We start from the raw sequence: 114,430 nt of genomic DNA, 5'->3' as shown, positions 1-114,430 counted from the left end.
CAGCCAATGCGCATAGAGTTCGGCGAAGCTCCAGCTATCGATGCCGACGCACCACTCCTGGCGACTCTGCTTGGTACCCAGCGTACGGCTCAGAGGCAGCTCTTCCCAGACGCGCGGCATTACGTCAGCCTTGGTCAGCGGGACATAGCGTACCCAGCCCGGCGCCGGGGCCGACTCGCCGCTGCGCGCCTTGAGCATTTGCAGAATCCACTCGCGCTCGACCTCAACCGCGTCTTTCATCGGCTGCTGAGCACTCAAGCGCTCCGGGTAAAGCCGCTCGGCACTGAGCACGGTGTTCGACATCGCCAGATTGCCGCGCCGCAGCAGGCATACGTACAAGGCGAAATCCAGGGTGGCGACAAAGCAGTGGCCGTCCTGAGTCAGCGCCGGCAACAATTCGGCGAGGTCCGAACGACGGAACAAGGCGCTGGAGAAACCGCCCAGTACATTGACCGGAAATTTCTCGAAGATGCCCAGCAGGTCGTCACCCTTGAACAGACCGCTGGCCGGTGACAACGAGGTGTTTTCCAGGCGCGCCGGCAGAATGATGTCGTCGGCGTCCCAGAACAGCCGCTGAGCCAGCACCAGGCTGACCTCCTCACGCAACATCTCGTGCGCCTGCTGCTCGATGCAGGCGGCATAGAGATGGTCGTCGTCACACATGAACTTGACGAATTCACCCTGCGCCTGATCAAGGCACGCCTTGAGATTGCCGACCATCCCCAATGTGCGCGGGTTGCGCACATAGCGCACGGCAACACCCGAGCGCTCGGCCACAGCGCTGACAATCCCTTCGATCTCATGACCACGACTGTCATCGCAGACAATGATCTCAAGGGGTGCGTATGTCTGGCTGACGGCGCTGTTCAATGCCCGCTCGAAAAAGCGCGGTTTGAACGCGGGAATGGCAATGCTGACGAGAGGAAGTGAATTCACGGCGGGCTCACAGGCGGTACGAGCCCGCTCGGAAAAACGAGCCCTTGATACCGCAAAAAATCATTAACAGAGGGATAACGTTAGGCGGGCGCGCACGCGCCCGCTAACCATCAGATCTTGTTGAACAGACCCAACTGACTGATCTTGCTGAACGCCAGTTGCGCGGCTTGCAGCATGGTCTGTTGCAGGGTCAGACGGGTCATGACTTCAGCCGGATCGGAATCACGGATCGAACCCTGGGTCGTGCTGTTCGCCGTGGTCAGGCTGTCGTTGGTGATGGTCTGCATGTCCAGCGCCTGGCCGCGCGCACCTATGGTGGTCACCGCCGTGCCGATCTGATTGGAAGCGGCATCGATGTTACCGAGACCTGCCTCCATCGCGCCCTGCAATTTCTGTTTGGCAACCGGGTCACCGTCGACTGGCGTATTCAACGCGGTGATCATCTGGCCCAGGGTGTCGAGCACGTTCTGGGTCTGATGATTGTTGGGCTGGATCGAGAACTGGTCACCAGCGGCCGGCGTGTTGCCCAGTGCAAAGGTCACCCCGGCAGCGGTGGCGTTACCGGCGGCCACCGTGCCCGAGGAAACCGGCTTGCTGTCGGCAGTCACTGGCGCGGCATACAGATCGAAATCGGTGGCGCTGGTGAACTTGAGCACTGCGCCGCCCTGCGGGAACGCTGCGGTGTAGGCTGCCTGATCGGTGATGGTCGAACCGGTGATCACGCTGGTCGACGGGTTACCCGGATTACGCGTGGTGGTGAACGAGTCCGGCGAGGCCGACAGCTGGAAGCTGTGACCTGCGATAACGGCGTCCGGATTGGTATCGCCAGCCTTCAGGTTGACGTTCAGTTTAAGGTCGACACCACGGAAGCTGACAGTCTGGTTGGCGCCGCTGCTGTTGCTGATCAAGCCATTCTGGCTGGCCTCGGCAGTCACATCGTTGCCCAGCGCATCGGTGATCTTCAACTGGGTGCTGCTGACGAAATCGACGGTATACGGCTGCCCGGCAGTGAACTTGGCATCGTAGGTGGCAACAGTGCCGACGGTGCCGTTGGACAGCACGACACGGCCGTCATCGACGGCTGGCGCGATCATCTTGGTGTTGGTGCGGCCGGTGTTGATGGTCTGCTGAAACGCGTCCCAACCGGTGGTGTTGGTACCCACGGTCATGCCGTCGCCGATGCCCAGATCGATAGTGGTCTGGTCGCCGTTGTAGCTGAACGTGCCGTCAGAATTCTTCGAATACGGCGCGGTGTCGGTTTTCGAACCGGAGAACAGGTAGTTGCCGTTGGCATCCTTGGCGTTCATCAGGCCCAGCACTTGTTGCTGGATCTCACCCAGTTCCGAGGCGTACGCCTGGCGATCCTTGTCGGTGATCGTGCCGTTGTTCGCGGCCAGCGCAAGTTCCTTGGCTCGCGCCAACGCCGTGGTGATCGAATCCAGCGTGGACTCCTGCACGGTCAAGGCACTTTTGGTGGTGTTGACGTTGGTCTTGTACTGATCAAGCATCGCCGCCTGCTGACCCAGCTGCAGCAAGCGCCCGGCACCGATCGGATCATCGGCGGCGGTGTTGATGCGCTGCAGGCTGCTCGCCTCGCTCGCGGTGGCGACAGCCTTGTTGAAGTTACGCTGATAATCCGAAGCTTGCGTTCCGTAATACTGGGCGGTGGAAATGCGCATGAATTACGACTCCTTAAAGGCTGTTGATCAGCGTGGCGAAAGTTTCCTGCGCAGCTTTGATGATCTGCGAAGACGCTGTGTAGTACTGCTGGTACTTGACCAGGTTGCCGGTTTCTTCGTCCAGGTTGACCCCGGAAAGCGAATCGCGGGCACCCTTGGCGTTCTCCAGAATCGCCGTGGTCGCGGCGCTGTCGGACTTGCCTTGGGCGGTCTTGGTACCGACGTTGGTCACCAGGGTGTTGTAGGCGTCAGTCAGGCTGATGCCCTTGCTCGCCGAACCGGTGTCCACGGTCTGTTTGGTTTGCAACGCGACCAGTGCCTGGGCATTGCGGTTGTCCGAAGACGCCGCGCCGGTCAGGTTCATGGTGAAGGTTTCGCCGGTTTTCGGCGTGCCGCCCACGGTGGTCTGCACGGTGAAGGTCTTCTGCACGTTCGGCGTGACGGTCGTGTCCATCACCGGGTTGCCGCTGGCATCGACAATGCCGACTTTCAGATTCAGCGTGTTCGACTGGCCGGGCACGATGGTGCCGGTGCCAATGGTCGCGCCCTTGGCGTCGACCAGGTTGTACGACTGGCTGCCACCGCTGGCTGCGCCGAACACCAGTTTGACTGGTGTCGAATTCTTCAGCGCCGCCTGCATGTCGGCCTGGGCGGTCGGGTTGTAGATATCGATCTTGTCGCTGAGCGTCGGCTGGGTGTAAGCGCCCAGACCGTTGGCGCTGGCGACACCGGTCAGCGGACCGGCCGCAGCGATTTTCTTCGGATCGGTCAGGACCGTCTGAATGCTCGCCGCCGCATTGCGGGTCGGCGTGATCTTGAACGAATCACCCGCGCTCAGCGCGCCGCCATTCAAGGCCAGGGTGAAGCCGTCGATCACTGGCGGCGGATTGGTCGTGGTGCTGAATGCGCCCAGATCGGTGCCGTCGGAACGCTTGACGGTGTAATCGGTGGCGCTGGTGAAGGTCACTTGATAATCGCTGGTGGTCAGCTTGCCGGTGTCCTTGATGGTCACATCGAGGTTGCCCGAACCGGCGCTGTTGCCATCCTTCGCAATGCTGCGCTGACTGATCAGGGCGGCACTGTTGATGTTGTTGAAAATCGCCGCGCCGAAGTCACCGTTCTTGTCGATGCCCTGTGCTTGCTGGCTGTTGATCTGATCGGCAATCACCAGGGCCACGCGACCGAGCTCGTTGAGCGATGGGTCGAGGACTTCCTTGCGATAGGTCAGCAGACCGCCGATTTCGCCACCGCTGATTACCGAGGTGATGTCGATGGTGCTCGAACCGCGATCCATCTGGATCGACATGCGCGACGGGTCGGTCTTGCTCGCGACCATGCTCAGGCTGTTGGTGGTGTTGCCGATGACCAGCGGCTGGCCGCTGCCGACATAGATGTCGAAACTGGTGCCGCGCTCGACGACCTGGGCACCGGTCAGCTCGGAGAGCTGACGCACGGCTTCGTTACGGCTGTCGAGCAGGTCGTTCGGCGCCCCGCCACTGGTGGAGATTTCGCCGATCTTCTGGTTGAGATTGGCGATCGCCGTGGCGAGCTTGTTCACCTGGGCGGTCATGTCGCCGAGGCTGCCGTTGATCGTGGTGTTCTGATCGTTGAGCTGCTTGGCCAGGGTGTTGAAACGGCTGGTCAGTGCCTGCGCACCGGTCAGCACCGACTGACGCGAGGTGTCATCGGTGGCCGACGTCGATACGCCCTGCATCGAGGTGAAGAATTTCTGCAACACGCCGGTCAGGCCGGTGTTGGTGTCCGACAGCATGGCGTCCAGCGGCGTCGCCTGCTTGAGGAACGCGGCCGATTCGCTGTCCAGCGAAGTCGCGGTGTGCAGCTGCGATTCCAGGTACGAGTTGTACACCCGGCGCACGTCAGCCAGGGTCGTGCCCGTGCCGATGAAAACGCTGCCGTACTGCTGCGAGGACTTGGTGCCCTGCACGGTTTGCTGACGTGAATAACCGGCGGTGTCGACGTTGGCAATGTTGTTGCCTGTCGTAGCCAGAGAGGACTGGCTGGCCGACAGTCCCGACATCCCGATATTGAGCAAACTCATGGTTCAGACCTTATTACCTGGTGCCTTATAAAGGCGTGGTGGAGACACCCGCCGCAGCGTAGTTTTCAAAACTGTTCATCTGCTTGGCAATTTGCGAAATCTTCGTCGCGTAGTTCGGGTCGGTGGCGTAACCGGCCTTCTGCAACTCGCGTACAAACTGTTCTGGGTTATCGGCCGACTTCAGCACTTCTTGATAGCGATTGTTGCTCTGCAGCAACGTCACCAGATCGTGGAAGCTGTCCTTGTACGAGGCATAGGAACGGAACTCGGCCGTCTCCTTGACCATCGCGCCATTGCGGAACTCGCTGGTGATCGCGCGGGCCGAATCGCCCTTCCAGTTGCTGCTCGCCTTGATGCCGAACAGGTTGTGGCTGCTGCTGCCGTCCTGGGCGCGCATGACCGATTTGCCCCAGCCGGTTTCCAGTGCCGCTTGCGCCACCAGATAACGCGGATCGACGCCGATGCGGTCGGCGGCTTCCTTGGCCATCGGCAACATGGTGTTGACGAATTCGTCGGCGGAACTGAAGGCCTTCTTCGCCGGTGCCAGCGGAATCTGCGCCATGGCGCGGCCGTAGACCTGCATCTGCCCGCCGGCAGCTTTCTGCTCTTCGGCACGGGCCAGCCAGTCGCCGTTGTACAACGCGCCGGAGCCTGTGACGGCGGTAGTCGCAGCCCGTTGCGGCAAGGCGTTGGTCGCTGCGGCCGCAGTGCTGGCAGTGGCCACGCTCGGCGCCGATGGCACCAGGCCTGCGAGCAAGCGATCGGCCAGTTTCGGCGGCAGCGCCAGACGCCGCTGATTGATCAGCGCCATGTCGTTGCGATGGGAAATATCGGTGCTCGGCGCGTGCACCGAGCGCGATGCCCACAGTGGGCGCTCGCCGTTTACGCGAGACAGCGGACCGTTGGTGGCGACGGTGCCGGCGGCAATCGGCGTCGGCACGGCGGCGGCCTTGGCCAGTGCTTCCTGCTGCTTGGCGGCGGACGCGGCTGCAGCCTCGCCCGGCGCCATCGGTTTGTTCTTCGACATCTGCCGGATCAGCACGTCGGCCAGGCCGATACCACCGCCCTCCCGCGACATGGACACCGCCAATTGCTGGTCGTACATTTCCTGATACTGCTTGGCCGCCGGTGTGTTCAGCGGATTGTCCTGGCCGAGCGCTTCGGTGGCCGAACGCATCGACTTGAGCATTTCGCCGAGGAACAGCGACTCGAATTCCTGCGCCACCTTGCGCATGTTTTCGTCGCTGTTCTTGTCGCCGACCTTGAGCTGATTCAGTCGATTGAGGTCCGAGTAGGACCCCGAATCGCTGCTGCTGACCAGACCGCTTTTGCGCATATCCATGGTGGCCGGCCTCAGATCACGATCAGGTCGGCTTGCAATGCGCCGGCCTGCTTCAGAGCTTCAAGAATTGCCATCAGGTCACCCGGTGCTGCGCCGACCTGGTTCACCGCACGCACGATCTCGTCGAGGGTGGTGCCCGGGCCGAACTTGAACATCGGTTTGGCTTCCTGTTCGGCATTCACCCGCGAGCGCGGCACGACGGCGGTCTGGCCGTTGGACAGCGGGCCCGGCTGACTGACGATCGGGTCTTCGGTGATGGTCACGGTCAGGCTGCCGTGGGTCACGGCGGCTGGCGACACTTTCACGTTCTGGCCGATGACGATGGTGCCGGTGCGCGAGTTGATGATGACTTTCGCCACCGCCTGACCCGGATCGATTTCAAGGTTTTCCAGGATCGACAGGTAGTCGACGCGCTGGCTCGGATCCAGCGGCGCAGTGACCCGCACCGAACCGCCGTCGATGGCTTGTGCGACGCCAGGGCCGAGCATGTCGTTGACCTTGTCGACGATGCGCTTGGCGGTGGTGAAGTCGGAGCGGTTGAGGTTCAGCGTCAGGCTGTTGCCCTGATTGAAACCGCTCGGTACTGCACGTTCCACCGACGCACCGCCAGGGATGCGACCGGCCGACGGAACGTTGACGGTAATCTTCGAGCCGTCACGGCCTTCAGCGTCGAAACCGCCAACCACAAGGTTGCCCTGAGCGATCGCATAGACGTTGCCGTCGATACCCTTGAGTGGCGTCAGCAACAAAGTGCCGCCGCGCAGGCTCTTGGAGTTACCGATCGAAGACACAGTGATGTCGACTTGCTGACCTGGCTTGGCGAACGCCGGCAGATCGGCACTCACCGACACCGCCGCGACGTTCTTCAACTGCACGTTGCCCGATCCCGGCGGCACCTTGATGCCGAACTGCGAGAGCATGTTGTTGAAGGTCTGCAGGGTGAACGGGGTCTGCGTCGTCTGGTCACCGGTGCCGTTAAGCCCGACCACCAGGCCGTAACCGATCAACTGGTTGGAGCGCACGCCGGAAATGCTGGCGATGTCTTTCAGCCGCTCGGCGTGTGCGGTGAACGCCGCAGACATCAACAACGCGGCCACCATAAGGCTTTTCAGATTCAACGTAGCCACCTAGAAAGGGAACAGCGGGCTGAGGAAGAAACGGTCGAACCAGCCTGGCTGACTCGTATCGGCAAACGCGCCGGTACCCGAGTAGGTGATGCGTGCATCGGCGACGCGGGTCGACGACACGGTGTTGTCGGTCGCGATGTCATCGGCGCGAACCATGCCGGCGATGCGCACCAGTTCGTCACCGGTATTGAGCGTCAGCCACTTCTCGCCACGCACGGCGATGATGCCGTTGGGCAGCACGTCGGCCACGGTCACGGTAATCGAACCGGTCAGGCTGTTGCTCTGCCCGGACTTGGCGTCGCCCTTGGTCGAACGGTCGGCGCTGTAGCCGGCGTTGAGGCTCAGGTCACCGCCACCGATCGGGTTATTGGTGGTCAGGCTGGAGCCGAACAACGAGGTCAGACCGATCGAGTTATCGCTGTTCTTGTCCATCTGCGAGTTGGCGTTCTTGCTCGCCTGGGTGCGCTCGTTCAGGGTGATGGTGATGATGTCACCGACCCGGAACGCCTTGCGGTCGCTGTACAGGTTCTGCTCGAAGCCGGCCTGATAGATCGAGCCGTTGTTGGCAGCCGCCGGCAACGGTGTGCGCGGCAACACCGGGGCGTAGTAAGGGTCATTGGGCTTGGGCGTCGGGGCGACGCAACCCGCGAGCGAGACGACCCCGCTCAATGCCAGAACAGATACAAAGCGCTTCATGACCCTACCTCACGGTGTTGCTGGCGACCTCAGGCCGCCCCAAAGACTGGATTACAGATTCTGCGTTACGAACGAGAGCATCTGGTCGGCGGTGGAGATCACCTTGGAGTTCATCTCGTAGGCGCGTTGAGTGGTGATCATGTTGACCATCTCTTCAACGGTGCTGACGTTGGACGTTTCCAGGGTGTTCTGCAGCGTGGTACCGAAACCGTTCAGGCCCGGGGTGCCGATTTGCGGCGCACCGGAAGCAGCGGTTTCCAGGAACAGGTTGTTGCCCACGGCTTGCAGGCCGGCCGGGTTGATGAAATCGGCGGTCTGCAGGTTACCGATCACTTGCGACGCCGGGTTGCCGGCGATGGTGATCGACACGGTGCCGTCACGGCCGACGGTGAAGGTCTGCGCATCGTTCGGGATGATGATCGCCGGTTCCAGAGCGAAACCGCTGGCATTGACGATCTGGCCATTGGAGTCGAGGTGGAAAGTACCGTCACGGGTGTAGGACGTGGTGCCGTCCGGCTGCAGGATCTGGAAGAAACCGCGACCGTCGATGGCCATGTCCAGCGGCTGCTCGGTGGTTTGCAGGCTGCCGGCGGTGAAGTTCTTCTGGGTGCCGACAATGCGCACACCGGTACCCACTTGCAGACCCGACGGCAGTTCGCTGTCCTGGGTCGACTGGGCGCCTGGCTGACGCTTGATCTGATACAGCAGGTCCTGGAACTCGGCACGGTCACGTTTGAAACCCGTGGTCGAAACGTTCGCCAGGTTGTTGGAAATGGTGGTCAGGTTGGTGTCCTGGGCGGACAGACCGGTTTTGGCAACCCATAGAGCCGGAAGCATTCGATTCTCCTCGTGCGCCTGTTTTACGGCGCGACGTTCTGATAATTAGCTGATCTGCAAGACCCGAGCCATGGCCTGGTCGTCGTCTTTGGCGGTGTTCATCATCTTGACGTGCAACTCGAACTGCTTGGCCAGGGCCAGCACCGAAGTCATTTCTTCCACGGCATTGACGTTGCTCGACTCGAGGAAACCCGAGACCAGTTTGACGTTGGCGTCGGCTTGCGCCGGCTGGCCGTCCTTGGTGTAAATCGAACCGTCGAGACCTTTGTTCATGTTCTTGATGTCCGGGTTGACCAGCTTGATGCGGTCGACTTCGGCCATGACGCGGGGGCCTTCGCCCATCGCGCGAATACTGATGGTGCCGTCTTCGCCTACTTCGACCTGCTGCTCGGGCGGCACGGCGATCGGGCCGCCGTTACCGATCACCGGCATGCCGTTGCCGGCGCGCAGTACGCCGAGGGCGTCGATGTTGAGGCTGCCGGTACGCACGTAGCTTTCACCACCGCTGGGGTTTTGCACGGCGATGAAACCGTTGCCGGATACCGCGACGTCGAGTTCACGACCGGTCTGCACCAGCGAGCCCGGCGTGAAGTCGGTGGCGGGACGTTCGCTCATGGCAAACGCGCGCGCCGGAAAGCTGTCACCGAACACCGGCATCGAACGCGCCTGCTCGAGGTCGCGCTGGAAGCCGTTGGTGGAAATGTTCGCCAGGTTGTTGGCATGCGCCCGCTGCGCCAGTGCGTTCTGGCTGGCGCCGGTCATTGCCACATAAAGGTACTTGTCCACAGTGTTTCCTCTGCATGCCGGACGTTTGCCGCCCACCGCTGTACTGCTCAGCCATAAGCAATTTGCAGACCAACTTTTTATTGGGGGGCGAAGGCCCGGTAAACAAGGGACTTGAGGAGATCAGAGGGGGAATCTGAAATAGGTAGAAGACGAAAAACCGGCGGTGTCATGCCGCTTCGCGGCAAGAGATCAAAAGATCGCAGCCTTCGGCAGTTCCTACAGGCAACCGCGTTCCAAATGTAGGAGCTGCCGAAGGCTGCGATCTTTTGATCTTAAGCTCCGCTGTCTTTACCCACCTCATACTCACGCAACTTATTGGCAATGGTGGTGTGCGAAACACCCAGCCGCTTGCCCAGTTGCCTACTGCTCGGATGCTCGGAATACAAGCGCTCCAGCACCGCTTTCTCGAAACGCCCGACGATCTCGTCCAGACTTCCGTCGAGAGAAAAATCGCCAAGTGGCTGACGCACGCCGTAATCCGGCAGGCGGATATGTTCAGCCTTGACCTTACCGCCGTCGCACAACGAAACCGCCTGGAACAACACGTTCTCCAGTTGCCGCACATTGCCCGGCCAGTGGTAATGGCTGAGGCGGTCCATCGCCGCCGGGGCCAACTTCGGTAGCGGGCAGCCGATCTGCCGACTGGCCTGATCGAGGAAATGTTCAACCAGCGGCGTCAGACCGTCGAGGCACTCGCGCAGCGGCGGGATGTGCAGCGACAGCACGTTCAAGCGGTGATAGAGATCCTGACGAAACTCGCCCCGCGCGCACAGTTCGGACAAGTCCACCTGGGTGGCGCAGATCACCCGCACGTCCAGATACACCTCTTCATCACTGCCAACGCGACGGAAGCAACCGTCCTGAAGAAAGCGCAGCAATTTGACCTGCAAACGCGGACTCATCTCGCCGACGCCATCGAGAAACAGCGTGCCGCCAGCGGTCAGCTCCAGCAGACCAAGCTTGCCTTCGGCCCGCGCACCTTCGAAGGCGCCGGGGCCGTAGCCGAACAGTTCGGTCTCGGCCATTGATTCCGGCAACCCGGCGCAGTTGAGCGCCATCAACGGTGACTGTCCGCGCGGACTGGCAAGGTGACAGGCGCGCGCGAGCAGTTCCTTGCCCGTGCCGGTTTCGCCTTCTATTAATAGCGGCGCATCCAGCGGCGCCATGCGTCGCGCTTCGCGGACCACAGCGGCCATGACTTTCGAACTCTGGAAAATACTGTCGAAGCCACGCAGTTCCTGTTTGCGCACATTGTAGATACGCTCGCCGACCCGATCGGCGCGGTGCAGCGTCAATACGGCGCCGGCCATAGCCTCGCTGTCATCGTGCTCCGATTGCAGCGGCGCGATGTCGGCAAGAAAGATGTCGCCCTTGACCTTGACCCGCATGCCGTTGATTCGCGACTTGTTGGCGCGCACCAGTTCCGGCAAATCGAAATCCTCGGCGTACCGCGACAGCGGAATCCCCGGCACCTCATCGACGCGCACCCCGAGCAACTGCGCTGCCGCGCGGTTGGCCGCGACGATCGAGCCGCCCATATCGATCGACAGCACCGGAAATTCCAGCGCGCCGAGCAACGCATTCAACTCCATATGCCGGCGCTCGCTGGGCATCAGCCCGACGCGCTTGACCCCGAACACCCCGCCGATTGCCTCGAATTTCGGCCGCAACGCCTGGAACTGGATGTTGATCAGGTTCGGGCAGTGCAGGTAGATCGCGTTGCCATGCTCACCGCCAACCTCACCGCGCGCGACGTTGATCCCGTACGCCACCAGCAGATTGAGAATGTCGCGCAGGATGCCGATGCGGTTCTGGCAGTGGACTTTGATGCGCATAGAAAAGGCCCGACAGGTTTGAGAGGTAAACACATGTCCTTGTGGGAGCGAGCCTGCTCGCGAAGGCGCCAGCACATTCAACATCGATGTGTCAGACAGACCGCTTTCGCGAGCAGGCTCGCTCCCACAGGGTTTTGTGGCGCGCCCGGGGCAGATTTTTCTGCCGAGGCACGCAGATAGTTGTCAAGATTATGTGACAGCCCCGACCCTTTTCAAACCCGCCAATCACCGTAAATGCGCATTACCCGACAAAGCGTAACGATAACTTTACGAAACGAGCCGAATTTTCCTACGCACACGCCAGTCAACATGCTGCACGCCCTGTCACTCTCGGGTATTCCTTTAGCCATCGCTGGACATAACAAAAACGAATTTCCTAGCAGGAGAGCAGCATGAAGCAGACGCAATACGTGGCTCGCGAGCCCGATGCGCAAGGTTTTATCGACTACCCCGCCGAAGAACATGCGGTGTGGAACACGCTGATCACTCGCCAATTGAAGGTGATTGAAGGTCGCGCGTGCCAGGAATACCTGGACGGTATCGAAAAACTCGGTCTGCCCCACGACCGCATCCCGCAACTGGCCGAGATCAACAAAGTCCTCGGCGAGACCACCGGCTGGCAGGTTGCCCGGGTGCCAGCGCTGATTCCCTTCCAGACCTTTTTCGAATTGCTCGCCAGCAAGCAATTCCCCGTCGCCACGTTCATTCGTACCCGTGAAGAACTCGACTATCTGCAAGAGCCGGACATCTTTCACGAGATCTTCGGCCACTGCCCGCTGCTGACCAACCCGTATTTCGCCGAATTCACCCACATCTACGGCAAGCTCGGCCTGCAAGCGACCAAGGAAGAGCGCGTGTATCTGGCGCGGCTGTACTGGATGACCATCGAATTCGGTCTGGTCGACACCCCGCACGGCAAGCGCATCTACGGCGGCGGGATTCTGTCTTCACCCAAAGAAACCGTTTACTGCCTGTCGGACGAGCCCGAGCATCAGCGCTTCGATCCGCTGGAAGCCATGCGCACGCCGTATCGCATCGACATCCTGCAACCGCTGTACTTCGTCCTGCCCAATCTCAAGCGCCTGTTCGACGTGGCCCATGAAGACATCATGGCCATGGTTCGTAAGGGCATGCAGTTGGGCTTGCACGCGCCGAAATTTCCGCCGAAACCCAAAGCCGCCTGAACCGCGCCTTTTGCTGACAATTGCGTCTGTCCGTCGCCGCCACTTTGCTTTAGCGTGACGGCATTGACGGCACACGCGCTTTAATAAAAAACACACTCGTTTTCAGGAATACACCATGTCGACTTTGAACCAAGCCCACTGCGAAGCCTGCCGCGCCGATGCGCCACAAGTCAGCGACGAAGAACTGCCGGTCCTGATCAAGCAGATCCCTGACTGGAACATCGAAGTACGCGACGGCATCATGCAGCTGGAGAAAGTTTTCCTGTTCAAGAACTTCAAACACGCGCTGGCCTTCACCAACGCCGTGGGCGAGATTTCCGAAGCCGAAGGTCACCACCCGGGTCTGCTGACCGAGTGGGGCAAAGTCACCGTGACCTGGTGGAGCCACTCGATCAAAGGCCTGCACCGCAACGACTTCATCATGGCCGCGCGCACTGACGAAGTGGCCAAGACCGCAGAAGGACGCAAGTAATGCACTTCGACGCCATCGGCCGGGTCCCCGGCGACCCGATTCTCGGTTTGATGGAGGCCTATGCGCAGGATGCCAATCCGCGCAAGTTCGACCTCGGCGTTGGCGTCTATAAAGATGCCCAGGGCCTGACGCCAATCCCCGAGGCGGTGAAAATCGCTGAAGCGCGACTGGTCGAAAGCCAGGACACCAAGACGTACATCGGTGGCCACGGCAACGCGCTGTTCGGCAAGGTCATCAATGAACTGGTGCTCGGTAGCGACTCGGCATTGATCGCCGAACAACGCGCCGGCGCCACCCAGACCCCGGGCGGCACCGGTGCCTTGCGGCTGGCGGCAGACTTCATTGCGCAATGCCTGCCCGGCAAGGGCGTGTGGTTGAGCAACCCGACCTGGCCGATTCACGAAACCATTTTCGCCGCCGCCAGGGTCAAGGTCAGCCACTACCCGTACGTCGGCAGTGACAACCGCCTCGACGTCGAAGCCATGCTCGCCGTGCTCAAGGAAGTGCCGAAGGGTGACGTCGTGCTGCTGCATGCCTGCTGCCACAACCCGACCGGTTTCGACCTGAGCCATGACGACTGGAAGCGCGTGCTGGAAGTGGTGCGCAGCCGCGATCTGCTGCCGCTGATCGACTTCGCTTATCAGGGTTTTGGTGATGGCCTGGAGCAGGACGCCTGGTCGACCCGGCTGTTCGCGGCACAAGTGCCGGAGCTGCTGATCACCAGTTCCTGCTCGAAGAACTTCGGCCTGTACCGCGACCGCACCGGTGCGCTGATCGTCTGCGCGACCAGCGCCGACAAGCTCATCGACATCCGCAGCCAACTGGCCAACATCGCCCGCAACCTGTGGTCGACGCCGCCGGATCACGGTGCGGCGGTGGTCGCAACCATCCTCGCCGACCCAGAGCTGAAAGCGCGCTGGGCTGATGAAGTGGAAGCCATGCGCTTGCGGATCGCGCAGTTGCGCAGCGGCTTGGTCGAGGCACTGGAACCCCACGGTTTGCGCGAGCGTTTTGCGCACATTGGCGTGCAACGCGGGATGTTCTCCTACACCGGCCTGTCGCCGGAACAGGTTAAACACCTGCGCGAGCGGCACAGCGTGTACATGGTCAGCTCAGGCCGGGCCAACGTCGCCGGCATCGACGCCACCCGCCTCGCCTTGCTGGCCGAAGCCATCGCTGACGCCTGCAAGTAGTCAGACACTGCAATAACCTGTAGGAGCTGCCGAAGGCTGCGATCTTTTGATTCTGCTTTTAAATACAAGATCAAAAGATCGCAGCCTTCGGCAGCTCCTACATTTGTTTCTGCGGTGACCTTCTGGCTTCCTCCCTGCGGCCATCTGTCGCATTAATTTGAATTAAAAGTCTGATTGTCATTTTTCCTGCTGTATCCTGCGCAGGCTTTGTAAAGCGCGGAGCACCTGATCTATCAACAGACTTAGCGAGGAGCGCACCCATGCACGAGATTCCCAATCTCCCCTTCCCAAGCCTGCACGTACCTGAGCAGACGACCCCGCAACACGCCGGCGCCGAAAAGCCCGAGCCGCAAGAAGCCGCTGACAGCCGCAAAGCCGACAGCGAAGAGTAAGACCCGCCGTACAGACCGTGTGGAAAGCGCTAACATGCGCTTTCCACACTGCCTGAAACCCGAGCCCGCCATGACCGACGAATTCTCCGAAAGCCAAGCTGCCGTGCTGATCGGCACCACCGAGAAAATGATCGAGATCTGGAATCGCCTCTCGCCCGAGAAACAGGCTGCGCTGCTCGAGCGTTTCGGCAGCGAAGAAAACGCCCTCGCCGCCCTCGTCACCACGCAATTGGTCGCTCCGGCGAAATCCTGAAAACGCCGCCCGGCAAATAGTTTTACTTTTCCACGCCCCTGAGCGGTTCACGCCGGTATCATGAGCAGCCTATCTAATCTGCTGCTCCCGTGGATCGTTACCCATGTCGTCTATATCCGAACCCCAGCGCCCGCTGGCGGTTACGCTGCAAGTGGTTTCCATCGTCCTCTTCACCTTTATCGGTTACCTGAACATCGGCATCCCGCTCGCCGTGTTGCCGGGTTACGTCCACAGCGATCTTGGTTTCGGCGCAGTCATCGCCGGGCTGGTGATCAGCGTGCAATACCTCGCCACCCTGCTCAGCCGCCCGTATGCCGGCAAGATCATCGACAACCAGGGCAGCAAACGCGCAGTGATGATCGGCCTCGCTGGTTGCGGCTTGAGCGGTGTGTTCATGCTGATTTCGGCGTGGACGCCGAACCTGCCGCTGCTGAGCCTGATCAGTCTGTTGATCGGCCGTCTGGTATTGGGCAGCGCGGAAAGCCTAGTCGGCTCCGGCTCGATTGGCTGGGGCATCGGCCGCGTCGGCGCGGCGAATACCGCCAAGGTGATTTCCTGGAACGGCATCGCCAGTTACGGCGCCCTGGCGATCGGTGCGCCGTTCGGTGTCTGGCTGGTGAGCCGGCTGGGTTTGTGGAGCATGGGCGTGAGCATCATCCTTCTCGCTTTGCTCGGTCTGGCGCTGGCATGGCCAAAAACCGCTGCGCCGATTGTTGTCGGTGAACGTCTGCCGTTCATGCATGTGCTCGGCAAAGTCTTCCCGCATGGCTGCGGGCTGGCGCTGGGTTCGATCGGCTTCGGCACCATTGCCACTTTCATCACCCTGTATTACGCGACCCAGCACTGGGACAACGCCGTGCTGTGCCTGAGCCTGTTCGGCGCCAGCTTCATCGGCGCGCGGCTGCTGTTCGGCAACCTGATCAACCGCCTCGGTGGGTTCCGCGTGGCGATCGCCTGCCTGTCGGTGGAAACATTGGGGTTGTTGTTGCTGTGGATCGCACCGGATGCACACTGGGCATTGGCCGGCGCGGCGCTGAGCGGCTTTGGCTTCTCGCTGGTGTTCCCGGCGCTGGGCGTGGAAGCAGTGAATCTGGTGCCGGCCTCGAGCCGTGGCGCGGCGGTCGGTGCCTATTCGCTGTTCATTGATTTGTCGCTGGGGATCACCGGGCCGTTGGCCGGGGCGATCGCAGCAGGATTCGGCTTTGCTTCGATCTTTCTGTTCGCAGCCTTCGCGGCGTTGAGCGGACTTGGCTTGAGCGTTTATCTGTACAAGCACACGGCGAAGTATCGCGAAGTCTAGAAGTCCACTTTGCCGCGCCCGGCCTTGATGCTGCCGCGCTTGGTTTTCGATTCCAGTCGACGCTTTTTCGAGCCGAGGGTCGGTTTGGTCGGACGGCGTTTCTTTTCGACTTTGGTGGCACTGAGAATGAGCTCGACCAGCCGCTCCAGCGCATCGGCGCGGTTGGCTTCCTGGGTGCGATATTGCTGCGCCTTGATGATCAGCACGCCATCGCTGGTGATACGGCTGTCACGCAGTGCCAGCAGGCGCTCCTTGTAGAACTCCGGCAATGACGAGTTGGGAATGTCGAAGCGCAAATGCATGGCGCTGGAAACCTTGTTGACGTTCTGCCCACCGGCGCCTTGCGCGCGGATGGCGGTCAATTCGATCTCGGCATCCGGCAGATGCACGTTGTTGGAAATCACCAGCATGGAAAAGCGTCCGTAATCAGAGGGTGCAGGATAACCTGATTCACTCAACCTCTGTGGGAGCGAGCCTGCTCGCGAAGGCGGTGTGTCAGTCGATGCAGATGTTTCTGATGGCCCGCTTTCGCGAGCAGGCTCGCTCTCACAGGGTTCGGTGTGGTGCCAGATTTTTCCATTTCAAAACAACAAACCCGGCACTTGGCCGGGTTTGCTGTTTCTGCTTGAGCGGTTACTTGGCGATCACTGGCAGCGCCTGCTGGGCACTGCGCTTGTTCTTGATCAGGTAGCAGACCCACATGAACACCACCCACACCGGAATCGCGTACACCGAGATCTGAATCCCCGGGATCAGCAGCATCACGCCGAGGATGAACACCACGAACGCCAGGCAGACGAAGTTGCCGTACGGATACCACAGCGCCTTGAACAGCGGCGTCTGCTTGGTCTGGTTCATGTGCTGGCGAAACTTGAAGTGCGAGTAGCTGATCATCGCCCAGTTGATCACCAGCGTCGCAACCACCAGCGACATCAGCAGTTCCAGCGCGTGTTGCGGGATCAGATAGTTGAGCAACACGGCAACCAGCGTCACTGCCGCCGAAGCCAGAATCGAGCGCACCGGCACGCCGCGCTTGTCGATCTTCGCCAGGCCTTTCGGCGCATCGCCCTGCTCGGCCATACCCAGCAGCATGCGGCTGTTGCAGTAGGTGCCGCTGTTGTATACCGACAGCGCGGCGGTCAGCACGACGAAGTTGAGGATGTGCGCGGCGGTGTTGCTGCCGAGCATCGAAAACACCTGGACGAACGGGCTGCCGCTGTAGGAATCGCCGGATGCGTTGAGGGTTTCCAGCAGGCTGTCCCACGGGGTCAGCGACAGCAGGATCACCAGCGCGCCGATGTAGAAAATCAGGATGCGGTAGATCACCTGGTTGATCGCTTTCGGGATCACGGTTTTCGGTTTGTCGGCTTCAGCAGCGGTGAAACCGAGCATTTCCAGACCGCCGAAGGAGAACATGATGATCGCCATGGCCATCACCAGACCGCTCACCCCATTGGGGAAGAAACCGCCGTGGGACCACAGGTTGCTCACCGAGGCTTGCGGGCCGCCGTGGCCGCTGACCAGCAAGTAGCTGCCCAGGGCGATCATGCCGACGATGGCCACGACCTTGATGATCGCAAACCAGAATTCGGCCTCACCGAAGACTTTGACGTTGGCCAGGTTGATCGCGTTGATTAGCACGAAGAATGCGGCAGCGGAGACCCAGGTCGGGATGTCCGGCGCCCAGTAATGGATGTACTTGCCAACCGCTGTCAGCTCCGACATGCCCACCAGAATGTACAGAATCCAGCAGTTCCAGCCCGAGAGGAAACCGGCGAAACCGCCCCAGTACTTGTGCGCGAAATGGCTGAAGGAGCCGGCCACCGGCTCTTCGACGATCATTTCGCCGAGCTGGCGCATGATCATGAAGGCGATGAAGCCGCAGATGGCGTAGCCGAGGATCATCGACGGCCCGGCGGATTTCAGTACCCCGGCAGAACCGAGGAACAATCCGGTACCGATCGCGCCACCGAGGGCGATCAGTTGAATATGGCGATTTTTCAGGCCGCGTTTCAGCTCGCCTGATTGCGAGGGTTGTCCACTCATGAAAAAGGTCTCACGCAAGGTTTGATGATGTTCAGTAGACGTTGCTGCAAGGTTGCGATTTCAGGCAGCCCCGATCAAACCCCAGCGCAGGCACCAGGAGTTCAGCTCATTTACAACGGTCATGCGTCACCTGTTTGTTTTTATCTGTGACGAAATCGAACCCGGCACGCTTGTGGCGCGGCGGAGTGAACAAGGCGGATAGCCTCGAGATTTTTGCGATTACGCAGAGGGTCACAGTTAAAACGCGGCGCATTGTACACCGCTAACCCCCTGCTGCCAGACCCGCCTGATCAGCGTGTCGGTTGCCGGGATTGCGTGTGTCCGCCTCGACAGTCTCGAGCGGCTGCAAAATCTGAGTCAGGCCTTTGCAGGCCATCGGCGGGGACGAGGAAAAAACCGTCCCACGGGGAGAAGTGGAAATCAGTCGCGGCGTTCATTGCGCCTCCTTCTTGTTATTCGCCTGCACGACAGGCATGGGGCGCATCACACCTTGCCTGAACGCTTGAAACAAGCGCGCCAGAGCCCTGCGTGGCGCACGCTCCGGCCGGTTACGGAAGCTTTTCCTTACAACGGAGAGCGAGACGGGAAATGACCACGTGGGCGGGCCAAGATCGTCAGGTTTTCTTTACAACGCGTAACGTAAATTTTCCGAATCAGAAATATCCGAAGGACGTCTGCTTCTTGACGGTCGCTAGCTTGCTATTGAATCCACCAATCCAGTTTTCTGTTTTAAAACAAGAAAACTCATTCCTAAAAACAGAACAAAAAGTCTATTTAAAAATTAAATGGATAAATTTTTGCAATCCAAAAAACCCTCAACTAGGTTTTTCACGTCTCACCGGCCACCTCGACCGGTCAGTCATAAACCGTGAAATTCTCTAGGAGATCGACCATGCAAGCACTGGAAAAAGACTTGGATACCGAACTGCAACTGGACGAATGGTTTGAAGCGCCAACCCATGAGGCCGCTGTGGAAATGATGCAAGCCGACGCGGTGGTTCCGTTCGGCACGGCGATGTGGCCTCTGTAAGATATCCCGGGCAGGCACGGTCCGGCCGGTCGTGCCTGCCGCTTCATTTCCCGGTCAGTCAGGGAGGATTCATGGACAAGCCCCGCGCCATCTCGCATTTCCTTTACTACCTCGAACATCACCCTGCCCTTGCCGGCCTCGACTCGGCGAAGGTCATGCTCGGCCACACCGCCGACTACGAAGCCCTGACCGGCGCCATTGCCGAACAGGCCGGCGAGCATCCGCGCTTTCAGTTCAGCGCCCGGCGTCTGGACCTGGAAAGCACCGCAGCGCTGTCCGAGGCGATTGCCGACAGCGATCTGTACATTTTCTTCTACGACTCTTCCACCCTGCCCAACCCACGCCCCGACGGCCCGGAGTTCGTTCGTGCGCTGCAAGCGGTGATGGCGGAAAACTGGAAGAAGTCGCTGCTGTTCAAGGATTACGGCGACTATTTCTACGACACTTTCAGCATCACCCCACAGCGCATCGCCGGGCTCAACAGTCACCTGATCCAACGCATGTCCCAAGCGACCACGCTGAGTTTCAAGGATGACCACGGCTCATGGTTCGAAACGCCGATGAGCAGCATCAAGAAGTGGACCGACATCAACGGCGTCGGCAACTTCGACCTCGCTCCCGGGGAAATCGCCACCCACAGCGAAGCCATCAATGGCCACGTGAAGTTCAAGGGCACCTTCCTCAGCACCATCCCGTTCGCGCGCAAGTACGGCGTGCTGGAATCGCCGCTGGAGTTGTGGATCGAGAACTCGACCATCAGCCGCATCGCCACCGACGTGCCGGGGCTGGAACACGACTTCAACAAATACCTGGACGCCAACCCGTCGAACCGGCGGATCGAGGAACTGGGGATTGGCACCAACGAAGGCGTGAAGGATCTGTATGCGCGCAATGCCGGGTTTGAGGAGCGACATTGCGGGTTGCATCTTGGATTAGGCGGTGGCGCCAAGGGCAGTCATCACCTGGACCTGATCTTTTCGGGTGGGGTGTTGGCGCTGGATGACAAGCCGGTGTTTGATGGGCGATTTGTGTTCTAGCCTGAAGTTGATGGTGCTACTACTGGCCTCTTCGCGGGCAAGCCCGCTCCCACAGGGTTTTGAGTTGTTCACAGATATTACGTTCACCAATGAAACCTGTGGGAGCGGGCTTGCCCGCGAAGGGGCCGGGTCAGGCAATACAAATCTTTCGCCAGACGAAAAAAAACGCCAACCCTAAGGTTGGCGCTTTTGCTTCAGCTCGAAGCTTGCAGCTAGTAACTCACAGCTGCCTTATTCCGGTTTCTTGCGTCCAAAACCCGGGCGCTGACCGGAACCGGCCGGGGCGCCGCGACGCTTGCCCGAGGGTTTGTCACCGTCGACCAGTTTGATCCCAGGACGCTTCGGCGCCGGTTTGGCCGGGCGCTTATTGGTGGTATCGGCTGGACGATCCGCTACTGGCGTACCGCGACCGGCAGGAGCGCCGCGTTCGCCACGCTCGGTACGACCATTGGCCGGACGCGGTGCGCGCTCGCCGTCACGGGCGACTGGCTTGCGACCTGGACGCTCGCCTTCAATCTGCGGCTCACGGCTCGGGCGCGGCGCGGTCGGTGCGCCAGCGGCTGGACGCAGGGTACGCACGCGCTCGGTCTTGGCCATTGGCCGCGACGATTTGCGCTGCATGCGTTCGAGCTTGTCCTTGCTCTTGGCATTCAGCTGCGGCATTGCCACCGGCGTCAGGCCGACTTCGGCGCTGAGCACGTCGACTTCGTACTGGCTCATTTCGCGCCAGCGACCCATCGGCAGGTCGGAGTTGAGGAACACCGGACCGAAACGCACACGCTTCAGACGGCTGACCACCAGACCCTGCGATTCCCACAGACGACGTACTTCACGGTTGCGCCCTTCCATGACCACGCAGTGGTACCAGTGGTTGAAGCCTTCACCGCCCGGCGCCTGTTGAATGTCGGTAAAACGCGCCGGACCGTCTTCCAGCACCACGCCTGCCTTGAGGCGTTCGATCATCTCGTCATCGACCTCACCGCGTACACGCACGGCGTACTCGCGGTCCATCTCGTAGGACGGGTGCATCAAACGGTTGGCCAACTCACCGTCAGTGGTGAACATCAGCAGACCGGTGGTGTTGATGTCGAGACGGCCGATGTTGATCCAGCGGCCTTCTTTTGGACGCGGCAGTTTGTCGAACACGGTCGGACGGCCTTCCGGGTCGTCACGGGTGCAGATCTCGCCGTCAGGCTTGTTGTACATGATCACGCGGCGCACCGATTCGGCCGCCTCTTCGCGTTTGATCACTTTGCCATCGATGGTAATGGCGTCGTGCATGTCGACGCGCAGGCCGAGGGTGGCGTCTTTGCCATTGACCTTGATCCGGCCCTGGCTGATCCAGGCTTCGACGTCACGGCGCGAGCCGACGCCGATACGGGCGAGGACTTTCTGCAGCTTTTCGCCTGCTGGGCCGATTTCCTGGTCGTCTTTCTGATTGATGTCACTCATCTGGGCACCTCCCGGTGTGGTCTGTTCAGGCGGCGCCTGAAGTATTGAAAACTGGGTCCAGGCCGAAGGGATCGGCGAAGGGTCGCGAATCATACGCGGATGTGCGCCGTCGCGCATCAGAGACTAGCTGATCGATCAACAGTTATTTCTTTTTCCGCCGACCGGCACCACCCAGTTTGATCAGGCGCAGCGCGGCTTCAGCCAGCACCGCGCGTTTATCGTCCTTGTCGAGTTTCTTCCAGGCCTTGATCTCGCGCTTGCTGCGACCGCAACCGAGGCAGATGTCGTCGGAGAATTTGCAGAGGCTGATGCAGGGGTCTTTGGTTGAGCTCATCGCAATCTCCAGAACGACATTTCACCCTGTGGGAGCGAGCCTGCTCGCGAAGGCGCAGTGTCATCCAGCATTGATGTATCTGACACACCGCCTTCGCGAGCAGGCTCGCTCCCACAGGGTCTTCACTGGTTTCTCAATAGGCGTCAGTCGTCAAATTCGCGCCGTTCGGCTTCAATCGCTTCAGCCAGTGCGCGGGCTTCGGCTTCTTCTTCGCTGAGTTCCGGTTCCGGCTGTTCGAGGGCAGCGACAGCGGCCAGGAGTTTCTCGCGAGCCTCGGCGACGCCGAGAATATCTTCTTCCGGTTCGGCGTCGGGCGCGGCTTCAAGTTCCACTTCAAACTCAACAACCGGTTGAATAATCTCGGGCACAGACACCGGCGCTTCGCCATCCACCGCATCACGCAGCAGATCGTCGAAGTCGGTCTTGATCCCCTCCTCCATGCTGTCCAGCTCCAGCAGCAGGGAATGGAAACTGGTTTCTTCCTTCTCCTCCTCCAGCTCGGCGCTGGCGTCGGCCAGCTCCTGCAGACTCTGCGGCACCGGCGCGTCGTCGAAGTCGAGCACCGGTTCGGCTTCCATCTCGCGCAGTTCGGCCAGCGGCGGCAGGTCTTCGAGGTTTTTCAGGTTGAAGTGGTCGAGAAACGCCTTGGTCGTGGCAAACATCGCCGGTTTGCCCGGCACGTCGCGGTAACCGACGACGCGGATCCACTCACGTTCGAGCAAGGTTTTGACGATGTTGCTGTTGACCGCGACGCCACGCACGTCTTCGATTTCGCCACGGGTGATCGGCTGCCGATAGGCGATCAACGCGATGGTTTCCAGCAGGGCCCGGGAATAGCGCTGCGGGCGCTCTTCCCAGAGACGGCCGACCCACGGCGAAAACTTCTCGCGGATCTGCAAGCGGTAGCCCGACGACACTTCCTTGAGCTCGAAGGCACGGCCCTCGCAGGATTTGCCGAGCAGGGTCAGGGCTTTCTTGAAGACCGCCGGCTCCGGCCGCTCGCCTTCTTCGAACAGTTCAAACAGGCGCTCAAGTGATTGCGGTTTTCCCGAGGCCAACAGAAAGGCTTCAAGCAGGGGCGCCAGCTCGCGGGGTTCAGTCAGGTTCATGTTTCGACTCGTTATTCGGCTCGGGCTCGCACGTGGATCGCGGCGAACGGCTCATTCTGCACCAGCTCGACCAAGGATTCCTTGACCAGTTCAAGGATCGCCATAAAAGTCACTACCACACCCAGGCGGCCTTCTTCGGCGGTGAGCAGCTCGACAAACGGTACGAAGCCGCCGCCCTTGAGCCGTTCCAACACATCGCTCATGCGCTCGCGGGTGGACAGCGCTTCGCGGCTGACCTGGTGGCTTTCGAACATGTCGCCACGACGCAGCACTTCGGCCATGCACATCAAAATCTCTTCCAGCGCCACGTCCGGCAGCAGTTTACGCGCCCGTGCTTCCGGGGCGTCGAGCTTGGGCACGATCACATCGCGACCGACCCGGCTCAGACCATCAATACCTTCGGCAGCAGCCTTGAAGCGCTCGTATTCCTGCAAGCGGCGGATCAGTTCGGCGCGCGGGTCGTCTTCTTCATCTTCGACAGTTTCGGCGCGAGGCAGGAGCATGCGCGATTTGATCTCGGCGAGCATCGCCGCCATCACCAGATATTCGGCGGCCAGTTCCAGCCGCACCGACTGCATCAACTCGACGTAGCCCATGTACTGGCGGGTGATTTCCGCCACGGGGATGTCGAGGATATTGATGTTCTGTTTGCGGATCAGGTACAGCAGCAGGTCGAGCGGACCTTCGAAGGCTTCAAGGAAGACTTCCAGCGCATCCGGCGGGATGTACAGGTCCAGCGGCATTTCCATGACCGCCTGGCCATAGACCATCGCGAACGGCAGTTCCTGCTGGGCGCCGGCCTGGGGATCGACCACGGTTTCCACTGCGGACATTCAGGCCTCGACCATGAACGGCGTCGGATCGCCGCAACCGACGCGGACCACTTCCGGGTCGTCGCCGGTCAGGTCAATCACCGTTGAGGCCTTGATGCCGCCAAAGCCGCCGTCGATGATCAGATCGACCTGATGCTCAAGCAACTGGCGCATTTCATACGGATCGCTCAGTGGGTCTTCGTCGCCGGGCATGATCAGCGTCACGCTCATCAGCGGCTCGCCGAGTTCGGCCAGCAGCGCCAGGGCGATCGGATGGCTCGGCACGCGCAGGCCGATGGTGCGCTTCTTCGGATGCAGCAACAGGCGCGGCACTTCGCGGGTGGCATTGAGAATAAAAGTGTAAGGCCCCGGCAGGTGCGCCTTGAGAATGCGGAAGGTGCCTGTGTCGATCTTGGCGTAATTGCCCAACTGCGACAGGTCGCTGCAGATCAGCGCGAAGTTGTGCTTTTCATCGAGCTGACGCAGCCGTCGCACACGCTCGATGGCGGTCTTGTCGCCGATCTGGCAACCGATCGCGTAGGACGAGTCCGTGGGATAAATCACCACCCCGCCCTTGCGGATGATCTCGACCGCCTGTTTGATCAGGCGCGCTTGCGGGTTTTCCGGATGTATCTGGAAAAATTGACTCACATTCTCTACCTGTTCAGACGGCGGCAATATCTGTGTCATGTTTGAACCGACACCACAGGGGTGGAAGGTCCTCGGGAACCGGCCGGTACTGGCCGATCTCGGACCAGCCGCCAGGGCCATGGAAGTCACTGCCGGCGCTGACCAGCAGACCGAACTCACGGGCAAGGATCGCCAGGCTGCCCACCTGTTCTGCGGGCTGATGGCCATTGACCACCTCGATAGCATGCCCGCCTGCTTGAATATAGTCGGCAATCAGCTTTCGGCGTTTGCTACGCGTGAAATCGTAGTGCCATGGATGCGCCAGGCTGACCCAGGCACCGGCGGCGCGCAGGGTGCCGACGGTGTCTTCCAGGGTCGGCCAGTGCAGCTTGACGTCGCCGAGCTTGCCGGCGCCGAGCCATTTGCGAAACGCCTCGGCGCGATCCTTTACATAACCTTCACGCACCATCCAGTCAGCGAAATGCGGCCGGGCCGGCGCGTTGCCGCTGTCGCCCAATTCCTGCTGGATCTGCCGGGCGCCGTCGAGGGCCCCGGGCATGCCCTTCAGAGCGAGCTTGCGGCTTATTTCTTCCGACCGCAGCCAGCGGCCATCGTGCAATTTCGCGATCGCTTCGACCAACGGCGCAGCGTTGACGTCGAAACCGTAGCCCAGCACATGAATGGTCGCCCCGCCCCAAGTGCAGGACAATTCGACGCCGTTGACCAGTTGCATGCCCAACTCGGTGGCCGCCGTACGCGCTTCGGCGAGGCCTTCGAGGGTGTCGTGGTCGGTCAACGCCAGGACTCGCACGCCATTTTCGAACGCACGCGCAACCAGAACCGCAGGCGCCAGGGCGCCATCGGAGGCCGTGCTGTGGCAGTGCAAATCAACATTCACGGGGAGTTGTAACCTCAAATCAGCTGGCGCTATCGCGCGCCCATATGTTTGTTATTATGCCGCCACATCCAGCTTCTGGCTCTCACTGTGAAACAATTCATCGATTTCATCCCGCTTCTGCTGTTCTTCATCGTTTACAAACTTGATCCACGGGTCGTCGACATTGCCGGCCAGCAAGTGACCGTAGGCGGTATCTACAGCGCCACGGCGATGCTGATCATCAGCTCCCTGGTGGTGTACGGCGCGCTGTTCATCAAGCAGCGCAAGCTGGAAAAGAGCCAGTGGCTGACGCTGATCGCCTGCCTGGTATTCGGCAGCCTGACGCTGGCCTTCCACAGCGAAACCTTCCTGAAATGGAAAGCGCCGGTGGTCAACTGGTTGTTTGCAGCAGCGTTCATCGGCAGCCACTTCATCGGTGACCGCCTGCTGATCAAACGCATCATGGGCCACGCGCTGACCTTGCCGGACCCGGTCTGGACGCGCCTGAACATCGCCTGGATCGCGTTCTTCCTGTTCTGCGGCGCCGCCAACCTGTTCGTCGCCTTCACCTTCCAGAGCATCTGGGTTGATTTCAAGGTGTTCGGCAGCCTGGGCATGACCGTGCTGTTCCTGGTCGCACAGGGCATCTACCTGTCGCGCCATCTGCATGACACCGATACCACAACGCCAAAAACCGAGGACTGACATGCTCTACGCCATCATTGCCACCGACGTTGCCAACTCGCTCGAAGCTCGCCTGTCGGCGCGCCCGGCGCATCTGGAACGCCTGCAAGCGCTCAAGGGCGAAGGCCGCATCGTGCTGGCCGGCCCGCATCCGGCCGTCGACAGCAATGATCCGGGCGCAGCGGGTTTCACCGGCAGCCTGATCGTCGCCGAGTTCGACTCCCTCAGCGCCGCACAGGCCTGGGCCGATGCCGATCCGTACATCGCCGCTGGCGTTTACGCCAATGTGATCGTCAAGCCGTTCAAGCAAGTCCTGCCTTAAGTCCTTCCACGCGATGAACCTTCTCGGTTCATCGCGCTCTCAATCGCTCATTATTCTCGTTTGCCTGCCGACAACCTGCCCAATATCCATTTGGAAACAGGTGTCGCGATGCGCAAGGGTCCGTTGTGTCTGATGTTGCTCACGTTGTCGATCATGGCCCCCGCCCATGGTGAGGAAACCACCGAAAGTGGCAGCTCCACGCCATTGTCATTGAGCGCCGGCAGCCAGATCACCGAGCTGCAGCAGCGGCTCAAGGCCAGTGAACAGCAGCGCGAAGAACTGAACAAACAACTGCAAAATGCCGACAACACCCGCGAAAGCGCCCAGCTCGCCCGGCTGCGCCAGGAGAACCAGCGTCTGAAGCTGCAACTCAAGGAAGCCCAGGCCAGCCCGCTGCCGCGTTTGCTGACCGATCAACAGCAGTGGTTCGTCACTGGCGCCGGGGTAGCGCTATTGGCGCTGCTCTGCGGTATCTTTGCCAGTGGTGCAAGCCGAAAACGTCGGCAATGGCTAAATTGAGTGAGTCATGAGCGAGCTGTTACTGATTGATGATGACCAGGAGTTGTGCGAACTCCTGAGTAGCTGGTTGAGCCAGGAAGGCTTCCAGGTGCGCGCCTGCCACGACGGCCAGAGCGCGCGCAAGGCGTTGACCGAAACCGCCCCGGCGGCGGTAGTGCTGGACGTGATGCTGCCCGACGGCAGCGGTCTGGAATTGCTCAAGCAACTGCGCAACGACCACGCCGACCTGCCGGTGCTGATGCTGTCAGCGCGTGGCGAACCGCTCGATCGCATCCTCGGCCTCGAACTGGGCGCCGACGATTACCTGGCCAAACCCTGCGACCCCCGCGAACTGACCGCGCGCCTGCGCGCCGTGTTGCGGCGCAGCCATCCCGCCGCTGTGTCAACGCAACTTGAGCTGGGCGACCTGAGTTTCAGCCCGGTGCGCGGCGTGGTCAGCATCGACGAAAAAGAACTGACCCTGACCGTCTCCGAAAGCCGCCTGCTCGAAGCCCTGCTCAAGCAGCCCGGCGAGCCGCTGGACAAACAGGAACTGGCGCAACTGGCCCTCGGCCGCAAGCTGACCCTGTACGACCGCAGCCTCGACATGCACGTCAGCAATCTGCGCAAAAAAATCGGCCCCCACCCCGACGGCCGTCCGCGCATCGTTGCGCTGCGTAGCCGTGGTTACTACTACAGCTTATAAGACCTGCGCCGTGTAGGAGTGAGCCTACTCGCGATGGCGGTGTGTCAGTCAACACACTCTTGTGCCATCGCGAGCAGCCTCACTCCAGAGGGGATCTGATCTTTTCCACGCTCTGTATGGGAATGCAGCCATCGGTGGCTTTGCAGTGGTTAATCGGGCATCGAACGAATAATGTCGGCCAAATCGTCCTTGGTTATCTCGTTGGCCTTAATGGCAGCGGCAATGTCTTTTTTGGAAAGTGGAAAACGCTTGAAAATTTCTTGCAAAGTATTCGCATCAACATTTGCCAGCCAGAGCGGATCAATAAAAGAACCGCCGTACTCAGGCTTCATCGGTACTTCTTCGTGGGCAATCGTACCCTTATGATTGAGATACACCACATAACGATCATGCCCTTCAGGAAAGCTTTTATCGTGATATAGCGTAGTACCCTGCGGCAGCACGTAGTAATTTTCGTCGCCGATTGGGCCCTCGATCAGCAACGGTTCTTTAGTTTTGATCATCTTCATATCGTGCCCCTGCGAACCATGATCAAAAATCAGGAATGCCAAAAAAATCGCATTGACCGATAAAGCTGCCATCAGCCATGGGCCGAGTTGCCTGGTAAACGTTTTATTAGTCATAGGGAAGCTCGGTATTCGCTTTGTTAAGGCACGCAGCCGTTGTTCTTTCGCTGAGCGACAATGTCGTCTAAATGAGTGATCACAGCCTCGGCCCGTGCATTATCCAAAAGATCGCAGCCTTCAGCACCTCCTGCACTGGATATGTGTAAGGCCGGGCACGAAGCGTCTTTACCGAAGCTTTACGCTGCGCTGACCGCCGCTGACCTTGATCTGCGTAATCTGCACTCATCCGGAACGTACCGGGAACGAGACAAGGAGATACACCATGCGCAAGACTCTTATCGCTCTGATGTTCGCTGCCGCTCTGCCAACCGTGGCCATGGCCATGCCGCAGGATGGCGGTCCGCTGGGTGGTCCGCTGGATGGCCCGCGCCACGGCGGCCAGATGCACGGCGGCATGCACGGCAAAGGCCCGTACAGCCAGCTCGACCTGACCCGCGAACAGCGCGAGCAGATTCGCAAGATCATGGGCGAGCAGATGCACGAGCGTAAGCAAGTGGTTGACAAGTACCTGGAAAAACTCTCGCCGGCCGACCAGAAAGCCATGAAGGACGAGATCGCGGCCAACCACAAGAAAGCCGAGTCCGATGTCCGTGCACTGCTTAAGCCCGAGCAACAGAAGCAGTTCGACGAGATCCAGAAGAAACGCGCCGAACGCCGCGCCGAATGGGCCGAGTTCAAGGCCTGGAAAGCGCAGCAGGCACAAAAGGCGCAATAATGGCTTGACCCTGGGCCCGACGACTCACCTCGTCGGGCCTGTTCCATTCAAATCGAATGTGGGAGCGAGCCTGCTCGCGAAAGCGCTGTATCAGCCAGAGATGGATTGACTGACACTACGCCTTCGCGAACAGGCTCGCTCCCACATTTGAACGGTGTATTGATTGAGGAGTTTCTGTGCGTTCACTGTTCTGGCGGATTCTTGCGAGCTTCTGGCTGGCCATCGCTCTGGTAGCCGGGCTGTCGATCCTGCTCGGGCACATGCTCAATCAGGACGCGTGGATCCTCAGCCGCCATCCCGGCCTCAACACACTGGCGGCAGAGTGGACGCAGACTTACGAAGCCCAGGGCGAAGAAGCCGCCCAGGACATCCTCGAACAGCGCAAACGCCAGTATCACATCGACGTTCAAGTGCTCAACGAAACCGGCGATCCGGTGGTGCGTGGCACCTTCCCGCGTCGCGCCGCAGCATTCGAAGCGCGGCAGAACAACGACGATCGCCGCCTGCCTTGGCGGCGCCTGACTGATGAAATCACCAGCGAAAAAACCGGTGACACCTACCTGTTCATCTACCGCATCCCACACCCGGAACTCGACGCCTGGCACCGCGAAAGCCTGCTCTGGCCGCTGAGTGCGCTGGGTATTGCGCTGGTGGTGCTGACTCTGTTCAGTTTACTCGTGACCTTCTCCATCACTCGCCCGCTCAGTCGCTTGCGCGGCGCGGTGCATGATCTGGGGCAGACGACTTATCAGCAGAACAGCCTGGCGAAACTGGCCAACCGCCGTGACGAATTCGGCGTACTGGCCACCGATTTCAACCGCATGGGCGCGCGCCTGCAAAGCCTGATCGGCAGTCAGCGGCAGCTGCTGCGGGATGTCTCCCATGAACTGCGCTCACCACTGGCGCGCCTGCGCATCGCGTTGGCCTTGGCCGAGCGGGCCAATCCTGAAGAACGCGAAAAACTGTGGCCACGGCTGACCCGCGAATGCGATCGGCTGGAGGCGTTGATCAGTGAAATTCTGGTGCTGGCACGAGTCGATGCCGACAACGCCAGCGCTGAAGAAGTGGACCTGAATGCGTTGCTCGCCACGCTGCAAAAGGATGCGCAGCTCAGCTCCCCCGAGCAGACCGTGCGCCTGCAAACCGAGCCGCAGCTGAATCTCAAAGGTTGGCCGACGATGATCGAACGCGCGGTAGATAATCTGCTGCGCAACGCCCAGCGCTTCAACCCGAGCGATCAGCCGATCGAATTGCAGGCTGCGCGGCAGGGTGAGCGGATTGTCATCAGCGTGCGCGACCACGGGCCGGGGGTGCAGACGGAACATCTGAGTCAGTTGGGCGAACCGTTTTACCGGGCGCCGGGGCAAACGGCTGCCGGCCATGGCTTGGGTCTGGCGATTGCCAAACGCGCGGCGGAACGGCATGGCGGCACGCTGACGCTGGCCAATCATCCGCAGGGTGGCTTTGTGGCGAGTCTGGAATTGCCGCTGGTGCCGGGAGTTATCGTTCAGCCGTAGGTTTACGGTAAGACAAAAAAGATCGCAGCCTTCTGCAGCTTCTACAACGTCATGTGAACACTTGTAGGAGCTGCCGAAGGCTGCGATCTTTGATCTTAAGCCTTACTTGGCCAGGCGCTGACGAACTCGGCCAGATCAACCTTCTCTGCCACGCGCGGCTCTTTCTGCGGCGTGCCGAGATAGAGAAACGCGATCACTTCCTCGCCTTCCACCAGTCCCAAGCCTTCGGCCACATGCTTTGAGTACGCCAGGTCCCCGGTGCGCCACACCGCGCCAATCCCCTGCGCATACGCCGCGAGCAAAATCCCGTGGGCCGCGCAGCCGGCCGTGAGCAGTTGCTCAGCCTTCGGATATTTCACGTGTTCCTGCAATTTTGCGATGACCACAACCACCAGCGGCGCGCGCAGTGGGCCGTTGCGGGCCTTGTCGATCATAGCGTCGGTGACTTCGCCGCCCTGCTGGCGGGCCGCCTCGGCCAGCAGCTCGCCCATTTGCTCACGCGCCGCGCCTTCGACGGTCAAAAAGCGGTACGGCTGCAAATGTCCGTGATCCGGGGCCCGCAAGGCCGCGCCGAACAGGGCTTCGCGCTGCTCGGCAGTGGGGGCCGGTTCGACCAGGCGGGGAACGGAAACACGGTTGAGCAACGCGTCGAGAGCCTGCATCGGCCACCTCCTTTGAAAAATGTGCGGCTATTCTAGCTTCATCTGCGCAGCGCCTGCCGGTTTACATGCCTTGCCCCGCAGGTAGAATGGCGCCCTTGTTCAATCAGCCCGAGCGGATTTCATGGCGTTGCCGACCTTACGGATCATTGGTTTTATCATCGGCATCTTCCTGATCACGCTGGCTGTGGCAATGGTCGTGCCGATGGCCACGCTGGTGATTTTCGAGCGCACCAGCGACCTGCCGTCGTTCCTCTGGGCGAGCATGATCACCTTTATCGCCGGCCTCGCTCTGGTGATTCCCGGGAGACCGGAACACATTCACCTGCGCCCGCGCGACATGTATCTGCTGACGGTCAGCAGCTGGCTGGTGGTGTGCATTTTCGCCGCGCTGCCGTTTCTGCTGACCCAGCACATCAGCTACACCGACTCGTTCTTCGAAAGCATGTCCGGCATCACCGCCACCGGCTCCACCGTGCTCAACGGCCTGGACAACATGTCGCCGGGAATTCTGATGTGGCGTTCTCTGCTGCACTGGATCGGCGGCATCGGCTTCATCGGCATGGCGGTGGCGATTCTGCCGCTGCTGCGTATCGGTGGCATGCGCCTGTTCCAGACTGAATCCTCGGACCGCTCGGAAAAGGTCATGCCGCGCTCGCACATGGTGGCGCGGCTGATCGTGGCGGCCTACGTCGGCATCACCATTCTCGGCAGCCTGGCATTCTGGTGGGCCGGGATGAGCCCGTTCGATGCGATCAACCACGCGATGTCGGCGATTTCCACCGGTGGTTTCTCGACCTCCGACCAGTCGCTGGCCAAGTGGACGCAACCGGCGGTGCACTGGGTGGCCATCGTCATCATGATCCTCGGCAGCCTGCCATTCACCCTGTACGTGGCGACGCTGCGCGGCAACCGCCGGGCGTTGATCAGGGATCAACAGGTGCAGGGTTTGCTGGCGATGTTGCTGGTGACCTGGCTGGTGCTCGGCACCTGGTACTGGTGGACCACCAAGCTGCATTGGCTGGAAGCGCTGCGGCATGTGGCGCTGAACGTGACCTCGGTGGTCACCACCACCGGTTTCGCCCTCGGCGACTACAGCCTGTGGGGCAACTTCTCGCTGATGCTGTTTTTCTACCTGGGCTTTGTCGGCGGTTGCTCAGGTTCGACGGCGGGCGGGATCAAGATTTTCCGTTTCCAGGTCGCGTATATCCTGCTCAAGGCCAACCTCAATCAGCTGATCCACCCGCGCGCGGTGATCAAGCAGAAGTACAACGGCCACCGCCTCGACGAAGAGATCGTCCGTTCGATCCTGACCTTCTCGTTCTTCTTCGCTATCACCATCTGCGTGATCGCCCTGCTGCTGTCGCTGCTCGGGGTCGACTGGATGACCGCGCTGACCGGCGCCGCCAGCACCGTGTCCGGCGTCGGCCCGGGTCTGGGCGAAACCATCGGCCCGGCCGGCAACTTCGCGACGCTGCCGGATGCGGCGAAGTGGATTCTGTCGTTCGGCATGCTGCTCGGCCGACTGGAGATCATTACGGTGTTTGTGCTGTGTATTCCGGCGTTCTGGCGTCATTGACCGCGTCCGGCACTTGCGTCAGGCGTAGGCGGTATTCGCCTGGCGTGGTGTCGAACCAGCGGCGAAACGCGCGGAAGAAGTTGCTCGGGTCGGCAAAGCCCAGCAAGTAAGCGATCTCCAGCAAGGTCATGCTCGGTTGCGCCAGATATTGTTCGGCGAGTTCGCGGCGGGTGTCGTCGAGCAACTGCTGAAAACTGGTGCCCTCCTCCTGCAAACGCCGCTGCAACGTGCGCTGGGAGAGGTGCAACGTCTGCGCCACGGTGTCGCGCTTGGGCTCGCCCTGGGGCAGCAAACGACACAGCACCTGCCGTGCCCGGTGCGTCACGCGGCTCTCGGAAAACCGCGCCAGATATTCCCCGGCAAAACGGTCATGCAACAGCGCCATGGCTTCGTTGGCTGTCGGCAGCGGCGCCTCCATATCGGCACGTTCGAAGATCAACGCATCGTATGGCGCGTTGAACACCAACGGTGCGTGAAAGGCTTCTTTATAAGGTTGCAGGTTTGTCGGCTGATCGCCCTGAACCAACACTTTGACCGGGTGCAGCGGGCGCCCGGTCAGCCAGCCGCACAGCGCCAGTGCGCAGGCCAGTGAGGCTTCGGCGCTCTGCCGGGTCGGCGGCAGATGATCGCCGTGCACGGTGAGAATCAGCGCGTAACCTTCATCGAGCAGGCGAAAGCTCAGGTCGGCGCTTTCGGCAATGATGCGTTGATAGCGCACCAGACGCTGGAAGCCTTCAGCCAGCGTATTGCTCGACATCAGCGCATAGCCGGCGACATGAAACGAGGCCGGGCGCACCACTTTGCCCATGTTCAGGCCGATCGCCGGGTTGCCGGAAACCTCGACCGCGCGTTGCCAGAGCCGGGTCATGGAGTCCTGCGGGAAACGCGCATCGGGATCTTCGAGGGCACTGAAGTCCAGCCCCAGCTGCTTGAACAAAACCCGGCAATCCAGGCCGTCCATCTCCAGTGCTTTGACAATCCCCATCGCCCAGCTTGCAGAAGTCGTTCGTTCGCTCATGGTTGTTATTCTTTTACATGACGGGCTGCAGATAACCGCCCTATTTGCGAAGGATACTAAAGTGGCGCCGATTGTCACTGGCCCACGCCAATGATCACTCTAGACTCAAATAAGCTACCCGACGCACAACTTGTCGCCAGAACAATCACCACAGAGAGCGCGGTCGTGGAAAACATCAAGCAGTTCAACAGCTTCGCCGAGTTCTACCCGTATTACCTCGCCGAGCACAGCAACAGCACCTGCCGTCGTCTGCATTTCATCGGCACTTCTCTGGTCATCTTCATTCTCGCCCTGAGCATCGCCAAGAGTGCCTGGCTGCTGTTGCTGGCACTGCCTGTGGCCGGTTACAGCTTTGCCTGGATCGGCCATTTCTTTTTCGAGAAAAACCGCCCAGCAACGTTTCAGCATCCGCTGTACAGCCTGCTCGGCGATTTCGTCATGTACCGCGACATGATTCTCGGTCGCGTGGCGTTCTGAATGAGGGTCTGCCCATGAATGCCCATGCTCGTTTCATTCATATGAAGGACGGCACCGAAGACGACTGGGCGATCATCGCCGCCGACTTCAGTGCCTATGCCAGACAACTGCCGTCGCGGATCCTCGCGCATCTGAAGCTGCTTGAGGGCGACTTCGGCGGTTTCCCGGTGGATCGCCTGACCCACTCGTTGCAAACTGCGACCCGCGCCTTTCGCGACGGGCGTGACGAGGAATACGTGGTCTGCGCGCTGTTGCATGACATTGGTGACACCCTCGGCTCCTACAACCATCCGGACATCGCCGCAGCGATTCTCAAGCCGTTCGTGAGTGCGGAAAATCTGTGGATGGTGGAGAAGCACGGCATCTTTCAGGGCTATTACTTCTTTCATCACCTGGGCATGGATCGGCACTTGCGCGAGCAGTTCAAAGATCATCCGCAGTTCCAGGCCACTGCCGAGTTCTGCGCCAAATACGACGCGGCGGCGTTTGATCCGGCGTACGACACGCTGCCGCTGAGCTTCTTCGAGCCAATGATGGAGCGGCTGTTTGCGCAGCCGAAGAACTCGATTTACAAAGCAGTAATGCAAGAACACAGCCCGGCCTAAGAACACATGTGGGAGCGAGCCTGCTCGCGAAGGCGTAGTGTCAGACGAAACTTATGTGCCTGATACAGCGCTTTCGCGAGCAGGCTCGCTCCCACAGGGTTCTCTTTCGCTCAGGCGATTTCGGCAACTTTGGCAGCTTTCAACTCCGCCTCCCGCGCCTGCGCATCCGCCAGCCGATACAGCTCGATCGTGCCGTCCCAATGCTCGATCAGCGCCGTGCACGATTCGACCCAGTCGCCACAATTGAGGTAGTCCACCTCCCCCACCTTGCGAATCTCGGCATGGTGAATATGCCCGCAAACCACGCCATGCAGTTCGCGCTTCACACATTCGTGGGCGATGGCTTCTTCGAAATCGCTGATGAAACTGACGGCGGTCTTGACCTTGTGTTTCAGGTACGCCGACAGCGACCAGTAACCGTAGCCATAACGGGCGCGCCAGTGATTGAGCCAGCGGTTGAGGGTCAGGGTGAATTCGTAGGCCGAGTCGCCGAGAAACGCCAGCCAGCGGTGATAGCGGGTGATCACATCGAACTGATCGCCGTGAATCACCAGCAAGTGCCGGCCGTCCGCCGTAACGTGCACCGCCTCGTCGACCAACTGGATATTGCCCAGAATCAGTTTCGAATAGCGCCGCAGGAATTCGTCATGGTTGCCGGTGACGTAGATCACTTCGGTGCCGCGCTTGCTCATGGTCAGCAGGCGACGGATGACGTTGGTGTGTGCCTGCGGCCAGTACATGCCGCTGCGCAGTTTCCAGCCGTCGATGATGTCACCGACCAGATAGACCTTGTCGGCGTGGTAGCCCTTGAGAAATTGCGACAAGTGCTCGGCCTGGCAATCCCGGGTGCCCAGGTGCACATCGGAGATCCACAGGGTTCGCACCCGTTGTTTGCGGCTGGGTCGGGCGAGCTCGGCGCTGGTCATGGGCAACCCTCTGCGATGTTTTCGCCAGCTTGCGCGCGCCCGGTTAATCGACCGTGACAAGCGCGAGTCAGTCGTGTGACAACGCATCCAGCGTACGGCGGTGTAGACTGACGGCCACTTCGGAGACAACCTGCCATGCGACCGATCCTCACCCTGCGCCAGTACACCCACGATTTGATTGTGCACAGCCACGAGCACGCGCAATTGGTGTTCGGGCTGTCCGGTGCGCTGGATTTCGAGGTCGAGGGCTGTGGCAGCCAAGTGCGTCAGCAGAGTGTTGTGGTGGTTCCGTCCGGCGCTCATCATGCCTGCGACAGTCCCCAAGGCAGCAGCTGCCTGGTGCTCGACATCCCTGAAGGGCAATGGGTGCAGGACTCGCTGGGCGCGCATGCCGAGGCCAGTCGCCGCTTGCTCGATCATCCGGGGCGGCTGTCGCTGGACTCGGGGCAGAGCCAATTGGTCAACTGGCTGGCGAACAGTCCGGTCAGCGATCCGTTGATCGCGCAGCAAGGCGCGGTGTTGCTGCTGGCCAGTCTCAATCACGCGCAACCTGCCGAACTCGGCGCGCGTCGCCTGCCCTACGCCGCGCTGGATGCGCACATCGAGCAATACGCCGCCTATCCGCTGCAAGTCGCCGACCTGGCGCGCGTGGCCGGGTTGTCCAGTGCGCGCCTGCATGCACGGTTCATGGCCGAATGCGGACAGACGCCGATGGATTACATCCGCAGTCGACGCCTGCATCTCGCGGTGCAACTGCTGCGCGACACTGCATTGCCGATTGGTGAAGTAGCCAGTCGCGTCGGTTACAGCTCGCAAAGTGCGTTCTCGGCCGCAGTCCTACGTGAGTTCGGCTCATCGCCCGGACATCTTCGGCGCGATTCCTGCGACAAAAGACGATAGCCTGCCGACAGACTTGTAGGCCGAGACGCGGTTCAATGTACCCATGAAGTTGAACCTGAAAAAAGGAATGCAATGACTCCGCGTACCGCCCTGGGCGCTCTGCATATTGGCGCTTTGATGTTTGGCCTGACCGGTGTGTTCGGCAAACTCGCTGCCGCATCCCCTGCTGTGATCGTCTTTGGACGTGCGGTTTTTGCCGTGCTCGCCCTGGCATTTTTCACCCGTTTCGCCAGCCAGCATGGTTGGCAGAAACTTCAGTCCGTGGACTGGCGGCGCCTTGCCCTCAGCGGCCTGTTGCTGGCCGGGCACTGGGTGAGTTTCTTCATATCCGTGAAGATCGCCGGCGTAGCCATCGCAACATTGGGCTTTGCCAGTTTCCCGGCCTTCACGGTGATTCTCGAAGGGCTGATCTTCCGCGAGCGCATCCGCGCCAATGAAATCGTCCTGGTGGTATTGGTCAGCATCGGCCTGATTCTGGTAACCCCGGCCTTCGACCTGGGCAGCGGGGCGACCATCGGTTTGCTCTGGTCGGTGCTTTCGGGGCTGCTGTTTTCCCTGCTGTCGCTGACCAACCGTGCGAGCTCCGGGCGCATCCCGGCGGTGCAGGCGGCGCTGTGTCAAAACGTGGTGGTGGCATTGTGTCTGTTGCCGCTTGCTGCACCGCAACTGAGCGAGGTGCGCGCACTGGACTGGTTGTGGATTGCCCTGCTCGGGGTGTTCTGTACCGGCGTCGCCCACAGCCTGTTCGTCGCCAGTCTGGCGGTGATCAAGGCGCGCACGGCGGCCGTGGTGTTCGCCATGGAGCCGGTTTACGGCATCACCATCGCCTGGCTGCTGTTCAATGAAATCCCGACGCCGAAGATGTTGATTGGCGGCGCGCTGATCATTGTTGCCATCGTTGTATCGGCGCGGATGTCAGGCCATGCCGACAAGAAAGCCGTCGCCGCCGAAGCCGCGTCTCACTGAGTGCGGTCGTTGTGACCGAGGTCGCGGTCAGGATCGATCTGATCGCGCACCCGTTGCTTCAACACCTTGGCCTCGGGGAAACCACCATCGGCCTTGCGCTCCCAGATCTGCACACCCGCACAGCTGATGTGAAACACCCCGCCGGTGCCCGGCACCAATGACACTTTGCCCAGGTCGTCAGCAAAGGTGCTGAGCAGCTCCTGTGCCAGCCACGCGGCGCGCAACAGCCACTGGCATTGGGTGCAATAAGTGATGACAACTTCGGCTTTGGCGACGGTCATGATCGCTGAAACTCCTGGGACAGAGGGCGCCGCTATAATAGCCGGCTTTATCGCTTGCCCCGAGACTCACAATGCGCCGTTTGCTGTTCTGCCTGCTGCTTGGTTTCCTTCCCCTGCTGGTCCACGCCAGTGAAGCGCCACGACCGAAAGTCGGCCTGGTGCTGTCCGGCGGTGCTGCGCGCGGGCTGGCGCACATCGGCGTGCTCAAGGCGCTGGAAGAACAAGGCATCAGGATCGACGCGATTGCCGGCACCAGCATGGGCGCGGTGGTCGGCGGCCTGTACGCCTCGGGCTACAAGATCGACGAACTGGAAAAGCTCGCCCTGAGCATCGACTGGCAGGCTGCACTGTCCGACGCCCCGCCGCGTGAGGACGTGCCATTTCGACGCAAGCAGGACGACCGCGACTTTCTGGTGAAACAGAAACTCAGCTTCCGCGACGACGGCAGCCTCGGCCTGCCATTGGGGGTGATTCAGGGCCAGAATCTCGCGCTGTTACTGGAAAGCCTGTTGGCCCATACCAGCGACACCCGTGACTTCGACAAGTTGCCGATCCCGTTTCGCGCCGTGACCACCGATATCGCCAATGGCGAAAAAGTGGTGTTTCGCAAAGGCCACCTGCCGCAGGTGATCCGCGCGAGCATGTCGATCCCGGCGGTGTTCGCCCCGGTCGAGCTTGATGGCCGACTGCTGGTGGACGGTGGCATGACCGACAACATCCCGCTGGATGTCGCGCGGGAAATGGGCGTCGACATCGCCATCGTCGTCGATATCGGCACGCCGCTGCGCAATCGCAAGCAACTGACCACCGTAGTGGATGTGCTCAATCAGTCGATTACCCTGATGACCCGGCGCAATTCCGAAGAGCAACTGGCGAGTCTGCATGCCGATGACGTGTTGATTCAGCCTGCACTGGCAGCGTTCGGCGTGACCGATTTCGGCAAGGCGCAGGAGATGATCGATGCCGGTTATCGCGCCACGCGAATCCTCGATGCGCGTCTGGCGCAGCTGAAGCCGACTCAAACCCAGGACGCGGAATTGAACGCTGCCCGCCAGCCTGGTCAGCGCACGCCGATCATTACCGCAATCCGGGTCGAAAATGACTCGAAGGTCGACGATGACGTGATTCGCTATTACATCCGCCAGCCGATCGGCGCGCCGCTCGACCTGGGCCGCCTGCATTCGGACATGGGCACGTTGTACGGCCTCGATTACTTCGATCAAGTGCGTTATCGCGTGGTGCACAAGGGCCAGGATCACACATTGGTCATCAGCGCCAGCGGCAAGCGCAGCGGTACCGATTACTTGCGGGTCGGTTTGAATCTGTCGGACGACATGCGCGGCGACAGTGCTTTCAATCTTGGCGCCAGTTATCGCGTCAATGGCATCAACCGCCTCGGCGCGGAATGGCTGACCCGCGCGCAGATCGGCGACAAGCAGGAGCTGTACAGCGAGTTCTATCAGCCGCTGGACGTCGGCTCGCGTTACTTCGTCGCGCCCTATGCGTCGTTCGAGGCGCAGAACGTTGATTCGGTGCTGGATAACGATCCGATCGCCCAGTACCGGGTCGAGCGCTACGGCTTCGGCCTCAACCTTGGCCGGCAGATCGGCAACAATGGTGAAGTGCGACTCGGCGTCGGCCAGGCCTGGGGCAAAGCTGATGTGCGCATTGGCGATCAGGATTTGCCGAGTGAAAGCTTCAACGAAGGCTTCTATACCGTGAAGTATTCCTACGACTCGCTGGACAACGTGTACTTTCCGCACGAAGGCAAGGACGTCAGCCTGACGTTCGCTCAGTTCGAACCGGGTCTGGGTTCGGACAATCGCTATCGCCAATGGGAAGCAAAGTTCGACAAGGCCATGAGCCACGGGCCGGATACGCTGATACTCGGCGGGCGCTACGGCCGCACGCTGGACGATGCCAATGTGGTCACCTCAAGCTTCCTGCTCGGCGGCGCGCGGCAGTTGTCGGGGTTCCGTGAGGATGCGCTGTCCGGACAGAACGTCAGCCTGATGCGCGCCGTGTACTACCGCCGTCTGACGCCGCGCTCGTACCTGCCGCTGGACTTCCCGCTGTACGCCGGCGCCTCGCTGGAGCGCGGTCGGGCGTGGAACAACGACAACGAGTTCGACAGCGGCTACATCAATGCCGCGAGCGTGTTTATCGGCTTCGACACGCCGCTGGGGCCGTTGAACTTCACTTATGGCTTGAATGATGCGGATGAGCAGGCGGTTTATCTGAATCTGGGGCAGACGTTCTGACGTGAGAGGGTGTTGGCCGATCTGACGCCTTCGCGAGCAGGCTCGCTCCCACAGGGACAGCACATTCCATTGTGGGAGCGAGCCTGCTCGCGAAAGCGGCCCTCAAGGAACCGTAATCCGTGGGCGCTCAGCGAATCCCCGCCAACAACGTCCGCGCCGTCTGCTTCAACGGCTCATCCCCTTCCCTGAGCAATTCATTGAGCAGCGCGATCGCACTGTCGATGTCGCCGTCGTCGATGCAGGTTTGTGCCTGTTCGAGCTTGCCGGCGGCCTCGGTGTCAGTGTCGATGGACTCGGGCAATTGCAGATCCAGAGGTTCCAGCACCAGCGATGGCTCGGGATCGCCGAACTCGTTGAGAAAGTCATCGTCGAGCGGTTGGGCGTCGGGTTCGGGAATCCATTCGAGCTCGGCTTCTTCGGCAGATGCCGCCTGCGGCAGTTCGAAATCGGCGTCCACTGACAAGCTGGTTCCCAGTGCCGGATCATCGATCGGCGGTGCCGCGCGATCGCTACGGCTGTCGTTGAGATCCCAATTCGAATCCATCGACAGCTCGCCCAGGTTCAATTCGAAATCATCCTCGGGAGCGCTGAGCGTCGATGCGAGCGGCGCGGCCGCAGTCGCAGGCAGTTGGGGTGCAATTGGCGTTGCTGCAAATGCCGCCGGTGCGGCGCCTGCCAGTTTTGGATGGCGAGCACGGGTTTCAATCAGTTCGCGTTCATCGACGCCAAGCGCACGCAGGCGGTTCTCCTGCTGTTCAAAAGCGCCACTGTCACCCTGGCGCCCCAGGACTTCCAAAAGCTGCAAACCGAGATCGGTGCGTTCGGGTTCCTTGTGCAAGGCATCGCGCAGCAGCCCGGCGGCTTCGCTGAGTCGACCGTAGGCCAGATAGATGCCCACGGCCTCCAGCACGTCGCCGGCACCCGGTTCGTCTCGATGATCAGCCGCCGCGTGCGAACCGACAGTTTGGTGAATCTCGGGCTCATCGACGTCGCTTTCGACGCTCACGGGCAATAGCGTCAGCGGGGTGCCATCTGCTGTCGAACGTTGCTGACGGCGGCGTATGAGCAACGCTGCCAGCACGCCCAGCAGCAATATCAGTCCGCCAAGCACAGGCCAGTTCACGCCATCGTCTGTTGATTCAACCGGGGCTGAAACAGCGGCCGGAGCCGGCGCGACCACGGCTGGCGGCGCGTTCTGTACTTCGGCCAGACGGGTTTGCAAATCTTCGATCTGCTTCCTGCCGTCGGCTATCTGCACTTGCTGTTCTTGCAATCTGAGGTTCTGTTCATCGATGGTCTTTTGCAACTGCTGGGTCAGCAGCACGCTGGCGGCCAGTTGCTCGGCCTGCGCATCATTGGCAGGTGCCGCTGGCGTCGGCGGCACAGGCGCCGCGGTGCGTTTGCCCTGGGCTGCCTGGGGCGCCGCGGTAACCGGTTCGACGGTTGGAAATTCGGAGGATTGCGGGCGCGGATCCGGCTCGTCGGTGGCGGGCACGATGCCCGGCGAGCCCGGCGGGTCGATCAGCACCGTGTACTCGCGCAACAGACGGCCGTTGGGCTGATCGAGCTGCACGAGGAAGTTCAGGAAAGGTTCGTTGACCGGCTTGCCGGACGTCACCCGGATCATCTGGCGACTGCCGCGCAAAATCGGGGTGAATTTGAGGTCATTGAGAAAGAACACCCGCTCGACGCCGGCCCGGCCGAATTCATCCGCCGAAGCCAGGCTGGCCGAGAGATCGTTTTGCGTCAACGTGCCGACATCGACCAGTGCGATGTCGGCCTTGAACGGCTGATTGAGGGCTGAGTGAACAGTGATTTCGCCCAACCCCAACGCCATCGACCAGGTCGAGTAGCTGAATACGCCAGCGAGCAGCAGCCATTTGGCGCCCTCGCGCAGCACGTGCCGACTTGCGAGCATGAGCATCCCTTAAATAAGCAAAACCGGTTTCTATGCGTTCGCACATCCGGTACGAACACGATATTGCCCAGTAGTTCTTATAGACGGCTCAGACCGATCTCTCAAAAAATCGCCGTTGGGATGTGCCTCAAGATTTTTCCAGATTGGCCAGAATGTGCCCGTGCACACGCATGCACACCTTCAAATCCGCCTCGTCGACGCCTTCGAATAATTCGTGGCGCAGTTGCGTGGCAATGGTTTCGATTTGTTCGATCAGCGGCAGAGCGGGTGCGCAGAGAACGATTTTTTTCGCCCGACGGTCTTCCATCACGGACTGGCGTTGCACCAGTCCCTGGTTCTCCAGACTATCGAGCAAGCGCGCCAGGGTCGGGCCTTCGACGCCGACACTCTGCGCCAGTTCGCGTTGGGTCGGCGCCTCTTCAAAACGCGCCAGATGCAGCAGCACCAGCCAGCGCGCCTGCGACAGGCCCAGCCCGGCGAGACGACGATCCAGTTCGGCACGCCAGCCACGGGACATCTGGGCCAGTTGCATACCAAAGCGATGTTGATCGGTTAACGGCATAAAACACTCACGGTTAGACTGAAAATACGGGAAATCTAATTATTAGTCAGCTAAGCATGGGCCGCAGTTATAGGCAAGAGTGGCTCTGTACTGAATCGTTACAACTGTACGGGGCTTGGCGCATACGTCGTTTCACATCTCGAATTCAGACTGCAACGCCGCCCGAACGCAATACAGCACGCCTTCCGGTACTCGCCCGGCAAACAACTCCGCCACTTCGGCGACCGACGGCAACTCGCCCTCGCCATCGAGGAACGCGTCCTGCACTTCGCCCATCAATTCCTCAGGCAAGTCCAGCGCCTGCTCCAGCGACAATTGTTGCTTGCCGATGGCTTCAGCGAGCATGGCGTAGACGTTTTTCTCCGAACACTGCAGTTGCCCGGCGATCTGCAGCGGGGTCATGCCGGCGCGGGCCAGGGTGATCAGTTCGTGACGGACATCGGCGACCACCTTCGGCGCCTCGGCCTCGCCGCCGAGCACTTCGAGGAAGGCTTCGCCGTAACGTTCCAGCTTGCGTGCGCCGACGCCGCTGACCCGGGCCATTTCCGCCAGCGAGGTCGGTTGGCTGCGGAGCATTTCCAGTAGCGTCGAGTCGGGAAAGATGACGTAAGGCGGCACACCGTGTTCTTCAGCAAGCTTGCGGCGCAATGCACGCAAGGCTTCCCACTGTTCGCGTTCCTCGCCGCGTACCAGCTGGCTGGCCTGGCTCTTGCTGCCGGTCTTGGCGGTGACTTGCGGTTTCAGGTCACGGCGCAGTTCCAGTTTTACTTCGCCTTTGAGCAAAGGCCGGCAACTGTCATTCAAGCGCAGACCGCCATAACCCTCGTGATCGACATCGGCCAACCCACGCGCCACCAACTGGCGGAACAGCGAGCGCCACTCGCTCTCGCTCAGCGCCTTGCCAACGCCGAACACTGACAGATGCTGATGGCCAAAGCTGCGCACCTTTTCGTTGTCCTTGCCCAGCAACACGTCGACCAGATGGCCGACACCGTAACGCTGGCCGGTGCGGAAAATCGCCGACAACGCCTGACGTGCAGGCTCTGTGGCGTCCCAGGTCTGCACGCCGTCGACACAGTTGTCGCAGTGCCCACACGGCTCAGGCATGTCTTCATCGAAATAGGCCAGCAACGCCTGCCGGCGGCAGCGGGTTTCTTCGCACAGCGACAGCATCGCGTCGAGCTTGTGCTGCTCCAGACGCTTGTGCCGTTCGTCGCCCTCGGAGTTCTGCAGCATCTGCTTGAGCATCACTACGTCTTGCAGACCGTAGGCCATCCAAGCATCCGCCGGCAGCCCGTCACGGCCGCCGCGCCCGGTTTCCTGGTAATACGCCTCAAGGGATTTCGGCAGATCGAGGTGCGCGACGAAGCGTACGTTGGGCTTGTCGATGCCCATGCCGAACGCCACCGTGGCAACCATGATCAGGCCTTCCTCGTTGAGGAAGCGTTTCTGGTGATAGGCGCGCAGATCGTTGGGCAGACCGGCGTGATACGGCAGCGCCGGGAAGCCTTGCTCGCTGAGGAACGCCGCAACTTCTTCGACCTTCTTGCGCGACAGGCAATACACGATGCCGGCATCGCTGCGCCGCTCGGCAAGGAACGCCAGCAATTGTTTGCGCGGCTGCTCCTTGGGCACGATGCGATAAAAGATGTTCGGGCGATCGAAGCTCGACAGGAAGCGCTCGGCGTTCTGCAGGTGCAGGCGATCGACGATTTCTTCACGGGTGCGCTTGTCGGCGGTCGCGGTGAGGGCAATGCGCGGAACGTTGGGGAACAGCTCGGCCAATTGACCCAGTTGCAGGTATTCGCGGCGGAAATCGTGGCCCCATTGCGAAACGCAATGCGCTTCGTCGATGGCGAACAGGGCGATTTCCAGGCTTTGCAGAAACGCCAGCATGCGCGGCTGCACCAGACGCTCCGGTGCGAGATAGAGCATTTTCACTTCGCCGCGTTTGATCCGCACGGCGAGATCGCGCTGCTGCTCGGCGCTCAGCGTTGAGTTCAGCGCAGCGGCAGCCACGCCCAGTTCTTCAAGGGTGGCGACCTGATCGTCCATCAGTGCGATCAGCGGTGATACCACTACGGCCAGGCCTTCACGCAACAGCGCTGGCACCTGGAAGCACAACGACTTGCCGCCACCGGTAGGCATCAGCACCAGCGCATCACCGCCGCTGGCCACGCGCTCAATGATCGCACCCTGACGGCCACGGAAACTGTCGTAGCCGAAGATGTCCTTGAGGACGCGTTGAGCCTGTTCGAGCATAAAAACTCCAAAAATCTACCGATACATCCCTGCTCAGGCTGGTTCATAGCAGCCTCGGCTGCTTAAACAAAACGTAAGAACACATTGCATGACCAGCGCAGCGCCGGCAGGGATCGCAAAACGCGGCAGTATACCCGAGGCCTTCGCCGCAGAGGGTGCCGCTGAGAAGACACTGATAAACCTGCCACACAAAACCCTGTGGGAGCGAGCCTGCTCGCGAAAGCGACCTGTCAGTCGATAGAAAAGTGCCTGATACAGCGCCTTCGCGAGCAGGCTCGCTCCCACAGGGTTATTCATCTTTCCAGTGAGGCCGGTAATTCGGGCAAATCTGCCAAGCGGCTGGCTAGAGCGCGCAAGAAGGCCTAGAATTCCCGCATTGTTTATTCCCCAAGGTAGCCCCGTAATGTCCTTCGCTGAGCAACTGACCCGCCTGCAAGTCTTCCTCGACGCCGACGAGCTGCACGACGAGGCGCTGGATTACGTCGCCGCCCACGGTTACCTGACCGCGCTGTCGATCTGCTCCGAAGACGTTCCGGAACGCGAGTGGATCGACGCGCTGTTTGCCGAAGAGCCGCATTACACCGACGAAGCCCAGCGTGCCGAAATCGAAGCCACGCTGATCGGCCTCAAAGCGCACATCGCTCGCCAACTGGCCTCGGATGAAGAATTCGAATTGCCGTGCGAGCTGGATCTGGGCGAAGAGCCGGACGACTCCGAACTGCGCGGCTGGTGCATCGGTTTCATGGAAGGTGTGTTCCTGCGCGAAGCGGCATGGTTCGAAACCGCCGAAGAAGAAGTCAGCGAAATGCTCCTGCCGATCATGGTCGGTTCCGGCCTGTTCGACGAGCAGCCTGAGTTCGAAGACATCGCCAAGGACGCCAACCTGATGGACGACATGATCGTGCAGATCCCGGAAGCCCTGACCGCGCTGTACCTGCTGTGCCAGGCCCCCGACGAAAAACCGGCGATCCTCAAGCCACGCCACCACTAAGACCTGGCCTATGGACAACCCCATAGGCAACCGCCCCCTGATGTTGCGCTACGTCCTGCTGGCCATCGGCTGGCTCAGCGTCGCATTGGGGGTGATCGGCATCTTCCTGCCGGTCCTGCCCACCACCCCTTTCCTTTTGCTCGCCGCGGCCTGCTTCGCGCGCAGCTCTCCGCGCTTCTATCGCTGGCTGGTCGAACACCCACGCCTGGGGCCATGGATTCGCGACTACCTCGAAGGCAACGGCATCCCGCTCAAAGGCAAGGTCTACGCGATCGGGCTGATGTGGCTGAGCATTCTGTTCTCGTGTTATCTGGTGCCGCTGGTTTGGGCGCGGGGGTTCATGCTGACCAGCGCGGTGTTGGTGACGGTTTATATCTTGCGGCAGAAGACCAGGGGCGAATGATTATTACTGGTCAGCTGATAGTGCCGGGGGCGTTCCTGCTCGGTACCACATGGTAAACATCATCAGCGGCTATGAAGCTCACGTGCAGTATTACGGCAAGTATCACGGCGTCGGGATCAGATGAAGCCATTTTCAGTGGGAACAAAAAGTGTCTCGCCGATCACTAGACACTTTTCGATAAACGAGATGGTAATTACCAGTTGTACCTTACCCCGACATTCCCTCCCCACGGCTGTTCGATATGCTCGCCATTGGAATAGTCCAGATCAACATGCACCTGCCACTTGTCCGACATCGCCACCGCCACCCCCGCACCAAACTCCGCACGCGAACCAGACAGATCGTTGTTGAACACATTGCTGTTGACCTTCACCTCGTTGTTCGAAGCGAACTCATGAGCAATGGCCGCTCGCACGTACGGCCGGGCAACGCCTCTGCCGACGCTGAATTCGCGACCCAACGTGGCACCGGCCTTCGCCAGCAGCGAACGCGTGCGATCGCCATCGGCGTCCATCTCGTTGCCCAGTGTGTAGCGCTTGCCCTGGATCTGCACGGCCGACAACTGGGTGAACGGTTCTACGAAGTAGTCGTTGGCCAGTTGGATATGCCGGCCGAACTCTGCAGATGCGCCCAGCCCCCAGTTGTCGTAATCGCCCTTGGTCCGCGAGCCATCGCTAAGATTGACCTTGGACTCGTTGCGAAAGCGGTTGAACTTGAGCACGCCGTCGAAGTAGTAACCGGTGTCGCTGTCTAGCCAAGTCACATAGGGCCCGACGTAGTAGCTTTTTACTGCGCCTGAGGTGCCACTATTCAGATCCAGGTCGGACTCACTTGTACCGGCAAGTATCCCGAGGAGCACCTGGCTTTCTCCCAGACGCGCGTCGGCGCCCAGCGACAAGCCCTTTTGCGTTTGCTGATACCCGACACCTGAACCATCGGCAACGTTGTACTTGTTGCCGTAGGTGCGGATCCAACCACCGGCTTGACCCCCGTTGAAACGCAACTCACCCATGCGGCTGCGCAACGAAGACAGCTCGCCATACCAGACAGTCGGTGCGGTATTGAACAAAGCCAGCACCGAGCGCGCGCCGGGGCTGATGACCTCAGTGGTCGGATCGAGAAACCACTCCTTTGCTCCTCCCTCGATTTCCCGGCTGGCCAGACCGTAAGACCAGGTACCGACGTCAACCCTCTGCTCGCCGGCCAGAGCAAAATTCGCAGCGTCGGTGGTGCCGGTACGTACCAGCGTCAACTGCTGTGGCGAGGCCGCATCCAGACCAGAGGCCGCGACAGCCAGGGCGAAGTCGCCCGAGGAAGCGCCGGCGACATTGAGAAAGTCATGCTCGCCGCTGGCGAAATCGCCCTTCATCACAAATGTCCCGTTGCCGGAGAGCGTGCCGACATTCAACTGGTGATACGTAGCGGGGGCACCAGGAGCGCCAAAGCTGACAGTGCCACCGTTCATGCCCAGTGCACCGATCGAATCGTTGCCGATAAGCGTCCAGTTGGCGTTGCTGTTGATCTGCACGCTGTCGACAGCGTCGAGGCGACCCGTCAATTGAGCATAGTTTTGCAGCGTGACGTTGGCGGTAGAATTGCCATCGACCAGCACGTCCCCCGTTATCTCGCCTTGGTCGAAAAGAAGATTGGCCGTGCTGTTATCCGCCACATGGACGTTTCCATTCAGGGTGCTGTTGGCCACGCTCAGGGTCGCGATCGATGTCCCTTGAACATCCAATAATCTGCCGTTGCCAGCAATAAGGCTGGACCCGTTGAGAACGTTTATCGTGGCCTCAGTACCACGATCCACCAGAATCGCAGAACCACCGATACCTTCCACCGTGGAATTATCCAGCGAAAGGGTACGGCTTCCCACATTGAGGGCGTCATTGACCATCCGCACCCCTGTCGCCTGGCCGGTGATGGTCGTACGCGCGGAAGCACTCACTTCTCCACCGAGGATATTCACACCAATGCCATCGCTGGCCGCGCCCATGACTTGCGTATTGGTCAATGACAGGGAGCTCAGGCCCGTGACCTGCGAACCGATCAGTTGTCCACTGATCTGGCTGTTGGACACCGTCACGGTGGATCCACCCGCGGTGACACTGGAGCGATTGACCGCCAGCCCGATTTCATCGCTGGTCACCGTCGTTCGATCAATGCTTGCTCCACTACTGGTGACTGTTACGCCATCGCCACCGTTGTTGCCGACGACTGTGGCGCCATTGATGCTCAGCAATGAACCGGACTGCGCCGTGATCGATCGGGTACTGGCATCGGAGGCATTGAGCACGCCATTATTGCGCACCAGATAATCCGTAGACGCCGTCGATGCATCGATATTCAGCGTGGTGTTATCAACGATAGTTGCCGAATGGGCAAAGTCAGTGAAAAAAAAAACGGCCGGCAAGCAAAGCATTATTCCCGACCGCGCAGGAACAACGCGAACGTGTGATACATCCAAAATTTTCATGATTGATTCACCTCGAAATAATTACTGGCCCGAGCAGCTCAATAGCATCTGACGGGAGCGGACAATAGCCTGCCCTCCCCATAAAAAGCTGTAGGAATAGTCCTCTAGGCGTACAGAAACTTCCTACGACTTGGTAGTCCTTTAAAGAAAAGGGAGGCTTGAATGCCTCCCTGACTTCAACGATCAGATATCACAGACTGACCCGTCGCCTTTTTTCATGTGTACCCTGACCAAGTGTCGCTGAGCACTTACCGGGCGCCCGTCAATGATTGCCGAGTAAGTGATATCGCCCCACGCACTCTCCGTTGCCAATATTTTCTGATAGGGAATTTTCACGACAAACCCGGCAGTCGCTTCCTGCAGCGTTGGCGTGTAAGTTACTTTTTCTTCAGTACCGTCTTTTTTTGCAGTGCCCTCCGCATTGGTATACCCCTGGTAGACAAACTCCAGAGTTTGATCGGCTAACTGCGGCTCGCCACCGGAAACCAGTACTTCTGCACATCTAATCAGAACCGGGTCCGGGCGCAGTGAGCCACAGTTGAACCAGTCAGTGAAGTCCGGATCCAGATGCTGAAACTTGATTTCAGGAACCACACCCGGTCGAATGAGCGCGTCGACATTCCGCGGCCGTGAGTGCACTTCGTTATCATTGATGTCAGGGTTGGTGATTTTGTAGGTGACCGGCAGCGGATTACCATTGCCACCCGCGTCTGCGACTTCCCAGAGCACACTGAACGACAAGTTTCCGGTTTCCGTTCCGTTCAATACCTTTACACCACCTTGCGCGGCAGTAACCTCAACGCCTTTCCATATGAGTGTCATAACATCCTTGTCTTTGACACCGCCGAAAACCGGAACAGTTACAGTTATAGCCTGGTCTTTGTCTTCTTCCCGCAGAGTATTCGCAGTAGTCGTGACCGCACCTTGCACAGTCACCAACGCCAGGTTGGGATCCGGATTCTCGCCGCCGTCGCCATCTCCGGGCCGCCGCAGGTCAACGTCCACGTCTTTTGAAGGTGGCGTTGTGCCAAGTGGATAGCGCAGGTTATGGCGTTTGATCCGATAACTTACGGCTACCTTTTTTTCATCGAGGTTGCCGTTGAACACATCCCGATAAGGAATGTTCACGTAGAACGGAAACGCATTGATCTTCTGCGCCGGTTGCACGACCCCGTCGAAAGTCACTTCCAACTCGTCGACATCCATCAGATAGTTTGTATATTCAGCCAGAATACCGACCCCCAGAGGGGCCTGGGCATCAGCCAGATCTACCAGTTTGGGGTCGGCATCGTCATCAAACAAAGGGATACTGGGTGCTATAAGCCCTTCCGGAGGATCGGTCAGCGAGACATTGAGTTCCGTGTAGTAATGTGGTGTGTTTCGGTTACCTTTACGGTCGCTGAGGTAATAAAAAATGGATCTTAAACCTTCCTCGGTACCGACCAGTGCGGGGGTCAATTCAAACGTTATCGGAGCTGCCGGGTCAGTTATGGTCATTGTTCCGATGATCGTCGGAATTGGCAAACTCGACCCGAAGAGACACTCAACGATGTCACCGAGCTTCTTGCTTCCATAGTTTGGAACGGTAACCAATACGAACCCGTTATCGTCGAGGTATTTTTTGGTAATGCCGTCTCTCTCCACCTCAGGAGGAACAGTTGCCTTGCCGAAAGCTATTGGTGCTGTTGCATCAATGTTGATTGCGAGTGGCGTTACTTCCGATGGGTTACCGCCAAAATTCAACACATAACTCAACTCATGAGGTCCTGAGGATGATGTGTAGCCTTCCGGTAAAACCAGATCAAACACCGTAGTACCTGAATCAACCGGAGTTGTGAAACGGACTCGCGTAGAAGGTATGCTTGTGCCATCCCACATAAGTTCAAGAAATCCTTGAACACCATTTGGATCATCCGCTTCGGCAAATCGCGGGATCTGCACTTTCAGCGGAAATCCTTGAAAGCGTGAGTGCAGTTGGTTTGGAGCATCATCCGCTTCATCAGGGAGTAGCGGATTATCCGGATGAAGTTCCGGGGGTAATGCCGCAGCCTTCGGGCTGCGAAAACGAACACCAAAGAAACGTTCGCGGTTCTGCGCCGGTGTCAACGAGTGAATACTGGTCATCTTTTGTTATCCTCTGAGCAACTTCTTTTGACTGGCACAGGGCGAACAGCTTCCTTGCCAGAGTTTTTACACAATGACTGCATGGGTGAAAAAAATTCGAATAAAGCCTTTGATTAACTTCGACCGAGCCGCGTCAATACACTTGGAAACTACACCTCACACAGGTCGTTATCCGGACCGCAAACTTCGCCACTCGGCCACGTTCGATTGATAATGACAAACTCCGGCTTTGAGTTGCCTATGCCACCGTTGGCTTTTTTCAGGTGATAACTGCACAGCGCCGAGCCGTTGTTTACCATGGGCGCAATCAGACGCTCGTAGTCACTGACATGCACATCAAAACCTTCCCGAGCCTGCTCGGCGGTCAGCGTTGTTTTGAATGTTTCGTCCGTTCCTTCAATCGGATCGGTTCCATTCAGACCGGCACATCCTAGCCAGGACAATTCGACGATATCGTCTTTATCAAAGGCATCATTGCCGGCGACATGTACGAAGACACCTTCCCATAATCTGGGCTTGCTGCAGCAGTGGAGTACGCCATCACGGTTGGCATGAGGAAATGTAGGCTCCGGCAAGTTCTCGATCACGATGATCGCAACATCAACGGCCGTCACTTGCGCCTGCTGCAGGTTCACGCCATTACTGGTGATATACCAGGTCGGCAGCGACGGATTCACTTTGTCCTGTTCGATCGCCCCCCAAGGAACACTGAAAATGATCGGCTTGCCCGCGACATCGCCGGTTACCACTTCATATTCGGCGACGGGCGTGATTATCGTGCCCCAATACAGGAAAAGCTTTTCACCCGGTTGTGGATTGTCATAAAGCGCCAAGCGCGCCTCGGCCGGCTCACCGAAATCGACGGTTGACAGCTTGTTGGGTTGCTTTGATATGGCACCGTAAACTTCCAGCTTGGCCAACGTGGAATTCAATAGTGCCGGGGCGTTGGCATGATCCTGCCCAGCGATTGTCAGATTCACCATCACCCGCGTATCGGCTGATGGCAAAGTCGGCGTACCGCCGCGCTGTATGCGGTAGCTCACGCGAATGTTCAGTGGCCCTAGTCCGTCTGCTGTCAGGGTCATCCAGGGCACGACAGCCACTTGCGGGAACTTGGCGGGATCGACGTCGAGCGGAGTGAGTTCGTGACCGTTCCAGTTAATCAACACCTTGTCGGTCGGATCCGGATTTTCATACATATCTATTTCGACGGTAACAGCCCGCTGGCTTACTGCGCCTTCACGGGCATGTTGCCGGTCGATGAGACCACGCGCTGACAACGGCACCTTCGGCGGTTTGAGTTTGCCCGGGGCAGGATTCAGATCGACGAAAGCCGGCAGCAACGTTGAGCGCGGCCCGCGATTTCCAGACCAGTCACGGAGCCGGTAGTAGATGAAGCGCTGCCCAGGACCGCTGTCACGAATATCTGCCTCAGTCATGGCGATGATCAGACGTTTATCGTCGATGTCCTCCTGACTGAACTCCTGCTCAGCTATTTCGATTTCCGAATCCAGGGGATCCGGGTGGTCCGTCCAGTAATAAATCGCACGATCCTTGGCCCGGGCATCGACATACAGCGGTACCTGAAACCGTACTTCGCCATGCTGCGAGAGGTAGTCGTCAGTGATGTCGCCCGCCAGATCCAGCAGAATCAGAGGGTCAGGTTCCTGATTGTCATTCGGCGGAGATCTGTCGACTGTGACTCGCTTGATCTCTGAGTCCATCGGATTGCCGCCGTAGCTGACTCTGTACGACAGGGAATAAGTGCCGTGATCGAAGTTCAAATTCTCCCTTGGGACAATCAGCGTCTTCTCTCCGGGATCGTCGAAAGATTCACGGTAGACTTCCGTGAACGCACCGCCTCGTGCTGCCCAACTGATGATAACGATGAAGGGAATGGGATCTTCGAAGGGAGCGCTCCAATCCGGGATGACGACGGTGAGGTCTTCGGCCAAAGCGGAACGCGGCAACAGCCCTTCGGGACTTTCCTTGCCTTCTGCATCCTTGAGGATGGCAGGCACTTGAGGTATCTCAAGCAGGTCATCATCCGTGTATTCAGAGCGTTGCATTGAACGAACTCCCTCGCCTCATCCCAAGCAGAACATGCACAAATCACCAGGTGTGATGGGTCGCTGCTTGAGTTGATTTAACGACGTTGAATACCTCCTGCCTACTGTCAGAAATTACAGGTATTGCTACCGCTTGTCGGAAGGCAATTTGCATGGGGGGGGCTAGATAATATGGGGTCGGGGCAGCGCGACGGGATTATGCGCTGTCCAAGCCGCCCCCCTTCGCGAGCAGGCTCGCTCCCGCAGTTTCACCGCGCTCCCTGCTCGCGAAGACTGACTTAGAGACAACACGTTTCTGCAGACGGACAAAACCCACCGTCCCGAATCAACCGGGGCGGCGGGTTTTGTTGTTTCAGACCTCAGATCAGACCGTATCCACCTTCAACGAATGATCATTGAGCATGCCGCTGATGATCGTCGCCGTGTCGTGGCCGCTGGCAATCATGCCGCCTGCGCCCGGGGTCACGCCGTAGTGGCTGGCGAGGTTGACGCCGGCAAGGTCGATGGTCTGGTTCGGCGCGGCGCCAGCCATGGCGCTGACGTCAATGCTGGTCATCACCGAGGCGCCGCTGCCGCTGACGGTGAAGTGCAAATAGTCGTCCAGCGACGCGGTACTGGCGTTTTCGCCTTGCAGCAGTTGCGACAGATCGAGCCTGTCGGTACCGGGGGTGAAGTCGGTGATCAGGTCGTGGCCGCTGTTGCCCTTGAGCCACTGGAAGGTGTCCGCCCCTGCCCCGCCTGTCAGCGTATTGTTGCCCATGCCACCAATCAGCAAGTCATCGCCAGCACCGCCATTGAGGAAGTCGTTGCCGAGGCCGCCGTTGATCACGTTGTTGTTGCCGTCGCCGGTGAGGCTGTCGTTGAAGTTCGAGCCGAGCAGATTTTCGATGCCGGTCAGCGTGTCAGTACCCGCGCCCAGGGTGTTCTGCGCACCGAGCAGGCCGAGGTTGACGGTGACGGCGGCTGTGGCGTGGGCGTAGCTGGCGGTGTCGCTGCCAGTGCCGCCGTCGAGCAGGTCATTGCCGGCGCCGCTGTAGAGCAAATCGTTGCCGGCGCCGCCGTGCATTTCGTTGTTGCCGGAGCCTGCGCTGAGCACGTCGTTGCCGTCGCCGGCGTTGATCACGTTGTTGCCGCTGCCCGCTACCAGCACATCGTCGCCAGCGGTGCCGGTGAGGGTGTGGCCATCCTGATAGCTGATGCTGAGGTTGGCCGTGTCGCTGCCGCCGTGGTTGTCGTTGGCGGTGTAGGTGCCGTGGTAGTCCGGCGTGATGTCGTGCGCCCCGGCGTAGTTGAGGGTCATGGTCAGCTGGTAGCTTTCCGCCACATTCGGGTTGCCGTTGCCGGTAGCGTTGGCAATGTTGGTGATGTGGATCTGGTAGACGCCGTCGGCCGATGCGGTAAGCGTTTGCCCGTCCGCCAGCGCGGTCCAGGCGCCGCCGTTGAGCGAGTACTCCATGCCGACATGACCGGCGGCGAGGTTGTGATCCAGATTGAGGGTTTCACCCTGACGCAGGTTGACGGTGATGCGGTCCTCGTCATTGGCATTGCTGTTGCTAACCGCGCCGAGGTAGCCGCTGACCACCAGCACGGCGGTCATGGTCGCGGCATTGGCGCTGAAGGCGCTGCGCACGTTGGCCAGGTTCTGGTTGGCGGCGCTGTTGCTCTGCCCGGTGAAGCCGATCAGACCGGTGCCGGTGAAGTCCGCCGCTTTCGACACCCAACCGGTGTTGAAACTGGTGGGTGTGGCGTTGAGCGCATCGCCGTTCGGATCGGTGTCATTGGCAAGCAGCAGCTCACCCGGCACCACGATGTTGCCCGACAGCACGTTGGTGATGACGTGATCGTCCATCGCCACTGGCGGCGCGTTGGGGATCACTTTCACGGTCAGCGTGGAGCTGGCCAGATCGCCGTCGTTGTCGCTGACGGTGAAGCCGATGTTTTCGGTGATCACCACGGCGGTGGTTTTCTGCGAGGTGTAGCTGTATTCGCCGGTGTCGAGGTTGACCACCAGCGTGCCGCTGTTGTTGGTGGCGATGCTGACGCTGTTGTTCGCTGTGTTGAAGGTGCCGTGGTTGGCACCGCCGCTCGCGGTCAACGCGCCCTGGCCGCTGAGGGCTTTCGGGTCGTAGGTGTAGGTGGTGCCGTCGACCACGATTGACTTGATGAAACCGCCATCGGCACCGAACGAACCGCCCTCGCCCAGCAACGAACCGGTAACCGGCGCGCCCTGCACAGTGCCGGACAATACCGAGTTGAGCTGATTGAGATCGGTGACCACTACCGCATTGGTGTTGGTGTGGTTGATGCCGTCGTAGGCCAGCGGATCGAGGTTGGCGTTGCTCACGCCACTGCCCAGACCGATTGCATAGTTCTTGATGTTGTTGGCGTCGAGGAAGTTTTTCAGCGCGGCTTCGTCAGCCGTGCCGATGTCGCCCTCGTTGGGCTTGCCGTCGGAGAAGAAGTAGCCGACGTTCTGCGCCCCGGTGAGTTTGCCCGAGGTGTTGAACGCGGTCTGCATCACCGCCACGGCGGCGTCGTAGTTGGTGCCGCCGCCGGCGTTGAGGCCGGCGAGCAGGGTCTTGGCGGTGGCGACGTCGACCCACACGGTGGTGCGGTCGGCGGCATTGCTGCTGAACGTCACCAACTGCACTTTCACATCGCCCAGATCATCGTACTTGTCGAGCAAGGCGCCAATGGCCTGCTTGGCCAGTGCCAGCCGCGACAGGCCCGGCACGCCAGAGGCATCAGCCATACTGCCGGAGATGTCGAGGACGATGAGGATGTTGGAATCGATCTCCACTGCGGTTACCGAGCGATCCGAGGCAACAGCTTTCGGCACGTCGTCAACAATGTTCACCACGAGGGTACTGGTGGTGCTGTTGCCCAGCGCATCGGTGGCTTTGTAGGTGAACGTTTCGCTAAGGGTATTCGGCCCGTCGTTGGCATTCGGTGCGGTTTTCGGCGCTGAGGTCAGCGTGTAGGTGTAGGTGCCGTCAGCGTTGAGCTGCAGTTGTCCGTAACTGCCGGTGGCGTTGCCGACCAGGGTGTACGTGATCGCGCCGCTGCCGCCACTGACCGAACCGACCAGCGTGCCGCTGGCGGTTTCGCTGGTGTTGCCCGGTTCGCTGCCGGTGACTGTGCCGGGAGCCAGGTCGGCGCCATCCTTGCTCAAATCGAGGGCTTTTTCGTAGACCGTGACATCCTGATCGACCGAAGCGACCAGTTTGCTGTCGGCGACATTTATGGTCAGCGTCGTGGTGCTTTCATCGCCATCGCTGTCGCGGATGGTGTAGGTAAACGTGTCGGTCGCGCCCGGCGGGCTCACCGAGTTCGGATTGCTGTGATAAACCGCGTTGCCCGCCGCGTCGAGCGTCAGGTAGCCGTAGTTGCCGTTGATGTTGCTATTGAGCCCGCCGCTGGCCGACGTCGCGGTGTTGCTGCCAGCGCGCACGCCGACCACCGTGGCGACGCCGTCGGCACCGCTGAGGTCATTGCCGAGCACGCTGACATTGACCGTGCCGCCCTCGGCCACCGAGCCGGTATCGGCATGGGCAGTCGGCAAATCGTCTACGATGTTGACGTTGATCTGACCGCTGGCGGTGCTGCCGTCAGTGTCGGTGGCGACCACAGCAAAGCTCTCGCTGAGGCTGTTGGCACCGCTGGCGTTCGGATGAACTTCATTGTCGACCAATGTGTAGCTGTAGCTGACCACGCCGGTGGCCGGGTCGTAACCGGTGACGGTGAAGGTGCTGCCCAGCGGCGAGACCACCGACTGCGGCAAACCGGCGGCGACGCCATTGCTGATCACGGCAATGCCGCCGACCGTCAGGGTTTGCAGGCCATCAAGAGCGGTCACGGTGAAGCTGCCGCTCTGGGTCAGCGCCGAGGTGTTGGGGTTGCTGCCGTCGCTGAGGTTTTTCTCGTAGACGGTGATTTCGCCGCCCTTCACATCAAGGCCATCGAGGCACACCGGATCGTCGTTGTTATGGACGTTCAGCACCAGGTTGGCCGTGCTGGTGTCGCCGTCGGCATCGGTGAGGGTGTAGGTGAAGGTTTCCGTGCCGTTGCCGCCGCCGTGGAGGTTTTTGAAGTCGGCGTCGTTGGCGTCCAGCGTGTAGGTGTAAGTGCCGTTCGCGTTGAGCACCAGCGTGCCGTAAGTGCCGGTGAACGTACCGGCGGTGACCGGGCCACTGGCGACGCGGTCGGCGCCTTGCACATCGTTGTCGAGGACGTTGCCGCTCAGGGTCAACCGGGCTTCTGTTGCGCTGTCGGCATTGCTGTCATTCAGCGCCTTCGGCACGTCATCGACGATGCTCACCACGATCGTGCTGGTGACGACATTGCCCAGCGAATCGGTGGCCTGATAGGTGAAAGTTTCGCTCAGGCTGTTGGCGCCATCGTCGGCGTGCGGCGTGGTGGTCGCTGGCGAAGTGAGCGTGTAGGTGTAGGTGCCATTGGCGTTGAGGACGATCTGCCCGTAGTTGCCGGTAGCACTGCCAATCAGCGCATAACTGATCGCGCCGACCGCGCCGGTGACCGAACCGACCAGGGTGCCGGAAGCGGTTTCGCCAGTGCTGTTCGGATCGCTGCCGACCACACTGCCCGCCGCCAGATCCTGGCCGTCCTTGTTCAGGTCGAGGGCTTTTTCGTAAACGGTGACATCGGTGTCGCTGACCGCTTTCAAGCAGCTGTTGTAGACATCGATGGTGATGGTCGTGGTGCTTTCATCACCGTCGGAATCGCGCACGGTGTAGGTGAACACATCTACCGCGCCCGGGCCGTTCACCATATTGGGGTTGCTGTGATAAACGGCGTTGCCGTTGGCATCAAGCGTGAGGTAGCCATAGGTGCCGTTGATCTGCGAATTTAGCCCGCCGATGGCCGAGGTCGAAGTGTCGGCACCCGCGCGCACGCCGACCACTGCACCGCTGACCGCCGGGCCGTCAGCGCCGCCGATATCGTTATCCAGCACATTGCCGCTGACGGTGCCGCCCTCCGCTACCGAAGCCGCGTCCGCATGCGCAGTCGGCAAATCATCGACGATGTTGACGTTGATCTGGCCGCTGGCGGTGCTGCCATCGGTGTCAGTCGCGACGACGTCGAAGTTCTCGGTGAGGCTGTTGGCGCCGCTGGCAGTCGGGTGGGCTTCGTTGTCGGCCAGGGTGTAGCTGTAGCTGACCACGCCGGTTGCCGGGTCATAACCGGTAATGGTCAAAGTGCTGCCCAGCGGGGTGATCACCGATTGCGGGAAACCCGCAGCCACGCCGTTAGTGATCACGGCGATACCACCGACCGTGAGGGTCTGCAGACCATCGAGAGCGCTGACGGTGAACGTGCCGCTCTGGGTCAGCGCGGGCGTGTTGGGGCTGGTGCCGTCGCTGAGATTTTTTTCGTAGACGGTTAGCTCGCCACCGTTGACGTCGAGACCGTTGAGCAGCACCGGATCATCGTTGTTGTGAATTTGCAGAACGAGGTTGGCGCTGCTGGTATCGCCGTCGGCGTCAGTGATGGTGTAGGCGAAGGTTTCGGTGCCGTTGCCGCCACCAGTCAAGGCTTTGAAATCGGCATCGCTGGTATTGAGCGTGTAGGTGTAAGTGCCGTCGGCGTTCAGAACCAAGGTGCCGTAAGTACCGGTGAACGTGCCGGGTGTGACTGGACCGGTGGGTACGCGGTCGGCGCCTTGCACGTCGTTGGTCAGGACGTTGCCGGTCAGGGTCAGTTGGCTTTCCGAGGCGGTACCGTTGCTGTCGTCGTTGGCTTTCGGCAGGTCATCGACGATGTTCACGTCGAGGGTACCGGTGGCGGTGGTGCCGTTGTCATCCACGACCGTGACCGCGAACTGCTCAAGCAGATTGTTGGCACCGTTGGCATTCGGATGCGCTTCGTTGTCAGCCAGGGTGTAGCTGTAACTGACCACGCCGGTTCCAGCGTTGAAACCAGTAATCGTCAACGTGCTGCCCAGTGGCGTGGTGATCGATTGCGGGAAACCTGCGGCGACGCCATTGGTCACCACGGCGATGCCGCCGACTGTCAGCGTGGTCACGCCGTCCAGCGCGGTGATGGTGAACGTGCCGTTTTGCGTCAGTGCGCCAGCATCCGGGGCGCTGCCGTCGCAGAGGTTTTTTTCGTAAACCGTGAGCTCGCCACCGGCGACGTTCAGGCCGTCGATGATGACTGGATCGTCGTTGTTGTGGATCTGCAGAATGAGGTTGGCAGTGCTGGTATCACCGTCGGCATCGGTGACGGTATAGGCGAAGGTTTCAGTGCCGTTACCGCCGCCGGTCAAGGCTTTGAAATCGGCATCGCTGGTATTCAGGGTGTAGGTGTAGGTGCCGTCGGCGTTCAGAACCAACGTACCGAAAGTACCAGTAAAAGTGCCCGGCGTGACTGGACCTGTTGGTACGCGGTCGGCGCCTTGCACGTCGTTGGTCAGGACGTTGCCGGTCAGGGTCAGCTGGCTTTCTGACGCGGTACCGTTGCTGTCATCGTTGGCTTTCGGCAGGTCGTCGACGATGTTGACGTCGAGGGTGCCGGTGGCCGTCGTGCCGTTGTCATCGACTACCGTGACTGCGAATTGCTCAGGCAGATTATTCGCGCCGTTGGCGTTCGGGTGCGCTTCGTTATCGGTCAGGGTATAGCTGTAACTGACCACGCCGGTCGACGCGTTGAAACCGGTGATAGTGAGCGTACTGCCCAGGGGCGTGGTGATCGATTGCGGGAAACCTGCGGCGAAGCCGTTGGTGACCACGGCGATGCCGCCGACGGTCAGCGTGGTGACACCGTCCAGTGCAGTGATGGTGAACGTGCCGTTTTGGGTGAGCGCGCCAGCGTCCGGGGCGCTGCCGTCAGTGAGGTTTTTCTCGTAAACCGTCAACTCGCCACCGGCGACGTTCAGGCCGTCGATGATGACTGGATCGTCATTGTTGTGGATCTGCAAAACCAGATTGGCGCTGCTGCTATCGCCGTCGGCATCGGTGATGGTGTAGGCGAAGGTCTCTGTGCCGTTGCCGCCACCGGTCAAGGCTTTGAAATCGGCATCGCTGGTGTTCAGGGTGTAGGTGTAGGTGCCGTCGGCGTTCAGAACCAAGGTGCCGTAAGTACCGGTAAATGTGCCAGGCGTAACCGGGCCGGTAGGTACACGGTCGGCACCTTGCACGTCGTTGGTAAGCACGTTTCCGGTGAGGGTCAGCAAGGTTTCCGAGGCAATGCCGTTGGCGTCGTCAAACGCTTTGGGCACGTCGTCGGTGATATTCACGTCCAGCGTGCCAGTGGCGCTGTCGCCATTGCCGTCGGTGGCGATCACGGTGAACTGTTCGCTGAGGTTGTTCACGCCATCGCCGGCCGCGTGGGTCTCGTTGCCGTTGAGGGTGTAGCTGTAGCTGACCGTGCCAGTGGCCGCGTTGTAACCGGTGATGGTCAGGGTGTTGCCCAGTTGTGTGGTGATCGACTGGGGAAAGCCGATCGGCACGCCGCCAACAATCACGTTGATGCCGCCGATGCTCAGGCTGTTCAAGCCATCCGCTGCCGAGACGGTGAAGCTGCCGCTCTGAGTCAGAGCGCCCGGATTGGCCGCTGTACCGTCAGGCAGATTGGCTTCATTGAGGTTCAGCTCGCCGCCCGCAGCATCGAGACCGTTGAGGATGACCGGGTTGTTCACCGGTGGCGGTGGCACCACGACCGGCGCCGGCGTGTCGTCGCCATTGTCGTTGTCGGCGTCGCGACGATACTCGGGAAATTCGGGAATGCCGTTGAAGCCGGCGGTGGGGAAACCGATGATCGGATCAACTCGGCCGCCGACTTCGGTGAGCAGAACGAAGCTGTGCCCGCCGCCCAGTTCCCCGGTATTGCCAGTGGGCGCGTTGGGGCCGGCAGCGGTGGCTTCAGCAGTTTTGCTCGGGTCTTCACCGGCGGCGATGGCTTTCTGGATCTGCTCGACGTCGGTCAGCTGTGCCTGGCTCGGGGTCTGCGCTTCGTCGACATTCACCGGCACCGCCTGGTCGGCCAGCAGTTGGCCGGTCATGGTAATGCTGCTGCCGCGGCCGAGGGTCAATTCCTCGCCGTTTTGCAGCTTCACCGCCACCGCGCCTTCCGCGCCAGTGATCAGTTGATCGCCGGCGTACAAACGATCGCCTTCGAATAGCGGGCGTTTGATGCCATCGCTCGCTTGGGCGAACACCTGACCAATGACTTTTGTGACCGTACCGATGAGCGTTGCCATGTGAAATCCTCCGCTGCCGACCACCGTCGGCACAGGTTCGCGAAGCAGCCCATGGCTCAATCGGGTTGCCGGGGGCGACGCTCGCACCCTCGACAGTTCGTTTCGCAGGCCTCATTGGAAAAGAATTGTCAGCGCCATCAAGCACTTGCCAACCCTGTTCAATCCATCGACCCACTAGCGCTACGTAACGGTGGTGAATCACCCGAGTGACAAAAAAATGTCGCTCGTTTGCCGCTACGCGTCCCTCCCCTTCAGCAGTACTTCGCAGTGTCTCGCAAAGTGAATGGAACTTTCCTCAAGCCTTTTCGAGCTCCCTAAAGCGCATAAAACAAAGGCTTTCGAGCTGAACAATGTGCTGCTTTTGAAAAACCGCATAAGTTTTTTTTGGAATAAGCCTTATGAAAATTTTTTCTTAGCTACGCTCTAGGATGTTCTTAGCTCTGTTGTTACAAGAGTGAAACGCTTACACCCTAAAATTACGTCAAATATTTGGCGACGGTAACACAACATTGAGATCCAGGGAGATGCACCCATGCGCGTTTTAACCCCCCTCTGCAGCGCGGTTTTGCTGGCCATGGCTTGCACTTCCCAAGCCCAGGCGATGAACCTCACCGAGGCGATTCAGAGCACCATCGCCACTCACCCGGAACTCGCTTCGCGCGTGGACGCCCGCCTGTCTGCGGATGAACAAGTGAAAGTGGCCAAGGGCGGGTTTTATCCGTCGGTCGATCTGAACGCTGCCTACGGTCGCGGCTACAGCGACAACACGAACACCCGCGCCTTCGGTAATCACAACACCGAAATCCTCAATTACACCCAGTCCGAGCTGCGTTTGCGGCAGATGATCTTTGACGGTTTCAACACCGCCAACGAGGTCGAGCGCACCAAGGGCGTGTCCAACTCGCGTGCCTACTACGCGCAAGGCACCGCACAGGATCTGGCCCTGCGCACCATCGAGGTCTACCTCGAAGTGCTCAAGCGTCGTGAGCTGGTGACGCTGGCGAAGAACAATTTGCAGGCGCACTTGCGCGTCAACGATCAGATCGGCCTGCGCACCGAGCGCGGCATCGGCAGTACCGCCGACTCCGATCAATCGGTTGCCCGTCGGGCACTGGCGCAGAACAACCTCGACACCGCCGAAGTTGATCTGGCCGACGCCGAATCGAATTTCTACAGCGTGGTCGGACGCATGCCCGACGAACTGGAAACCCCGGCCTCGACTCGCGGTGAGCTGCCGCCGGACCTGCGTGAAGCGCAGCAGAGCATGGTCGACAACAACCCGTACCTGAAATCCGCCCAGGCTGACGTGCAGTCCGCCGAGAGCCAGTACGAAGTGGCCAAGTCGCCGTTCTACCCGCGCTTCGACGCGGAAGCGGCAGTGGGCGCGAACAACAACGTGCAGGGCGACGAAGGCCACGACAACGAATGGCGTGTCGGTGTGGTGATGAACTACAACCTGTTCCGTGGCGGCAGCGACAAGGCACGTCTGGCGGCCAATGCGCACGACATCAACCAGGCGATGGACATCCGCAACAACGCTCTGCGTCAGCTCAACGAGAACATTCGCCTGGCCTGGAACGCCATGGAAAACGCCAAGAAGCAGACGCCGACCGCTCGCGAATATGCCGAAACCACCAAACGCGTACGCGCCGCTTATCAGGACCAGTTCGGCCTTGGCCAACGCACCCTGCTTGACCTGCTCGACAGCGAAAACGAGCTGTACAACGCCAACCGTCGCTACACCGAAATCCGCTACACCGAGGAATACTCGATGTACCGCGTGCTGGCGAACATGGGCCAGTTGCTGAGCAAGCAACGCGTGGTGCTGCCGGCCGATGCGATTGCCACGACCGAAGTGAAAAACCAGGCGCGCCTGCCCGAGTTGAAATAGACCCCTGTAGGAGCCGAAGGCTGCGATCTTTTGATCCTGATCGTTCCCACGCGCAGCAAAGGAATGCAGCCGTAGGCGGGTCACGTTCAGAGCGACGTCAAAAGATCGCGGCCTTCGGCAGCTTCTACAGGGGCCGTGTTCACCTCGCATCACTGTTCAACAGAGGCAATCACTATGACCAGCATGGAACCCGGCGCCACCGGGGTCGATCCGCGCCTGAGCTTCGATGATCCGTTACTCGACGGTCTGCTGATCCTCTGCAAACTGCATGGCGCCACGGTCAGTCGTGCCAGCCTGAGCGCCGGGCTGCCCTTGAACAAACAACGCCTGAGCCTCGATCTGCTGCCCCGTGCAGCAGCGCGGGCCGGATTACAGGCGCGCTTGTTGCGCCGTGACTTGAAAGACATTTCACCGCTGAACCTGCCGATTCTGCTGCTGCTCAATGACGGGCGCACCGCTGTGCTGCGGCGGTTTGGCGAGGATGGCAAAGCTTTGCTGCTGCCCAGTGAGGCGGATGGCGGCGAGCAATGGGTCAGCCGCGAAGAGCTCAGCGAACACTACAGCGGCCAGGCCTTGTTCGCCCGCCCGCGCCACGAACTCGAAGACCTGCGCGCGCCGCTGGTGCCAAGGGTAAATGCGTGGTTTCGCGACACTCTCAAATTGTCGAAATGGCTGTACAGCGATGCGATCCTCGCCAGTTTCCTGATCAACCTGCTCGGCCTGATGGTGCCGCTGTTCGTCATGCAGACCTACGACCGCGTGGTGCCGAATCAGGCGACTTCGACGCTGTGGGTGTTGTCGATCGGCCTGCTGATCGGCACCGGTTTCGAACTGGTGCTGCGCGTGGTGCGCGCGCACCTGCTCGACACCGCTGGAAAGAAAACCGATGTGATCCTCTCGGCAACTTTGTTCGAGCGCATCACCGGCATGTCGATGAAGGCGCGGCCAGCAACCATCGGCGGCTTTGCCCAGAGCATTCATGATTTCCAGGGCCTGCGTGAATTTCTCACCGCCGTGACCCTGACCAGCCTGATCGACTTGCCTTTCGTGGTGTTGATGCTGGTGGTGATCGGCCTGCTCGGTGGCTGGCTGGTGGTGATTCCGCTGCTGGCGTTTCCGATCACGATCATCTTCGCCATGGCGATTCAGGTGCGCCTGCGCGACACCGTGCAGAAAAGCCTGAGCCTCGGCGCCGAGCGTCAGGCGGTGCTGATCGAAACCCTCGGTGGCCTGGAAACCCTCAAGGCCTGCGGCGCCGAAAGCGAGCGCCAGCACAAATGGGAAAGCACCCACGGCGCCCTCACCCGCCTCGACAGCCATGCGCGCAACCTGTCGGCCCTGGCCACCAACGGCACGTTGTTCATCCAGCAGTTTTCCGGGATGGCGACGATTGTTGCCGGGGTCTACAGCATCATCGCCGGCAACCTCAGTGTCGGCGCGCTGGTCGCCACCTACATGCTCGGCAGCCGCGTGCTCGCCCCGCTCGGGCAGATCGCCGGTCTGATCACCCGCTACCAGCAAGCGCAACTGACCATGAAAAGCACCGACGCACTGATGGCGCTGCCGCAGGAACGCGACGGCAAACAACGGCCACTGGAACGCACGCAGCTGCAAGGCGCACTAGACGTCAGCGGCGTGACGTTCCACTACAACGGCCAGAACGCACCGGCGCTAAGCGAGGTCAGCTTCAGCCTGAAAGCCGGCGAGCGAGTCGGCATCATCGGCCGCAGCGGTTCCGGCAAAAGTACGTTGGCGCGATTGGTCATGGGCTTCTACGAAGCGGAGGAAGGCCAGTTGCTGCTCGACGGCCTCGACCTGCGCCAACTGGACGTGGCTGACCTGCGCCAGCAGATCGGTTATGTCGCCCACGACCTGCCGCTGTTGGCCGGCAGCCTGCGTGACAACCTGACCTTGGGCGCGCGCTACATCAGCGACTCGCGCATGCTCGAAGTCGCCGAGCTGACCGGCGTTACCGAACTGGCTCGGCAACACCCGCAAGGTTTCGACCGACCTGTAGGCGAACGCGGGCAATTGCTTTCCGGCGGCCAGCGCCAGGCGGTTTTGCTGGCGCGGGCGTTACTGCTCGATCCACCGATCATGCTGCTCGACGAACCCACCAGCGCCATGGACAACAGCAGCGAAGATGCACTGCGGCAGAAACTGCATGGCTGGGTGCAAGGCAAAACCCTGCTGCTGGTGACTCACCGCACCTCGATGCTGAGCCTGGTGGACCGGTTGCTGGTGCTGGACAACGGCCGGGTCGTCGCCGACGGCCCGAAAGAAGCGGTCATCGATGCACTGCGCAAGGGCCGTGTCGGCTCGGCGGCGGTCTAGGAGTTACGCCATGCCAGCTACTTCCGATAGCAACAAGCGCGGCTACTTCGACAGCTTCGGCAAAAGCGCCGAAGCCGAATTCATGCCGGAAACCGCCGGCGCGGCATTGCAGGATTCGCCGCGCAAATCGCGGATCACCGTGTGGCTGGCGGCGGCGCTGCTGATCGCAGCGCTGGTCTGGGCCAAATTCGCCGTGCTCGAAGAAGTGACCATGGGCGAAGGCAAGGCGATTCCGTCGAGCAAGGTTCAGGTGATCCAGAACCTTGAGGGCGGCATTGTCACCGAGATTTTCGTTCGTGAAGGCCAGATGGTCGGCAAGGGCGACACCCTGCTGCGTCTGGATGACACACGCTTTCGCTCGAACAAGGGCGAAAGCGAGGCCGACCGTTACGCGCTGACCGCGCAGGTTGAACGGCTGTCAGCGGAGGCCGAGGGACGTCCCTTCAAACTCTCCGCCGAAGTGATCGCCAAGGCGCCGCAAGTCGCCGAGGACGAGCGTTCGTTGTACGAGCAACGTCAACGGCGCCTGGCCAGCGAGCAGCGCACCCTCAGTGAACAACTGCGGCAGAAAACCCAGGAACTGGCGGAGTTTCGTTCCAAGCAAGGCCAGTTCAGCTCCAGCCTCGCGTTGCTGCAACAAGAGATGAACATGTCGGAACCGCTGGTGAAAACCGGCGCTGTGTCACCGGTGGAAATCCTCCGTCTCAGACGCAGCGCCGTGGAAATTCGCGGCTCACTGAACGCCACCACGCTGGCGATTCCCCGGGCCGAATCGGCCATTGCCGAGATTCGCAGCAAGATCGACGAATCCGAGCAGACCTTCCGTTCCGAGGCTGCCAAAGAGCTGAATGAGAAACGCACCGACCTGTCGAAAATCACCGCCTCGAGCATCGCCATCGACGATCGCGTCAGCCGCACTACGGTGACGTCGCCGGTGCGTGGCGTGATCAAGCAGATGAAGGTCAACACCATCGGCGGCGTGGTCCAGCCGGGCAGCGACATGGTCGAAATCGTGCCGCTGGAAGACAACCTGCTGATCGAAGCAAAAGTCCGCCCGCAAGATGTCGCGTTCCTGCATCCGGGCCAGAAAGCCATGGTCAAGTTCAGTGCCTACGACTACACGATTTACGGCGGGCTGAGCGCCAAGCTCGAGCTGATCGGCGCCGATACGATTACCGATGACAAGGGCAACAGCTTCTATCTGATTCAGGTGCGCACCGACAAGAATCACTTGGGCGGCGATGTGAAACCGCTGCTGATCATCCCGGGGATGGTGGCGACAGTGGACATTATTACCGGGGAGAAAAGCGTTTTGGATTACCTGCTCAAACCGGTGTTGAAAGCGCGGACCGAGGCGATGCGCGAGCGCTAGTGATCTTTGAATTGCGGTGATTGATCTGGCGCTTTCGCGAGCAGGCTCGCTCCCACATTTGGGATGCGTTCCCCTGTGGGAGCGAGCCTGCTCGCAAAGCGGCCCGCACAGACAATGATCATCTGTCGCCATGATTACGCTGGAAAGTCTCCTCCCCCATCGCCGCAATCTGCCCTTCGATCAGCGCTTCAAACGGCTTGAGCAACGGCGCAAACGTCGTCGGCGCTTCGAGGGTTTCCAGCGCCTGCACGATCGCCTCGATAGTCGATAGCGCCCCCGGCGCCGGTGCTTTGCGCAGGCGATAGCGCGACACACCGCCCTCGGCGAGGGTCACCCGTGGCAGCGCCGCCAGCAGCGGATTGAGGTGCAGCATCTTGCGCGCCTTGCGCCAGGTGCCGTCCGGGACGACCAGCAACATTGGCTGATCATTCGCCGCGTAAACCTGCAGCGGCTGCGCATCTTCAGCCGGAAACAACAGCCGCGCCTGATAGCCCGGCCGGTTCAACAACGTCGGCAAATCCTCGAACACCTCACCCACAATCAGCTCGGCATTGGTCAAACCCAGCGCCGCCAGTCGCGCGGTATTCAGGGCGTGGCTGACCTCGCCGGGATGCTGCAGCACTAACACGCGCGTGCGGCTGTCGAGGTGCGGAATCAATGGGCACAGGCAATGGGTCTGGGGGCGCAGGCAGCGCGGGCATTGTGGTCGGGACATTTTTTTATCAAGCCTGATTGAGCTGCGCTTTAAGCAAATCGCGGAAGGTCTGGATCAGCGGCTCGCGGCTGCGGCCCCTGCGCATGATCATCGAAAACGGTGCCTGATAACCGAAGGTCGCCGGCAGCAGAACGCGCAGATCGCCCTTGTCGGCCCAGGCCTGCGCGTAGTGCTCCGGCAGATAACCGATGTAGGCGCCGGAGAGCACCAGAATCAGCTGCGCTTCCATGCTTTCCACGGTCGCGGCGCTGTGTTTGAAACCATGCCGGGCCAGTTCCGCCTGACTCCAGTAACCGCGCCCGACCATCCGTTGCTGGGTGATGACCTGCTCGGGGATGCGCCGCTCGTTGAACAACGGATGACGACTGCTGCAATACAGCCAGTGCTGCTCGCGGTACAGCGGCATGTAGACCAGACCGCTCATGCGCGTGGAAAACGCACCGATGGCCAGATCGAGGCGATTGTCCTGCACGCCGAGCTGCAATTCGTAAGGGCTCATCACCGACAAGTGTAGATGCACCGCTGGGTGTTCCTGACTGTAGGCGCCGATGGCTTCGGCAAATGGCAGGGCTTTGTCGCTGACCGTCGAATCGATCACCCCGAGGTTGAGCGTGCCGCGCAGTTCGCCCTTGAGCGCGGCGGCGTACTGCTCGAAGCCTTCAAGTTCGGCGAGCAGGCGCAGGGTTTCCTGATGGAACAGCTCGCCCTTGCTGGTCAGGCTGAACCCGCCGCGCCCGCGATGGCACAGCACCAGACCCAACGCGGCTTCGAGCTGGCTCATGTAGGTGCTGATCGCCGAGGTCGACAGGTTGAGTTCCTGCTGCGCATTGGCAAAACCCTGATGGCGCACAACGCTGACGAAGATGCGCAGGAGTTTCAGGTCGGGTAAGGCGTTGGCCATTTCTGCTCCGGTCATGAGGTAACGCGCAATGCACAGTTCGATGGAGATCATATCGTGGGAGCGAGCCTGCTCGCGAAGGCGTCGGGTCACTCGCCATCGAGGTTGACTGTCATGCCCTCTTCGCGAGCAGGCTCGCTCCCACAGAGTGAGATCTTCAGAGATTCCAGTGGTGCGAAGTCTAAGCCGCTGGTTGGCATTAGTTTAGAAAAATCTGAACTAAGTTTTTGCCCGTAGCGATTCTTCCCCGCCACTACATTTCGCATCATCGGCCCCACAGCGGCGTGCGAACCTGTGCTCAACGGCGCGCCGGCATAAATAAAACAAAGACGATGAGGCCCTACCCGTGGACAAGATTCTTCACCAACCACTGGGCGGCAATGAAATGCCGCGCTTCGGCGGCATCGCCACCATGCTCCGACTTCCCCATGTACCGACCGCTGCCGGCCTCGACGCTGCCTTCGTTGGCGTGCCGCTGGACATCGGCACTTCGCTGCGCCCCGGCACCCGCTTCGGGCCGCGCGACATCCGCACCGAATCGGTGATGATCCGCCCGTACAACATGGCCACCGGCGCCGCACCGTTCGACTCGCTGTCGGTGGCCGACATCGGTGACGTGGCGATCAACACCTTCAACCTGCTCGACGCCGTGCGCATCATCGAAGAAGCCTACGACAACATTCTCGAGCACAACGTTATCCCGATGACGCTGGGTGGCGACCACACCATCACCCTGCCGATCCTGCGCGCGATTCATAAAAAGCACGGCAAGGTTGGTCTGGTGCACATCGATGCCCACGCTGACGTCAACGATCACATGTTCGGCGAGAAAATCGCCCACGGCACCACATTCCGTCGTGCCGTCGAAGAAGGTCTGCTCGACTGCGACCGCGTGGTGCAGATCGGTTTGCGTGCCCAGGGCTACACCGCCGACGACTTCAACTGGAGCCGCGACCAGGGTTTCCGCGTGGTGCAGGCCGAAGAGTGCTGGCACAAGTCGCTGGCGCCGCTGATGGCGGAAGTGCGCGAGAAGGTCGGTGGCGGTCCGGTGTATCTGAGTTTCGACATCGACGGCATCGACCCGGCCTGGGCGCCCGGCACCGGCACCCCGGAAATCGGCGGCCTGACCACCATTCAGGCGATTGAAATCGTCCGTGGCTGTCAGGGCCTCGACCTGATCGGTTGCGATCTGGTAGAAGTCTCGCCCGCTTACGACACCACCGGCAACACCTCGCTGCTGGCCGCCAACCTGCTGTACGAAATGCTCTGCGTACTGCCTGGCGTGGTTCATCGCTGAGGGTCGGGTCATGCACGCACGTGATCAGGTTTTGCACGCGGCCGCCGAGTTGGTCGCCGCGTTTGCGCGTAACGATCGCGAAGCTTACTTCAGGGCGTTCAGCGCCGATGCCAGCTTCGTTTTCTACACCCTCGAGCAGCCATTGTTGTCGCGCGATGCCTATCAGGCGTTGTGGGACCGCTGGCGCGCCGAGGATGGATTCGAGGTGCTGTCGTGCACCTCGAGCAACGCCTTTGTCAGCCTGCAGGGTGACGTGGCGGTTTTCATCCATGACGTGGCCACCGAGCTGCGCATGCAAGGGGAGCAACACTTCAGCCAGGAGCGCGAGACGATTGTTTTCAGAAAACAAGCGTCGAGCCTAGAACAACAAGGCCTATGGCTGGCCTGTCACGAACATTTGTCCGCAATGCCGGAAGGGCTGCCACCCCCTTAGCCAATGGTGACGCTCACGCACGATGAGCGCGCCTGATGATCGGAGCAGATCATGAATAACAACAACAACGAAAAAAGCCTTAGCAGTATCGAAACAAACGGGGTCGAACAGATCCCGGATCATGAGCGCGACGCCCGACCCAGCGACCTGTTTCGCTTGATCTTCGGCGGCGCCAATACGTTTGCCACCGCTGTGCTCGGCAGTTTCCCGGTGCTGTTCGGCCTGTCGTTTCAGGCCGGTGTCTGGGCGATTGTGCTGGGTGTGGTGGTCGGTGCGCTGATCCTTGCGCCGATGGGCCTGTTCGGCCCGCTCAACGGCACCAACAACGCCGTGTCTTCCGGTGCGCACTTCGGCGTGCACGGGCGGATTGTCGGGTCATTCCTGTCGTTGCTGACGGCAATCGCGTTCTTCTCGCTGTCAGTGTGGAGCTCGGGTGATGCGCTGGTCGGCGGCGCCAAACGCCTCGTCGATTTGCCGGAAACCGACCTGACCCTGGGCCTGGCCTACGGTCTGTTCGCGCTACTGGTGCTGACCGTGTGCATCTACGGTTTCCGCATCATGCTGTGGGTCAACCGCATCGCCGTGTGGGCCGCGAGCCTGTTGTTCCTGCTCGGCATCTTCGCCTTCGCCCCTGCTTTCGACAGCCACTACGCCGGCAGCGTCGCGCTCGGCCAAGCCGGGTTCTGGGCGGCGTTCATCGGCGCAGCGCTGGTGGCGATGAGCAACCCGATTTCCTTCGGTGCATTCCTCGGCGACTGGTCGCGCTACATCCCGCGTGAGACACCGAAGGGCCGGATCATGCTGGCGGTGATCGCCGCGCAACTGGCAACGTTGATCCCATTCCTGTTCGGCCTCGCCACCGCCACCATCGTCGCGATCAAGGCGCCGGACTACATCGCCGCGAACAACTATGTCGGCGGCTTGCTGGCCGTATCGCCGAGCTGGTTCTTCCTGCCGGTGTGCCTGATTGCAGTAATTGGCGGCATGTCCACCGGCACCACGTCGCTGTATGGCACCGGGCTGGACATGTCCAGCGTGTTCCCGCGCGTGCTCTCCCGGGTCAAGGCGACCCTGCTGATTGGCGTGCTGTCGATCGCCTTCATCTTCATCGGCCGTTTTGCGGCGAACCTGGTGCAAAGCGTGTCGACCTTCGCCGTGCTGATCATCACCTGCACCACCCCGTGGATGGTGATCATGATCATCGGCCTGCTGGTGCGGCGCGGCTTCTACTGCCCGGATGACCTGCAAGTGTTCACCCGCGGCGAACAGGGCGGACGCTACTGGTTCAACCACGGCTGGAACTGGCGCGGTCTGGGGGCGTGGATTCCGAGTGCGCTGGTCGGCCTGTGCTTCGTCAACCTGCCGGGGCAGTTCGTCGGCCCGCTGGGCGAACTGGCCGGTGGCATCGACATCAGTTTGCCGGTGACATTGGGCCTGGCGTCGGTGGTGTATCTGACGCTGCTGCGCCTGTTCCCCGAACCTCGGGAGGTGTTTGGGCCGACGGATGTGCGCAGCGAAGCCGCCATAAAACCTCAACTGCGTCAGGCCGCCTGACACCCATCCCCTGTGGGAGCGAGCCTGCTCGGGAAAGCGATCTGTCAGTCACATCTTTATTGAATGTGCGTGCGACTTCGCGAGCAGGCTCGCTCCCACAGGAAGCCTTGCAGACCCCATTTGCTTGACCATAAAAAAGACAATCGGAGACACGCCATCATGGCTTTGGATTTATTCGTCGTACTCATTTATGCCGCTGCGATGCTGATTCTCGGCTACTACGGCATGCGCAAGGCCAAGACCCACGAAGACTATCTGGTTGCCGGGCGTAACCTTGGGCCGTCGCTGTACATGGGCACCATGGCGGCGACCGTCCTCGGCGGCGCGTCCACCGTCGGCACGGTCCGCCTGGGTTACGTGCATGGCATTTCCGGTTTCTGGCTGTGTGCGGCACTGGGTTGCGGCATCGTCGCGCTGAACCTGTTCCTCGCCAAACCCTTGCTGAAACTCAAGGTATTCACCGTCACCCAGGTCCTGGAGAAGCGCTACAACCCGATGGCGCGCACCGCCAGTGCGACGATCATGCTCGCTTACGCACTGATGATCGGCGTGACCTCGATTCTGGCGATCGGCACCGTGCTGCAGGTATTGTTCGGTCTGCCCTTCTGGGTCTCCATACTGCTGGGCGGCGGCATCGTGGTGATTTATTCAACGATCGGCGGCATGTGGTCGCTGACCCTGACGGATATCGTCCAGTTCGGCATCCAGACGGTGGGCCTGATGTTCCTGCTGCTGCCGATCTGCCTGTACCGCGTCGGTGGCTGGGATCAACTGGTCGCGCAACTGCCGGCGGCCAGCTTCAACTTCACCAGCATCGGCTGGGACACGATCATCACCTACTTCATGATCTACTTCTTCGGCATCCTGATCGGCCAGGACATCTGGCAACGCGTGTTCACCGCCAAAAGCGAAAAAGTCGCCAAGTACGCCGGCACCTCGGCCGGGATCTACTGCATCATTTACGGCCTGGTCTGCGCCTTGATCGGCATGGCTGCGCATGTACTGATTCCGGATCTGGACAACGTCAACAACGCCTTTGCCGCCATCGTCAAAGTCTCGCTGCCTGACGGCATTCGTGGCCTGGTGATCGCTGCTGCACTGGCGGCGATGATGTCCACCGCCAGCGCCGGCCTGCTCGCCGCGTCCACCACCCTGACCGAAGACCTGCTGCCGAAACTGCGCGGTGGCAAACAGTCCAACGTCGCGGTCAGCCGTCTGTTTACGCTGCTGACGGGGATCGCGGTGCTGGGCATTGCTCTGGTCGTCAACGACGTGATCAGCGCGTTGACCCTGGCTTACAACCTCTTGGTCGGCGGCATGCTGATTCCGCTGATGGGCGCGATTTTCTGGAAGCGTGCGACTACCGCCGGGGCGATCAGCGCGATGACGCTGGGCTTTATTACTGCGCTGGTGTTCATGGTCAAGGACGGCATGGATGCGAACACGCCGATCTATTACAGCCTGGGTGTCAGCCTGGTGAGCTTTGTACTGGTCAGCCTGTTCTCGCCGCGCCCAGCGACAGTGGCAACTGCGGTGTGAGTCAACGGTAACGACCTGATGTTTTCTTCAACGGGTGTGGCGTCGGTGGCCACACCCGTTTTTTTTGCCTGATGAAAAGCAAAAGATCGCAGCCTTCGGCAGCTCCTACCCTTTGTAGAAACTGCCGACGGCTGCGATCTTGAAATCTCTGATCGCAGGTATTAACGGCGACGTGGCTGGCGTCGACGCTGTTCGTCGTCCGTGCGAATAGGTACCGGTTGCAGAGGCGGTTCGATCAAACCGAGGGCAACTCCCAAATCGTGCAGCCAGTTCTGGATTTTCTCTTTCATCGTCATGCCCCCTTCAGGGTGGTGCTGAGCAGCCGGAATTCTGAGGCCGCTTCGCACTGATAATAGTCCGAAGTCCTACGCAATGCTCGGCCAAATCCGCAATGATCTGTTACTGAATTGAACAGAAACTGTTGTGTTTGGTTCACGCTGTTTCACGTACTTCATGCAAAGCCACGGGATAGACCGCTTGCTGCACGTCGATCCAGGCATTCAGGTTGGCCCCGGCCATGCCCTTGCGCCACATGAGCCACGTTGTCGCACCCGCGAACGACTCGGCCAACGGATGCACCGCAACGCTCTCACGACCTGGCAAGCTGGCGAGCATCGACTCGGCCATCAACGCGACACCACTGCCGGCGATCACACAGGCGAGCATGCCCTGATACGACTCGATCTCCATCGGCCGGCCCATCGCCGCGTGGTAATGAGAGAACCACGCTTCCAGACGCATGCGATATGAACAGCCCTGACGGAAGGTGAATACCGAACGCCCTTCCACGTCGCGCGCGGTGCGTACCGGCGGATGATCGATTTCAGTGATCAGCACCAGCCGCTCCTCGCACAGCGGCACGCCATCGAGCCCGGCCAATTGCAGCGGACCGTCGACCAATGCTGCGTCGAGGCGGCCGGTGAGCAACCCTTCAAGCAGTTCGCCGGTCGGCGCCGATTGCACCTGCAAATTCACCATCGGGTATTGCTTGTGATAACGCGCCAGCAGCGCCGGCAGATGGATCGCCGCCGTGCTGTACATGGTGCCCAGCACGAAATCCCCAGCCGGTTGCCCGCCCATCACTGCCGCGCTGGCCTGATCACGCAAAGCGAAGAGTTTGCCGGTGTAGTCGAGCAAAACCTTGCCCGCCGGCGACAACTGCAAGCGCTGCCGTTCGCGGACGAACAGTTCGACACCCAGTTGCTCCTCGAGCTGTTTCAGGCGCGTCGACAGATTTGATGGCACGCGATGCAGGCGCTCGGCGGCGCGGGTGATCGAGCCTTCCTCGGCGACCGCCTGAAATATCCGCAGTTGGCTGAATTCCACTGCTTTCTCCTGAGCAGAACAAGTTACTCACTATTATTCAATTTTAAAGAAAGTCAATCGATCCTAGCCTGACGGTCATTGCTCCTTTGAAGGAAGCCCGACCATGTCGCCGCTGATACGTTTATCCGCCTGTTTCGTTGCCCTGATGATGGCCATGGGCATTGGCCGTTTCGCCCTGACGCCACAGATGCCGCACCTGCTCAGCGAAGGGCAGATCGACCTCACTGCCGCCGGGTTGATCGCGGCGGCCAACTATCTCGGGTATCTGCTGGGTGCTGTGGATGCGATGTTCGCGCATCGGCCACAGCAGGTGCAGCGACGCCTGCATGGTGGGTTGTGGCTGTGCGTGCTGCTGACCCTGGCGTCGTTCTGGGCCAACGGTTTCTGGTCGCACTTGCTGTTGCGTTTTGGTACCGGCGTGGCGAGTGCGTGGGTGCTGGTGATGATCACTTCACTCAGTCAGCCGCTGGCGGCGGCCGCGGGTCGCCCGCGCTGGGGCGCTCTGGTTTTTGCCGGGCCAGGCCTGGGAATTTTTCTGACAGGGTTGCTGGCACTGATCTCACACCGTTTGCAGCAGACATCGGCAACCCTGTGGCTGATTTATGCGGCCGCCGCGTTGCTGATGATGCTCGGCGTCTGGCGGTTGTTGCCGCAGCCTGCAGCGGCAACGAAGACGGCGATCACCCCGGCGACTTCAGCGAATCGAGGCATTGGCCGCCTGGCGCTGGTGTATGCGTTGTACGGCATCGGCTACATCATTCCGGCAACGTTCCTGTCGCAGATGGCCAATGCACAATTTCACGGCCAGTGGCAGGCGGATCTGTTCTGGCCGTGCTTTGGCCTCGGCGCGGCAATCGGTGTGTGGCTGGTGAGTCTGCGCCGACATGATCCCGAGACCACGCGGCACTGGCTGATGGCGACGTTGTGGCTGCAAGCGGCCGGAGTGTTCGCCTGTCTGCTGGGCAGCGGCCTCGGCCTGGCGTTGGGGGTGATCCTCTGCGGCACGCCATTTCTGGCCTGCATGCAACTGGTCATGCAGCGTTCGCGAGAACTGGCGCCCCACGCCACTCAGCGCAACGCCGGGATGCTCACGGCGTGCTTCGCTGTCGGCCAGCTGAGCGGCCCGCTGCTGGCGGCGCTGAGCAGCCATTTCAGCGGCGGTTTGCAGCCGGCGCTACTGATCGCCGGCGCGGGCCTGTTGGTGGCCGGGGCGCTGGCGATGCAGGCCAGGGCTACTGGCCGAGTGCCTTGCGCAAACGCCGACGCAGCCACTGCTCGGCGCTGACGAAAGTGATGCCGAGCAGCACCAGCACGGCGCCGATGACGAAGTTCAGGCTCAACTGTTCGTCGAGCAGCAGCACGCCGAAGGTCACGCCGAACAACGGCGTCATGAACGAGAACACCGCAAGGTTCGCCGCCAGATAACGGCGCAGCAGCCAGAACCACACCAGGTAACTGAAGAACGACACCACCAGGCCCTGGAACAGCACACTGGCCACCGCCACGCTGGTCAGGCTGACGTGGGTGATCTGGCCACTGAACAACGCGATCAACAGCAGACCAATGAAACCGACCATCAGCTGATAAAACAGGGTCAATGTCACCGGCGCTTCCGACAGTCGCGAGGCGCGCACCACCACGGTGGTCGCGCCCCAACAGGCGCCGGCCAATACGCCGAAGGCATCGCCCAGCAGCATGCGGCGGTCGAGGTTGTCCCACGACACACCGCCGGCGAAGGCAATCGCAATGCCGATGAACGCCAGCAGAATCCCCAGCCATTGCAACGGTCGCAAACGCTCGCTGGCGAGCAGAAAATGCACGCCGAGTGCAGTGAAGATCGGCGCGGTATAGAGGAACACCGACATGTGCGCGGCGGTGGTCAGTTGCAGTCCTTCGGCAATGAACAGGAACTCCAGACCAAACAGCGCACCGGCCAGCAAGCCGCCGCGCCAGGTGCTGCCCACCTGCTCCCAACCGCCCTTCCAGCAGATCAGCAAGCCGACCAGCAACGCGGAAATCCCCGAGCGTCCCGCCGCTTGCATCACCGGCGCGATGTCCGTTGCCGCCCATTTGATCAGGACTTGCTGCACCCCCCAGATCAGGCACAGGCCGATCATCACTTGCAGGGCAAAACCGTCGGCATTGCGCCGCTCGGCACTCACCGCAACACCTCGAACACACACAACATGGCAGGCCATCCAATGGTCAGAAAACAGTGTCGGGGATTATCAATCAGTCGCGCGGAAAAAACCGTCTGGAAAAGACATTTAGTTCTTCTGCGGCGTCAGCAGTGAATGGCTGCCGGCTGCGCCGTCATTCGCGGGCCAGCCTGCTCCCACAGAGGGGTCGGTGAACATGTGAGAGCCAGCCTGCTCCCACAAAGGGTTCGGTGAACATGAGGGGCCAGCCTGCTCCCACAGGGGGTCGGTGAACATCTGGGAGCCAGCCTGCTCCCACAAAGGGGTCGGTGAACATGTGGGGCCAGCCTGCTCCCACAGAGGGTTCGGTGAACATCTGGGAGCCAGCCTGCTCCCACAGAGCGTTCGGTGAACATGTGGGAGCGGGCTTGCTCCCACAGAGGGTTCGGTGAACATGTGGGAGCGGGCTTGCTCGCGAAGAGGCCCGCAGTGCCAACACAACTGCAGGATCAGCTCACGCAAATCGCTTCGCCACCCAATAACCGACAGCGCAAGCAACCGCCGTCGCCACTGTCCCCCACGCCCAATCCATCAAACTCACCTGCACCGACCAGTCGCGCAAGGTCGCCCAATTGGTCAGGTCATAAGTGCCGTACGCCACCAGCCCCAACAGCCCACCCAGCTTCGCCGCCCGCTGCCAGCTCAGCGCCGGCAACACGACAAACACCACGCAGCCAATAACGTACAGGCAATAAAAAACCGCTGCGGGCAACAGCAGCGGTTTATCCAGCATCAGCGAACCGAGCAGTTCGCGATAGGTCGGCGCCATCAGCAGCCCGAGCCAGATGCCGTCGAGCAGCAGAAACGTCAGCAGCGTTGCGACGTAAGCGATCAGCGGCTTTTTCATTTGCCTTCCCTCTATATGTAGGAGCCGCCAAAGGCTGCGATCTTTTGAGCTGTTTCATACAAGATCAAGATCAAAAGATCGCAGCCTTCGGCAGCTCCTACCATTGGCCTGCGGTGAGTCAGGTTAGTTCAATGCGATCGGCGTGAATGACGATCTTGCCTTCCTTGTACAGCGAGCCGATGGCTTTCTTGAAGTTGCCCTTGCTGACGCCGAACAGGCTGCTGATCAAGGCCGGGTCGCTCTTGTCACTGACCGCCAGGGTGCCGTCATTTTCGCGCAATTTGCCGAGAATCTTCGAACTCAGGCTGCTGGCCGCTTCCTGGCCAACCGGCTGCAGGCTCAGGCTGATCTTGCCGTCGGCGCGCACTTCCTTGATGAAGCCTTTCTCGCGCATGCCCGAACGCATGAACTTGAAGATCTCGTTTTTGTGGATCAGGCCCCAGTGCCTGTTATTGATGATCGCCTTGAAGCCCATGTCGGTGGCTTCGGCTACCAGCAGATCAACTTCCTGGCCCGGGCTGTAGGTGGCCGGGGTCTTGTCCAGGTAACGATCGAGACGCGCGGTGGCGGTGATGCGGCGCGTGTGTTTGTCGAGGTAGACGTGCACCACGCAGTATTCGCCAGCGGTCATCTGGCGCTTTTCTTCCGAGTACGGCAGCAACAGGTCTTTCGGCAGGCCCCAGTCGAGGAACACGCCGATGCTGTTGACTTCAACCACTTTCAGGCTGGCAAATTCGCCGACCTGAACTTTGGGTTTTTCCGTGGTGGCGAGAAGTTTGTCTTCGCTGTCCAGATAGATGAATACGTTGAGCCAGTCTTCATCTTCGCTGGGAATATCTTTGGGGATATAACGGTTGGGCAAAAGAATTTCGCCGTCGGCACCGCCGTCCAGATATAAACCGAAGTTAGTGTGTTTAACCACTTGCAAACTGTTGTAACGCCCGACTAATGCCATGTCCAAAACCCTCAATACGTGGGCGGCATTCTACCCGTTTTTGCCGCAGTAGTCGGGCGCCAGATCCTCATACCCGGCCAGCCTGCTTCAACGTGTTGATTTTGCTTGGTCATTGCTCGCCGAGGTGCCGCTCGTCAGTCCGCCCAAGCGGCTTGCGACTGCGCCCGATTGCCTCGTTGCGCGCACATGATCTTATTTAAAACAGCAGCTTAGCGGCATATTTAAAGTATCGAACCGGTAATAATGCAGCGCTGGGGTTGGTTATTCCGGGGGATATTTACCAAGCTATTGTCAAGTTATTCCTGTACGATGCCTGGCCGAGTTACTTTTCTAAAGGTTAATGGCCGCCATGCGTGTAAAAGCATCCACCAGCAAAGCAAAGCCAGCTCCAGCCGTTGAAACCAGCGAATCGATCAACGATCAGATCGCAGCATTCCTCAAGTCCGGCGGCGAGATCCAGCAAATTGCCAAAGGCGTCAGTGGCCAGACATTCGGCCCGTCCAAGCAAATCAGCCTGGGCAAGAAGTAATAACGGTTTCACCCCGTCCAGAGGCGCTTTGAGCTTCGAAGCGCCTGGACTGGCACCGCGCAATACCCCTTCTCTTTAAACAAAAATCCCCGAAAATCGACGAACGGCCATCAATGCCGAGCATTCGTCGGTATCCTTGCACGCGTCTAGATCAAGCGTTTCAGCAGGCCTTCGCCCTGCGCTCGCGGTTCATGGAGTGACGCATGCGCCCATTTCCCTGTTTATTGTTCGTCAGCCTGCTGTCAGGCACGACCGCGCACGCGCAGGTTTTTCAGGGTGAACTCGGCGACTTCGATCTCAAGCTTGGCACCACGCCCAGCCGCAGCATGGCCCAGGGACTGGTCAAGCCGGCGGCGGTCGGTTCGTTCCATGGCGGCCTCGACCTGAGCCACGACAGCGGCGTGTATTTCGGCCAGTACGCGCCGAGCATGGGCATCAGCCCGGGCAAGAACCTCGAGATCGATTCCTACGTCGGCTTCAAGCAGCCGTTCGATCAGGTGCTCGGCTATGAAGTCGGGATGATCCATTACAGCTATCCCCGGGTGGACACCCTCGACAGCCAGGAGCTGTTTGGTGGTCTGACCCTGCTCGGCAGTCGCTTCGGCATCGCCTTGAGCAACGATCCGGATAAACAGAACAACACCTTGTTTGCCGACCTCACTGGCAATCAGCCGTTCGGCATTGGCGTAAGCATGAAATACACCACGCACCAATTGAATACGCCAGTGGCGGTGGACGGCGGTTACATCAGCAGTTTCACTGATTGGTCAGTGAAACTGTCGCGGCCATTCATGGGCGTCGATCTTGATCTGATCTACAGCGACTCCAGCCTCAGCGGCAGTGATTGCTCGGCCTATTCCGGGCACAACAGTGAGTGCGACGGCCTCGTCACACTCAAAGCCGTACGTACGTTCTATTGATCGGCTGAACTGCCGCGCGCATCCTGCATCACATAAGAATCAGATTTCCGACGCCAGGCTCTCGCAAGGATTTGCCCATGTCTCGCTGGTTCAAACAGATTGCCGCCCTGCTCATCTTTACCCTCGCCCTCGGCGCTTGCAGCCGCGTGGGCCTGGCCTACCGCAACCTCGACGTAATCATCCCGTGGTCGCTAAGCGATTACGTGGACATGAACGGCGAGCAGAAAGACTGGTTCAACGAAAGGCTCAGAGAACACCTGAGCTGGCACTGCACCACGCAGTTACCGGGTTACCTCGACTGGCTGGACCGATTGCAGGCCATGGTCGAAAGCAATCAGGTCAGCGACGCCGCCCTGCAGGAGCGCACCGCCGAAGCCAAGCAGGCCATTGCCGAAACCGCCCGCGAAATCACCCCATCGGCGATCGAGCTATTGCAAGGACTGGACGATAAACAGGTCGCGGAAATGAACGATGCGTTTGCCAAGGATTTGCGCAAACGCCAGCAGGAATACGTGAAGCCCCCGCTGGCCCAGCAGATCAAGGAGCGCGGCGAGCGCATGGAAAAACGCTTGAACGATTGGCTAGGCCCGCTCAGCGACACGCAGAAGCAACGCGTCGTAGCCTGGACCAACGACTTGGGCGACCAGAACACTCAATGGATCGCCAACCGCGCGCACTGGCAGCAACAGTTCAGCGCTGCCGTTGCGCAACGCCAAAGCGCGGAATTCCCACAACGCATCGAGACGCTTCTGGTCAACCGCGAGCGGTTGTGGACAGCGGATTACCGCAAGGCCTACGCCAACACCGAAGCCCAGGCACGCTCGCTGTTCGTTGACCTGATGGCTGAAAGCACGCCGCAACAGCGTGAGCGTTTGTTGAAGAAAATCGAGGGAGTGCGCAAGGACTTCAATGACCTGAAGTGCCTGAAGGCCGCGCAGAAACCTTGAAATCACTGGACTCCAATGTGGGAGCGAGCCTGCTCGCGAAAGCGGTGTATCAGACAGTTCAATGTCACCGACAGACCGTATTCGCGAGCAGGCTCGCTCCCACAGGGCGGAATTCGCTGATTCAGGCGATTTGAGCCTTTGAAGCGACTTCATCAAACGTCGCTTCATCCAGCGCATCTTCCTGCTCATCCAGCACCTGACGCGGATGATCGTTGCCGGGAATGCTGCTGTCGATCAGGCTCAACAGGCTCGAACCCCGTGGCGTCAGGATGAAATTATTGCCGGTGCTGCCTTCATGATCCGGACGCGGTTCGATGAATCCGCGTTCCAGCAGAAGTTTTTCATAATCACAGGCCAGGGTTTTCAGGTGATCGAGATTATCGATCGGCTCGCCGGCGCTGGCTTTCTCGGCCGCATGATCTTCGGCATAGGCGCGGGGGGCGAAGCTGTGGCCAGCGCTGTTCTGCACTTCATGCAGCAAACGTTCAATCAAATCCCAGTTATAAGTCGTCATCCTGATCCAACCTCCGGTGCGGGTGATTTTGTGCCGCGTTCAAGGTTGTGACCGAAGCGCTGCGCAGCCGTTCAGCAGTATTTCAGGCCCTGACCGACCGGCGGCTGTCGATTACCTCGCACGATGAACGACTAGTCTGAAACAGCCGGTTCAACCCGCAGGAGACATCGTCATGAACGTTGCACACCATCCGGTGGTATCACGCGAAGAATGGCTCGCCGCCCGCGAGCAGCATCTGGCCCACGAAAAGGCCTTCACCCGTGAACGCGATCGCCTTAGCGCCGAGCGCCGCGCCCTGCCGTGGATGAAAGTCGACAAGGACTATCATTTTCAAGGCCCGAACGGCGAGCTCAAGCTCAACGACCTGTTTGGCAACAACAGCCAGTTGATCATCTACCATTTCATGTTTGCCAAAGGCTGGGAGGAAGGCTGCCGGGGCTGCTCGTTCCTCAGCGATCACATCGACGGCGCCAACCAGCACCTGGCCCATCACGATGTTGCGGTCGTCGCCGTTTCCCACGCGCCGTTGCGCGAGTTTCAGGCATTCAAACAACGCATGGGCTGGAAATTCGACTGGGTCTCGTCAGAAGGTTGCGATTTCAATTACGACTTCGGCGTCTGCGCCCGGGCTGAGGACGTCGCGGCGGGAAAGGCTACCTACAACTACGAAAAAACCGACAGCGCCGAGGAAGAAATGCCGGGGCTGAGCGTGTTTTATCGCAACGCGGATGGCGACATATTCCACACTTACTCGACTTATGCCCGGGGCCTGGACATGCTGGTTGGCGCTTACCACTATCTGGATCTGACGCCCAAGGGCAGGAATGAAGACGAGATCATGGAATGGGTGCGACATCATGATCGGTATGACGGTGCGCCGAAGTCGGGCTGCTGCCATGCCGATTGAGCGCAACCCTGGCCCCACAGTTTCTGAACTTTTGCCACGCTTCAGCCCTCAACCGGTTAACCCGCCTTAACCGGAACTGAGGCCTGCCCATGAAAACCCTGATCAAGCTGTCTCTCGCCGCCACCCTCGCCTGCGCCCTGCCCGTCTGGGCTTGCACGCCGGAAGAGGCGACGATCAAACGCGAACAACTGGCCAAGGAAGTCTCGAAGCTCACCGAGCAGAATCCGGAAAAGGCCAAGGAGATCAACGCCGAGTTGCAGAAAATGGATCTGGGCACGGCTAGCGCGGATCTGCCTGACAAGTGCCAGTTGATCGACCAGCGTTTGAAGGAACTGGGGTCGGCGGAGAAAAAAGCCGACAGTTGAGGACGAAAAAAAACCGGACAGTGTCCGGTTTTTTTATGCGCGGTCTATAGCTTACTCAGCCGCAGGCTCGGCCGGCTTGCGGCGCTTGAGCGGGGCCATGCCGTCGCTGCTCACCAGAGAATCCGGCTTTGGACGGTTGACGCTCTTGCGCTTGGTCGGCGTCTTGGCGGCGGTTTTCTTTTTGTCGCCCTTGGCGTCGGTCTTTTTCTTCTTCACGCCCACGGCTTTACCCGAGGCCTTGACCTTTTTCGGCCCGCCGTAGGTGCCTTTTACTTCCTTGATCGTGCGGCGTTCGAAGCTTTGCTTCAGGTAGCGTTCGATGCTCGACATCAGATTCCAGTCGCCGTGGCAGATCAGCGAGATCGCCAGACCATCGTTACCGGCACGGCCGGTACGACCGATGCGGTGCACATACTCGTCGCCGCTGCGTGGCATGTCGAAGTTGATCACCAGATCCAGACCGTCGACGTCCAGACCACGGGCCGCAACGTCGGTCGCGACGAGAATTTTCACACCGCCCTGCTTCAGACGATCGATCGCCAGTTTGCGATCCTTCTGGTCTTTCTCGCCGTGCAGCACGAACGCTTTGTATTCCTGAGCCACGAGGCGGCCGTAGATGCGGTCGGCCATGGCGCGGGTGTTGGTGAAAACGATGGCCTTCTGGTAGGTCTCGTTGGCCAGCAGCCAGTTCACAATCTGCTCTTTGTGCTGATTGTGGTCGGCGGTGATGATTTGCTGGCGGGTGGTCGAGTTCAGTTGGCTGACCGCGTTGAGCTGCAAATGCTCTGGGTTGTTCAGGACCTTGGCGATCATCTCGCGCAGGCCGGAACCGCCGGTGGTGGCGGAGAACAGCATGGTCTGCTGACGGTTCGGGCACTCATCGACCAGACGCTGCACGTCCTCGGCGAAACCCATGTCGAGCATGCGGTCGGCTTCGTCGAGCACCAGCACTTCGACTTCTTTCAAGTCGAGGTTGCCGGCGTTGAGCTGCTCGATCATCCGCCCCGGGGTGCCGATGAGGATGTCCGGCACTTTGCGCAGCATTGCGGCCTGGACTTTAAAGTCTTCGCCGCCAGTGATCAGGCCTGACTTGATGAAAGTGAACTGCGAGAAGCGTTCGACTTCCTTCAACGTCTGCTGGGCCAGTTCACGGGTTGGCAGCAGGATCAGCGTCTTGATGCTGACCCGGATCTTCGCCGGGCCGATCAGGCGATTGAGGATCGGCAGGACGAAAGCGGCGGTTTTGCCGCTACCGGTTTGCGCCGTCACCCGCAGATCACGCCCCTGGAGCGCCAGCGGGATGGCCGCGGCTTGCACTGGCGTTGGCTCGACAAATTTCAGCTCGGCCACGGCTTTGAGCAGGCGTTCGTGCAGGGCGAATTGGGAAAACACGGGTGCTACCTCGAAGATATGCAAAAAAACAGCTGTATAGGTTACCGGTTTCGAGCGCTCAGGCCGAGTTTCTTTGTGCAAACGGCGACAATCAGTGGTTTTTTTGTTGCCCGATTTGTCACTCGCTGCAATACACAGCGTCTTAAATGCTCTAATCGGCCCTCGCGTCTTACAGAAGAAATGTTTCGCTTATGGATATCAAACAGCTCTGGCTCAAAGCCCAAGGCCTCTGGGGCACGCTCGAAGAGCACCCACTTCTGCAATCGGGACTGGCGCTGCTGGTACTGCTGGTCATCGCGCTGGTGCTCGGACGGGTGGCGCGTTACCTGATCCTGCACGCCAGCCGCATGCTCGGCCGCCAGCCGGCGCTGCACTGGATCAACGACTTTCGCCACAACAAGGTGTTTCAACGGCTGGCGCAGATGACGCCGTCGCTGGTCATCCAGTTCGGCCTGCACCTGGTGCCGGAGCTGAGCAAAACCGCGATGAATTTCCTCGGCAACGTCGCGCTGGCGTTCACCATCCTGTTTCTGCTGCTGGCGGTCAGCGCCCTGCTCAATGCCTTGCTCGACATCTACGCACGCACCGAGCATGCGCGCACCCGCTCGATCAAAGGCTACGTGCAGCTGACGAAAATGGTCTTGTACGTGTTCGGCGCGATCATCATCGTCGCCACCCTGATCGACCGCTCGCCGCTGTTGCTGCTGTCGGGTCTGGGTGCGATGTCGGCGGTGATCCTCTTGGTCTACAAGGACACGCTGCTGTCGTTCGTCGCCAGCGTACAGTTGACCAGCAACGACATGCTGCGGGTCGGCGACTGGATAGAGATGCCGCAAGTCGGCGCCGATGGCGACGTGGTCGACATCACGCTGCACACGGTCAAGGTGCAGAACTTTGATAAAACCATCGTCTCGATTCCGACCTGGCGGCTGATGTCCGAGTCGTTCAAGAACTGGCGCGGCATGCAGCAATCGGGCGGACGGCGAATCAAACGCAGCCTGTTCATCGATGCCAGCGGCGTGCGTTTCATCCGCGACGACGAGGAAGAAAAGCTCTCGCAGGTGCACCTGCTGACCGACTACATGGGCCGCAAGAAAGCCGAGCTCAAGGCCTGGAACGAGGCGCAAGGCAACGTCGCGGCCATGTCGGCCAACCGCCGCCGCATGACCAACATCGGCACCTTTCGCGCCTACGCACTGGCGTATCTGAAGAGTCACCCGGAGATTCAGCCGAACATGACCTGCATGGTCCGGCAGATGCAGACGACTGCGCAGGGCATTCCGCTGGAAATCTACTGTTTCACCCGCACCACGGTGTGGGCCGATTACGAGCGGATTCAGGGGGATATTTTCGATTACCTGCTGGCGGTGTTGCCGGAGTTTGGCTTGAGTCTGTATCAACAGCCGAGTGGCGGGGATTTGCGCGCCGGGTTGCTGCCGGCGGTGTTGGGCTCGGCGAGTATTCCGGAGCCGGAAAAACACCTTATGTAACCCCGCAGAATCACAAATGTGGGAGCGGGCTGGCTCGCGAAAGCGGGGTGTCAGTTATAGATGATCTGATTGACCTGACGCCTTCGTGAGCAAGCCCACTCCCACAGTTTCTGTTGCGCGCCCAAAAATTCCTGAACACCCAAAAACCCAGTGGCTTGCCCCAAAAATCTGAACATCCAAAAACCTAGTGGCTTGCCCCAAAATTCTGAACACCCAAAAACCCAGTGGCTTGCCCCAAAAATCTGAACACCCATAAAACCAATGTGGGAGCGGGCTTGCTCGCGAAGGCGGAGTGTCAGGTATTGAAGGGCCGACTGTCCTGACGCCTTGGTGGGCAAGCCCACTCCCACAGGTTCTGTTGCTCGCCCCAAAATTCCTGAACATCCAAAAACCTAGTGGCTTGCCCCAAAATTCTGAACAGCCATAAAACCAATGTGGGAGCGGGCTTGCTCGCGAAGGCGGAGTGTCAGGTATCGAAGGGCCGACTGTCCCGCCGCCTTCGTGAGCAAGCCCACTCCCACAGGTTCTGTGGTTCGCCCAAAAATTCCTGAACACCCGCAAGCCCGCACCCACAAGGGGATTTGTCAGTCAGACGTTATGCGGTGGCTGCGGCTTTGCGGATACCCAACCGGCTGATCCACACAGCCGCCAGGATCACCCCCCCGCCAAGGAACAACCGCCCCAGTTCCTCATGCTGATTCCAGATCAGCAGATTCAACAGCAACCCCACCGGCACGTGCAGGTTATTCATCACCGCCAGCGTGCCGCCATTGACCATGCACGCGCCTTTGTTCCACCAGTACAGGCCCAACGCCGTCGAAACCAGTCCAAGGAACAGCAACACCGCCCATTGCAGAGGCGCTTCCGGCAGAAAATTCGACTTGCCGAACAGCAGAAACGCCGGCAACACCACCGCCAGTGCGCCCAGGTAGAAATAACCGAAGCGCCGGTAATGCGGCAGATCGCTCGGATGCTTGGCTACCAGATGTTTGTACAGAACTTGCCCGGCGGCGTAGGTGAAGTTGGCCAGTTGCAGCAGCAGGAAGCCCATGAAGAAGTCTGGACTGATGCTGTCGAAACGAATCACCGCCGCACCGCCGACTGCCACCAGCGCGGCAATCAGAGCCCATGGGTTGAATCGGCGGTTCAGCGCATCCTCGATCAAGGTCACATGCAGCGGCGTGAGAATGGTGAACAGCAACACCTCCGGCACCGTCAGCACGCGGAAGCTCAGGTACAGGCAGACGTAAGTCACACCAAACTGCAGCGCACCGATCAGCAACATGCCACGCATGAACGCCGGCTCCACCGAACGCCAGCGCGTCAACGGAATGAACACCAATCCGGCCAGCACTACACGCACCAGCACCGCAAAGTAACTGTCGACATGCCCGGCCAGGTATTCGCCGATCAGACTGAAGGAAAACGCCTGGATCAGCGTCACAAAAAGTAGATAGCCCATGCTCGCCTCGAAAATCGAATGGCGGCGACGATAGCGGTTTTTTCCCTCACCGCGAAGGCCGGCATGACAAAACTTCCTGTGGGAGCGGGCTTGCTCGCGAAGGCTACGTGTCAGACGGCGGATACTTTTCTGACACACCGCCTTCGCGAGCAAGCCCGCTCCCACAAAGAGTTTTGCGGCGTTCAAAAAATACAGACAAAAAAAGCCCGATCTCGCTAAAGCGTTCAATCGGGCTACAGCACTCAGGAGCAAAAGTGCAAAGGGAGGTTCGATGCGCGTGGAACCTTGAAGGGGTTGCGCCAGGTCACTAGACCATCCAGCGATTATCTGGCGATTAACCGATCAAGCGACCTGAGACAATTTGGCGTTGGCCTGATTCAGGCCCTTCTCCTGGAAGTCACCGCCAAGGTTCATGCCCTCGGCATGGATGAAGGTCACGTCGTTGATGCCGATGAAACCCATCAATTGCCGCAGGTACGGTTCCTGGTGATCCGCAGGGCCACCGGCATACACACCACCGCGAGCGGTCAGGACAAAGGCGCGCTTGCCGTTGAGCAGACCTTGCGGACCGGTTTCGGTGTACTTGAAGGTCACCCCGGCGCGCAGCACATGATCGAGCCAAGCCTTGAGCGTGCTCGGGATCGCAAAGTTGTACATCGGTGCAGCCATCACCAGCACGTCGGCGGCGAGCAGTTCATCAGTCAATTGGTTGGAACGATCCAGCGACGCCTGTTCGCTGTCGTTGCGCTGTTCGGCGGGCTTCATCCAGCCACCGAGCAAGTTGGCGTCCAGATGCGGCACCGGGTTCGCAGCGAGGTCACGCACAGTGATCTGATCGGCAGGGTGCGCGGCTTTCCACTGAGCAATGAAGGTCTGGGTCAGCTGACGGGAAACCGAGTCTTGCTGGCGGGCACTGCTTTCGATGATCAGAACGCGGGACATGGTGTGTAGCCTCCATCCGAGAATGTTGTAAGTCGATGGAGTGAAGGTTAAACAGAGTCGAATCGATGAAAAAGCGCAAATATCCGCTGTAATCCATCGATAAATTCGTTTATAAGCTAAACCACATATCCCCTGTGGGAGCGAGCCTGCTCGCGAAAGCGGAATGTCAGTCACATCATCTCTGGATGACACTCAGTCTTCGCGAGCAGGCTCGCTCCCACAATGGAACCCAAGGTGTTCAGAGGACCGAGCTTATTTCGGGGTGCAGGTCAGTTTGATGCGCAGCTTGATGATTTCGCGGGTGAACTTGGCCGTGGCGTTTTTAAGCTTGCCGGCCGGGACATCGATGCTGCGCGTGCGCGGTGCTTCCGGGCCGTTGCTGAATACCGCACGGCAGGTCGCATCGACATCACCGTAATTGGCCACGCGGATCGAGCCGATGTCGTTGTCGGTATCGAACGTCTCGAAGTCGATCTTCATGCCGTTGAGATCCTTTTGCACATCGATCGGATAGGCAAACGCGGTCAACGGCAGCAGCGCCAGCACCACACAACAGAATTTTTTCATTCGGCAGTCTCCATGAGGGACGGCCAGCTTAGGACAAGAGGAGCTATTGATGAAAGCGCCCCGCGTGACCCTTGATCAATGGCGAACGTTGCAGGCCGTGGTCGACCACGGCGGATTCGCCCAGGCCGCCGAGGCCCTGCACCGTTCGCAATCGTCGGTAAGCTACACCGTCGCCCGCATGCAGGATCAGCTCGGTGTGCCGTTGCTGCGCATCGACGGGCGCAAAGCCGTGCTCACCGAGGCCGGCGGCGTATTGCTGCGCCGTTCGCGGCAATTGGTCAAACAGGCCAGCCAACTCGAAGACCTGGCCCATCACATGGAACAAGGCTGGGAAGCCGAAGTGCGGCTGGTGGTCGATGCGGCCTACCCGAGCGCGCGGATCGTCCGCGCCCTGACCGCATTCATGCCGCAGAGTCGCGGCTGCCGCGTGCGTCTGCGCGAGGAAGTGTTGTCGGGGGTCGAGGAAGTGCTGCTCGAAGGCGTGGCGGACTTGGCAATCACCGGCCTGAGCATTCCCGGCTACCTGGGTGCGGAGTTGAGCGATGTCGAGTTCGTCGCCGTTGCCCATCCTGATCACCCGCTGCATCGGCTCAACCGCGAGCTGAGCTTTCAGGATCTGGAAACCCAGATGCAAGTGGTGATCCGCGACTCCGGCCGCCAGCAGCCACGCGATGTCGGCTGGCTCGGCGCCGAACAGCGCTGGACCGTCGGCAGCCTCGCCACCGCCGCGACTTTTGTCAGCAGCGGCCTGGGTTTTGCCTGGCTGCCGCGGCACATGATCGACCGGGAACTCAAGGATGGTTCGCTCAAGCTGCTACCGTTGGATCGGGGCGGCAGTCGCAATTCGAGCTTCTATCTGTATTCGAACAAGGACAAACCCCTGGGCCCGGCCACACAAATCCTCATCGAGCTGTTGCGCACCTTCGACACCTTGCCGCTGGACGCACCGTTCGCCGCCCCCGAACAAGCCTGACACGGAGTTCACCGATGGCGTATTTCGAGCACGAAGGTTGCAACCTGCACTACGAGGAATATGGCCACGGTGCGCCGTTGCTGCTGGTCCACGGGCTCGGCTCGAGCACACTGGACTGGGAAATGCAGATCCCCGCGCTGGCCGCGCACTATCGGGTGATCGTCCCGGACATTCGCGGCCACGGGCGCTCGGACAAACCCCGCGAGCGCTACAGCATCGCCGCATTCAGCGCCGACCTGCTGGCCTTGATCGAACACCTGAGCCTCGGTCCGGTGCACTACGTCGGGCTGTCGATGGGCGGGATGATCGGCTTTCAGCTGGCCGTCGATCAGCCGCAAGCGCTCAGGAGCCTGACGATCGTCAACAGCGCACCACAGGTCAAATTGCGCACACGCGACGACTACTGGCAGTGGTTCAAACGCTGGAGCCTGATGCGCCTGCTCAGCCTGGAAACCATCGGCAAAGCCCTCGGCAGCAAACTTTTTCCCAAGCCGGAACAGGCCGATCTGCGACGGAAAATGGCCGAACGCTGGGCAAAAAACGACAAACGTGCTTATCTCGCCAGCTTCGATGCGATTGTCGGCTGGGGCGTTCAGGAACGACTTTCCCGGGTGTCCTGTCCAACGCTCGTCATCAGCGCCGACCGTGACTACACACCGGTGGCGTTAAAGGAAACCTATGTAAAACTGCTACCGGATGCGCGGCTGGTGGTCATCGACGATTCGCGCCATGCCACCCCGCTCGATCAACCCGAACGCTTCAATCAAACGCTGCTGGATTTTCTCGCCACAGCCGACCTTCACTCTCAGGATCACTGACCCATGCTGAAAAAACTCGCCCTCGCCGCCGGCTCCGTACTGTTTGCCGCCAACCTGATGGCTGCCACCCCGGCCAAGGCGCCCCACGTGCTGCTGGACACCACCAACGGCCAGATCGAAATCGAACTGGACCCGGTCAAGGCGCCGATCAGCACGAAGAACTTCCTTGAATACGTCGACAGCGGCTTCTACAACAACACCATTTTCCACCGCGTGATCCCGGGCTTCATGGCTCAGGGCGGCGGCTTCACCCAGCAGATGCAACAAAAAGAAACCAAGGCGCCGATCAAGAACGAAGCCAGCAATGGCCTGCACAACGTTCGTGGCACCCTGTCGATGGCGCGCACTTCCAACCCTGATTCGGCCACCAGTCAGTTCTTCATCAACGTTGCCGACAACGCCTTCCTCGATCCGGGCCGTGACGCCGGTTACGCGGTGTTCGCCAAAGTGGTCAAGGGCATGGATGTCGTGGACGTCATCGTCAACTCGCCGACCATCACCAAACAAGGCATGCAAAACGTGCCTTCCGACCCTGTGATCATCAAGTCGGCCAAGCGCATCGACTGAGTTTCGCCGGGCATATCGAGCGGCGCCGCGCTGAGCCTGCGCCGCTCGCACTGATAAAAGGAGAGCCCGTATCCCGGGCGGTTATCTGATGCTCTATCGCCGTTTCGAACAACTGATCGATATCTTCCGCGACGCCCCGACGGCGTCCCCTCCAGACCGCGTCTGGCCCTTCTATATCTATTACCTGAAGCAGGTCTGGCCGAGTTTCGCCGCCCTGCTCGTCATCGGCTTGTTTGCGTCCCTGATCGAAGTGGCGCTGTTCAGTTACCTGAGCCGCATCATCGATCTGGCGCAGGGCACACCCAACCCGAATTTCTTCAGCGACCACGCCCTTGAATTGACCTGGATGCTGGTGGTCGCCCTGGTGCTGCGACCGATCTTCTTCGCCCTGCACGACTTGCTGGTGCACCAGACATTGAGCCCCGGCATGACCAGCATGATCCGCTGGCAGAACCACAGCTACGTGCTCAAGCAAAGCCTGAACTTCTTCCAGAACGACTTCGCCGGGCGCATCGCCCAGCGCATCATGCAGACCGGCAACTCGCTGCGTGACTCTGCCGTGCAAGCAGTCGATGCGCTGTGGCACGTGGTGATCTATGCGATCAGTTCGCTGGTGCTGTTCGCCGAAGCCGACTGGCGCCTGATGATCCCGCTGCTGACCTGGATCGTCGCTTACATCGGCGCGCTGTATTACTTCGTGCCGCGCGTGAAAGAGCGCTCGGTGGAAGCCTCCGACGCGCGCTCGAAACTGATGGGACGCATCGTCGATGGCTACACCAACATCGCCACGCTGAAACTGTTTGCCCACACCAATTTCGAACAGCACTACGCCAAGGAAGCGATCGAAGAACAGACCGTCAAAGCGCAAATGGCCGGTCGTGTGGTGACCAGCATGGACGTGGCGATCACCACCATGAACGGCCTGTTGATCGTCGGTACCACCGCGCTGGCGCTGTGGTTGTGGACGCAGTCGCTGATCACCGTCGGCGCGATTGCCCTGGCCACCGGCCTGGTGATCCGCATCGTCAACATGTCCGGCTGGATCATGTGGGTGGTCACCGGGATCTTCGAAAACATCGGCATGGTTCAGGACGGTCTGCGGACGATTTCGCAACCGGTCAGCGTCACCGATCACGAGCAGGCCAAACCCCTGCAAGTGGCCCGTGGCGAAGTACGTTTCGAGCACGTGGATTTTCACTACGGCAAGAAGCGCGGGATCATCGGCGACCTCAACCTGCACATCAAACCGGGGGAAAAAATCGGTTTGATCGGCCCGTCCGGCGCCGGCAAATCAACCTTGGTCAACCTGTTGCTGCGCCTGTACGACGTCGAGGGCGGGCGCATCCTGATCGATGGGCAGAACATCGCCGAAGTCGGCCAGGAAAGCCTGCGCGCGCGGATCGGCATGATCACTCAGGACACCTCGCTGCTGCACCGCTCGATCCGCGACAACTTGCTTTACGGCAAGCCCGACGCCAGCGACGCCGAACTGTGGGAGGCGGTGCACAAGGCTCGCGCCGATGAGTTCATTCCGCTGCTGTCCGACGCTGAAGGCCGCACCGGCTTCGATGCGCATGTCGGTGAGCGCGGGGTGAAACTGTCGGGTGGTCAGCGCCAGCGCATCGCGATCGCGCGGGTGCTGCTCAAGGACGCGCCGATCCTGATCATGGACGAAGCCACCTCGGCGCTGGATTCGGAAGTCGAAGCAGCGATTCAGGAAAGCCTCGAGACCCTGATGCAGGGCAAAACCGTGATCGCCATCGCCCACCGTCTCTCGACCATCGCGCGCATGGACCGTCTGGTGGTGCTGGAAAACGGCAAGATCGCCGAGAGCGGCACCCACGCCGAACTGCTCGCCCATCGCGGCCTGTATGCGCGCTTGTGGGCGCACCAGACCGGAGGATTTGTTGGCATCGATTGATGCCTGGCGGTCCAGTGAACAACCTGTGGGAGCGAGCCTGCTCGCGAATGCGGTGGATCAGCGACAAATTCGTCTCTGACCCGACGCTTTCGCGAGCAGGCTCGCTCCCACAGGGGATCTGGAACTAGGTTTGGCGATAGGGCAACGCCGTTCTCGCCTCTTCGGCATACGCCAGAACCCCGGCGCGTTCCTGCTGGAGGAAATCCTTGACCGCCGCTTTCAAACCCGGATGCCGCAGGTAGTGCCAGGAATGGGTGATCACCGGTTCAAACCCGCGAATCAACTTGTGCTCGCCCTGCGCCCCGGCATCGAAACGCTGGATGCCATGGGCGATCGCGTAATCCATACCCTGATAAAAACACGTCTCGAAATGCAGCCGATCAAACTCGGCCAGGCAGCCCCAATAACGTCCATAAAAGCTGTCGGCACCGACCAGACTGAACGCCATTGCCACCGGCCGTGAGCCCTGTTTGGCCAGGACCACGCGAATCATTTCGGGCATGCGTTCAGCCAGCAGACTGAAGAACTCGCGCGTCAGGTACGGCGCCTGACGCCGCACCGCGTAGGTGTTGGCATAGCAGGCGTAAACAAAATCCCACTGTGCTTCGTCCAGCTCACGCCCCTCCAGCCACTCGAACTCAAAACCCTGCCCCGCCACCTGCTCACGTTCCTTGCGCATCTGCTTGCGCTTGCGTGAGCTGAGGGCGTCGAGGAAGTCCTGAAAGTCGCGGTACTCACGGTTCTGCCAGTGATATTGACAGCCGATACGCTGCAGCCAGCCCGGCTGCTCGGCCATCGCCGCATCGGTAAACGGATCAGTGAAATTGATGTGCGCGCTGGACAGCTCTTCGATCTGCAAATAGCCCGGAAGGCTTTTCAGCAACTCGAAACCGTCCTGCACTTTTGCCGCCAGCAAGCGCGGGCCGCTGACCGGACTGAAGGGCACGGCGGTCAACAGTTTGGGGTAGTAATCGATGCCGGCACGCGCGCAGGCATCGGCCCAGCCGTGATCGAAGACGTACTCGCCGTACGAATGCCACTTGCGATAACTGGGCAGCGCGGCGATCAGTCGATCACCTTCGATATGCAGTAAATGTTCGGGCTGCCAGCCTGAATGCGGGCCAACACTGCCACTGTCTTCCAGCGCACTGAGAAAGGCGTGGCGCAGAAACGGCTGGTTGTCCGGCACCAGCGCATCCCAAGTGGCCGGGGCGATTTCTGACAGGTCTTGCAGGCGTTGCAACGGCATTCACTGGCACTCCACAGCTTGGCGACAAAGCCCGGCGAGTATCGCTGATCGCGACCCCGTTGCACACGTTCAATCGGCCGACAGCGCTCTAGGTCGATAGTTCACGCCTGTTACGTATCGTCATCAACCTGCCATCACTGTGCCACCGCTCTGTCATAAACCATCGCGATACTGGCGCCTGTTTTTAGAGCGCCGGGTTCTAACCCGGACACAGTTTTCCGGCCTTCAGCCGGTTGTGCCCAGGATGGTTCAGCCATCCCCTTCATCTTCGGAGATTGCTATGCGTCTTGCTTCCACGAAAACTGCAGCGGCCCTGTGCGGCGGCTTGTTGCTGGCCATGAGCGTTCCGGCCAGTGCTGCAGTCGACGCCAAACTGCTCGACATGCTCAAGGCCAACGGGTCGATTTCCCAGGCGCAGTACATCGAGCTGCAAACAGAACTGGCCAAGGATCAGAAGGCTCAGCAAATCGCCCAACAGGCGCAGCAGGAAACCAACGAACAAGTAGCGGCGGTCGCCAAGAAGACCAACGAACAGAGCCTGTTTGACCAGAAACTGGCGTGGGCGGCCAAGACCCAGTTCAAGGGCGACGTACGTATCCGTCAGGAAACCATCAAGATCGACGGCGAGCCGAACAATGGCGGTCGCGACAAGGACCGCCAGCGCATCCGTGCGCGTCTGGGCGCCTACACCGAGATCAACCCGCAAGTCGACACAGGCATCCGTATCGCCACCGGCGGCGGCGACGACGCGCGCTCGACCAATCAGGATCAGGACAACTACTTCGACAAGAAGCAAATCTGGCTCGACCTCGGCTACATCGACTACCACCCGGATCAGATCAAGAACCTGCACGTGATCGGCGGCAAGATGCTGCAACCGTGGGTGAGCATGGGTGACGTGATCTGGGACAGCGACATCAACCCGGAAGGTCTGGCCGTTACCTACAAATACCCACTGGGCGGCAGCGCCGAGCTGTTCGGCAGCCTGGGTAACTACAACCTCAAGGACAACGTTGACGGCGACGGCGTGCAATTCCGTCACGACCTGCGCCTGACCGCTGGCCAGCTGGGCAGCCGTTTCAACATCACTGACAACCTGAAGATGACCGTCGGCGGCAGCGTCTACGCCTACCAGAACGACGATGACAGCCGCTGCACCGGCACCTCGACGCCGTGCGCGCTGGCAGTCAACGGCAACTCGGCCGACAACGAATTCCGTCTGTATGAAGGGTTCAGCCAGATCGACATCGGCGGCCTGCCAATGCCGCTGTCGTTCTACGGTCAGTACGTGAAGAACAACGATGCCGTGACCGATCAGGACACCGCATGGTTGCTCGGCGCGAAGTCGAAAGTCTTCGGCTTCAACCTCGACTACAACTATCGCGACGTGCAGCGCAATGCCGTGGTCGGCGCGTTCACCGACTCCGACTTCGCCAACGGCACCACCGGTTCGCGCGGGCACAAGTTCAAGGTCGGTTACGACATCGACAAGAACTTCGCCGTCGGCGCCACGTACTTCCTGACCAAGGCCGACTTCGCCAGCCGCAGCCAACGCGATGCAGATGCCAACACCCTGCAGCTGGATGCTGAAGCGAAGTTCTAAGAAAACAGCTGCAAGCTGCAAGCCAAGAGTTGCGAGTGAATGCCTTTACTTGCAGCTTGAGGCTTGAAGCTTGAAGCTGCCCCTGTAGGAGCTGCCGAAGGCTGCGATCTTTTGATCTTGATCCTGAAAACAAGATCAAAAGATCGCAGCCTCGTTTCACTCGACAGCTCCTACGGTGAATTATCTTTTCGTCGTTGCTCGGCCAAGCGTTCAGCCAGCGCATCGACATTCTCGTCCGGTTGTTCCGGCAGCGCCTTGAGTGTCGCCTGCATCACGCGCATCTGTCGCATGAAGCGTCGGCAGTTGGGGCAGAACAACAGGTGATGACGCACCATCAGCGTCTCGCGAAAGCTCAGTTGGCCGTCGAGATAATCGCTGGATCGTGCCACTTGCTCCTTGCAGGTCAACATTCTCCTGTCTCCTCAAAATGTTCCACGGTCGCAAAGACCTTCAAGCGTGCCCTGTGCAGCAGCACGCGGACATTGGAGAGCGAAATCTCCAGAAGATTACAGATCTCTTCCAGCTCCAGGCCCTGGCGTTCGCGCAACAGCAACACACTGCTCTGCAACTCGGAAAGACTCAGCAACGTATGTTCGAGACATTCGCGCAGTTCGTTTTCGGTGAGCAGCGCTTCGGGGGTGTCCTGATGCCAGGCGAATGGCGCGACCAGCCAATGACCATCGCTGGATGAGAATCGATCGTCATCGATGGTGCCGTGGGGCGATGGCAGGTCATCGAGCAAAACTTCCCGACGATTGAGTTTGTAGCGACTTTTGGCCGAGTTGGCGGTAATGGTCAGCAACCAGGTCTTGAGGCTGGAGCGGCCTTCGAAGCTGGCCAGATGGCGGACCACCGACAGCCAGGCATCCTGCACCACTTCTTCGACATGACGCTGGCCGACAATCGCATAAGCCACAGCGCGCATGGCGCTCTGATACGTGGTGACCAATTCCTTGAAAGCCTTTTGCTCCCCCGCCAGCAGGCGCGTGAGCAGTTGGGTGTCGTCAGCCGCCATCCATCAATCCCCTTGTCCGGACTTCGAAAATGAACGCGGCAGGTGTTCACCTGCCGCGACGTCCGAAAAATTACAGCGTTTCACTCGCTTCGAATGTAGGAAAGATCGACGCGATTAAGGGGAAATTAACCTGTTTTAGCGTTTGCGCAGCAACACGCTACCAATCGAGTAACCGGCGCCGAACGAACTGAGCACCGCCAGCGAACCCGAGGCCAGATCATCCTGGTATTTGTGGAAGGCGATGACCGAACCGGCCGAGCTGGTGTTGGCGTAGCTGTCGAGAATCACCGGCGCTTCTTCTTCGGTGGCTTCACGGCCGAGCAGCTTGCGCACGATCAGGTGGTTCATGCTCAGGTTGGCCTGATGCAGCCAGAAGCGCTTCACGTCGCCAACGTTGAGCTGGTTCTCTTCAAGATGCTCGCCAATCAGTTCGGCGACCATCGGGCAGACATCCTTGAACACCTTGCGGCCTTCCTGCACGAACAGCTTGTCGCGGGCGCCGATGCCCTCTTCTGCCGCACGGTTGAGGAAGCCGAAGTTGTTGCGGATGTTGTTGGAGAACTTGGTCAGCAGTTTGGTGCTGACCACGTCGAACTGGTACTCGGAGGTCGCCAGATCCGCGCGTTCGATGATCACCGCAGTCGCGGCATCACCGAATATGAAGTGGCTGTCGCGATCACGGAAGTTCAGGTGCCCGGTGCAGACTTCCGGGTTGACCATCAGGATCGCCCGCGCCTGGCCCAGTTGCACGCTATTGGCGGCGGCCTGAATGCCGAAGGTGGCGGAAGAACACGCCACGTTCATGTCGAAACCGAAACCTTCGATGCCCAGCGCTTCCTGGACTTCGATGGCGATGGCCGGGTAGGCACGTTGCAGATTGGAACAGGCAACGATCACACCGTCGATGTCGGCTGCGGTTTTGCCGGCTCGCTGCAGGGCTTGTTCGGCAGCGCCAACGGCCATTTGGCAGAGCACCGACCATTCATCGTTGGAACGCTCGGGCAGGCGCGGGGCCATGCGTTGCGGATCGAGGATGCCGTCCTTGTCCATGACAAAACGGCTCTTGATGCCCGAGGCTTTTTCGATAAACGCAGCGCTGGATTCTGTCAGGGCCTGGACTTCACCGCCGGCAATGGCCTCGGCGTTATCGGCGTTGAACTGGGCGACGTAGGTATTGAAAGACTGCACCAGCTCTTCGTTGGAGATGCTGTTGGCCGGTGTGTACAGGCCGGTGCCGCTGATGACGACGTTATGCATGGTCGTTTCTCTAATCTGTTCAGGCAGAAAGTGCTGGAACCGTCGTACCAACACGCAAAGGGTCTATTCCCATCCGGGGGACGCAAACCTGGCATCGTTTTATTCCGCAGCGCGACACGGCCGAAGGCTCTGGGTCGCGAAACGGCGGGTTATGGTGGCGAAGTTTGCCATAAACCCAGAATTTTGGCGCCTTTCTCCTGCTCACGCGATCCCTGTAGGAGCTGCCGAAGGCAGCGATCTTTTGATTTTGCTTTTTAAAGATCAAGATCAAGATCAAGAGATCGCAGCCTTCGGCAGCTCCTACAGGATCGTTGCAAGGCGCGAAGTCAGGGTTCGACCTGACTCCACTGTTTGCTCAGGCGCTTGTCGGAGATCGGCACTTTGGTGCCCAACTGTTGCGCGAACAGCGACACGCGGTATTCCTCCAGCCACCAGCGGTACAACTCCAACTGCGGATCGCGCTTGCCTTCCTGCGCATGCTTGGCCGCGCGACTCTGGTATTGCGCCCACAGGCCAGCGAGTTCGCCGCTCCAGACCCGATCTTTCTGCACCTGCGCGCCGAGTTTCTCGAAACGCTGCTCGACCGCTTTCAGATAACGCGGCAGCTCCTTGAGCCACTGCATCGGCGTCTCGCGGACGAAGCCCGGATAGACCAGATTGCCGATCTGCTGCTTGATGTCGTTCAACGCCACTGCCTGGGCAAGATCGATCTTGCCCTTGAAGCGTTTTTGCAGACCGTGCCAGATCTTGAGGATTTCCAGCGTCAGCCGCGCAACCCGCTCGGCGTGCTCGGTCCAGTTGCCGCGCTTGCGCTCGGCCAATGCCGCCAATCCGGCGCCATCCCGGGGCAACGGGTCTTCGCCTTCGAGAATGCAGCTGTCGAGGCTGGCCAGCAGAATGTCTTCGACCAGCGCATCGACGCGGCCCAGTTCGCGGTACAGCAGGCCCAGCTCAGTCTGCCCGGGCAACTTGCCACGGAGGAATTTTGCCGGCTCGGCCAGTTGCTGCATGAGCAAACGCTGCAAGGCGCGACGGTGCTGGAACTCGGCCTCGGCCGGAGTCGAGAAGCGCCCCTCCTTGACCGTGCCGCCCTCTTCCACCAGCGCCGGGTACACCGTCATCGACAGCCCGGCGATCTTCTGCTGGGTCTTTTCCGCCACCGGCGCAAAGACTTTCGCCTCGACCGGCTGCTGACTTTTCGCACTCTGCGGCACCGCCAGCGCGGCCTGGCTGGCTTCGGCGAAGCGTGCGGTCAGCTCGGCCAGATCGCGACCTTCGCCGAGGAACTTGCCCTGGCCATCGACGATTTCCAGGTTCATGCGCAGATGGCTTTCAACCTGCTGCGCCGCTTCCGCCCACGCCTCATCACTGACCCGCGCGCCAGTCATGCGCAGCAGCTCACGACCGAGCGCTTGCGGCAGCGAACCTTCGGCGAAAGTCATGCGCTGCAACGCGGCCTTGATGAAGTCCGGCACCGGCACGAAGTTCTTGCGCAGGGCCTTCGGCAAGTTGCGCACGAGGGCAATGCACTTGGCCTCGATCAAGCCCGGCACCAGCCATTCCAGACGCTCCGGCGGCAGCATCGGCAGCAGCGGCGCCGGCACGCGCAAGGTCACGCCATCACGCGGGTGATTGGGTTCGAAGTGATAGGTCAGCGCCAGTTCCAGATCGCCGATGTGCAGCGTGTCCGGGTAATCACGGGCGGTGACTTCGCTGGCCTCGCGGGCCAGCACGTCTTCCTCGCGCATGATCAGCAGCTGCGGGTCTTTCTGGCTGTTGACCTTGTACCAACTGTCGAAGGTCGCGGTCTGGTGGATCTCCGCCGGCAGGCGCGCATCGTAGAAGGCGTAGAGGGTTTCTTCGTCGGCGAGAATGTCGCGCCGGCGCGCCTTGGCCTCGAGTTCGTCGAGCTGCTCGAGCAGTTTCTGATTGGCGCTCAGGCACTTGGCCCGCGACTGAATCTCGCCGCGCACCAGGCCTTCGCGGATAAACAGCTCCCGGGATACCACCGGATCGACCGGGCCGTAATGCACCGGGCGGCGACCGACGACGATCAGGCCGAACAGGGTGATCTGCTCGTAGGCGACGACCTGGCCGCGCTTCTTTTCCCAATGCGGCTCGAAGTGGTTCTTCTTGATCAGGTGCCCGGCCAGCGGCTCGATCCAGTCGGCGTCGATCTTGGCGACCATGCGCGCGTAAAGCTTGGTGGTTTCTACCAGTTCGGCGGTCATCAGCCACTGCGGGCGCTTCTTGCCGATGCCCGACGACGGATGAATCCAGAAGCGCCGTTGCCGCGCGCCGAGGTAATCGCCGTCTTCGGTTTTCTGGCCGATCTGGCTGAGCAATCCGACCAGCACCGCTTTGTGCAGCTTCGGATAATCGGCCGGCTCTTTGTTCAGGCTCAGCTGCATGTCGCGGCAGATCAGACTTAACTGACGATGGGAATCACGCCACTCGCGCAGACGCAAATAGTTGAGGAAATTTTTCCGGCACCAATTGCGCAGCGGATTGGCGGTCAGCGCTTGGCGCTGCTCTTCAAAACCACGCCACAGATTGACCAGCCCGGCGAAGTCGGAGTCCGGATCTTTCCATTGCGCATGGGCCTGATCCGCCGCTTGCTGACGCTCCGGAGGACGCTCGCGCGGGTCCTGAATCGACATGGCGCTGGCGACGATCAGCACTTCCTGCAGACTGCCGAGCTTGGCCGCTTCGAGGAGCATGCGGCCCATGCGCGGGTCGACCGGCAAGCGCGCCAACTGGCGTCCGAGCGGCGTCAGCTGGCTATTGCGATCCACCGCCGAAAGCTCTTGCAGCAGGTTGAAACCGTCGCTGATCGCCTTGCCGTCCGGCGGCTCGATAAACGGGAACGCGGTGATTTCGCCGAGGCGCAGATGCAGCATCTGCAAAATGACGGCGGCGAGGTTGGTACGCAGGATTTCCGGATCGGTAAATTCCGGGCGACCAAGGAAATCCTCTTCGCTGTACAAACGCACGCAGATGCCCGGCTCGACCCGCCCGCAACGACCTTTACGCTGATTGGCGCTGGCCTGGGAAATCGCCTCGATCGGCAAGCGCTGCACCTTGGCCCGATAGCTGTAGCGGCTGATGCGCGCAGTGCCGCTGTCGATCACATAGCGAATACCCGGCACGGTCAGCGAGGTTTCGGCGACGTTGGTCGCCAGTACCACGCGGCGGCCCGGGTGCGACTGGAAAATCCGCTGCTGTTCAGCCGGCGACAGGCGCGCGTACAGCGGCAGGATTTCAGTGTGTTTGAGCTGAGCCTTGCGCAACATATCGGCGGCGTCGCGGATCTCGCGCTCGCCGGGCAGGAACACCAGCACATCGCCGGGGCTGCGCCGTTCGCTGCGCTCGTAAGCGGCGATTTCGTCGAGGGTGGCGAGGATCGCCTGATCGACGGTGAGGTCGTCCTCGACCCGGTTGCCCTCTTCGTCCTGCTCCAGCGTCAGTGGTCGATACCAGGTTTCCACCGGGAAGGTACGACCCGACACTTCGACGATCGGCGCGTCATCGAAGTGCTTGGAGAAGCGCTCCAGATCGATAGTCGCCGAAGTGATGATGACCTTCAGGTCGGGACGGCGTGGCAGCAGGGTTTTCAGGTAGCCGAGGAGGAAGTCGATGTTGAGGCTGCGTTCGTGGGCTTCGTCGACGATGATCGTGTCGTAGCGTTCCAGATAGCGGTCGTTCTGGGTTTCCGCCAGCAGAATACCGTCGGTCATCAGTTTGATCAGGGTGTTGGAATCGCTTTGATCTTCAAAACGCACCTGATAGCCGACCAGCGCTCCGAGCGGCGTGCCGAGTTCTTCGGCGACACGGCTGGCGACGCTACGCGCGGCAATCCGGCGCGGCTGGGTGTGGCCGATCAGACCGTGCTGACCGCGACCGATTTCCAGGCAGATCTTCGGCAACTGGGTGGTTTTGCCCGAACCGGTTTCGCCGGCGATGATCAGCACCTGATGTTGCTCCAGGGCCTTTTTGATTTCGTCGCGCTTGGCCGCGATCGGCAAACTGTCGTCGTAACGAATCACCGGCAGGCTCGCGCGGCGCGCCAGCACCTGCTCACAGGACGCCTGCATCCGCGCTATCCACTGGGCCAGTTTGGCCTCGTCGGGTTTCTTGCGCAGCTCAAGCAACTGCCGCCGCAGCCGGTGACGGTCGGCGAGCATGGCGTGATCGAGGTTTTTCAGCAGTTTGTCGATGGAGGGCGATTCGTCGGTCATCGGGTAGGCAATTCGGTCGTCTATTTATGCAGGGGGCGGATTGTGGCAGAAAAGCAGCTGCAAGCGCCAAGCTACCAGCCGCAAGTCACTGCGGCTTTCAACTTGCAGCTTGAAGCTTGCCGCTTGCAGCTGCGTCTTGTTATTCGTTATCAAGGCCCTTGCGCCGGTATGGGAAGACGTCAATGACCTTCCCCGCCCGAATCGCCTCCTGCAAGCCCTTCCAGTAATCGGCGTTGTACAACTCGCCATGCAACTGATCGAACAACTTGCGCTGTCCGGCATCGGCGAACAGAAACGGCGGAAACTCTTCGGGAAAGACGTCAAGCGGGCCGATCGAGTACCACGGCTCGGAGGCCATTTCGTCCTCGGGCGTGCGTGGGGCCGGGATGTGGCGGAAGTTGGCTTCGGTCAGGAAGCAGATTTCGTCGTAGTCGTAAAACACCACCCGGCCGTGGCGAGTGACGCCGAAGTTCTTCAGCAACATGTCGCCGGGAAAAATATTCGCCGCCGCCAGTTGCTTGATCGCCAGACCGTAATCTTCCAGCGCTTCGCGCACTTGCGCGTCATTGGCGTTTTCCAGGTATAGATTGAGCGGGGTCATCCGGCGTTCGGTCCAGCAGTGGCGGATCAGCACGGTTTCGCCTTCGACCGAAACCGTGGATGGCGCCACCTCAAGCAATTCCTCCAGACACGCCGGATCGAACTTGCTCAGCGGAAAACGAAAATCGGCAAACTCCTGGGTATCGGCCATGCGCCCGACCCGATCGACGCTTTTCACCAGTCGGTACTTTTCGATCACCGTGGCGCGGTCGACGTTCTTCGACGGTGAGAAACGGTCCTTGATGATTTTGAACACGGTGTTGAAACCCGGCAGGGTGAACACGCTCATGACCATGCCGCGCACGCCGGGGGCCATGATGAACTGATCGTCGGTGTTGGCCAGGTGATTGATCAGCGCGCGGTAAAACTCCGACTTGCCGTGCTTGTAGAAGCCGATCGAGGTGTACAGCTCGGCGATGTGCTTGCCCGGCAGGATGCGCCGCAGAAAACCGATGAACTCCGCTGGCACCGGGACATCGACCATGAAATACGAACGGGTAAAAGAGAAGATGATCGACACATCGGCTTCGTCGGTGATCAACGCGTCGATCTGAATACCCTGCCCTTCGCGGTGCAACAGAGGAATCACCAGCGGCCATTGCTCGTCGCGGGTGTAAATGCGCCCGACCAGATACGCGCCCTTGTTGCGGTAGAGCACCGAAGAAAACAACTCGACGCTCAGCTCCGGGTCCTTGCACACCCAGTCCGGCAGGTTCTCGCGCAGCTGCGCTTCGAGTCGCAGCAAGTCGCCGGGCAAATCGGCGTAATCCTCGCTGAAGCGGTAGTCGGAAAAAATACTTGCGAGCATGCCGGACAATTGGCCCTGCGGCTTGTACGTGCGGGTTTGCGCGGCGCGCGCACGGCGCAGGCTCGGGCGCGTGGTGTGGATGAACATGCAACCGTCGCTGATCAGGTCGTGGCTGAACAGCCCGCAGAAAATCGAGTTGTACCAGGTTTCGGACAGCTCATCGTCGAAGCGCAGGTCGATCACACTGATATAGGCGCTTTTCACCAGCGGCCAGCAGCTGACGTTCATCAGGGTCTCTTCGTCGAAATACTCGCGCAGGCGAGCGACGGTTTCGCCAACCTTTTCCTCATACAGACTGATCCGCGCCGCCGACGCGGCCTGCGCCTCCTGCCAGCGCGCCTGTTCGAAGCGCTCCCGCGCGCCATCGGTGATGCGGCGGAAATGCTCGCGGTAATCGTCGAAGCCGGCGAGGATCATCCGGGCGATCTCGGTGGCTGGCCATTGCTGCGACATAAATGAAACCTCGGCGGGAAATCGATTCGTTTGAGCTTAGTCACGGAACCGTCCGCAGGAAAAGCGCAATTTCTGCCAAAACCGATACCGGGACGACCGCTGACAGAGTTTCTGGGGCAGGTAGATCGCCAGGCAGAATTAAAAGCCCGAATAGCGGTTGCCATGATCCGGACGCTCGGCAACACTCTCGTCCCGATCAAGCAAGGAGCCCGCCGTGAGCCCTGTCGATATTTTCCGCATGTTGTCGCTGGCCGCTATCTGGGGCGCGAGTTTTCTGTTCATGCGCATCATTGCCCCGGTGATCGGCACAATCCCGACCGGGTTCTTTCGCGTGTCGATCGCGGCCGCCGGGCTGCTGGTGATTCTTGGGCTGATGCGCATCAGCTGGGATTTCAAGGGCAAGCTGAAAACCGTGATGCTGTTGGGCGTGATCAACTCGGGGATTCCGGCGACGTTGTATTCGGTTGCCGCCCAGGTATTGCCGGCCGGCTATTCGGCGATCTTCAACGCCACCACGCCGCTGATGGGCGTGCTGATTGGCGGCCTGTTTTTCAGCGAAAAACTCACAGCGGCCAAGCTCAGCGGCGTGTTCCTCGGCCTGTTCGGCGTCGGCGTGCTGACACGCGCCGGTCCCGTGGCCTTCGATCTGCAGCTGCTGATGGGCGCGGTCGCCTGCCTGCTGGCGACCACTTGCTACGGCTTTGCCGGTTTCCTCGCGCGGCGCTGGCTGGATCAGGCCGGTGGGCTGGACAGCCGTTTGTCGGCATTGGGCAGCATGCTCGGGGCGACGTTGTTTTTGCTGCCATTGTTCGCCTACAGCACGATCACTGCGCCACCGGTCAGTTGGGGCGGCTGGCAGGTCTGGCTGTCGCTGCTCGGCCTGGGCCTGGGTTGCACGGCGTTTGCCTACATCATCTATTTCCGCCTGCTCAGCTCGATCGGCCCGGTGAAATCGATGACCGTGACCTTCATGATCCCGCCGTTCGGGGTGTTGTGGGGGGCGTTGTTGCTGGATGAGCCGTTGTCGATGGCGCACATTTATGGCGGGGTGCTGATTGCGGCAGCGTTGTGGCTGGTGTTGAAGCCGGCGGTGGTGAAGCCTGCAAAGGTGTCAGCCCGTTAGATTTTCTGCCGCAGATATTCGCGAGCAGGCTCGCTCCCACAGAAAAATACATTCCAATGTGGAGCGAGCCTGCTCGCGAAAGGCGGCGCAACAAGCGCCACCTGCCTATCGGCTATCCGGTTTTACGGAACACAAATACCAATCCAACAATGATCAGCAGCATTCCCAACACGCTCAACGCCGCCAGCCGATTACCGAAAATCAGGTAATCCATCACCGCCGTGACCGCCGGCACCAGATAGAACAGGCTGGTGACATTCACCAGATTACCCCGCGCGATCAGTCGATACAGCAACAGCGTCGCCAACACCGACACCACCAGGCCCATCCATAACACCGGGATAATGAAGCCTGCGCTGTGCTCGAAGTGAAACGGCTGAAACGGTACGAAGATCGCACACAGCAACAGGCCGGCCAGATACTGCACTGGCAGCGTGCCAAGCGGGTTGTCGGTGATACGTTTTTGCATGATCGAACCGAGCGTCATGCTCGCCAGTGCCAGGAGTCCAAATACCATGCCAGCCCAGGACATCCCGGCCAGACCGATACCCTGATAGACCACCATGATCAGCCCGGCCAGCCCCAGCGTCAGGCCGAACAGGCGGCTCGCTGAACGCTGGCGCTCCATCAGCACCACGGTGAGGATCGGCTGAACGCCCATGATCGTCGCCATCACCCCCGGTGTGACTTTGCTGTTCAATGCCAGCAGATAAAAGATCTGATAGGCGCCCAACAGCACCACGCCGGTGGCGATTGCGAACAGCATGGGTTTGCCACCCTTGGGCAGCTTCAATCTCAGCAGTGGCGCCAGCAACACCAGCCCGCACAGGGCGATGGCGAAGCGAATCAGCAGAAAAGCAAAGGGCGAAGCATGGGCCAGGCCCCACTTGGAGAAAATCGCCCCGCTGCTCCACAGCAGAACGAACAGGCTCGTGGACGTCGCCGCGAGCGCGGATTGTTTCGAAAGGACAAACATGAATACCACCTGTAGTCAGGCAAGAAGCCAACTCAGCCAAAGCTGAAGTTCAGTAGGTTTTTCCGGCGGGCGCAGTGGTCAGCAGAAACTGCCGATCAGCCCCGAACACCAACGCCCGGCGGCGATACGGCTGCGCACACCGGCGTGCTACTGACAGGTGGAGGGTAATGACTGATCTGCACCGGCTGCTGATTCCCGCACGGCACGACGCCAGCGTTGACCGCTGAATCGACTACCGCGTTGATGAGGGATGCAGGCATGGATGCTGATCTTTATTGAGGAAATGAAGGCGTGAGCATGGCGCTCAAGCGGGCTGACTATAACCAGCCCGGGACACAGATTGCAATGACTTGGGCAAAGGGCCGGTAGCGACAGTTTGGGGCGGGATGATCAGGGTGATTGGCGGTGGCAACGGATTGTCAGGAGACATGGAATGCAAGAGATCACATGCCAAGGGAACGGACGTATTTGCGGTATCAGGTTTATCGGTCAGAGGCGAGGAAGCGGGCGGGTATTGCGACTGCGCAGATGCGATCCATTACGGGAGCCGACATGTCAGAAGTCCGCTTTGAGGGAGGGAGTATGCGCAAAGTCGTAAGAAAATCCCCAAGCAAGAAGGAATTGGGCGAGCCGGTGGAAAAGCTTGATCGACTGGAGTTATCCGCGAATCAGCGCCGTTTTCTGCAGGTTCTTGAAAACGGAACCGACGTGAATGAGCCCAACCTGCTCGCCGGCCGTCCTTGAACCATCAATAAAAACCGCTCCCAAAGAGCGGTTTTTTATTTCTGGCCAATCGTTAACCAAACAACCAATACCCCAGCAACGTCAGCACCAGCACCGCCAGCACCGGGCGCATTACGCGGTACGCCTTGGGATGGCGGCGTTTCCACTGCTTGACCACGCCGCTGAAACGGTCGCTGAAGTTCTTGCTCCAGGCATAAGCCTGGTTGATCCCACCGACGCGCTCATCATCAAGATTCTGCGGCGCGGTGGCGCGACCTAGCCAGCCGCTGATGAAGCGATTGATGCGAGTCATCAGGCGGTTGCTCAGTGGACGTTCGATGTCGCAGAACAGAATCACCCGAGTCTGATCGGTTTCATTTTTGACCCAGTGCACGTAGGTCTCGTCGAACATCACGTCATCGCCGTCGCGCCAGGCGTAAACCTGACCGTCGACGAAGATCCGGCAATCGTCGGAGTTGGGCGTCGAAAGGCCCAAGTGATAACGAAGGGAGCCGGCGAAGGGGTCGCGGTGCGGGTTGAGGTGACTGCCGCCCGGCAGCAGCGCGAACATCGCTCCCTTGACGTTCGGTATGGCGCTGACCAGCGCCACGGTTTTCGGGCACAGGGCTTCGGCCGATGGCAGCGGTTTGTCGTACCACTTCAGATAGAAACGCTTCCAGCCTTTCTTGAAAAACGAACCGAAACCGGCATCGTTATTCTTCTCGGCGGCGCGAATGTAGCCTTCGTCAAACAGGTGCATCGCTTCGTCGCGGATGGTTTCCCAGTTGTCACGCAATACATCCAGTTCGGGAAACTTGCTGCGATCCAGATACGGCCTGGAGGGCACTGCGGAGAACAGGTACATCAAAGCGTTGTACGGAGCGAACAGTGCGGAGTGGTTGACGAACTGGCGCAATACCGGCAAACGCGCCTTGCCGCGCAAATGCACATAGAGCGTGCTGCCCAGAAACAGCAACAGCACAAACGCCTTGGCGGCAAAAGAAACGGTCATCAACGACTCCTTGAATAAAGACAACGCTGCGCAATGCCCTTTTCCCGGCATGGCAGCCGGCCATGATAAACACTACCGGCTCCGGGAAAAACCCGCCTGATGCAAGATTCAATGTTAAGCATTGCGCAACAAAGCCTTTATTAACATGCAGCGCCTGAACCTCGGCTGACCTGAATCAACCGGATTACTGCTGATTCTCCTGCTCGGTGAACAGGTCACTGAACAACATGCTCGACAGATAACGCTCACCCGAATCCGGCAGCACCACGACGATGGTTTTGCCTTGCATCTCCGGCGTCTCCGCCAGACGCACTGCCACAGCCATGGCAGCACCGCAGGAGATGCCACACAAAATCCCCTCTTCCTGCATCAGGCGCAAAGCCATGGCCTTGGATTCTTCATCGGTCACCTGCTCGACGCGATCGACCATCGACAGATCAAGATTCTTCGGTACAAAACCGGCGCCAATGCCCTGGATCTTGTGCGGGCTCGGCTTGATCTCGGCACCGGCCAACGCTTGCGTGATCACCGGCGAAGACGCCGGCTCGACGGCCACCGACAGAATCGGTTTGCCGGCGGTGTTCTTGATATACCGCGACACGCCGGTAATGGTTCCGCCGGTGCCGACGCCAGCCACCAGTACATCCACTGCGCCGTCGGTGTCGTTCCAGATCTCCGGGCCTGTGGTCTTTTCATGGATCGCCGGGTTGGCCGGGTTATCGAATTGCGCCGGCATGAAGTATTTGTCGGCATCGCTGGCGACAATCTCCGCGGCTTTCTCGATGGCGCCCTTCATACCCTTGGCCGGCTCGGTCAATACCAGCTCCGCACCCAAGGCTTTCAGGACCTTGCGGCGCTCGATGCTCATCGACGCCGGCATGGTCAGCATCAGTTTGTAGCCGCGCGCGGCAGCGACGAAGGCCAGGCCAATACCGGTGTTACCCGAAGTCGGCTCGACAATGGTCATGCCCGGCTTGAGTTTGCCGCTGCTTTCGGCGTCCCAGATCATGTTGGCACCGATCCGGCATTTGACCGAATAACCGGGGTTGCGCCCCTCGATCTTGGCCAGGATGGTGACCCCGCGCGGCGCGATGCGGTTGATCTGGACCAGCGGCGTATTACCGATGGAATGGGCGTTGTCAGCGTAGATACGGCTCATGGCTGGGTCCTTATGCAGCGTTGAATTCAGCCTTCCAAGGTAAGCCTGTTGCCGGTCACAGTCCAGTCGGGGCGAACGTCTGCGAACGCACGCAGTCAATCGCTTTGAATCGTCAAGGCACACTCTTGAAGGAACAATGGCATGAAACGTCGTTACAGCTGGCCGCTCTGGACCCTGGCGGGTGTCGTGGTGCTGCTGGTCGCCCTGCATTTCGCCCTGCCCTATCTGGTACGCGATTACCTCAATGACAAACTCGCGGACATGGGCGATTACCGTGGCCAGATCACCGATGTTGATCTCGCGCTGTGGCGTGGCGCGTACAAAATCAACGGCCTGAAGATCGTCAAGGTCGATGGCAAGGTACCGGTGCCGTTCGTCGATGCGCCGTTGATCGATCTGTCGGTGAGCTGGCATTCGTTGTGGTACGACCATGCCGTGGTCGCGCAGGTGCAATTCCTCAATCCGGAAATCAACTTTGTCGACGGTGGCCCCAACAAGCAGAACTCGCAGACCGGTCAGGGCACAGACTGGCGTGAGCAATTGGGCAAGCTGCTGCCGATCACCCTGGATGAAGTACAGATCAACGACGGTCGCATCACTTTCCGCAACTTCAATTCCAAGCCGCCGGTGAACATGAATGCCAGCAACGTCAACGCCAGCATCTATAACCTGACCAACGTAGTGGACAAGGAAGGCAAGCGCGACGCCCGTTTCGAAGGCAAGGCGCTGCTGCTGGGCCACGCTCCGCTGGAAACCACCGCCACCTTCGATCCGCTGAGCAACTTCGAAGACTTCGAATTCCGCCTGCGCGCCCGCGACATCGAACTCAAACGCATGAACGACTTCGCCTCGGCCTATGGCAAGTTCGACTTCAACGCCGGCCACGGCGATGTGGTCATCGAAGCCAAGGCAGAGAAAGCCCGACTCACCGGCTACATCAAACCCCTGCTGCGCGACGTCGATGTATTCAACTGGCAGCAAGACGTCGAAAACAAGAACAAAGGCCTGTTCCGCTCTATCTGGGAAGCACTGGTCGGCGGCACCGAGACCGTGCTGAAGAACCAGAACAAAAACCAGTTCGCCACCCGCGTCGAACTCAGCGGCAATGTTCACCAGCAGAACGTCAACGCCTTCGAAGCGTTTTTGCAGATTTTGCGCAATGGCTTCATCCAGGCATTCAATGCGCGGTACGAACGGCCGAAGCCGGATGAGGGTTAATTTTTGCGGTTGACGACATATCGACCTGTGTCTTCGGCCGCTATCGATGAACGCTGTTGCAGCGAATCCCAGCCCAGACAGGCCAACGCCAAAGAACGTGGCACTGCTTCACGCCCATTGCTGTAACGGCTGATGCTGCGAGCGCTCACACCGAGCGCTTCGGCCGCATCATTGAGAGAAAGTCCGGTACGGGCGCGCCAATCGATAAAAATGCGCGTGTTCTCATCCTGGGCATTTTGCGCTAGCGCATCCATATACAAGGTGTCTGCACCGATCTGTACGTCGGGTTCAATCCATTCAACGATCCAACCCTCGTCCCCGACTGCGGCAGTCGCAAAGACTTCGCGATCAAGCAGTGGCCGCAGACCTGGATAAGTATGAATATCCATCCCCAAATCAACTGTCAGTTCCTGACTATTGATAAATGTCAGTGCCAACCTGAAATCCGACAGAACGTGCGCAGATCGCAGACGCGGCCGTTTCATGGGTAACATCGTTTCCAGTCCTCCAATAGTTGCGCCTGATGTGCACCCACCCAAGCCAACGCTTCTTTGACGATCAGCGGCAGTGCCTTGCCCATCATGACTTCGATCGTTTCCAGGCTGAGCATCACGTCAACGCCGCCACCGGTCAGGTGGACATGAGGCGGTGGGGGATCTTTCTCACGCAGCTGTATGCAGTATTTATCGCGAAATCGGTATTTAGTAGACATGGATCACAAGCTATCGCCAAATCGGCGATACCGGAATACTGGCCATCCGCCGAGACTGAGTCAACATGTGACGCTCCATTCAGAGACTGAATAAGCCGTCTGCGTTCACAGTCGACCGGCGTGCGCGTTATAGTCGGGCATCCGATTATTTCGCCCCGCCCTGCCCGTAGGTCGGCGTTACCGTTCGAGGATTTGCAGATGAAGTTCGAAGGCACCCAGGCCTACGTCGCCACCGATGACCTGAAGCTGGCGGTCAACGCCGCCATCACCCTGGAACGGCCGCTGCTGGTCAAGGGTGAACCGGGCACCGGCAAGACCATGCTCGCCGAGCAACTGGCCGAGTCGTTCGGTGCCAAGCTGATCACCTGGCACATCAAGTCCACCACCAAGGCCCATCAGGGTCTGTACGAGTACGACGCGGTCAGCCGTTTGCGTGACTCGCAGCTGGGCAATGAAAAAGTCCACGACGTGCGCAATTACCTGAAGAAGGGCAAGCTCTGGGAAGCCTTCGAGTCCGAGGAGCGGGTGATTCTGCTGATCGACGAAATCGACAAGGCCGACATCGAGTTCCCTAACGACCTGTTGCAAGAACTCGACAAGATGGAGTTCTACGTTTACGAGATCGACGAGACTATCAAGGCCAAGAAGCGCCCGATCATCATCATTACCTCCAACAACGAGAAAGAGCTGCCGGACGCGTTCCTGCGCCGTTGCTTCTTCCACTACATCGCCTTTCCTGATCGCACCACCCTGCAGAAAATCGTCGACGTGCATTACCCGGACATCAAGAAGGATCTGGTCAGCGAAGCGCTCGACGTGTTCTTCGACGTGCGCAAGGTACCGGGCCTGAAGAAAAAGCCTTCGACGTCCGAGTTGGTCGACTGGCTGAAGCTGCTGATGGCCGACAATATCGGCGAAGCGGTGCTGCGCGAGCGCGATCCGACCAAAGCCATCCCGCCACTGGCTGGCGCGCTGGTGAAAAACGAACAGGACGTGCAACTGCTTGAGCGCCTGGCGTTCATGAGCCGGCGCGGCACCCGCTAAGAGGCTGCTGCCATGTTGCTCAACCTGTTCAACGAAATGCGTGCAGCCAAGGTGCCGGTGTCGGTGCGCGAGCTGCTCGACCTGATCAACGCGCTGAAACAACGCGTGACCTTCGCCGACATGGACGAGTTCTATTACTTGTCGCGGGCGATTCTGGTGAAGGACGAACGCCATTTCGACAAGTTCGACCGCGCATTCGGCGCCTACTTCAATGGCCTGGAGAAACTCGACGACCACTTGCAGGCGCTGATTCCCGAGGACTGGCTGCGCAAGGAGTTCGAGCGCTCGCTGAGCGACGAAGAACGCGCGCAGATCCAGTCCCTCGGTGGGCTGGACAAGCTCATCGAGGAATTCAAGAAACGCCTGGAAGAACAGAAGGAACGTCACGCCGGCGGCAACAAATGGATCGGCACCGGCGGCACCAGCCCGTTCGGCTCCGGCGGTTTCAACCCTGAAGGCATCCGGGTTGGCGATGCCGGCAAACGTCAGGGCAAAGCGGTCAAGGTCTGGGATCAGCGCGAGTACAAGAACCTCGACGATTCGGTGGAACTGGGCACGCGCAATATCAAGGTCGCTCTGCGTCGTTTGCGCAAGTTCGCCCGCCAGGGTGCCGCAGAAGAACTCGACATCGACGGCACCATCGACCACACCGCCAAGGACGCCGGCCTGCTGAATATCCAGATGCGCCCGGAACGGCGCAACACGGTGAAGCTGTTGCTGCTGTTCGACATCGGCGGCTCGATGGACGCGCACGTGAAGATCTGCGAAGAACTGTTCTCGGCCTGCAAGACCGAGTTCAAGCACCTGGAGTATTTCTACTTCCACAACTTCATTTATGAATCGGTGTGGAAGAACAACATGCGCCGCACTTCCGAGCGCACCTCGACCCAGGATCTGCTGCATAAGTACGGCGCCGACTACAAAGTGATCTTCATCGGCGACGCCGCCATGGCGCCGTACGAAATCACCCAGGCCGGTGGCAGCGTCGAGCACTGGAACGAAGAGCCGGGTTACGTGTGGATGCAGCGCTTCATGGAGAAATACAAGAAGCTCATCTGGATCAATCCGTATCCGAAAGATACCTGGGGCTATACCTCGTCGACCAACATCGTCCGCGATCTGATCGAGGATCAGATGTATCCGCTGACGTTGCGCGGGCTTGAGGAAGGGATGCGGTTTTTGTCCAAATAAAAGCAAAAGATCGCAGCCTGCGGCAGCTCCTACAGTGAAATTCGCGTTTCCTTGTAGGAGCTGCCGAAGGCTGCGATCTTTTGATCTTCAGCCAAATCTCTGCAAATACTCGACATGCGCGCGGTGCGCGACGTCCTGCACCACCGGCCGCAATTTCACCTTCGCTCCCGGCAGGCATTGCGCCAACTGTGCCAGTGCCAGCGGCGTCAACGCACCCAGGCGAGGATAGCCACCAATGGTCTGCCGATCATTGAGCAATACGATCGGCTGCCCGTCCGGCGGCACCTGCACTGCCCCCAACGGAATCCCCTCGGAAATCATCGGCGCGCCCTGATATCGCAACGCCGCGCCGAGCAGGCGGATGCCCATGCGGTCGGCGCGACTGTCGATGGTCCAGGTACTGTTGAACACATCGAACAGGCTCTGCCCGCTGAACTGGCCGATCTGTGCGCCGAGCACCAAGTCCAAAGGCGCGTGCATTTTGAAATCCGGCCGCAGCGCTGAAGGCATTTCCCGCGTCGCCAACGCTTCGCCGCTGTAACCGAGCGCCGCCCCTTTGGCGAGCGGAAGGCCCATGCCATCAAGTCCGCCCAATTCTTCGCGCACCACCGTGGCACTGCTGCCCAGTACCTTCGGCGCGGCAAAACCGCCGGGGGCCGCCAGATAAACCCTGGCGCCGAGCAACGGCTGGGTGAAGCGCAATGTCTGCCCTTTCGCCAACCGGAAGCTGCGCCACGGCGCCAGCGGCTGTCCATCGATCTGCGCGCCGAGATCCGCTCCCGCCAGCGCCAGCAGGCAATCCTCTTCAGCCACCACGGCAAACCCGCCGAGGGTGATTTCAACCACTGCTGCATCCAGCTCATTGCCGAGCAGCCAATTGGCCCAGCTCATCGAACACCAATCCGCCGCGCCGCCTTGGGTCACGCCCAGATGTCGCACGCCGAACCGCCCGGCGTCCTGCAACAGGCACAGCGGTGTGCTGGCTTCGATCATCAATCGACTCATGCCAACGCCTCCAGTGGGGTGTCATCGCCGCCCAAGCGTATGAATTCGGCGTGGTCGACCGCTTCGAAGCGCACCGTGTCGCCGGGTTGCATCAGGCTGTAGCCGTCGCGATGGCGATCGAAGAGTTTCGCCGGGGTGCGCCCGATCAGGTTCCAGCCACCGGGTGAGACCACCGGATACGCTGCGGTCT

At 60.1% G+C, this 114,430-nt stretch carries 101 protein-coding genes (2 of these 101 cut by a window edge); 46 read left to right on the top strand and 55 right to left on the bottom strand.

Annotated features, from left to right (window positions below; genetic code table 11):
- The 9 genes from AC4IHP_RS04520 to AC4IHP_RS04480 all read right to left on the bottom strand — a co-directional run.
- A protein-coding gene (locus tag AC4IHP_RS04520) for a glycosyltransferase (protein WP_490830970.1) crosses the window boundary here: on the bottom strand, positions 1-936 show its start. The gene continues 2,658 nt to the left of window position 1, outside the view; the window shows 936 of its 3,594 coding nt (coding positions 1-936); the start codon lies at positions 934-936; the stop codon falls past the left edge of the window.
- 110 nt (positions 937-1,046) lie between these two features.
- Entirely contained in the window at positions 1,047-2,615 is a 1,569-nt protein-coding gene (locus AC4IHP_RS04515; protein ID WP_490830969.1) for a flagellar hook-associated protein 3, read from the bottom strand.
- 13 nt (positions 2,616-2,628) lie between these two features.
- Positions 2,629-4,674: a flagellar hook-associated protein FlgK gene (gene flgK / locus AC4IHP_RS04510; protein ID WP_490830968.1), complete on the bottom strand. Its 2,046-nt coding sequence runs from the start codon at positions 4,672-4,674 to the stop codon at positions 2,629-2,631.
- Positions 4,675-4,699: 25 nt separating this feature from the next.
- Positions 4,700-6,016 (bottom strand): flagellar assembly peptidoglycan hydrolase FlgJ, encoded by a 1,317-nt coding sequence (gene flgJ / locus AC4IHP_RS04505; RefSeq protein ID WP_460117431.1) that lies wholly within the window; start codon positions 6,014-6,016, stop codon positions 4,700-4,702.
- An 11-nt stretch (positions 6,017-6,027) separates the two neighbouring features.
- Entirely contained in the window at positions 6,028-7,116 is a 1,089-nt protein-coding gene (locus AC4IHP_RS04500; RefSeq protein WP_024012083.1) for a flagellar basal body P-ring protein FlgI, read from the bottom strand.
- Between the two features lie 27 nt (positions 7,117-7,143).
- Positions 7,144-7,839 (bottom strand): flagellar basal body L-ring protein FlgH, encoded by a 696-nt coding sequence (gene flgH, locus AC4IHP_RS04495; protein WP_016771110.1) that lies wholly within the window; start codon positions 7,837-7,839, stop codon positions 7,144-7,146.
- A gap of 51 nt (positions 7,840-7,890) precedes the next feature.
- Entirely contained in the window at positions 7,891-8,676 is a 786-nt protein-coding gene (flgG, locus tag AC4IHP_RS04490; RefSeq protein ID WP_016771111.1) for a flagellar basal-body rod protein FlgG, read from the bottom strand.
- A 45-nt stretch (positions 8,677-8,721) separates the two neighbouring features.
- A complete protein-coding gene (locus AC4IHP_RS04485) occupies positions 8,722-9,462 on the bottom strand; it encodes a flagellar basal body rod protein FlgF (protein ID WP_016771112.1) in 741 nt (246 codons plus the stop codon).
- A 272-nt stretch (positions 9,463-9,734) separates the two neighbouring features.
- On the bottom strand, positions 9,735-11,297 hold the full coding sequence (locus AC4IHP_RS04480; RefSeq protein WP_460117429.1) for a sigma-54-dependent transcriptional regulator: 1,563 nt from the start codon (positions 11,295-11,297) through the stop codon (positions 9,735-9,737).
- A 392-nt stretch (positions 11,298-11,689) separates the two neighbouring features.
- Between AC4IHP_RS04480 and phhA the strand changes: the two genes are divergently transcribed.
- The 6 genes from phhA to AC4IHP_RS04450 all read left to right on the top strand — a co-directional run bounded on the left by phhA (position 11,690) and on the right by AC4IHP_RS04450 (position 16,091).
- A complete protein-coding gene (gene phhA / locus AC4IHP_RS04475; RefSeq protein WP_490830967.1) occupies positions 11,690-12,481 on the top strand; it encodes a phenylalanine 4-monooxygenase in 792 nt (263 codons plus the stop codon).
- Positions 12,482-12,596: 115 nt separating this feature from the next.
- Positions 12,597-12,953 (top strand): 4a-hydroxytetrahydrobiopterin dehydratase, encoded by a 357-nt coding sequence (locus tag AC4IHP_RS04470; protein WP_490830966.1) that lies wholly within the window; start codon positions 12,597-12,599, stop codon positions 12,951-12,953.
- Positions 12,953-14,146, top strand: coding sequence for an amino acid aminotransferase (locus AC4IHP_RS04465; RefSeq protein WP_490830965.1), 1,194 nt, complete (start codon positions 12,953-12,955; stop codon positions 14,144-14,146). Before AC4IHP_RS04470 ends, AC4IHP_RS04465 begins: the two co-directional genes overlap by 1 nt.
- A 260-nt stretch (positions 14,147-14,406) precedes the next feature.
- Entirely contained in the window at positions 14,407-14,538 is a 132-nt protein-coding gene (locus AC4IHP_RS04460; protein WP_016771117.1) for a hypothetical protein, read from the top strand.
- Positions 14,539-14,608: 70 nt separating this feature from the next.
- The gene (locus AC4IHP_RS04455; protein WP_460125264.1) at positions 14,609-14,791 is read left to right on the top strand and encodes a hypothetical protein; all 183 of its coding nucleotides are present in this window, start codon (positions 14,609-14,611) and stop codon (positions 14,789-14,791) included.
- A 112-nt stretch (positions 14,792-14,903) separates the two neighbouring features.
- On the top strand, positions 14,904-16,091 hold the full coding sequence (locus AC4IHP_RS04450; RefSeq protein ID WP_490830988.1) for an MFS transporter: 1,188 nt from the start codon (positions 14,904-14,906) through the stop codon (positions 16,089-16,091).
- Here the strand turns inward: AC4IHP_RS04450 and arfB are convergent.
- Entirely contained in the window at positions 16,088-16,501 is a 414-nt protein-coding gene (gene arfB / locus AC4IHP_RS04445) for an alternative ribosome rescue aminoacyl-tRNA hydrolase ArfB (RefSeq protein ID WP_016771119.1), read from the bottom strand. The genes AC4IHP_RS04450 and arfB overlap by 4 nt on opposite strands.
- Positions 16,502-16,724: 223 nt before the next feature.
- Complete coding sequence (locus tag AC4IHP_RS04440; RefSeq protein ID WP_056783743.1) at positions 16,725-18,137, bottom strand: amino acid permease; 1,413 nt, start codon at positions 18,135-18,137, stop codon at positions 16,725-16,727.
- An 892-nt stretch (positions 18,138-19,029) separates the two neighbouring features.
- On the opposite strand from AC4IHP_RS04440, the gene AC4IHP_RS04435 reads away from it, so the two are divergent.
- Together AC4IHP_RS04435 and AC4IHP_RS04430 are read left to right on the top strand one after the other, a co-directional pair.
- Entirely contained in the window at positions 19,030-19,167 is a 138-nt protein-coding gene (locus tag AC4IHP_RS04435) for a hypothetical protein (RefSeq protein ID WP_003222780.1), read from the top strand.
- 71 nt (positions 19,168-19,238) lie between these two features.
- Positions 19,239-20,204 carry a M29 family metallopeptidase gene (locus AC4IHP_RS04430; protein ID WP_024012077.1) on the top strand — a complete coding sequence of 322 codons (966 nt, stop codon included), beginning with the start codon at positions 19,239-19,241 and terminating at the stop codon, positions 20,202-20,204.
- Between the two features lie 231 nt (positions 20,205-20,435).
- On the opposite strand, the gene rluB is transcribed toward AC4IHP_RS04430, so the two are convergent.
- The 6 genes from rluB to AC4IHP_RS04400 all read right to left on the bottom strand — a co-directional run bounded on the left by rluB (position 20,436) and on the right by AC4IHP_RS04400 (position 25,439).
- Positions 20,436-21,656 (bottom strand): 23S rRNA pseudouridine(2605) synthase RluB, encoded by a 1,221-nt coding sequence (gene rluB / locus AC4IHP_RS04425; protein WP_460117419.1) that lies wholly within the window; start codon positions 21,654-21,656, stop codon positions 20,436-20,438.
- 142 nt (positions 21,657-21,798) lie between these two features.
- Complete coding sequence (locus AC4IHP_RS04420; RefSeq protein ID WP_460117417.1) at positions 21,799-21,990, bottom strand: DUF1289 domain-containing protein; 192 nt, start codon at positions 21,988-21,990, stop codon at positions 21,799-21,801.
- A 143-nt stretch (positions 21,991-22,133) separates the two neighbouring features.
- Complete coding sequence (scpB, locus tag AC4IHP_RS04415; RefSeq protein WP_490830964.1) at positions 22,134-23,099, bottom strand: SMC-Scp complex subunit ScpB; 966 nt, start codon at positions 23,097-23,099, stop codon at positions 22,134-22,136.
- An 11-nt stretch (positions 23,100-23,110) separates the two neighbouring features.
- A complete protein-coding gene (locus tag AC4IHP_RS04410; protein ID WP_490830963.1) occupies positions 23,111-23,932 on the bottom strand; it encodes a segregation and condensation protein A in 822 nt (273 codons plus the stop codon).
- Positions 23,933-24,562 carry an L-threonylcarbamoyladenylate synthase gene (locus AC4IHP_RS04405; RefSeq protein WP_016771124.1) on the bottom strand — a complete coding sequence of 210 codons (630 nt, stop codon included), beginning with the start codon at positions 24,560-24,562 and terminating at the stop codon, positions 23,933-23,935.
- A 13-nt stretch (positions 24,563-24,575) separates the two neighbouring features.
- On the bottom strand, positions 24,576-25,439 hold the full coding sequence (locus tag AC4IHP_RS04400; protein ID WP_039761090.1) for a PHP domain-containing protein: 864 nt from the start codon (positions 25,437-25,439) through the stop codon (positions 24,576-24,578).
- 87 nt (positions 25,440-25,526) lie between these two features.
- Between AC4IHP_RS04400 and AC4IHP_RS04395 the strand changes: the two genes are divergently transcribed.
- The 4 genes from AC4IHP_RS04395 to AC4IHP_RS04380 all read left to right on the top strand — a co-directional run bounded on the left by AC4IHP_RS04395 (position 25,527) and on the right by AC4IHP_RS04380 (position 27,628).
- Entirely contained in the window at positions 25,527-26,123 is a 597-nt protein-coding gene (locus AC4IHP_RS04395) for a septation protein A (RefSeq protein ID WP_042607495.1), read from the top strand.
- A 1-nt stretch (position 26,124) separates the two neighbouring features.
- On the top strand, positions 26,125-26,424 hold the full coding sequence (locus tag AC4IHP_RS04390) for a YciI family protein (protein WP_016771127.1): 300 nt from the start codon (positions 26,125-26,127) through the stop codon (positions 26,422-26,424).
- A 108-nt stretch (positions 26,425-26,532) separates the two neighbouring features.
- Complete coding sequence (locus AC4IHP_RS04385; protein ID WP_016771128.1) at positions 26,533-26,943, top strand: SH3 domain-containing protein; 411 nt, start codon at positions 26,533-26,535, stop codon at positions 26,941-26,943.
- 7 nt (positions 26,944-26,950) lie between these two features.
- The gene (locus tag AC4IHP_RS04380) at positions 26,951-27,628 is read left to right on the top strand and encodes a response regulator transcription factor (RefSeq protein WP_490830962.1); all 678 of its coding nucleotides are present in this window, start codon (positions 26,951-26,953) and stop codon (positions 27,626-27,628) included.
- Positions 27,629-27,777: 149 nt separating this feature from the next.
- Here the strand turns inward: AC4IHP_RS04380 and AC4IHP_RS04375 are convergent, their stop codons facing one another.
- Entirely contained in the window at positions 27,778-28,251 is a 474-nt protein-coding gene (locus AC4IHP_RS04375; protein WP_110645043.1) for a hypothetical protein, read from the bottom strand.
- Between the two features lie 265 nt (positions 28,252-28,516).
- Between AC4IHP_RS04375 and AC4IHP_RS04370 the strand changes: the two genes are divergently transcribed.
- Positions 28,517-28,969 carry a Spy/CpxP family protein refolding chaperone gene (locus AC4IHP_RS04370; RefSeq protein ID WP_042607494.1) on the top strand — a complete coding sequence of 151 codons (453 nt, stop codon included), beginning with the start codon at positions 28,517-28,519 and terminating at the stop codon, positions 28,967-28,969.
- Positions 28,970-29,145: 176 nt separating this feature from the next.
- On the top strand, positions 29,146-30,486 hold the full coding sequence (locus tag AC4IHP_RS04365; protein ID WP_460125140.1) for a sensor histidine kinase: 1,341 nt from the start codon (positions 29,146-29,148) through the stop codon (positions 30,484-30,486).
- A 95-nt stretch (positions 30,487-30,581) separates the two neighbouring features.
- Here the strand turns inward: AC4IHP_RS04365 and AC4IHP_RS04360 are convergent, their stop codons facing one another.
- Positions 30,582-31,148, bottom strand: a complete 567-nt coding sequence (locus AC4IHP_RS04360; RefSeq protein WP_490830961.1) for a nitroreductase family protein — start codon at positions 31,146-31,148, stop codon at positions 30,582-30,584.
- A gap of 121 nt (positions 31,149-31,269) precedes the next feature.
- On the opposite strand from AC4IHP_RS04360, the gene AC4IHP_RS04355 reads away from it, so the two are divergent.
- Complete coding sequence (locus AC4IHP_RS04355; RefSeq protein WP_150636617.1) at positions 31,270-32,724, top strand: TrkH family potassium uptake protein; 1,455 nt, start codon at positions 31,270-31,272, stop codon at positions 32,722-32,724.
- Here AC4IHP_RS04355 and AC4IHP_RS04350 read toward each other — a convergent pair.
- Positions 32,681-33,742 (bottom strand): AraC family transcriptional regulator, encoded by a 1,062-nt coding sequence (locus AC4IHP_RS04350; RefSeq protein ID WP_202883387.1) that lies wholly within the window; start codon positions 33,740-33,742, stop codon positions 32,681-32,683. The two genes, AC4IHP_RS04355 and AC4IHP_RS04350, sit on opposite strands and share 44 nt — an antisense overlap.
- A gap of 165 nt (positions 33,743-33,907) precedes the next feature.
- On the opposite strand from AC4IHP_RS04350, the gene AC4IHP_RS04345 reads away from it, so the two are divergent.
- Positions 33,908-34,219: an Mpo1-like protein gene (locus tag AC4IHP_RS04345; protein WP_041478979.1), complete on the top strand. Its 312-nt coding sequence runs from the start codon at positions 33,908-33,910 to the stop codon at positions 34,217-34,219.
- Between the two features lie 14 nt (positions 34,220-34,233).
- Positions 34,234-34,824 (top strand): HD domain-containing protein, encoded by a 591-nt coding sequence (locus tag AC4IHP_RS04340; RefSeq protein ID WP_490830960.1) that lies wholly within the window; start codon positions 34,234-34,236, stop codon positions 34,822-34,824.
- 110 nt (positions 34,825-34,934) lie between these two features.
- Here the strand turns inward: AC4IHP_RS04340 and AC4IHP_RS04335 are convergent, their stop codons facing one another.
- The gene (locus tag AC4IHP_RS04335) at positions 34,935-35,750 is read right to left on the bottom strand and encodes a UDP-2,3-diacylglucosamine diphosphatase (RefSeq protein WP_024012063.1); all 816 of its coding nucleotides are present in this window, start codon (positions 35,748-35,750) and stop codon (positions 34,935-34,937) included.
- A gap of 135 nt (positions 35,751-35,885) precedes the next feature.
- Between AC4IHP_RS04335 and AC4IHP_RS04330 the strand changes: the two genes are divergently transcribed.
- A complete protein-coding gene (locus AC4IHP_RS04330) occupies positions 35,886-36,650 on the top strand; it encodes an AraC family transcriptional regulator (RefSeq protein WP_490830959.1) in 765 nt (254 codons plus the stop codon).
- Between the two features lie 72 nt (positions 36,651-36,722).
- Positions 36,723-37,616, top strand: a complete 894-nt coding sequence (locus AC4IHP_RS04325; RefSeq protein ID WP_490830958.1) for a DMT family transporter — start codon at positions 36,723-36,725, stop codon at positions 37,614-37,616.
- Here AC4IHP_RS04325 and AC4IHP_RS04320 read toward each other — a convergent pair.
- A complete protein-coding gene (locus AC4IHP_RS04320; RefSeq protein WP_460125127.1) occupies positions 37,610-37,897 on the bottom strand; it encodes an Rdx family protein in 288 nt (95 codons plus the stop codon). The two genes, AC4IHP_RS04325 and AC4IHP_RS04320, sit on opposite strands and share 7 nt — an antisense overlap.
- A gap of 71 nt (positions 37,898-37,968) precedes the next feature.
- Between AC4IHP_RS04320 and AC4IHP_RS04315 the strand changes: the two genes are divergently transcribed.
- The gene (locus AC4IHP_RS04315) at positions 37,969-40,158 is read left to right on the top strand and encodes a patatin-like phospholipase family protein (protein WP_490830957.1); all 2,190 of its coding nucleotides are present in this window, start codon (positions 37,969-37,971) and stop codon (positions 40,156-40,158) included.
- A 127-nt stretch (positions 40,159-40,285) separates the two neighbouring features.
- Here the strand turns inward: AC4IHP_RS04315 and AC4IHP_RS04310 are convergent, their stop codons facing one another.
- The 3 genes from AC4IHP_RS04310 to recQ form a co-directional block, all read right to left on the bottom strand.
- Positions 40,286-42,076 carry a motility hub landmark protein FimV gene (locus AC4IHP_RS04310; protein ID WP_490830956.1) on the bottom strand — a complete coding sequence of 597 codons (1,791 nt, stop codon included), beginning with the start codon at positions 42,074-42,076 and terminating at the stop codon, positions 40,286-40,288.
- Between the two features lie 127 nt (positions 42,077-42,203).
- Positions 42,204-42,638, bottom strand: a complete 435-nt coding sequence (locus AC4IHP_RS04305) for a MarR family transcriptional regulator (protein WP_016771142.1) — start codon at positions 42,636-42,638, stop codon at positions 42,204-42,206.
- Between the two features lie 132 nt (positions 42,639-42,770).
- On the bottom strand, positions 42,771-44,900 hold the full coding sequence (recQ, locus tag AC4IHP_RS04300; RefSeq protein WP_490830955.1) for a DNA helicase RecQ: 2,130 nt from the start codon (positions 44,898-44,900) through the stop codon (positions 42,771-42,773).
- Between the two features lie 403 nt (positions 44,901-45,303).
- Between recQ and AC4IHP_RS04295 the strand changes: the two genes are divergently transcribed.
- Both AC4IHP_RS04295 and AC4IHP_RS04290 read left to right on the top strand, forming a co-directional pair.
- The gene (locus AC4IHP_RS04295; RefSeq protein WP_016771143.1) at positions 45,304-45,891 is read left to right on the top strand and encodes a UPF0149 family protein; all 588 of its coding nucleotides are present in this window, start codon (positions 45,304-45,306) and stop codon (positions 45,889-45,891) included.
- A 10-nt stretch (positions 45,892-45,901) separates the two neighbouring features.
- Positions 45,902-46,294, top strand: coding sequence for a YbaN family protein (locus tag AC4IHP_RS04290; RefSeq protein WP_460125116.1), 393 nt, complete (start codon positions 45,902-45,904; stop codon positions 46,292-46,294).
- A gap of 193 nt (positions 46,295-46,487) precedes the next feature.
- Here AC4IHP_RS04290 and AC4IHP_RS04285 read toward each other — a convergent pair whose 3' ends face one another.
- The 4 genes from AC4IHP_RS04285 to AC4IHP_RS04270 form a co-directional block, all read right to left on the bottom strand.
- A complete protein-coding gene (locus tag AC4IHP_RS04285) occupies positions 46,488-48,770 on the bottom strand; it encodes an autotransporter outer membrane beta-barrel domain-containing protein (protein WP_490830954.1) in 2,283 nt (760 codons plus the stop codon).
- Between the two features lie 183 nt (positions 48,771-48,953).
- A complete protein-coding gene (locus AC4IHP_RS04280) occupies positions 48,954-50,894 on the bottom strand; it encodes a hypothetical protein (RefSeq protein ID WP_490830953.1) in 1,941 nt (646 codons plus the stop codon).
- A 149-nt stretch (positions 50,895-51,043) separates the two neighbouring features.
- On the bottom strand, positions 51,044-52,963 hold the full coding sequence (locus tag AC4IHP_RS04275; RefSeq protein WP_490830952.1) for a hypothetical protein: 1,920 nt from the start codon (positions 52,961-52,963) through the stop codon (positions 51,044-51,046).
- Positions 52,964-53,327: 364 nt separating this feature from the next.
- Positions 53,328-61,181, bottom strand: coding sequence for a retention module-containing protein (locus AC4IHP_RS04270; RefSeq protein WP_490830951.1), 7,854 nt, complete (start codon positions 61,179-61,181; stop codon positions 53,328-53,330).
- Between the two features lie 532 nt (positions 61,182-61,713).
- On the opposite strand from AC4IHP_RS04270, the gene AC4IHP_RS04265 reads away from it, so the two are divergent.
- The 3 genes from AC4IHP_RS04265 to AC4IHP_RS04255 all read left to right on the top strand — a co-directional run bounded on the left by AC4IHP_RS04265 (position 61,714) and on the right by AC4IHP_RS04255 (position 66,778).
- Positions 61,714-63,072, top strand: a complete 1,359-nt coding sequence (locus tag AC4IHP_RS04265; protein WP_039761048.1) for a TolC family outer membrane protein — start codon at positions 61,714-61,716, stop codon at positions 63,070-63,072.
- A 174-nt stretch (positions 63,073-63,246) separates the two neighbouring features.
- Positions 63,247-65,406 carry a type I secretion system permease/ATPase gene (locus AC4IHP_RS04260; protein WP_073472856.1) on the top strand — a complete coding sequence of 720 codons (2,160 nt, stop codon included), beginning with the start codon at positions 63,247-63,249 and terminating at the stop codon, positions 65,404-65,406.
- 10 nt (positions 65,407-65,416) lie between these two features.
- On the top strand, positions 65,417-66,778 hold the full coding sequence (locus AC4IHP_RS04255) for an HlyD family type I secretion periplasmic adaptor subunit (protein ID WP_262137898.1): 1,362 nt from the start codon (positions 65,417-65,419) through the stop codon (positions 66,776-66,778).
- A gap of 118 nt (positions 66,779-66,896) precedes the next feature.
- Here the strand turns inward: AC4IHP_RS04255 and AC4IHP_RS04250 are convergent, their stop codons facing one another.
- Positions 66,897-67,493, bottom strand: a complete 597-nt coding sequence (locus tag AC4IHP_RS04250; protein ID WP_460125100.1) for a tRNA-uridine aminocarboxypropyltransferase — start codon at positions 67,491-67,493, stop codon at positions 66,897-66,899.
- 7 nt (positions 67,494-67,500) lie between these two features.
- Complete coding sequence (locus AC4IHP_RS04245) at positions 67,501-68,394, bottom strand: LysR family transcriptional regulator (protein WP_007956593.1); 894 nt, start codon at positions 68,392-68,394, stop codon at positions 67,501-67,503.
- A gap of 343 nt (positions 68,395-68,737) precedes the next feature.
- Here AC4IHP_RS04245 and speB point away from each other — a divergent pair, with 343 nt between their 5' ends.
- From speB to AC4IHP_RS04225, 4 genes are all read left to right on the top strand, one after another.
- Positions 68,738-69,688, top strand: a complete 951-nt coding sequence (gene speB, locus AC4IHP_RS04240) for an agmatinase (protein ID WP_003222717.1) — start codon at positions 68,738-68,740, stop codon at positions 69,686-69,688.
- 10 nt (positions 69,689-69,698) lie between these two features.
- A complete protein-coding gene (locus AC4IHP_RS04235; protein ID WP_490830950.1) occupies positions 69,699-70,121 on the top strand; it encodes a YybH family protein in 423 nt (140 codons plus the stop codon).
- A 51-nt stretch (positions 70,122-70,172) separates the two neighbouring features.
- Positions 70,173-71,675, top strand: a complete 1,503-nt coding sequence (locus tag AC4IHP_RS04230; protein WP_460125095.1) for a purine-cytosine permease family protein — start codon at positions 70,173-70,175, stop codon at positions 71,673-71,675.
- 159 nt (positions 71,676-71,834) lie between these two features.
- Positions 71,835-73,214 carry a sodium:solute symporter family protein gene (locus AC4IHP_RS04225; protein WP_460125093.1) on the top strand — a complete coding sequence of 460 codons (1,380 nt, stop codon included), beginning with the start codon at positions 71,835-71,837 and terminating at the stop codon, positions 73,212-73,214.
- A gap of 161 nt (positions 73,215-73,375) precedes the next feature.
- Here AC4IHP_RS04225 and AC4IHP_RS04220 read toward each other — a convergent pair whose 3' ends face one another.
- Entirely contained in the window at positions 73,376-73,504 is a 129-nt protein-coding gene (locus AC4IHP_RS04220; RefSeq protein ID WP_003184145.1) for a PA1414 family protein, read from the bottom strand.
- A gap of 142 nt (positions 73,505-73,646) precedes the next feature.
- On the bottom strand, positions 73,647-74,540 hold the full coding sequence (gene ptrR / locus AC4IHP_RS04215) for a putrescine utilization regulator PtrR (RefSeq protein WP_490830949.1): 894 nt from the start codon (positions 74,538-74,540) through the stop codon (positions 73,647-73,649).
- A gap of 103 nt (positions 74,541-74,643) precedes the next feature.
- Here ptrR and AC4IHP_RS04210 point away from each other — a divergent pair, with 103 nt between their 5' ends.
- Positions 74,644-75,825, top strand: a complete 1,182-nt coding sequence (locus AC4IHP_RS04210) for an MFS transporter (RefSeq protein ID WP_490830948.1) — start codon at positions 74,644-74,646, stop codon at positions 75,823-75,825.
- Here AC4IHP_RS04210 and AC4IHP_RS04205 read toward each other — a convergent pair.
- The 3 genes from AC4IHP_RS04205 to AC4IHP_RS04195 all read right to left on the bottom strand — a co-directional run bounded on the left by AC4IHP_RS04205 (position 75,773) and on the right by AC4IHP_RS04195 (position 78,540).
- A complete protein-coding gene (locus AC4IHP_RS04205; protein WP_490830947.1) occupies positions 75,773-76,702 on the bottom strand; it encodes a DMT family transporter in 930 nt (309 codons plus the stop codon). The genes AC4IHP_RS04210 and AC4IHP_RS04205 overlap by 53 nt on opposite strands.
- A 490-nt stretch (positions 76,703-77,192) precedes the next feature.
- A complete protein-coding gene (locus tag AC4IHP_RS04200; protein WP_490830946.1) occupies positions 77,193-77,585 on the bottom strand; it encodes a DUF2177 family protein in 393 nt (130 codons plus the stop codon).
- A gap of 118 nt (positions 77,586-77,703) precedes the next feature.
- A complete protein-coding gene (locus tag AC4IHP_RS04195) occupies positions 77,704-78,540 on the bottom strand; it encodes a CvfB family protein (RefSeq protein ID WP_490830945.1) in 837 nt (278 codons plus the stop codon).
- Positions 78,541-78,880: 340 nt separating this feature from the next.
- On the opposite strand from AC4IHP_RS04195, the gene AC4IHP_RS04190 reads away from it, so the two are divergent.
- From AC4IHP_RS04190 to AC4IHP_RS04180, 3 genes are all read left to right on the top strand, one after another.
- Entirely contained in the window at positions 78,881-79,069 is a 189-nt protein-coding gene (locus tag AC4IHP_RS04190) for a PFL_1563 family small protein (protein ID WP_016985943.1), read from the top strand.
- A 203-nt stretch (positions 79,070-79,272) separates the two neighbouring features.
- The gene (locus tag AC4IHP_RS04185; protein WP_490830944.1) at positions 79,273-79,989 is read left to right on the top strand and encodes a TorF family putative porin; all 717 of its coding nucleotides are present in this window, start codon (positions 79,273-79,275) and stop codon (positions 79,987-79,989) included.
- A gap of 77 nt (positions 79,990-80,066) precedes the next feature.
- Complete coding sequence (locus AC4IHP_RS04180) at positions 80,067-80,936, top strand: DUF6279 family lipoprotein (protein WP_490830943.1); 870 nt, start codon at positions 80,067-80,069, stop codon at positions 80,934-80,936.
- Positions 80,937-81,057: 121 nt separating this feature from the next.
- Here AC4IHP_RS04180 and AC4IHP_RS04175 read toward each other — a convergent pair whose 3' ends face one another.
- The gene (locus AC4IHP_RS04175; RefSeq protein ID WP_490830942.1) at positions 81,058-81,450 is read right to left on the bottom strand and encodes a transcriptional regulator; all 393 of its coding nucleotides are present in this window, start codon (positions 81,448-81,450) and stop codon (positions 81,058-81,060) included.
- A gap of 172 nt (positions 81,451-81,622) precedes the next feature.
- Between AC4IHP_RS04175 and AC4IHP_RS04170 the strand changes: the two genes are divergently transcribed.
- Both AC4IHP_RS04170 and AC4IHP_RS04165 read left to right on the top strand, forming a co-directional pair.
- Positions 81,623-82,357 (top strand): DUF899 domain-containing protein, encoded by a 735-nt coding sequence (locus AC4IHP_RS04170; protein WP_490830941.1) that lies wholly within the window; start codon positions 81,623-81,625, stop codon positions 82,355-82,357.
- 89 nt (positions 82,358-82,446) lie between these two features.
- Entirely contained in the window at positions 82,447-82,722 is a 276-nt protein-coding gene (locus AC4IHP_RS04165; protein ID WP_039761007.1) for a hypothetical protein, read from the top strand.
- A 51-nt stretch (positions 82,723-82,773) separates the two neighbouring features.
- On the opposite strand, the gene AC4IHP_RS04160 is transcribed toward AC4IHP_RS04165, so the two are convergent.
- On the bottom strand, positions 82,774-84,114 hold the full coding sequence (locus tag AC4IHP_RS04160) for a DEAD/DEAH box helicase (RefSeq protein WP_024012040.1): 1,341 nt from the start codon (positions 84,112-84,114) through the stop codon (positions 82,774-82,776).
- Positions 84,115-84,305: 191 nt separating this feature from the next.
- Here AC4IHP_RS04160 and AC4IHP_RS04155 point away from each other — a divergent pair, with 191 nt between their 5' ends.
- Positions 84,306-85,604, top strand: coding sequence for a mechanosensitive ion channel family protein (locus AC4IHP_RS04155; protein WP_460125068.1), 1,299 nt, complete (start codon positions 84,306-84,308; stop codon positions 85,602-85,604).
- Between the two features lie 595 nt (positions 85,605-86,199).
- Here the strand turns inward: AC4IHP_RS04155 and AC4IHP_RS04150 are convergent.
- From AC4IHP_RS04150 to AC4IHP_RS04140, 3 genes are all read right to left on the bottom strand, one after another.
- Positions 86,200-87,066 (bottom strand): carboxylate/amino acid/amine transporter, encoded by an 867-nt coding sequence (locus AC4IHP_RS04150; protein WP_490830940.1) that lies wholly within the window; start codon positions 87,064-87,066, stop codon positions 86,200-86,202.
- 342 nt (positions 87,067-87,408) lie between these two features.
- A complete protein-coding gene (locus AC4IHP_RS04145) occupies positions 87,409-88,008 on the bottom strand; it encodes an FMN-dependent NADH-azoreductase (protein WP_490830939.1) in 600 nt (199 codons plus the stop codon).
- Positions 88,009-88,260: 252 nt separating this feature from the next.
- Positions 88,261-88,575: a 3-phosphoglycerate kinase gene (locus AC4IHP_RS04140; RefSeq protein WP_490830938.1), complete on the bottom strand. Its 315-nt coding sequence runs from the start codon at positions 88,573-88,575 to the stop codon at positions 88,261-88,263.
- 49 nt (positions 88,576-88,624) lie between these two features.
- On the opposite strand from AC4IHP_RS04140, the gene AC4IHP_RS04135 reads away from it, so the two are divergent.
- The 4 genes from AC4IHP_RS04135 (at position 88,625) to AC4IHP_RS04120 (ending at position 92,854) form a co-directional block, all read left to right on the top strand.
- On the top strand, positions 88,625-89,548 hold the full coding sequence (locus AC4IHP_RS04135) for a PA3225 family LysR-type transcriptional regulator (RefSeq protein ID WP_016771199.1): 924 nt from the start codon (positions 88,625-88,627) through the stop codon (positions 89,546-89,548).
- Positions 89,549-89,562: 14 nt separating this feature from the next.
- A complete protein-coding gene (locus AC4IHP_RS04130; protein WP_490830937.1) occupies positions 89,563-90,366 on the top strand; it encodes an alpha/beta fold hydrolase in 804 nt (267 codons plus the stop codon).
- A gap of 3 nt (positions 90,367-90,369) precedes the next feature.
- Entirely contained in the window at positions 90,370-90,933 is a 564-nt protein-coding gene (locus tag AC4IHP_RS04125) for a peptidylprolyl isomerase (protein ID WP_401200871.1), read from the top strand.
- A gap of 88 nt (positions 90,934-91,021) precedes the next feature.
- Positions 91,022-92,854 carry an ABC transporter ATP-binding protein gene (locus AC4IHP_RS04120; protein WP_460125054.1) on the top strand — a complete coding sequence of 611 codons (1,833 nt, stop codon included), beginning with the start codon at positions 91,022-91,024 and terminating at the stop codon, positions 92,852-92,854.
- Between the two features lie 124 nt (positions 92,855-92,978).
- Here the strand turns inward: AC4IHP_RS04120 and AC4IHP_RS04115 are convergent, their stop codons facing one another.
- The gene (locus AC4IHP_RS04115; protein WP_490830936.1) at positions 92,979-94,103 is read right to left on the bottom strand and encodes a GNAT family N-acetyltransferase; all 1,125 of its coding nucleotides are present in this window, start codon (positions 94,101-94,103) and stop codon (positions 92,979-92,981) included.
- A gap of 280 nt (positions 94,104-94,383) precedes the next feature.
- Between AC4IHP_RS04115 and AC4IHP_RS04110 the strand changes: the two genes are divergently transcribed.
- Positions 94,384-95,706: a putative porin gene (locus tag AC4IHP_RS04110; RefSeq protein ID WP_016771204.1), complete on the top strand. Its 1,323-nt coding sequence runs from the start codon at positions 94,384-94,386 to the stop codon at positions 95,704-95,706.
- Positions 95,707-95,876: 170 nt separating this feature from the next.
- Here the strand turns inward: AC4IHP_RS04110 and AC4IHP_RS04105 are convergent, their stop codons facing one another.
- The 5 genes from AC4IHP_RS04105 to aceK form a co-directional block, all read right to left on the bottom strand.
- A complete protein-coding gene (locus tag AC4IHP_RS04105) occupies positions 95,877-96,116 on the bottom strand; it encodes an anti-sigma factor family protein (protein ID WP_490830935.1) in 240 nt (79 codons plus the stop codon).
- Positions 96,110-96,721 (bottom strand): sigma-70 family RNA polymerase sigma factor, encoded by a 612-nt coding sequence (locus tag AC4IHP_RS04100; RefSeq protein ID WP_122611695.1) that lies wholly within the window; start codon positions 96,719-96,721, stop codon positions 96,110-96,112. Before AC4IHP_RS04100 ends, AC4IHP_RS04105 begins: the two co-directional genes overlap by 7 nt.
- Before the next feature lie 135 nt (positions 96,722-96,856).
- Positions 96,857-97,978, bottom strand: a complete 1,122-nt coding sequence (locus AC4IHP_RS04095) for a beta-ketoacyl-ACP synthase III (RefSeq protein WP_490830934.1) — start codon at positions 97,976-97,978, stop codon at positions 96,857-96,859.
- 326 nt (positions 97,979-98,304) lie between these two features.
- Positions 98,305-102,216 carry an ATP-dependent RNA helicase HrpA gene (gene hrpA, locus AC4IHP_RS04090; RefSeq protein WP_490830933.1) on the bottom strand — a complete coding sequence of 1,304 codons (3,912 nt, stop codon included), beginning with the start codon at positions 102,214-102,216 and terminating at the stop codon, positions 98,305-98,307.
- A 139-nt stretch (positions 102,217-102,355) separates the two neighbouring features.
- Positions 102,356-104,077, bottom strand: a complete 1,722-nt coding sequence (aceK, locus tag AC4IHP_RS04085) for a bifunctional isocitrate dehydrogenase kinase/phosphatase (RefSeq protein WP_490830932.1) — start codon at positions 104,075-104,077, stop codon at positions 102,356-102,358.
- A gap of 214 nt (positions 104,078-104,291) precedes the next feature.
- Between aceK and AC4IHP_RS04080 the strand changes: the two genes are divergently transcribed.
- Complete coding sequence (locus AC4IHP_RS04080) at positions 104,292-105,200, top strand: DMT family transporter (protein WP_490830931.1); 909 nt, start codon at positions 104,292-104,294, stop codon at positions 105,198-105,200.
- 112 nt (positions 105,201-105,312) lie between these two features.
- Here the strand turns inward: AC4IHP_RS04080 and AC4IHP_RS04075 are convergent, their stop codons facing one another.
- Positions 105,313-106,176, bottom strand: coding sequence for a DMT family transporter (locus AC4IHP_RS04075; protein ID WP_460125026.1), 864 nt, complete (start codon positions 106,174-106,176; stop codon positions 105,313-105,315).
- 95 nt (positions 106,177-106,271) lie between these two features.
- Positions 106,272-106,436: a hypothetical protein gene (locus tag AC4IHP_RS04070; RefSeq protein WP_490830930.1), complete on the bottom strand. Its 165-nt coding sequence runs from the start codon at positions 106,434-106,436 to the stop codon at positions 106,272-106,274.
- Positions 106,437-106,758: 322 nt separating this feature from the next.
- Here AC4IHP_RS04070 and AC4IHP_RS04065 point away from each other — a divergent pair, with 322 nt between their 5' ends.
- On the top strand, positions 106,759-106,920 hold the full coding sequence (locus AC4IHP_RS04065) for a hypothetical protein (protein ID WP_490830929.1): 162 nt from the start codon (positions 106,759-106,761) through the stop codon (positions 106,918-106,920).
- Positions 106,921-106,972: 52 nt separating this feature from the next.
- Here AC4IHP_RS04065 and AC4IHP_RS04060 read toward each other — a convergent pair whose 3' ends face one another.
- Together AC4IHP_RS04060 and cysK are read right to left on the bottom strand one after the other, a co-directional pair.
- On the bottom strand, positions 106,973-107,911 hold the full coding sequence (locus AC4IHP_RS04060; protein ID WP_039760974.1) for an aspartyl/asparaginyl beta-hydroxylase domain-containing protein: 939 nt from the start codon (positions 107,909-107,911) through the stop codon (positions 106,973-106,975).
- A 184-nt stretch (positions 107,912-108,095) separates the two neighbouring features.
- Complete coding sequence (gene cysK / locus AC4IHP_RS04055) at positions 108,096-109,070, bottom strand: cysteine synthase A (RefSeq protein WP_460125019.1); 975 nt, start codon at positions 109,068-109,070, stop codon at positions 108,096-108,098.
- Between the two features lie 141 nt (positions 109,071-109,211).
- Here cysK and AC4IHP_RS04050 point away from each other — a divergent pair, with 141 nt between their 5' ends.
- Positions 109,212-110,288, top strand: coding sequence for a DUF748 domain-containing protein (locus tag AC4IHP_RS04050; protein ID WP_460125016.1), 1,077 nt, complete (start codon positions 109,212-109,214; stop codon positions 110,286-110,288).
- On the opposite strand, the gene AC4IHP_RS04045 is transcribed toward AC4IHP_RS04050, so the two are convergent.
- The gene (locus AC4IHP_RS04045) at positions 110,285-110,782 is read right to left on the bottom strand and encodes a helix-turn-helix domain-containing protein (RefSeq protein WP_460125013.1); all 498 of its coding nucleotides are present in this window, start codon (positions 110,780-110,782) and stop codon (positions 110,285-110,287) included. The genes AC4IHP_RS04050 and AC4IHP_RS04045 overlap by 4 nt on opposite strands.
- A complete protein-coding gene (locus tag AC4IHP_RS04040; RefSeq protein WP_490830928.1) occupies positions 110,770-111,000 on the bottom strand; it encodes a DUF4160 domain-containing protein in 231 nt (76 codons plus the stop codon). Before AC4IHP_RS04040 ends, AC4IHP_RS04045 begins: the two co-directional genes overlap by 13 nt.
- Positions 111,001-111,198: 198 nt before the next feature.
- Between AC4IHP_RS04040 and AC4IHP_RS04035 the strand changes: the two genes are divergently transcribed.
- Together AC4IHP_RS04035 and AC4IHP_RS04030 are read left to right on the top strand one after the other, a co-directional pair.
- Positions 111,199-112,044: an AAA family ATPase gene (locus AC4IHP_RS04035; RefSeq protein WP_007911294.1), complete on the top strand. Its 846-nt coding sequence runs from the start codon at positions 111,199-111,201 to the stop codon at positions 112,042-112,044.
- A 12-nt stretch (positions 112,045-112,056) separates the two neighbouring features.
- Entirely contained in the window at positions 112,057-113,235 is a 1,179-nt protein-coding gene (locus AC4IHP_RS04030; RefSeq protein WP_016771218.1) for a vWA domain-containing protein, read from the top strand.
- An 87-nt stretch (positions 113,236-113,322) separates the two neighbouring features.
- Here AC4IHP_RS04030 and AC4IHP_RS04025 read toward each other — a convergent pair whose 3' ends face one another.
- Positions 113,323-114,240: a 5-oxoprolinase subunit C family protein gene (locus tag AC4IHP_RS04025; RefSeq protein ID WP_490830927.1), complete on the bottom strand. Its 918-nt coding sequence runs from the start codon at positions 114,238-114,240 to the stop codon at positions 113,323-113,325.
- Positions 114,237-114,430: the 3' end of a 5-oxoprolinase subunit B family protein gene (locus AC4IHP_RS04020; RefSeq protein ID WP_490830926.1), read on the bottom strand. Its footprint extends 511 nt past the window's final position; the window shows 194 of its 705 coding nt (coding positions 512-705); the start codon falls outside the window, past its right edge; it ends in the stop codon at positions 114,237-114,239. The genes AC4IHP_RS04025 and AC4IHP_RS04020 overlap by 4 nt, the downstream gene beginning before the upstream one ends.

This window comes from Pseudomonas sp. UF-293 (genome assembly GCF_058245595.1).
Note: the sequence above shows the minus strand (reverse complement) of the source record. Positions and strands in the feature narration are given on the sequence as shown.

Excerpts from the sequence above, each read along its gene's own strand:
- AC4IHP_RS04375 (WP_110645043.1), bottom strand. The coding sequence starts at position 28,251 with ATGACTAATAAAACGTTTACCAGGCAACTCGGCCCATGGCTGATGGCA.
- AC4IHP_RS04350 (WP_202883387.1), bottom strand. The coding sequence starts at position 33,742 with ATGAGCGAACGAACGACTTCTGCAAGCTGGGCGATGGGGATTGTCAAA.
- AC4IHP_RS04180 (WP_490830943.1), top strand. The coding sequence starts at position 80,067 with ATGTCTCGCTGGTTCAAACAGATTGCCGCCCTGCTCATCTTTACCCTC.
- AC4IHP_RS04250 (WP_460125100.1), bottom strand. The coding sequence starts at position 67,493 with ATGTCCCGACCACAATGCCCGCGCTGCCTGCGCCCCCAGACCCATTGC.
- AC4IHP_RS04145 (WP_490830939.1), bottom strand. The coding sequence starts at position 88,008 with ATGTCCCGCGTTCTGATCATCGAAAGCAGTGCCCGCCAGCAAGACTCG.
- AC4IHP_RS04220 (WP_003184145.1), bottom strand. The coding sequence starts at position 73,504 with ATGAAAGAGAAAATCCAGAACTGGCTGCACGATTTGGGAGTTGCCCTC.
- AC4IHP_RS04100 (WP_122611695.1), bottom strand. The coding sequence starts at position 96,721 with ATGGCGGCTGACGACACCCAACTGCTCACGCGCCTGCTGGCGGGGGAG.
- recQ (WP_490830955.1), bottom strand. The coding sequence starts at position 44,900 with ATGCTCGAACAGGCTCAACGCGTCCTCAAGGACATCTTCGGCTACGAC.
- AC4IHP_RS04265 (WP_039761048.1), top strand. The coding sequence starts at position 61,714 with ATGCGCGTTTTAACCCCCCTCTGCAGCGCGGTTTTGCTGGCCATGGCT.
- AC4IHP_RS04225 (WP_460125093.1), top strand. The coding sequence starts at position 71,835 with ATGGCTTTGGATTTATTCGTCGTACTCATTTATGCCGCTGCGATGCTG.
- AC4IHP_RS04315 (WP_490830957.1), top strand. The coding sequence starts at position 37,969 with ATGCGCCGTTTGCTGTTCTGCCTGCTGCTTGGTTTCCTTCCCCTGCTG.
- AC4IHP_RS04230 (WP_460125095.1), top strand. The coding sequence starts at position 70,173 with ATGAATAACAACAACAACGAAAAAAGCCTTAGCAGTATCGAAACAAAC.
- AC4IHP_RS04190 (WP_016985943.1), top strand. The coding sequence starts at position 78,881 with ATGGCCGCCATGCGTGTAAAAGCATCCACCAGCAAAGCAAAGCCAGCT.
- AC4IHP_RS04065 (WP_490830929.1), top strand. The coding sequence starts at position 106,759 with ATGCGCAAAGTCGTAAGAAAATCCCCAAGCAAGAAGGAATTGGGCGAG.
- AC4IHP_RS04275 (WP_490830952.1), bottom strand. The coding sequence starts at position 52,963 with ATGCAACGCTCTGAATACACGGATGATGACCTGCTTGAGATACCTCAA.
- scpB (WP_490830964.1), bottom strand. The coding sequence starts at position 23,099 with ATGAACCTGACTGAACCCCGCGAGCTGGCGCCCCTGCTTGAAGCCTTT.
- AC4IHP_RS04355 (WP_150636617.1), top strand. The coding sequence starts at position 31,270 with ATGGCGTTGCCGACCTTACGGATCATTGGTTTTATCATCGGCATCTTC.
- AC4IHP_RS04280 (WP_490830953.1), bottom strand. The coding sequence starts at position 50,894 with ATGACCAGTATTCACTCGTTGACACCGGCGCAGAACCGCGAACGTTTC.
- AC4IHP_RS04295 (WP_016771143.1), top strand. The coding sequence starts at position 45,304 with ATGTCCTTCGCTGAGCAACTGACCCGCCTGCAAGTCTTCCTCGACGCC.
- AC4IHP_RS04025 (WP_490830927.1), bottom strand. The coding sequence starts at position 114,240 with ATGAGTCGATTGATGATCGAAGCCAGCACACCGCTGTGCCTGTTGCAG.
- AC4IHP_RS04235 (WP_490830950.1), top strand. The coding sequence starts at position 69,699 with ATGCACGCACGTGATCAGGTTTTGCACGCGGCCGCCGAGTTGGTCGCC.
- AC4IHP_RS04340 (WP_490830960.1), top strand. The coding sequence starts at position 34,234 with ATGAATGCCCATGCTCGTTTCATTCATATGAAGGACGGCACCGAAGAC.
- phhA (WP_490830967.1), top strand. The coding sequence starts at position 11,690 with ATGAAGCAGACGCAATACGTGGCTCGCGAGCCCGATGCGCAAGGTTTT.
- AC4IHP_RS04210 (WP_490830948.1), top strand. The coding sequence starts at position 74,644 with ATGTCGCCGCTGATACGTTTATCCGCCTGTTTCGTTGCCCTGATGATG.
- AC4IHP_RS04045 (WP_460125013.1), bottom strand. The coding sequence starts at position 110,782 with ATGTTACCCATGAAACGGCCGCGTCTGCGATCTGCGCACGTTCTGTCG.
- AC4IHP_RS04285 (WP_490830954.1), bottom strand. The coding sequence starts at position 48,770 with ATGAAAATTTTGGATGTATCACACGTTCGCGTTGTTCCTGCGCGGTCG.
- AC4IHP_RS04120 (WP_460125054.1), top strand. The coding sequence starts at position 91,022 with ATGCTCTATCGCCGTTTCGAACAACTGATCGATATCTTCCGCGACGCC.
- AC4IHP_RS04370 (WP_042607494.1), top strand. The coding sequence starts at position 28,517 with ATGCGCAAGACTCTTATCGCTCTGATGTTCGCTGCCGCTCTGCCAACC.
- AC4IHP_RS04095 (WP_490830934.1), bottom strand. The coding sequence starts at position 97,978 with ATGCATAACGTCGTCATCAGCGGCACCGGCCTGTACACACCGGCCAAC.
- flgK (WP_490830968.1), bottom strand. The coding sequence starts at position 4,674 with ATGAGTTTGCTCAATATCGGGATGTCGGGACTGTCGGCCAGCCAGTCC.
- AC4IHP_RS04130 (WP_490830937.1), top strand. The coding sequence starts at position 89,563 with ATGGCGTATTTCGAGCACGAAGGTTGCAACCTGCACTACGAGGAATAT.
- AC4IHP_RS04135 (WP_016771199.1), top strand. The coding sequence starts at position 88,625 with ATGAAAGCGCCCCGCGTGACCCTTGATCAATGGCGAACGTTGCAGGCC.
- AC4IHP_RS04030 (WP_016771218.1), top strand. The coding sequence starts at position 112,057 with ATGTTGCTCAACCTGTTCAACGAAATGCGTGCAGCCAAGGTGCCGGTG.
- AC4IHP_RS04050 (WP_460125016.1), top strand. The coding sequence starts at position 109,212 with ATGAAACGTCGTTACAGCTGGCCGCTCTGGACCCTGGCGGGTGTCGTG.
- AC4IHP_RS04140 (WP_490830938.1), bottom strand. The coding sequence starts at position 88,575 with ATGAAAAAATTCTGTTGTGTGGTGCTGGCGCTGCTGCCGTTGACCGCG.
- rluB (WP_460117419.1), bottom strand. The coding sequence starts at position 21,656 with ATGAGTGACATCAATCAGAAAGACGACCAGGAAATCGGCCCAGCAGGC.
- AC4IHP_RS04070 (WP_490830930.1), bottom strand. The coding sequence starts at position 106,436 with ATGCCTGCATCCCTCATCAACGCGGTAGTCGATTCAGCGGTCAACGCT.
- AC4IHP_RS04105 (WP_490830935.1), bottom strand. The coding sequence starts at position 96,116 with ATGTTGACCTGCAAGGAGCAAGTGGCACGATCCAGCGATTATCTCGAC.
- AC4IHP_RS04305 (WP_016771142.1), bottom strand. The coding sequence starts at position 42,638 with ATGCCGTTAACCGATCAACATCGCTTTGGTATGCAACTGGCCCAGATG.
- flgJ (WP_460117431.1), bottom strand. The coding sequence starts at position 6,016 with ATGGATATGCGCAAAAGCGGTCTGGTCAGCAGCAGCGATTCGGGGTCC.
- hrpA (WP_490830933.1), bottom strand. The coding sequence starts at position 102,216 with ATGACCGACGAATCGCCCTCCATCGACAAACTGCTGAAAAACCTCGAT.
- AC4IHP_RS04500 (WP_024012083.1), bottom strand. The coding sequence starts at position 7,116 with ATGGTGGCCGCGTTGTTGATGTCTGCGGCGTTCACCGCACACGCCGAG.
- AC4IHP_RS04515 (WP_490830969.1), bottom strand. The coding sequence starts at position 2,615 with ATGCGCATTTCCACCGCCCAGTATTACGGAACGCAAGCTTCGGATTAT.
- AC4IHP_RS04385 (WP_016771128.1), top strand. The coding sequence starts at position 26,533 with ATGCGCAAGGGTCCGTTGTGTCTGATGTTGCTCACGTTGTCGATCATG.
- AC4IHP_RS04255 (WP_262137898.1), top strand. The coding sequence starts at position 65,417 with ATGCCAGCTACTTCCGATAGCAACAAGCGCGGCTACTTCGACAGCTTC.
- flgH (WP_016771110.1), bottom strand. The coding sequence starts at position 7,839 with ATGAAGCGCTTTGTATCTGTTCTGGCATTGAGCGGGGTCGTCTCGCTC.
- AC4IHP_RS04390 (WP_016771127.1), top strand. The coding sequence starts at position 26,125 with ATGCTCTACGCCATCATTGCCACCGACGTTGCCAACTCGCTCGAAGCT.
- AC4IHP_RS04455 (WP_460125264.1), top strand. The coding sequence starts at position 14,609 with ATGACCGACGAATTCTCCGAAAGCCAAGCTGCCGTGCTGATCGGCACC.
- AC4IHP_RS04150 (WP_490830940.1), bottom strand. The coding sequence starts at position 87,066 with ATGGGCTATCTACTTTTTGTGACGCTGATCCAGGCGTTTTCCTTCAGT.
- aceK (WP_490830932.1), bottom strand. The coding sequence starts at position 104,077 with ATGTCGCAGCAATGGCCAGCCACCGAGATCGCCCGGATGATCCTCGCC.
- AC4IHP_RS04200 (WP_490830946.1), bottom strand. The coding sequence starts at position 77,585 with ATGAAAAAGCCGCTGATCGCTTACGTCGCAACGCTGCTGACGTTTCTG.
- flgG (WP_016771111.1), bottom strand. The coding sequence starts at position 8,676 with ATGCTTCCGGCTCTATGGGTTGCCAAAACCGGTCTGTCCGCCCAGGAC.
- AC4IHP_RS04185 (WP_490830944.1), top strand. The coding sequence starts at position 79,273 with ATGCGCCCATTTCCCTGTTTATTGTTCGTCAGCCTGCTGTCAGGCACG.
- AC4IHP_RS04175 (WP_490830942.1), bottom strand. The coding sequence starts at position 81,450 with ATGACGACTTATAACTGGGATTTGATTGAACGTTTGCTGCATGAAGTG.
- AC4IHP_RS04470 (WP_490830966.1), top strand. The coding sequence starts at position 12,597 with ATGTCGACTTTGAACCAAGCCCACTGCGAAGCCTGCCGCGCCGATGCG.
- AC4IHP_RS04290 (WP_460125116.1), top strand. The coding sequence starts at position 45,902 with ATGGACAACCCCATAGGCAACCGCCCCCTGATGTTGCGCTACGTCCTG.
- AC4IHP_RS04245 (WP_007956593.1), bottom strand. The coding sequence starts at position 68,394 with ATGGCCAACGCCTTACCCGACCTGAAACTCCTGCGCATCTTCGTCAGC.
- AC4IHP_RS04480 (WP_460117429.1), bottom strand. The coding sequence starts at position 11,297 with ATGCGCATCAAAGTCCACTGCCAGAACCGCATCGGCATCCTGCGCGAC.
- AC4IHP_RS04360 (WP_490830961.1), bottom strand. The coding sequence starts at position 31,148 with ATGCAGGCTCTCGACGCGTTGCTCAACCGTGTTTCCGTTCCCCGCCTG.
- arfB (WP_016771119.1), bottom strand. The coding sequence starts at position 16,501 with ATGCTGGTGATTTCCAACAACGTGCATCTGCCGGATGCCGAGATCGAA.
- AC4IHP_RS04110 (WP_016771204.1), top strand. The coding sequence starts at position 94,384 with ATGCGTCTTGCTTCCACGAAAACTGCAGCGGCCCTGTGCGGCGGCTTG.
- AC4IHP_RS04325 (WP_490830958.1), top strand. The coding sequence starts at position 36,723 with ATGACTCCGCGTACCGCCCTGGGCGCTCTGCATATTGGCGCTTTGATG.
- AC4IHP_RS04075 (WP_460125026.1), bottom strand. The coding sequence starts at position 106,176 with ATGTTTGTCCTTTCGAAACAATCCGCGCTCGCGGCGACGTCCACGAGC.
- AC4IHP_RS04260 (WP_073472856.1), top strand. The coding sequence starts at position 63,247 with ATGACCAGCATGGAACCCGGCGCCACCGGGGTCGATCCGCGCCTGAGC.
- AC4IHP_RS04320 (WP_460125127.1), bottom strand. The coding sequence starts at position 37,897 with ATGACCGTCGCCAAAGCCGAAGTTGTCATCACTTATTGCACCCAATGC.
- AC4IHP_RS04270 (WP_490830951.1), bottom strand. The coding sequence starts at position 61,181 with ATGGCAACGCTCATCGGTACGGTCACAAAAGTCATTGGTCAGGTGTTC.
- AC4IHP_RS04440 (WP_056783743.1), bottom strand. The coding sequence starts at position 18,137 with ATGAGTGGACAACCCTCGCAATCAGGCGAGCTGAAACGCGGCCTGAAA.
- AC4IHP_RS04465 (WP_490830965.1), top strand. The coding sequence starts at position 12,953 with ATGCACTTCGACGCCATCGGCCGGGTCCCCGGCGACCCGATTCTCGGT.
- AC4IHP_RS04040 (WP_490830928.1), bottom strand. The coding sequence starts at position 111,000 with ATGTCTACTAAATACCGATTTCGCGATAAATACTGCATACAGCTGCGT.
- AC4IHP_RS04155 (WP_460125068.1), top strand. The coding sequence starts at position 84,306 with ATGGATATCAAACAGCTCTGGCTCAAAGCCCAAGGCCTCTGGGGCACG.
- AC4IHP_RS04060 (WP_039760974.1), bottom strand. The coding sequence starts at position 107,911 with ATGACCGTTTCTTTTGCCGCCAAGGCGTTTGTGCTGTTGCTGTTTCTG.
- AC4IHP_RS04310 (WP_490830956.1), bottom strand. The coding sequence starts at position 42,076 with ATGCTCGCAAGTCGGCACGTGCTGCGCGAGGGCGCCAAATGGCTGCTG.
- AC4IHP_RS04430 (WP_024012077.1), top strand. The coding sequence starts at position 19,239 with ATGGACAAGCCCCGCGCCATCTCGCATTTCCTTTACTACCTCGAACAT.
- AC4IHP_RS04410 (WP_490830963.1), bottom strand. The coding sequence starts at position 23,932 with ATGTCCGCAGTGGAAACCGTGGTCGATCCCCAGGCCGGCGCCCAGCAG.
- AC4IHP_RS04035 (WP_007911294.1), top strand. The coding sequence starts at position 111,199 with ATGAAGTTCGAAGGCACCCAGGCCTACGTCGCCACCGATGACCTGAAG.
- AC4IHP_RS04435 (WP_003222780.1), top strand. The coding sequence starts at position 19,030 with ATGCAAGCACTGGAAAAAGACTTGGATACCGAACTGCAACTGGACGAA.
- AC4IHP_RS04170 (WP_490830941.1), top strand. The coding sequence starts at position 81,623 with ATGAACGTTGCACACCATCCGGTGGTATCACGCGAAGAATGGCTCGCC.
- AC4IHP_RS04460 (WP_016771117.1), top strand. The coding sequence starts at position 14,407 with ATGCACGAGATTCCCAATCTCCCCTTCCCAAGCCTGCACGTACCTGAG.
- AC4IHP_RS04165 (WP_039761007.1), top strand. The coding sequence starts at position 82,447 with ATGAAAACCCTGATCAAGCTGTCTCTCGCCGCCACCCTCGCCTGCGCC.
- AC4IHP_RS04195 (WP_490830945.1), bottom strand. The coding sequence starts at position 78,540 with ATGGCATTAGTCGGGCGTTACAACAGTTTGCAAGTGGTTAAACACACT.
- AC4IHP_RS04335 (WP_024012063.1), bottom strand. The coding sequence starts at position 35,750 with ATGACCAGCGCCGAGCTCGCCCGACCCAGCCGCAAACAACGGGTGCGA.
- cysK (WP_460125019.1), bottom strand. The coding sequence starts at position 109,070 with ATGAGCCGTATCTACGCTGACAACGCCCATTCCATCGGTAATACGCCG.
- AC4IHP_RS04420 (WP_460117417.1), bottom strand. The coding sequence starts at position 21,990 with ATGAGCTCAACCAAAGACCCCTGCATCAGCCTCTGCAAATTCTCCGAC.
- AC4IHP_RS04125 (WP_401200871.1), top strand. The coding sequence starts at position 90,370 with ATGCTGAAAAAACTCGCCCTCGCCGCCGGCTCCGTACTGTTTGCCGCC.
- AC4IHP_RS04380 (WP_490830962.1), top strand. The coding sequence starts at position 26,951 with ATGAGCGAGCTGTTACTGATTGATGATGACCAGGAGTTGTGCGAACTC.
- AC4IHP_RS04115 (WP_490830936.1), bottom strand. The coding sequence starts at position 94,103 with ATGCCGTTGCAACGCCTGCAAGACCTGTCAGAAATCGCCCCGGCCACT.
- AC4IHP_RS04330 (WP_490830959.1), top strand. The coding sequence starts at position 35,886 with ATGCGACCGATCCTCACCCTGCGCCAGTACACCCACGATTTGATTGTG.